Source organism: Agrobacterium sp. Azo12 (assembly GCF_029193765.2).
Taxonomy (GTDB): domain Bacteria; phylum Pseudomonadota; class Alphaproteobacteria; order Rhizobiales; family Rhizobiaceae; genus Agrobacterium.
In genome coordinates, this window is sequence record NZ_JARFYO020000002.1 from 574,623 (window position 1) to 689,965 (window position 115,343).

The 115,343-nt window shown below is 55.7% G+C and carries 98 protein-coding genes (2 of these 98 cut by a window edge); 27 read left to right on the plus strand and 71 right to left on the minus strand.

Annotated features, from left to right (window positions below; translation table 11 throughout):
• The 4 genes from PYL13_RS19155 to PYL13_RS19170 form a co-directional block, all read right to left on the minus strand.
• Nucleotides 1–793: the beginning of an amidohydrolase gene (locus PYL13_RS19155; protein WP_275643255.1), read on the minus strand. Its footprint begins 1,085 nt before the window's first position; 793 of the gene's 1,878 nt are visible here — the first part of the coding sequence; it begins with the start codon at nt 791–793; the stop codon falls past the left edge of the window.
• 94 nt (nt 794–887) lie between these two features.
• Nucleotides 888–1,175, minus strand: a complete 288-nt coding sequence (locus PYL13_RS19160; protein WP_192489775.1) for a XapX domain-containing protein — start codon at nt 1,173–1,175, stop codon at nt 888–890.
• Nucleotides 1,176–1,243: 68 nt separating this feature from the next.
• A complete protein-coding gene (locus tag PYL13_RS19165; protein WP_192489776.1) occupies nt 1,244–1,933 on the minus strand; it encodes a hydrolase in 690 nt (229 codons plus the stop codon).
• A 141-nt stretch (nt 1,934–2,074) separates the two neighbouring features.
• The gene (locus tag PYL13_RS19170; RefSeq protein WP_275643256.1) at nt 2,075–3,007 is read right to left on the minus strand and encodes a ring-cleaving dioxygenase; all 933 of its coding nucleotides are present in this window, start codon (nt 3,005–3,007) and stop codon (nt 2,075–2,077) included.
• Between the two features lie 120 nt (nt 3,008–3,127).
• Here PYL13_RS19170 and PYL13_RS19175 point away from each other — a divergent pair, with 120 nt between their 5' ends.
• Complete coding sequence (locus tag PYL13_RS19175) at nt 3,128–4,027, plus strand: LysR family transcriptional regulator (protein WP_192489778.1); 900 nt, start codon at nt 3,128–3,130, stop codon at nt 4,025–4,027.
• A 38-nt stretch (nt 4,028–4,065) separates the two neighbouring features.
• Here the strand turns inward: PYL13_RS19175 and PYL13_RS19180 are convergent, their stop codons facing one another.
• The 10 genes from PYL13_RS19180 to PYL13_RS19225 form a co-directional block, all read right to left on the minus strand.
• On the minus strand, nt 4,066–4,794 hold the full coding sequence (locus PYL13_RS19180) for a gamma-glutamylcyclotransferase (protein ID WP_275643257.1): 729 nt from the start codon (nt 4,792–4,794) through the stop codon (nt 4,066–4,068).
• A 68-nt stretch (nt 4,795–4,862) separates the two neighbouring features.
• Complete coding sequence (locus PYL13_RS19185) at nt 4,863–5,321, minus strand: Rid family hydrolase (RefSeq protein WP_275643258.1); 459 nt, start codon at nt 5,319–5,321, stop codon at nt 4,863–4,865.
• A 102-nt stretch (nt 5,322–5,423) separates the two neighbouring features.
• Entirely contained in the window at nt 5,424–6,260 is an 837-nt protein-coding gene (locus PYL13_RS19190; RefSeq protein WP_368077694.1) for an alpha/beta fold hydrolase, read from the minus strand.
• Between the two features lie 665 nt (nt 6,261–6,925).
• Complete coding sequence (locus PYL13_RS19195; protein WP_275643260.1) at nt 6,926–8,413, minus strand: NAD-dependent succinate-semialdehyde dehydrogenase; 1,488 nt, start codon at nt 8,411–8,413, stop codon at nt 6,926–6,928.
• A gap of 355 nt (nt 8,414–8,768) precedes the next feature.
• Nucleotides 8,769–9,830 carry an ornithine cyclodeaminase gene (locus PYL13_RS19200; protein WP_275643261.1) on the minus strand — a complete coding sequence of 354 codons (1,062 nt, stop codon included), beginning with the start codon at nt 9,828–9,830 and terminating at the stop codon, nt 8,769–8,771.
• A gap of 60 nt (nt 9,831–9,890) precedes the next feature.
• Nucleotides 9,891–11,582: a M20/M25/M40 family metallo-hydrolase gene (locus PYL13_RS19205; protein ID WP_275643262.1), complete on the minus strand. Its 1,692-nt coding sequence runs from the start codon at nt 11,580–11,582 to the stop codon at nt 9,891–9,893.
• A 12-nt stretch (nt 11,583–11,594) separates the two neighbouring features.
• Complete coding sequence (locus tag PYL13_RS19210) at nt 11,595–12,359, minus strand: amino acid ABC transporter ATP-binding protein (protein WP_275643263.1); 765 nt, start codon at nt 12,357–12,359, stop codon at nt 11,595–11,597.
• The gene (locus PYL13_RS19215; RefSeq protein WP_275643264.1) at nt 12,356–13,012 is read right to left on the minus strand and encodes an amino acid ABC transporter permease; all 657 of its coding nucleotides are present in this window, start codon (nt 13,010–13,012) and stop codon (nt 12,356–12,358) included. The genes PYL13_RS19210 and PYL13_RS19215 overlap by 4 nt, the downstream gene beginning before the upstream one ends.
• Complete coding sequence (locus PYL13_RS19220) at nt 13,009–13,671, minus strand: amino acid ABC transporter permease (RefSeq protein WP_275643265.1); 663 nt, start codon at nt 13,669–13,671, stop codon at nt 13,009–13,011. The genes PYL13_RS19215 and PYL13_RS19220 overlap by 4 nt, the downstream gene beginning before the upstream one ends.
• 147 nt (nt 13,672–13,818) lie before the next feature.
• Nucleotides 13,819–14,592 carry a transporter substrate-binding domain-containing protein gene (locus PYL13_RS19225; protein WP_250984461.1) on the minus strand — a complete coding sequence of 258 codons (774 nt, stop codon included), beginning with the start codon at nt 14,590–14,592 and terminating at the stop codon, nt 13,819–13,821.
• 243 nt (nt 14,593–14,835) lie between these two features.
• Between PYL13_RS19225 and PYL13_RS19230 the strand changes: the two genes are divergently transcribed.
• Nucleotides 14,836–15,249 carry an Lrp/AsnC family transcriptional regulator gene (locus tag PYL13_RS19230; RefSeq protein ID WP_192489787.1) on the plus strand — a complete coding sequence of 138 codons (414 nt, stop codon included), beginning with the start codon at nt 14,836–14,838 and terminating at the stop codon, nt 15,247–15,249.
• A 58-nt stretch (nt 15,250–15,307) separates the two neighbouring features.
• Here the strand turns inward: PYL13_RS19230 and PYL13_RS19235 are convergent, their stop codons facing one another.
• From PYL13_RS19235 to PYL13_RS19245, 3 genes are all read right to left on the minus strand, one after another.
• Complete coding sequence (locus tag PYL13_RS19235) at nt 15,308–16,726, minus strand: RtcB family protein (RefSeq protein WP_275643266.1); 1,419 nt, start codon at nt 16,724–16,726, stop codon at nt 15,308–15,310.
• A 164-nt stretch (nt 16,727–16,890) separates the two neighbouring features.
• On the minus strand, nt 16,891–17,136 hold the full coding sequence (locus PYL13_RS19240; RefSeq protein ID WP_275643267.1) for a hypothetical protein: 246 nt from the start codon (nt 17,134–17,136) through the stop codon (nt 16,891–16,893).
• A gap of 182 nt (nt 17,137–17,318) precedes the next feature.
• Entirely contained in the window at nt 17,319–18,872 is a 1,554-nt protein-coding gene (locus tag PYL13_RS19245; RefSeq protein WP_275643268.1) for an RNA-binding protein, read from the minus strand.
• Nucleotides 18,873–19,083: 211 nt separating this feature from the next.
• Here PYL13_RS19245 and rtcR point away from each other — a divergent pair, with 211 nt between their 5' ends.
• Nucleotides 19,084–20,700 (plus strand): RNA repair transcriptional activator RtcR, encoded by a 1,617-nt coding sequence (gene rtcR / locus PYL13_RS19250; RefSeq protein ID WP_275643269.1) that lies wholly within the window; start codon nt 19,084–19,086, stop codon nt 20,698–20,700.
• A gap of 15 nt (nt 20,701–20,715) precedes the next feature.
• Here the strand turns inward: rtcR and PYL13_RS19255 are convergent, their stop codons facing one another.
• From PYL13_RS19255 to PYL13_RS19280, 6 genes are all read right to left on the minus strand, one after another.
• Nucleotides 20,716–21,732 (minus strand): LacI family DNA-binding transcriptional regulator, encoded by a 1,017-nt coding sequence (locus PYL13_RS19255; protein WP_275643270.1) that lies wholly within the window; start codon nt 21,730–21,732, stop codon nt 20,716–20,718.
• Complete coding sequence (locus PYL13_RS19260) at nt 21,729–22,343, minus strand: dual specificity protein phosphatase family protein (RefSeq protein ID WP_250984456.1); 615 nt, start codon at nt 22,341–22,343, stop codon at nt 21,729–21,731. The genes PYL13_RS19255 and PYL13_RS19260 overlap by 4 nt, the downstream gene beginning before the upstream one ends.
• Nucleotides 22,340–23,161 carry an inositol monophosphatase family protein gene (locus PYL13_RS19265; RefSeq protein WP_275643271.1) on the minus strand — a complete coding sequence of 274 codons (822 nt, stop codon included), beginning with the start codon at nt 23,159–23,161 and terminating at the stop codon, nt 22,340–22,342. The genes PYL13_RS19260 and PYL13_RS19265 overlap by 4 nt, the downstream gene beginning before the upstream one ends.
• Nucleotides 23,162–23,235: 74 nt before the next feature.
• A complete protein-coding gene (locus tag PYL13_RS19270; protein WP_275643272.1) occupies nt 23,236–24,354 on the minus strand; it encodes an ABC transporter substrate-binding protein in 1,119 nt (372 codons plus the stop codon).
• 43 nt (nt 24,355–24,397) lie between these two features.
• Complete coding sequence (locus PYL13_RS19275) at nt 24,398–25,540, minus strand: ABC transporter ATP-binding protein (protein ID WP_275643273.1); 1,143 nt, start codon at nt 25,538–25,540, stop codon at nt 24,398–24,400.
• Between the two features lies 1 nt (nt 25,541).
• Entirely contained in the window at nt 25,542–27,383 is a 1,842-nt protein-coding gene (locus PYL13_RS19280) for an ABC transporter permease (RefSeq protein WP_441296676.1), read from the minus strand.
• Nucleotides 27,384–27,763: 380 nt separating this feature from the next.
• On the opposite strand from PYL13_RS19280, the gene PYL13_RS19285 reads away from it, so the two are divergent.
• The gene (locus PYL13_RS19285) at nt 27,764–27,964 is read left to right on the plus strand and encodes a hypothetical protein (RefSeq protein ID WP_250984451.1); all 201 of its coding nucleotides are present in this window, start codon (nt 27,764–27,766) and stop codon (nt 27,962–27,964) included.
• Nucleotides 27,965–28,219: 255 nt separating this feature from the next.
• Here PYL13_RS19285 and PYL13_RS19290 read toward each other — a convergent pair whose 3' ends face one another.
• Both PYL13_RS19290 and PYL13_RS19295 read right to left on the minus strand, forming a co-directional pair.
• The gene (locus PYL13_RS19290; protein WP_275643275.1) at nt 28,220–28,411 is read right to left on the minus strand and encodes a hypothetical protein; all 192 of its coding nucleotides are present in this window, start codon (nt 28,409–28,411) and stop codon (nt 28,220–28,222) included.
• A gap of 422 nt (nt 28,412–28,833) precedes the next feature.
• Complete coding sequence (locus tag PYL13_RS19295) at nt 28,834–29,868, minus strand: helix-turn-helix domain-containing protein (protein ID WP_275643276.1); 1,035 nt, start codon at nt 29,866–29,868, stop codon at nt 28,834–28,836.
• Between the two features lie 330 nt (nt 29,869–30,198).
• On the opposite strand from PYL13_RS19295, the gene PYL13_RS19300 reads away from it, so the two are divergent.
• The 5 genes from PYL13_RS19300 (at nt 30,199) to ku (PYL13_RS19320) (ending at nt 35,394) form a co-directional block, all read left to right on the plus strand.
• Entirely contained in the window at nt 30,199–30,459 is a 261-nt protein-coding gene (locus PYL13_RS19300) for a hypothetical protein (RefSeq protein ID WP_275643277.1), read from the plus strand.
• Between the two features lie 147 nt (nt 30,460–30,606).
• Entirely contained in the window at nt 30,607–32,484 is a 1,878-nt protein-coding gene (locus tag PYL13_RS19305) for an ABC transporter ATP-binding protein/permease (protein WP_275643278.1), read from the plus strand.
• A gap of 126 nt (nt 32,485–32,610) precedes the next feature.
• Nucleotides 32,611–33,567 carry a DUF808 domain-containing protein gene (locus PYL13_RS19310; protein WP_250984446.1) on the plus strand — a complete coding sequence of 319 codons (957 nt, stop codon included), beginning with the start codon at nt 32,611–32,613 and terminating at the stop codon, nt 33,565–33,567.
• Between the two features lie 99 nt (nt 33,568–33,666).
• Nucleotides 33,667–34,572 (plus strand): non-homologous end joining protein Ku, encoded by a 906-nt coding sequence (ku, locus tag PYL13_RS19315; protein WP_275643279.1) that lies wholly within the window; start codon nt 33,667–33,669, stop codon nt 34,570–34,572.
• A gap of 12 nt (nt 34,573–34,584) precedes the next feature.
• Nucleotides 34,585–35,394, plus strand: a complete 810-nt coding sequence (gene ku / locus PYL13_RS19320; protein ID WP_275643280.1) for a non-homologous end joining protein Ku — start codon at nt 34,585–34,587, stop codon at nt 35,392–35,394.
• 20 nt (nt 35,395–35,414) lie between these two features.
• Here ku (PYL13_RS19320) and ligD read toward each other — a convergent pair whose 3' ends face one another.
• On the minus strand, nt 35,415–38,057 hold the full coding sequence (gene ligD / locus PYL13_RS19325; RefSeq protein ID WP_275643281.1) for a DNA ligase D: 2,643 nt from the start codon (nt 38,055–38,057) through the stop codon (nt 35,415–35,417).
• A 161-nt stretch (nt 38,058–38,218) separates the two neighbouring features.
• On the opposite strand from ligD, the gene PYL13_RS19330 reads away from it, so the two are divergent.
• Nucleotides 38,219–38,428, plus strand: a complete 210-nt coding sequence (locus PYL13_RS19330) for a TOBE domain-containing protein (protein ID WP_275643282.1) — start codon at nt 38,219–38,221, stop codon at nt 38,426–38,428.
• Between the two features lie 16 nt (nt 38,429–38,444).
• Here PYL13_RS19330 and PYL13_RS19335 read toward each other — a convergent pair whose 3' ends face one another.
• The 7 genes from PYL13_RS19335 to PYL13_RS19365 form a co-directional block, all read right to left on the minus strand.
• Nucleotides 38,445–38,936, minus strand: a complete 492-nt coding sequence (locus PYL13_RS19335; RefSeq protein ID WP_275643283.1) for a GAF domain-containing protein — start codon at nt 38,934–38,936, stop codon at nt 38,445–38,447.
• A gap of 273 nt (nt 38,937–39,209) precedes the next feature.
• Nucleotides 39,210–40,298 carry an ABC transporter ATP-binding protein gene (locus PYL13_RS19340; protein ID WP_275643284.1) on the minus strand — a complete coding sequence of 363 codons (1,089 nt, stop codon included), beginning with the start codon at nt 40,296–40,298 and terminating at the stop codon, nt 39,210–39,212.
• 4 nt (nt 40,299–40,302) lie between these two features.
• Nucleotides 40,303–41,130 (minus strand): carbohydrate ABC transporter permease, encoded by an 828-nt coding sequence (locus PYL13_RS19345; protein WP_250984441.1) that lies wholly within the window; start codon nt 41,128–41,130, stop codon nt 40,303–40,305.
• The gene (locus PYL13_RS19350) at nt 41,127–42,014 is read right to left on the minus strand and encodes a carbohydrate ABC transporter permease (protein ID WP_192489807.1); all 888 of its coding nucleotides are present in this window, start codon (nt 42,012–42,014) and stop codon (nt 41,127–41,129) included. Before PYL13_RS19350 ends, PYL13_RS19345 begins: the two co-directional genes overlap by 4 nt.
• A 65-nt stretch (nt 42,015–42,079) precedes the next feature.
• Nucleotides 42,080–43,363: an ABC transporter substrate-binding protein gene (locus tag PYL13_RS19355; protein ID WP_275643285.1), complete on the minus strand. Its 1,284-nt coding sequence runs from the start codon at nt 43,361–43,363 to the stop codon at nt 42,080–42,082.
• A 40-nt stretch (nt 43,364–43,403) separates the two neighbouring features.
• Entirely contained in the window at nt 43,404–44,696 is a 1,293-nt protein-coding gene (locus tag PYL13_RS19360; RefSeq protein WP_441296677.1) for an ABC transporter substrate-binding protein, read from the minus strand.
• A 59-nt stretch (nt 44,697–44,755) separates the two neighbouring features.
• The gene (locus PYL13_RS19365; RefSeq protein WP_275643286.1) at nt 44,756–47,134 is read right to left on the minus strand and encodes an alpha-L-rhamnosidase; all 2,379 of its coding nucleotides are present in this window, start codon (nt 47,132–47,134) and stop codon (nt 44,756–44,758) included.
• Nucleotides 47,135–47,279: 145 nt separating this feature from the next.
• On the opposite strand from PYL13_RS19365, the gene PYL13_RS19370 reads away from it, so the two are divergent.
• From PYL13_RS19370 to PYL13_RS19385, 4 genes are all read left to right on the plus strand, one after another.
• The gene (locus tag PYL13_RS19370) at nt 47,280–48,350 is read left to right on the plus strand and encodes a LacI family DNA-binding transcriptional regulator (RefSeq protein WP_275643287.1); all 1,071 of its coding nucleotides are present in this window, start codon (nt 47,280–47,282) and stop codon (nt 48,348–48,350) included.
• Nucleotides 48,351–48,709: 359 nt separating this feature from the next.
• Nucleotides 48,710–51,538, plus strand: coding sequence for an autotransporter outer membrane beta-barrel domain-containing protein (locus PYL13_RS19375; RefSeq protein WP_275643288.1), 2,829 nt, complete (start codon nt 48,710–48,712; stop codon nt 51,536–51,538).
• Between the two features lie 212 nt (nt 51,539–51,750).
• Nucleotides 51,751–53,811 carry a sensor histidine kinase gene (locus tag PYL13_RS19380; protein WP_275643289.1) on the plus strand — a complete coding sequence of 687 codons (2,061 nt, stop codon included), beginning with the start codon at nt 51,751–51,753 and terminating at the stop codon, nt 53,809–53,811.
• Between the two features lie 185 nt (nt 53,812–53,996).
• Nucleotides 53,997–54,671, plus strand: coding sequence for a response regulator transcription factor (locus PYL13_RS19385; RefSeq protein ID WP_275643290.1), 675 nt, complete (start codon nt 53,997–53,999; stop codon nt 54,669–54,671).
• A gap of 291 nt (nt 54,672–54,962) precedes the next feature.
• On the opposite strand, the gene PYL13_RS19390 is transcribed toward PYL13_RS19385, so the two are convergent.
• The 21 genes from PYL13_RS19390 to PYL13_RS19490 all read right to left on the minus strand — a co-directional run bounded on the left by PYL13_RS19390 (nt 54,963) and on the right by PYL13_RS19490 (nt 76,452).
• Nucleotides 54,963–56,132, minus strand: coding sequence for a Gfo/Idh/MocA family protein (locus PYL13_RS19390; protein ID WP_275643291.1), 1,170 nt, complete (start codon nt 56,130–56,132; stop codon nt 54,963–54,965).
• A gap of 11 nt (nt 56,133–56,143) precedes the next feature.
• Nucleotides 56,144–57,193: a sugar phosphate isomerase/epimerase family protein gene (locus PYL13_RS19395; protein ID WP_275643292.1), complete on the minus strand. Its 1,050-nt coding sequence runs from the start codon at nt 57,191–57,193 to the stop codon at nt 56,144–56,146.
• Nucleotides 57,194–57,233: 40 nt separating this feature from the next.
• The gene (locus PYL13_RS19400) at nt 57,234–58,256 is read right to left on the minus strand and encodes a LacI family DNA-binding transcriptional regulator (RefSeq protein ID WP_275643293.1); all 1,023 of its coding nucleotides are present in this window, start codon (nt 58,254–58,256) and stop codon (nt 57,234–57,236) included.
• Between the two features lie 3 nt (nt 58,257–58,259).
• Nucleotides 58,260–59,228 (minus strand): ABC transporter permease, encoded by a 969-nt coding sequence (locus PYL13_RS19405; RefSeq protein ID WP_275643294.1) that lies wholly within the window; start codon nt 59,226–59,228, stop codon nt 58,260–58,262.
• 1 nt (nt 59,229) lies between these two features.
• Nucleotides 59,230–60,174: an ABC transporter permease gene (locus tag PYL13_RS19410; RefSeq protein WP_275643295.1), complete on the minus strand. Its 945-nt coding sequence runs from the start codon at nt 60,172–60,174 to the stop codon at nt 59,230–59,232.
• Entirely contained in the window at nt 60,171–61,664 is a 1,494-nt protein-coding gene (locus PYL13_RS19415; protein ID WP_275643296.1) for a sugar ABC transporter ATP-binding protein, read from the minus strand. Before PYL13_RS19415 ends, PYL13_RS19410 begins: the two co-directional genes overlap by 4 nt.
• Before the next feature lie 109 nt (nt 61,665–61,773).
• A complete protein-coding gene (locus tag PYL13_RS19420) occupies nt 61,774–62,796 on the minus strand; it encodes a substrate-binding domain-containing protein (protein WP_250984426.1) in 1,023 nt (340 codons plus the stop codon).
• Nucleotides 62,797–63,122: 326 nt separating this feature from the next.
• Nucleotides 63,123–63,812 carry a GntR family transcriptional regulator gene (locus PYL13_RS19425; RefSeq protein ID WP_250984425.1) on the minus strand — a complete coding sequence of 230 codons (690 nt, stop codon included), beginning with the start codon at nt 63,810–63,812 and terminating at the stop codon, nt 63,123–63,125.
• A 123-nt stretch (nt 63,813–63,935) separates the two neighbouring features.
• Entirely contained in the window at nt 63,936–64,325 is a 390-nt protein-coding gene (locus PYL13_RS19430) for a cupin domain-containing protein (protein ID WP_250984424.1), read from the minus strand.
• 4 nt (nt 64,326–64,329) lie between these two features.
• On the minus strand, nt 64,330–65,229 hold the full coding sequence (locus tag PYL13_RS19435; protein ID WP_275643297.1) for an NAD(P)-dependent oxidoreductase: 900 nt from the start codon (nt 65,227–65,229) through the stop codon (nt 64,330–64,332).
• A gap of 111 nt (nt 65,230–65,340) precedes the next feature.
• Nucleotides 65,341–65,766, minus strand: coding sequence for a carboxymuconolactone decarboxylase family protein (locus PYL13_RS19440; RefSeq protein WP_192489824.1), 426 nt, complete (start codon nt 65,764–65,766; stop codon nt 65,341–65,343).
• 60 nt (nt 65,767–65,826) lie between these two features.
• A complete protein-coding gene (locus PYL13_RS19445) occupies nt 65,827–67,263 on the minus strand; it encodes an aldehyde dehydrogenase family protein (protein ID WP_275643298.1) in 1,437 nt (478 codons plus the stop codon).
• Nucleotides 67,264–67,273: 10 nt separating this feature from the next.
• Complete coding sequence (locus PYL13_RS19450; protein ID WP_250984421.1) at nt 67,274–68,149, minus strand: NAD(P)-dependent oxidoreductase; 876 nt, start codon at nt 68,147–68,149, stop codon at nt 67,274–67,276.
• A gap of 70 nt (nt 68,150–68,219) precedes the next feature.
• Nucleotides 68,220–68,546, minus strand: a complete 327-nt coding sequence (locus PYL13_RS19455) for an NIPSNAP family protein (protein WP_250984420.1) — start codon at nt 68,544–68,546, stop codon at nt 68,220–68,222.
• A 79-nt stretch (nt 68,547–68,625) separates the two neighbouring features.
• The gene (locus tag PYL13_RS19460; protein WP_250984419.1) at nt 68,626–69,426 is read right to left on the minus strand and encodes an N-acyl homoserine lactonase family protein; all 801 of its coding nucleotides are present in this window, start codon (nt 69,424–69,426) and stop codon (nt 68,626–68,628) included.
• Nucleotides 69,427–69,535: 109 nt separating this feature from the next.
• Nucleotides 69,536–70,747: an ABC transporter substrate-binding protein gene (locus PYL13_RS19465; protein WP_250984418.1), complete on the minus strand. Its 1,212-nt coding sequence runs from the start codon at nt 70,745–70,747 to the stop codon at nt 69,536–69,538.
• 30 nt (nt 70,748–70,777) lie between these two features.
• Nucleotides 70,778–71,488, minus strand: a complete 711-nt coding sequence (locus tag PYL13_RS19470) for an ABC transporter ATP-binding protein (RefSeq protein WP_192489830.1) — start codon at nt 71,486–71,488, stop codon at nt 70,778–70,780.
• Nucleotides 71,481–73,247 (minus strand): branched-chain amino acid ABC transporter ATP-binding protein/permease, encoded by a 1,767-nt coding sequence (locus PYL13_RS19475; RefSeq protein WP_275643299.1) that lies wholly within the window; start codon nt 73,245–73,247, stop codon nt 71,481–71,483. Before PYL13_RS19475 ends, PYL13_RS19470 begins: the two co-directional genes overlap by 8 nt.
• Entirely contained in the window at nt 73,247–74,212 is a 966-nt protein-coding gene (locus PYL13_RS19480; RefSeq protein ID WP_250984416.1) for a branched-chain amino acid ABC transporter permease, read from the minus strand. Before PYL13_RS19480 ends, PYL13_RS19475 begins: the two co-directional genes overlap by 1 nt.
• Nucleotides 74,209–75,579, minus strand: a complete 1,371-nt coding sequence (locus tag PYL13_RS19485; protein ID WP_275643300.1) for an MmgE/PrpD family protein — start codon at nt 75,577–75,579, stop codon at nt 74,209–74,211. The genes PYL13_RS19480 and PYL13_RS19485 overlap by 4 nt, the downstream gene beginning before the upstream one ends.
• A 126-nt stretch (nt 75,580–75,705) precedes the next feature.
• Nucleotides 75,706–76,452 (minus strand): SDR family NAD(P)-dependent oxidoreductase, encoded by a 747-nt coding sequence (locus PYL13_RS19490; protein WP_250984414.1) that lies wholly within the window; start codon nt 76,450–76,452, stop codon nt 75,706–75,708.
• Between the two features lie 365 nt (nt 76,453–76,817).
• Between PYL13_RS19490 and PYL13_RS19495 the strand changes: the two genes are divergently transcribed.
• The 3 genes from PYL13_RS19495 to PYL13_RS19505 all read left to right on the plus strand — a co-directional run bounded on the left by PYL13_RS19495 (nt 76,818) and on the right by PYL13_RS19505 (nt 83,948).
• Nucleotides 76,818–79,025, plus strand: coding sequence for a methyl-accepting chemotaxis protein (locus PYL13_RS19495; RefSeq protein WP_275643301.1), 2,208 nt, complete (start codon nt 76,818–76,820; stop codon nt 79,023–79,025).
• A gap of 157 nt (nt 79,026–79,182) precedes the next feature.
• Entirely contained in the window at nt 79,183–80,454 is a 1,272-nt protein-coding gene (locus tag PYL13_RS19500; RefSeq protein WP_275643302.1) for a metallophosphoesterase family protein, read from the plus strand.
• Nucleotides 80,454–83,948, plus strand: coding sequence for an AAA family ATPase (locus PYL13_RS19505; RefSeq protein WP_275643303.1), 3,495 nt, complete (start codon nt 80,454–80,456; stop codon nt 83,946–83,948). Before PYL13_RS19500 ends, PYL13_RS19505 begins: the two co-directional genes overlap by 1 nt.
• 116 nt (nt 83,949–84,064) lie before the next feature.
• Here PYL13_RS19505 and PYL13_RS19510 read toward each other — a convergent pair whose 3' ends face one another.
• Complete coding sequence (locus PYL13_RS19510) at nt 84,065–84,886, minus strand: bifunctional allantoicase/(S)-ureidoglycine aminohydrolase (protein WP_250984410.1); 822 nt, start codon at nt 84,884–84,886, stop codon at nt 84,065–84,067.
• 281 nt (nt 84,887–85,167) lie between these two features.
• Between PYL13_RS19510 and PYL13_RS19515 the strand changes: the two genes are divergently transcribed.
• The 7 genes from PYL13_RS19515 to PYL13_RS19545 all read left to right on the plus strand — a co-directional run bounded on the left by PYL13_RS19515 (nt 85,168) and on the right by PYL13_RS19545 (nt 92,398).
• Complete coding sequence (locus tag PYL13_RS19515; RefSeq protein WP_275643351.1) at nt 85,168–86,760, plus strand: ABC transporter substrate-binding protein; 1,593 nt, start codon at nt 85,168–85,170, stop codon at nt 86,758–86,760.
• A 79-nt stretch (nt 86,761–86,839) separates the two neighbouring features.
• Nucleotides 86,840–87,793 (plus strand): ABC transporter permease, encoded by a 954-nt coding sequence (locus PYL13_RS19520; RefSeq protein ID WP_275643304.1) that lies wholly within the window; start codon nt 86,840–86,842, stop codon nt 87,791–87,793.
• Nucleotides 87,794–87,796: 3 nt separating this feature from the next.
• Nucleotides 87,797–88,687: an ABC transporter permease gene (locus PYL13_RS19525; RefSeq protein ID WP_250984408.1), complete on the plus strand. Its 891-nt coding sequence runs from the start codon at nt 87,797–87,799 to the stop codon at nt 88,685–88,687.
• Nucleotides 88,687–89,736 carry an ABC transporter ATP-binding protein gene (locus PYL13_RS19530; RefSeq protein WP_259148895.1) on the plus strand — a complete coding sequence of 350 codons (1,050 nt, stop codon included), beginning with the start codon at nt 88,687–88,689 and terminating at the stop codon, nt 89,734–89,736. Before PYL13_RS19525 ends, PYL13_RS19530 begins: the two co-directional genes overlap by 1 nt.
• A gap of 1 nt (nt 89,737) precedes the next feature.
• Nucleotides 89,738–90,700 (plus strand): ABC transporter ATP-binding protein, encoded by a 963-nt coding sequence (locus tag PYL13_RS19535; protein WP_275643305.1) that lies wholly within the window; start codon nt 89,738–89,740, stop codon nt 90,698–90,700.
• 76 nt (nt 90,701–90,776) lie between these two features.
• Nucleotides 90,777–91,457, plus strand: a complete 681-nt coding sequence (locus tag PYL13_RS19540; RefSeq protein ID WP_275643306.1) for an aspartate/glutamate racemase family protein — start codon at nt 90,777–90,779, stop codon at nt 91,455–91,457.
• Between the two features lie 101 nt (nt 91,458–91,558).
• A complete protein-coding gene (locus tag PYL13_RS19545) occupies nt 91,559–92,398 on the plus strand; it encodes a MurR/RpiR family transcriptional regulator (protein ID WP_250984405.1) in 840 nt (279 codons plus the stop codon).
• Nucleotides 92,399–92,441: 43 nt separating this feature from the next.
• Here the strand turns inward: PYL13_RS19545 and PYL13_RS19550 are convergent, their stop codons facing one another.
• From PYL13_RS19550 to PYL13_RS19580, 7 genes are read right to left on the minus strand one after another with little or no spacing between them, the layout of a single operon-like run.
• Complete coding sequence (locus PYL13_RS19550) at nt 92,442–93,068, minus strand: dual specificity protein phosphatase family protein (RefSeq protein WP_275643307.1); 627 nt, start codon at nt 93,066–93,068, stop codon at nt 92,442–92,444.
• A 45-nt stretch (nt 93,069–93,113) separates the two neighbouring features.
• Nucleotides 93,114–94,025: an inositol monophosphatase family protein gene (locus tag PYL13_RS19555; protein ID WP_275643308.1), complete on the minus strand. Its 912-nt coding sequence runs from the start codon at nt 94,023–94,025 to the stop codon at nt 93,114–93,116.
• A gap of 59 nt (nt 94,026–94,084) precedes the next feature.
• Complete coding sequence (locus PYL13_RS19560; RefSeq protein ID WP_405049452.1) at nt 94,085–95,209, minus strand: ABC transporter substrate-binding protein; 1,125 nt, start codon at nt 95,207–95,209, stop codon at nt 94,085–94,087.
• A gap of 50 nt (nt 95,210–95,259) precedes the next feature.
• Nucleotides 95,260–96,399 (minus strand): ABC transporter substrate-binding protein, encoded by a 1,140-nt coding sequence (locus tag PYL13_RS19565; protein ID WP_275643309.1) that lies wholly within the window; start codon nt 96,397–96,399, stop codon nt 95,260–95,262.
• Between the two features lie 23 nt (nt 96,400–96,422).
• Nucleotides 96,423–97,550, minus strand: coding sequence for an ABC transporter substrate-binding protein (locus tag PYL13_RS19570; RefSeq protein WP_275643310.1), 1,128 nt, complete (start codon nt 97,548–97,550; stop codon nt 96,423–96,425).
• A 41-nt stretch (nt 97,551–97,591) separates the two neighbouring features.
• On the minus strand, nt 97,592–98,725 hold the full coding sequence (locus tag PYL13_RS19575; RefSeq protein ID WP_250984400.1) for an ABC transporter ATP-binding protein: 1,134 nt from the start codon (nt 98,723–98,725) through the stop codon (nt 97,592–97,594).
• Complete coding sequence (locus tag PYL13_RS19580) at nt 98,725–100,578, minus strand: ABC transporter permease (RefSeq protein WP_250984605.1); 1,854 nt, start codon at nt 100,576–100,578, stop codon at nt 98,725–98,727. The genes PYL13_RS19575 and PYL13_RS19580 overlap by 1 nt, the downstream gene beginning before the upstream one ends.
• 547 nt (nt 100,579–101,125) lie before the next feature.
• Here PYL13_RS19580 and PYL13_RS19585 point away from each other — a divergent pair.
• Nucleotides 101,126–102,112 (plus strand): LacI family DNA-binding transcriptional regulator, encoded by a 987-nt coding sequence (locus PYL13_RS19585; protein WP_275643311.1) that lies wholly within the window; start codon nt 101,126–101,128, stop codon nt 102,110–102,112.
• 14 nt (nt 102,113–102,126) lie between these two features.
• Here the strand turns inward: PYL13_RS19585 and PYL13_RS19590 are convergent, their stop codons facing one another.
• The 9 genes from PYL13_RS19590 to PYL13_RS19630 form a co-directional block, all read right to left on the minus strand.
• Nucleotides 102,127–103,770, minus strand: coding sequence for a Na/Pi cotransporter family protein (locus PYL13_RS19590; protein ID WP_275643312.1), 1,644 nt, complete (start codon nt 103,768–103,770; stop codon nt 102,127–102,129).
• Nucleotides 103,771–103,791: 21 nt separating this feature from the next.
• Nucleotides 103,792–105,477, minus strand: a complete 1,686-nt coding sequence (locus tag PYL13_RS19595; protein ID WP_275643313.1) for a metallophosphoesterase family protein — start codon at nt 105,475–105,477, stop codon at nt 103,792–103,794.
• Nucleotides 105,478–105,479: 2 nt separating this feature from the next.
• Nucleotides 105,480–106,079, minus strand: a complete 600-nt coding sequence (locus tag PYL13_RS19600) for a dual specificity protein phosphatase family protein (protein ID WP_275643314.1) — start codon at nt 106,077–106,079, stop codon at nt 105,480–105,482.
• 53 nt (nt 106,080–106,132) lie between these two features.
• The gene (locus PYL13_RS19605; protein WP_259148679.1) at nt 106,133–106,975 is read right to left on the minus strand and encodes an inositol monophosphatase family protein; all 843 of its coding nucleotides are present in this window, start codon (nt 106,973–106,975) and stop codon (nt 106,133–106,135) included.
• A 121-nt stretch (nt 106,976–107,096) separates the two neighbouring features.
• Nucleotides 107,097–107,924, minus strand: a complete 828-nt coding sequence (locus tag PYL13_RS19610; protein WP_250984394.1) for an inositol monophosphatase — start codon at nt 107,922–107,924, stop codon at nt 107,097–107,099.
• A 28-nt stretch (nt 107,925–107,952) separates the two neighbouring features.
• Entirely contained in the window at nt 107,953–109,014 is a 1,062-nt protein-coding gene (locus PYL13_RS19615; protein WP_275643315.1) for an ABC transporter ATP-binding protein, read from the minus strand.
• On the minus strand, nt 109,011–111,242 hold the full coding sequence (locus PYL13_RS19620) for an ABC transporter permease (protein ID WP_275643316.1): 2,232 nt from the start codon (nt 111,240–111,242) through the stop codon (nt 109,011–109,013). The genes PYL13_RS19615 and PYL13_RS19620 overlap by 4 nt, the downstream gene beginning before the upstream one ends.
• 86 nt (nt 111,243–111,328) lie before the next feature.
• Complete coding sequence (locus PYL13_RS19625) at nt 111,329–112,354, minus strand: ABC transporter substrate-binding protein (protein ID WP_275643317.1); 1,026 nt, start codon at nt 112,352–112,354, stop codon at nt 111,329–111,331.
• A 113-nt stretch (nt 112,355–112,467) separates the two neighbouring features.
• Nucleotides 112,468–113,427, minus strand: a complete 960-nt coding sequence (locus PYL13_RS19630; RefSeq protein ID WP_275643352.1) for an ABC transporter substrate-binding protein — start codon at nt 113,425–113,427, stop codon at nt 112,468–112,470.
• Between the two features lie 272 nt (nt 113,428–113,699).
• On the opposite strand from PYL13_RS19630, the gene PYL13_RS19635 reads away from it, so the two are divergent.
• Together PYL13_RS19635 and PYL13_RS19640 are read left to right on the plus strand one after the other, a co-directional pair.
• A complete protein-coding gene (locus tag PYL13_RS19635; protein ID WP_192489858.1) occupies nt 113,700–114,440 on the plus strand; it encodes a response regulator transcription factor in 741 nt (246 codons plus the stop codon).
• Nucleotides 114,437–115,343 carry the start of a sensor histidine kinase gene (locus PYL13_RS19640; RefSeq protein WP_275643318.1) on the plus strand. It continues 1,214 nt past the right edge of the window, so only the first 907 of its 2,121 coding nucleotides appear in the window; it begins with the start codon at nt 114,437–114,439; the stop codon falls past the right edge of the window. The genes PYL13_RS19635 and PYL13_RS19640 overlap by 4 nt, the downstream gene beginning before the upstream one ends.

Below are 115,343 nucleotides of genomic sequence, written 5' to 3' on the forward strand. Positions count from 1 at the left end.
GCGTGAACAGGTTATAGGCCAGACGCACCGTCATCTGGTTGTTATCCGACAATTGCTGGATGACCTCATAGTCATCGGGATAGTTCTGGAAACCACCACCCGCATCGATCACGCCGGTCACGCCCAGCCGGTTCAGTTCCCGCATGAAGTGACGGGTCGAATTGACCTGATAGTCGAGCGGCAGTTTCGGGCCTTTGGCGAGTGTCGAATACAGAATGCCGGCATTGGGTTTAGCCAGCAGCATGCCGGTTGGATTGCCATTGGCATCGCGGGTGATCTCGCCGCCGGGCGGGTTTGGTGTGTCCCTGGTATAACCAACAGCGCGCAGGGCTGCACCATTCAAAAGTGCGCGGTCGTAGAGATGCAGCAGGAACACCGGCGTATCCGGTGCAATGGCGTTTATCTCTTCGATGGTCGGCAGGCGTTTTTCTGCAAACTGGTGTTCGGTAAAGCCACCAACCACGCGCACCCATTGCGGGGCCGGAGTAATGGCCACCTGGCGCTTCAGCATATCCATGGCATCGGCCAACGAGCGCACGCCATCCCAGCGCAGTTCCATGTTGTAGTTCAGGCCACCGCGCACCACGTGGGTGTGGTTGTCGATCAGGCCCGGCAGCACCCGTTTGCCCTTCAGGTCGATGATTTTGGTGTCGGGGCCGGCCAGTGCCATGATGTCGGCATCCGTGCCAACCTCAAGAAATGTGCCGTCCTTGATCGCGACGGCCGTCGCATGCGGGTTTGAACGGTCGAGTGTTGTGATCAGCCCGTGGTGGAGGATCAGGTCGGGATACATGGGCGTAACTCCAGGCTTTATGATGGTGATGAAGATCAATGCAAAAATTGACGTTTGAAAGGAAACACCGGATGCCTGAGCGGCACCTACTTCGTCAACCGTCAGATGGTGTCGAGTTGTTGCGAGCCGCGATCACTTTGGCGTCATCATCCCCCTTGGGCAAATGACCAAACATGTGCGGCTTGATCTGGTTGATCCAGGAAACTGCCGCAGGCTCCTTGTTGATCAGGGTCTTTGCGAAAGGAATGAGCTGTTCGCCGACGAGAATACCAAGAAGGCCGACAAGCGCAATGACCGGCGGAGCCGGTGAACGGACATTGAGCAGGCTGTAGACGATACCGACAAGCAGCCCTGCGCCGAGGGAAAGAAGATAGATTTTCATGGAATGTACTCCTCTCTTGAATGAAAAACCGCTCCGACAGGGGATTATCGGAGCGGTTCGATCAGGCCTTACTTGGCTGGGTTAGGACCGATACGTTTGCCATGCTTGACGCGCTCGGCACCGCCGTGAACGTGAGTGACTGCGTAGTCGATACCCATGCCGTAAGCACCGGAGTGTTCCTTCACCAGCGAGGTTACAGCGTCATAGGTTTCCTTGCGGGCCCAATCGCGCTGCCACTCAAGCAGAACCTGCTGCCAGGTCACTGGAATGACACCGGCTTGAACCATGCGGTCCATGGCGTATTTGTGTGCATCGCTTGAGGTACCACCGGACGCATCGGCCACCATGTAGATTTCATAGTCTGGAACATCATGGAGAGCGGAAAGAGCGAAGGTCGTGTTGCACACTTCGGTCCACAGGCCGGAAACGACAATCTTCTTGGCGCCTTTGGCGGCGTTCTTTGCCAGGGCATCGCGAACATTCTGGTCGTCCCAGGAGTTCATCGAGGTGCGTTCGAGAATGTCATTTTCGGGGTAAACCGCCAACAGTTCAGGGAAGGTGTTGCCGGAGAAGCTCTCCGTTTCAACCGTGGTGATTGTTGTTGGGATGTTGAAGATCTTGGCTGCCTTGGCAAGACCAACCACGTTGTTCTTCAGTGTCTGGCGATCGATCGACTGAACACCGAACGCCATCTGCGGCTGCTGGTCGATGAAGATGAGCTGGCTGTTTGCAGGGGTAAGGACTTCGAGCTTAGACATGGTGGTTCTCCGTTTAAATTTGAGTGCCGATCAGCGGCATTGAGTTTTGAGATACCTTCGGAGGTCGGCTGCCTGCCTCAGGCAGCCGTTTCGAAAGGCGGATAATGTTTTGGTCAGTGGATGGGGTTGAAACCCCCAGTCTTACGCCGCAATCGGAACCAGATTGGCCTCGATCTGATCGCGGAAGTTTTCATAGCGGCTTGGCAGTTTCAGTGCTTCGCCGAGATGGGCCGTATCTTCGTCCCGGTCGAAACCGGGTTCGTTGGTGGCGATTTCGAACAGGATGCCGCCCGGCGTCCGGAAGTAGATCGCCCAGAAGTAGTCTCTATCGATCACCGGTGTGACTTGGTAACCCGTATCCATCAGCGCCTTGCGCACTTCGAGTTGCTTTTCGCGGTTGTCGACGGCAAAAGCTATGTGGTGGACCGAGCCGGCGCCCTGACGGGCAAACGGTGTCTTTGGTAGCGAGACCAAATCAATCGTATCTGCACCATTGCCGCCAGAAGTGACAAACCGGGTCACGTCACCTTCAGCCTCTGTGCGTTCATAACCCATGAAGCTGAGAAGTTCTGCGGTCGCAGCCGTATCGTGCAGATTGAAACGCGCCCCGCTAAATCCGCGGATGGCAACATCGTCCGAGACACCCTCACCGACCCAGCCGGCGCGCTTGTCATCTGCGGTTTCGACCAGAGCGAAAGCATCGCCATCCGGGCCAATGAAGCGCAAGCGGTTGGCACCAAAAGCCGTGTCGGCTTCAACCCCACCCACACCTTGCACCGTGAAGCGGTCTTTCCAGAAGGAAAGGGCGCCCTTTGGGACAGCAAACTGTGTTTCGCCGACTTCACCGACACCCGGACGACCAAGCATCATGTTGGGGAATGGGAAATAGGTCATGACCGTACCGGGTGTGCCATTCTCATCACCGTAATAGAGATGGTAGACACTTGGGTCGTCGAAGTTGACTGTCTTCTTCACGCGGCGCAGACCGAGCGTATCGGTGAAGAACCTGTTGTTCTGCTGTGCATCAGATGCCATCGATGTGATGTGATGCAATCCCTTGATGTCCTTGATCATAATCTTTGCCTTTCTGCGCTGGCGTTGTCCGTTTCGTTGAGTAGAGTTTTAGCCGGGTTGATTACTGCGCGGAATTGCAATATTTCTTTCGAATGAATTGCGATTTTTGAAATAATAGAGATGAACGATTACAGAGCCCTGAAAACATTCCTGCTGGCCGCGGAAAAGCGCAATTTCGCGCAGGTGGCCCGCGAATTGAACATGACACCTGCGGCCGTTACGCGCGCCATTGCCGCGCTGGAGGATGACCTCGGTGTCCAGCTATTTGTGCGCACAACGCGGCAGGTTTCGCTGACAACGGATGGCGCTGTTTTTGCAGCTCAAATCCAGCCTGCGGTTGAGGCACTCGAAAATGCCCGCAAGGATGTGAGAAATGCGAACAAGGCCGATGAAGGCCGCTTGCGCATCAGTTCGCCAACCTGGTTTGGCAAGGCGGTGTTGCCGCCGATCCTGTCAGGATTCAAGGAACGTTATCCAAAGATGAGCTTTGAGATTTCCTTGTCGGACGGTCTGGTGAACATCGTTGACGATGACTTTGATCTGGCAATCCGTATTTCATCGCAACCCTCGGACAAATTCACGATCTGGCGTAAAATCCGTGTCGTGCCGCGTATTCTGGTCGCAGCACCCGGAAGCCGGTTTGTCGATATGCAACATCCAAACGAACTGACGCCTAATGATTGCCTAGCCTACAGTGGTGAAAGCCGAGCAGAGACCTGGGTTCTGTCGGATGGCGGGTCGAGTATATCAATCTCGGCGGGTCGTGCCTTCAGCGCCAACAGTGGCGAGGTCTTGGCGGATATGGCTGCGGATGGCTCCGGGGTGGCTCTTCTTCCAGGGTTCAATATTGCCGATCACATCAGGAGCGGTCGTCTTGTGCATGTCTTCAAGGGATGGGCACCGCCGGATCTGTGGCTGACACTCTACTATCCGCCGTATCAGGCGTTACCACCACGCATCGCGTCCTTCTCGAAGTTTTTTGAAGAACAGGTCGCATCCCACATGGTTATGTTGGATTGATAACCACACCAGCACATCCTCAAAGCCGGAATGCTGGCTCAAGTTGAGACGAACGGCGGACTTATTCTTAGCCTGTCTGCAACCAGTTTCTGGAGCTGCCACAGGTTTCGGTCTAAGATATTGCGATCCGCTAGGTCCAGAACCGTTCGATGCAAATATTCCGCACAGGATCCCGCCGGTCCGCACGCTTGCGCGATCAAGGTCGCGGCCTCTTCAAGAGGGATCTTCTGCGTGAGCTGAGATTGCTTCGGGCTCGCCCAGAATGTGAGTGCGCGGCGCATTCCTGTCGGTGTCTTGACCGAAACCCATCGGACCATATCACACACTTCGGCGTAGCGTATCTCCCGCGCCAGAAGCGTGCGCAGGTCCTGCGTCTTCGTTGCGCAAGGTAGCTTGAGGATTAAACCGGAACAGCTGCCACCTGGCTGAAGGGCCAACATAAGGCCCGGCGCATCGGAAGTGGCCCGCAGTCGCTCTATTCTCAGAGAGAACGCGCGGTGCCATCCGAATGCGACGGCATTTTCGCTGCCAGCCACTTGAAAACCTGGGTTCCACATCAGGGATCCGTAAGCGAATACCCAAATCTCCTGATCGTGGGCTTCCTGCTCAACGCGACTGACGAGGGCATCGAGCTGCCGAGACGAGATCGGGCTCCAGTTGGGCTCCGGCCCCTCTTCCTCGACGATCCTGAGCGTTCTTGCGACGAGTTCAGAAGTCAGTTGCATGGACGCTGAAAGAGTCGTCTTGGCTGTGGGTAGTCGCGGCATCTTAAAAACCATTCTAACGAGATAACCGCAGGACCGTTGTCGCATCCGGCAGTTCATGGGGCATTACATCAAGACGCCGCACGGTCGATCACTGCGCGGAACGTAATCTCAACAATCTGCTCCGGAAATGCCAACGCAGTCACACCAATCAGGTTGCTGGTGCATTGCGGCATGTCGGTCCCATACATTTCCTTTCGGACCGCTGACCCGACCGCAAATGCGCTCGGAACGTCGAGAACGTAAAGTGTCTCTTCGACTACGTCATCGAGACTGGCGTCGAATTTGGCGAGGAGCTTTTTGGCGTTGACATAAGTCTGGCGGATTTGTTCTTCCATCTGCGAGAAGTCAGCAGGCCGACCCTTGGCATCAAGCTCCGCGGGCGCGACGAGCTTGCCGCCCGCATCGTGGCTCAACTGCCCTGAGATGTAGATCGTATCTTTTACCTGTACGGCCTGTTGGTATCCGAAGGCACGCTCCCAGGCGACACCGTGGTTTGCGACCTGCTTAGCGGAATTGTTATTTGTCATGGCAGTTTCCTTGGAGGAGCAGCGAGCGCGCCGGGCGCCTGCGGATCAAAGTGGCTCGAGAGGCGACGGATGCGTGAAAGGCCACACCCGCCGCCAGTGCGATCAAGCCTGGACGAAGGCCAACAGATCAGCGTTGAGAACATCGGCATTGACCGTCAACATACCATGAGAGAAACCAGGGTAGGTCTTGAGCGTGCCGTTTTTGAGAAGTTTGATCGCCTTGTGGGCAGAATCTGCGATCGGTACGATCTGGTCGTCTTCGCCGTGCAGAACAAGCGTTGGAACGGTGATCGCCTTCAGGTCTTCTGTCTGGTCGGTTTCAGAGAAAGCCTTGATGCCATCATAATGGGCCTTTGCGCCACCCATCATACCCTGACGCCACCAGTTCTGGATAACGCCTTCCTGGACCGTCGCACCATCACGGTTGAAACCGTAAAAAGGACCAGACGGTACATCACGGAAGAACTGGGCGCGGTTGGCAGCCAGTGCGGAACGGAAGCCGTCAAACACTTCGATCGGCAGACCCTCAGGGTTGGCGTCGGTTTTCAACATCAGTGGTGGCACCGCAGAAACCAGAACAGCCTTGGCAACACGACCGGCGGGCTGACCATGTTTTGCAACATAGCGGGCAACTTCACCGCCACCGGTTGAATGGCCGATATGAACGGCGTTCTTCAGATCGAGGGCTTCGACGACAGCAAATGCGTCGGCTGCATAATGGTCCATGTCGTGACCGTCCGCCACCTGTGCCGAGCGACCATGACCACGACGGTCATGAGCAACAACGCGGTAGCCCTTCGACAGGAAGAACAGCATCTGGGCGTCCCAGTCATCCGACGACAGCGGCCAGCCGTGATGGAAAACGATTGGCTGCGCGTCCTTTGGACCCCAATCCTTGAAGAAGATTTCAACGCCGTCCTTGGTGTTAATAGTATCCATTTGAGTATTTCCTTTTGTCGAAGTGGAGTTGGACGCAGCATCTGCTGCATATGTACGTCTTGGTGAAATCGCCAACGTGGCTGCGGCTGCACCTGCAGTGAGCAACGCACGACGGCGGGTAATAGAAGAAAAAATCTCGTTCATGTGACGCCCCATAACTTGTATCCAGTTTCAGGCGACACCTGTTCGTCTGATGCGTTGATATTGCCGCCAATCAAGCGTCGCCACAATTGCACCAATTATTGATATTTTATTGCGTATTATGAAATAATGCTCGTGGCTGCTTGATCAAGCAGCTTGCTTATCGCTGGCGAGGACGTCGTCAACCAACTGATGCTGATACTGAACAGCACGACAGCCGTCAGTTCGATATCAAACTCGCTTCTAGACAGAGCAAACTCGTGAAAAACCAGATCGTGAACTCGATCTTTGCAAGGTAGAACGATAGGCAGACCGTCCTCCATTATTCAGAATGCTTAGCCCTCGTTAACCGGCGCTTTTCTCGGTTCTTGCCGGCTGCAATAACCACTCATCGGTCTGGATATAAACGAGGTCCCTCTAAGCATCTGGTCTAGGTTAACCTTTGCGTGGGAGTAGGTAACAATCTTCGTGGTAAGATGCGAACAGCGGCACGACGTGCCGCTGTCGTTTTGTTTTTGTCACTCTTAAACGCCGTCTACCTGAAGGCAGAGGTATTTTACCTCGACATAATCCTCGATGCCGTATTTCGAGCCTTCACGGCCCTGGCCGGATTGTTTGATGCCGCCGAATGGCGCGACCTCGGTGGAGATCAGACCGGTATTGATACCGACCATGCCATATTCCAGTGCCTCTGCAACCCGGAAGACCCGTGACAGGTCCTTGGCGTAGAAATAGGACGCTAGGCCAAATTCCGTGTCATTGGCCATTTCGATAACTTCACTTTCCGTCTCGAACCGGAACAGCGGCGCAACCGGCCCGAAGGTTTCTTCCTTCGCCACCTTCATCGCCGACGTGACGCCAGTCAGAATGGTCGGTTGGAAAAACAGTCCACCCCGTGCATCACGTTTGCCACCGACAGCAATGGCGCCACCTTTTTCCAGCGCATCTGCAATATGTTCCTCCACCTTCTCTACGGCTTTTTCGGTGATCAGCGGGCCTGCAACGACCCCTTCTTCAAATCCGTCGCCAACCTTCATGGCGGACACTTTGGCTGCCAGCTTCTCAGCGAAGGCATCATAGACCGCAGCTTGAACGTAAATCCGGTTAGCGCAGACACAGGTCTGGCCGTTGTTGCGATATTTCGAGATCATTGCGCCTTCAACGGCAGCATCCAAGTCTGCATCATCAAACACGATGAAGGGTGCATTGCCGCCAAGCTCGAGGCCGAGCTTCATGATCTGTTCGGCACCTTGACGCATCAGGATCTTGCCAACCCCCGTTGAGCCCGTGAAGGTCAACTTGCGAACCTTGTCATTTTCGGTGAATTCCAGACCGATATCTGCAGACTTTCTCGAGGTGACAACATTAAACACACCGGCCGGCAGACCGGCCCTTTCAGCCAGCACCGCAAGCGCAAGCGCTGACAGTGGCGTTTCAGCCGCAGGCTTGGAGACCATCGCGCACCCCGCAGCAACAGCAGGCGCAAACTTACGCGCCAGCATGGCATTGGGGAAATTCCATGGAGTGATGGAGGCCACCACACCGATTGGCTGTTTCAGCACGATGATACGCTTGTCTGGCTGATGGCCGGGAATGGTGTCGCCATATACACGTTTGGCTTCCTCACCGAACCACTCGACATAAGCGGCGCCGTAAAGGATTTCACCCTTTGCCTCGGCCAGCGGCTTGCCCATTTCCATGGTCAGGATCGCCGCGAGGTCATCGGCGTTGGAAACCATCAAGTCGTAAAGTTTTCGCAGGACTGCAGCGCGCTCCTTACCGGTCTTTTTTGCCCAGAGTTTCTGCACCTTGTGGGCAGCATCAATGGCGCGTGCAGCATCGGCACGGGTCATATCGGGCAATGTGGCAATCACCTCACCGGTCGACGGGTTAGTAACGACGAAACTCGCACCGCCCTCACCGCTCGCCTGCCATTGACCATCGATCAACGCCTTGTCGGTGGCCAGCGTGGGGTCTTTCAGTTTGGCAAGAAGTGTGTCGGACAGGGCCATGGCGGAAGTCTCCTTCAATGGCTGAAATCAGAGAGCTGAAATCAGGTGCAACGTTACGGAACCGAATTCACCGGACCCCGCACGAGGTGTCAAGAGAATGCTTATGTGTTGCGTCAGGTGCGAAACTCAACCATGCCTGCTCCCCGCGCCTGGTGCAGGAAACCGCATGGTGTTTGACCAACGCAAATTCGCAAAAATTTTGCTGAAATCGAACGCAATGCGCCGGAAGCGGCAGCATTAGCCTGCCGCGCTCACGTCGAGGCGGCATCTGCGATTGCCAAACAAATCCTCGGCAAAAGCTGACAGTCTGATGTTATTGATGCGGGCAATCCGCCCGCATCTTTCTTTGATATGTTCAGGCGGCCTGCAGCTTTGCCTCGCATCGCAACAGCATGCCGTAGAGATCGCGCGGCTCGTCCGGGTCCGCCAGCAGATCGAGGTCAACAAACAGGCCTGTTTCTTCAAGCTTGCTGCGCACGTAGCGAAGCGCTGAAAAGTCCTCGATTGCAAAACCGACGCTGTCAAACAGCGTGATGGCACGTTCGTTGTCACGACCCTGCTTTTTACCAGCAATCACTTCCCAAAGCTCTTTGACAGGATAATTCGCGTCTAGCTGCTGAATTTCGCCTTCAATACGGGTCTGTGGCGGATATTCGACAAAAATGTCCGACCGCAACAGGATGTCCTTGTGCAGTTCGGTTTTGCCTGGGCAATCACCACCCACCGCATTGATGTGAATGCCCGGTCCAACCATGTTGTCGGAGAGGATCGTCGCATTCAGCTTGTCGGCGGTGACCGTTGTTACGATATCGGCGCCCTCCACGGCTTCCTGCGGCGACGCGCACTTGGTAATCGAGAAGCCCTTGGCGCTGAGGTTGCGGGCGCAACGCTCCGTCGCACTTGGGTCCAGATCATAAAGGCGCAACCGGTCGACACCGAGTATCGCCTTGAACGCAAAGGCCTGGAATTCACTCTGCGCACCATTTCCGATGATCGCCATGGTCCGGGAGTTCGGACGTGCAAGATGTTTTGCAGCAACCGCCGACATCGCCGCCGTGCGCAACGCCGTCAGAATGGTCATCTCCGATAGCAGCATCGGATAACCATTACCAACATCGGAAAGCACACCGAAAGCAGTGACCGTCTGGCGCCCCTCTTTAGTGTTTTTCGGGTGGCCATTCACATATTTGAACCCGTAGAGGGTACCATCGCTGGTTGGCATCAGCTCGATTACGCCCTCATCGGAATGAGACGCGACGCGTGGCGTCTTGTCGAACTGTTCCCAGCGTAGGAAATCTTCCTCGATCACGTCAGCAAGTTCGGTCAGGAAGGTTTCCGTTCCAACCTTCAGGACAAGGCGCATCATGTGGTCAACGCTGACAAACGGCACGACATTGAGGTTCTGATTGGCAGTCATATTCGATCTATCCTCACAATTGCTTGGTGGCTTTCGCTACCAATTGTTGGTCCGCCCTGATCAGGCTTCTGTGCTGTTGTCGCCCAGGAATGTGCGGGCAATGTCCATCACCAGACCCGGCAGAACTTCGAATGCATAGGGAGCATGGACGCGTTCAAGCTTCTGGTGGAATTCGCGTCCCCAAGGTCCGAGATTGACGGTTGGGAAGCTTTTGGCATTCGCTGGCGGCAAATCGATCAAACGCGAAATCGGCGTATTTTCTGAAACAATCGTGCTTCCGCTTGCCGCAAGACCGAGGAAACTCATGTCGGAAATACCCTGGAAGTGGGGTTTCCACACGATGCTTCTCGATGGATCATTGCCAAGACCGGCACGTGCCTCTTCAATTGCCTGGAACAACAGGCGGTCATTGCGATCTGACATCCGCAGACGGCTGGACGGATAGTGCAATCCTGCAAAGCCGATCACGATGGCCGGGCCCGAAACGCGCGCAATCGACACAAGCCATTCCGTCAGTTCACGGGTGAGAACCAGCGGGTTGTCGATATGCGCAAGCTCCTGTTCTTTTGTGCAGTATACGGCCTCAAAACCATCTCCAAACGCACGACCTGCAGCTACTTTCAATTCCTTGAAAGTCACGATCCTTGGCTTGGCAGGTGTTGCACCAGCACTACGACCAACAAGGCGGCTGTATTCTGCGGATGCTGCAGAGAATTTTTCGACAGCTTCCGTCGCACCGATCATCACTTCCTGCGTAAAGCGCGTGAAAAGCTCATCAGCGCTCATGGCGTGATAGAGCCAGTTGAAGGCGATCCAAAAACGCTCCGGTGTGGTTACCTCATAACCGCTGCGAAGATCCTTCGCCTCAAGGCAAATCGGCGGTGGAGAGACGTCGTTTTCATCCTTGTCGGCCAGTGAAGCATTGCCTTCAAGCCTTGCGAGAATACCTGCCCCCATTGCCTGGGCGCTGACACCTTCATAGGGGTAGCTGGCATGCGAGCTGCACCCAATGACCAAAGCAAACGGAAGCAGTTTTCCGATTGTGCCAGCATAAACGGCGCGACCTTCACTGCCATCGCCCTGATCCGAGGTCACGTCGAGATTGACGCCCGCTTCGATTTCGATGCCAAGATCATCAACAAGTGACGGGAACGCATCACGCATCGAGCGCATACCGCGGCTTTCCCGCTCCTCATCCGGCGTCGAGACAAACATCAAGTTGCCTTTGCGATCGGCATCGGCCGCAAATTTCTCGATGCAGGCAACCGCCACCGCAAGGCCGCTCTTCATGTCGAGCAGGCCACGGCCGGGCAGAAAATCTCCACTCACCAGGTCCTGAAGGGCGCGTTCTTCCTGTTCAGAGCGGTCTTCCCGCGCTGAGAGGTCCTTGATCAGCGCATCTTTCAACGCCAGGCTCTCGCAGGAGAGGTCCTTGAGATCGTGATAGTTGTCGGTCGACACCGTGTCAAAGTGACCTGCAAGTGCCAGTGTTCTCTTGCCGGTTCCGCGAACCAGCGCGACGACATTGTGGGTCAACGGATCGCCATGGCTGGCGACAAGCCGCAAGTCATCGGGATTCTGCTGAAAATAAGGGATTTCCTGAAGCAACTCATAAAGGCGGTTTGCGAAGGTCGATTCACCGACTGTGCCTGTTTCGCTTCTCCAGGAGGTCATCCGTAAGGCAAACTCGCGCACGCGAGCACCATCGATCTCGCTTCCGACGCGGGAAGCAAAGTTTTGTTCGCTTGTCATGGCTTTTTCCGTTTAGTTCGAAAGATGTTTTCTGAGGAATGAGCGCGTGCGCTCTTCCACCGGGTTGGTTAGGACCTGATCTGGGGCGCCCTGCTCGACCACCACACCGCCGTCCATGAACATGACGTGGTCAGATACTTCGGCTGCAAAGCGCATTTCATGGGTAACGATCAACATGGTCATGTGCTCTGCCGCCAGCTGTTTCATGACCTGGTTCACTTCCTCAACGAGTTCGGGGTCCAGCGCGGACGTCGCCTCATCGAAAAGCATCACCTTTGGCTGCATTGCCAATGCACGGGCAATTGCCACGCGCTGCTTCTGTCCGCCCGACAAACGTGCCGGATAGGCATCGCCCTTCTCGGCCAGGCCAACCTTTGCCAGCAAGGCGTTGGCGCGATCTTTCGCCTCGACCTTGCTCAAGCCTTTCAGCCGCATCGGGCCAATCATGATGTTCTGCAGAACAGTCAGATGCGGAAACAGGTTAAACTGCTGGAACACCATGCCCATTTCCTGACGGATATGGTTGATGTGTTTTTCGAAGGCACGGCCCTTCAAGGGACGATTGACCATCTGGCCATCGAGCCAGATTTCGCCAGAAGACGTTTCCTCCAGCATGTTGATCGACCGCAGAAGGGTACTTTTGCCCGAGCCACTTGGGCCGATAATCGAAACGATCTTGCCGCGAGCAACCGTCAGGTCAATGCCTTTGAGCACTTCATGAGGCCCGTAGGATTTGCGGATCTGCCGCAGTTCGATCATGGGAGTTTGAGCTTTCATCGAATGGCTTCCACTTTGCGGGCCGCGATACGGAGCAGATATTCCATCACCAGATTGACGACGTAATAAAGCACAGCTGCGGTCAGATAGAATTCGAACGGACGATAGGTTTCGCTGATGGCGCGCTGCGCGTTGAGGACAAGTTCGGTTATCCCCAGCACCGACAACACCGCCGTATCCTTCAGCAGGATGATGCTGTTATTGCCCACCTGCGGCAGTGCCGTCAGGAAAGATTGCGGAATGATGAAGTGCCGCAACGTGGCGAGGTGACCAAAGCCCAGGGAGCGCGCCGCTTCCGCCTGGCCCGGATCGACCGCCTTCAGCGATGCCCGGAAAATATCTGCGTTATAAGCTGCGTAGTGCAGGCCAAGCCCCAGAACCCCTGTCCAGAAGGCCGGCAACAGAACGCCCAACTGAGACAGGCCGTAATACAGCAAATACAGCTGCAGAAGCAGAGGCGTTCCCATAAACAGGAAGATAACGGCACGCACAGGCGCTGCAACAATGCGTGGGCCATAAAGTGTTGTCGTGGCAATGCCAATCCCTAAGATGACGCTGACGGTTCCAGCGATGGCGGTAATCACAACCGTCCAGAGCAGGCCGATCAGAAGCATTTCCCAATAGGGCGGTACGACGCTGAAATCGAAACTCATGCTGGAACCTCCCCTTTGGAGGTAAACAGGTATTCCACTCCACGTACGGTCAGCGAAATGACCGCAATAATGGCGAGATAAGCAGCACCCGCAACAGCAAACACCTCGAATGGCTTGTAGGTGGAGGTCACAAACCGTTGGGCGGAATAGGTGAGTTCAACCACACCGATGGTCGAGACAAGGGCGGTACTTTTGGACAGGATGACCGTGTTCACACCCAGCGAGCGGATCATCAGCGGTGCGGCCTGTGGCAGCACGAACAGACGCATCGTATCGAACCGGCCAAAACCAAGAGAGCGGGAGGCTTCGGATTGCCCTTTATCAACGGAGATAATGGCTCCCTTGATACCCTCTGACATGTAGGCACCGATATTGAAGCCCATGGTCAGGACACCCGCCAGAAACGGGGTGAGTTCAAAACCAAGCTGCGGACCACCGAAAAAGACGATGAACAGCTGTACCAACAGCGGCGTGCCGCGCAAAATGCTGACATAAATCGTGGCGGCCCAACGGACAGCCGTTATTCTGGAAAACCGGCCGGTTACCACCACAGCCGCAACAACAAGACCGATCGCCAGCGAGCAGACCGTAAGTTGGATGGTTAGAAGCGAGGCTTCCAATACGAAGGGCGTTATCCGCCAGATTAATTGAAAGTCCATTGCGGCCTCTCGGACCTGGCAACCGAACATTTCGGAGCCCGATCTCTGTAAACGGATCGAATGACTGGCGGAAAATTTCAGGCAGTTTGTACTGCAATCCATTTCCCGCCCCGCGAAACATCAGGCGTTAGCGCGTCAAACCGTGGATTAACGAACGTCTTGGCCGATCCACTTTTTCGAAATGGCCTCATAGGTGCCATCAGCCATCATGTCGTCCAGTGCCTTCTGCATGGCGGCAGCGAGTTCGGGATTGCCCTTACGGACAGCAATACCAACGTCGTAACGTGGCATGCGCTCATCCTTGACCTGTTCTACTGGCGTATTGTTCTTGGCAATGGCGACGAAAACCGGAACGTCATCAGCGATGATGGCGTCGACACGACCAGCCGTCAGGTCAAGAAGCATTTCCGGCAGCCCCTTGTATGTACGCACTTCAAACAAGTTCTGTTCGCGAGCCCATTTTTCTGCGGCTTCGCCGAGTGTCACGCCAACATTCTTGCCCTTCAGTTCATCGATATTGGCAACGCCAGCACCAGAGCGAACAAAGGCCGCAAGACCGGAGCGGTAATAAGGACCAACGAAGTCCACTGCCTTCTTGCGCTCTTCGGTCACGCTCATCGAACCGATGATGGTGTCGTAGCGGCCGGTGACCAGACCAGCGATAATACCATCCCAGGCAGTGGTAATGATTTCCGGTTCCACTTTCAGGCGCTTGGCAATTTCAGAACCGATCTCGACGTCAAATCCAACAACCTTGTTGCTTTCGTCAACGAAGCTGAACGGAGGGAAAACGCCCGACAGTGCAATCGAAAGCTTGCCGGCTTTCTGGACTTTTTCCAGATCGTCAGCATGTGCGCTTGTGAAAGGCAAGCAGAGGGTCGCAGCAACAAAAAGGCCGTAAATTGCGCGAGTAAGTTTCATGCAGGTCGTCTCCCAAAAAGATGTCCCGGCTCATAGCAGGACGTCGTGTGTATAGCTTCGATGTCTTCGAATTGCTGCTATCAACCGGCCCACTCTTTTGGATTATCCCGCTTTTTTCGAGGGCCAGCTCTTGCTCAGCGATGACAATTGGTAATTCGAGAAACGAGAACAAAAAAGAATACAAAGTGCTCGAAAATTTCATATAATGACGAAATAGTAAGTCATTTGACGAAATGGTAAAAAATGGACGACCTTGATAGACGGCTGATTGCGGAGTTGCGGATCAATGGCAGGGCGTCGGTTCCACAGCTTGCGCAGATTCTTGGTGTCGCCCGCGCCACTGCTCAAAAGCGGCTCGATCGCCTGATTGAATCAGGCGACATCAAGGGTTTCACCGTCAGGTTGAAAGACGACATCAGCCGCGATCTGATCCGAGCCTTTATCCTCGTTGAAGTGTCCGGCTCACCAAAGCACACAGTGTCGGCCATCAAACGCTTGCCGGGTGTGGCGTCTCTTTCCAATACAAATGGTGTCTGGGATGCTGTCGCCGAAATCGAGGTATCCACGATGTCCGAGTTGAACCAGCTGATTTCAACGGTGCGCGGCACCGAAGGTGTGTCAAAAAGCGAGACCTTCATCCTGCTTGGTCCGGCCTGACCGGCCCAGCTTAACGGGCGTGCTTGAACGAGGCGGCATCAGCCGCCTCGCCCGATATTCAGCGACGTTTCTTACGCCATGGCGCATTCTTCTGCCAGTCACCAGCCATGATGCTTCCAAACGGGATCACCTCGTCGACCACTTCGGCAAGGCCGTAATGTTCGATCTGGGAACGCACATTGGCCGCCGACTTGTAGGCACCCGGCAGTTCGGACACGTCCGCCTCTCCCGAAAAGAAGCGTACATCCAGTCCAGCCGTCTCTTTTGCCATGATGTCGGCAATGTTGTTCGGGCTCAGCCCACGGGAATCGGCGCCATATTCCGCCGCGAGACGCCGCAAATGAGCGCTACGCGAAAAGTTACGGCCCGCGCCATGCGGTGAGAAACCCAGACCATGAGCAGCATTGGAGCCACGCACGATCAGGATCGGCTCCGCCATGTTGAGCGGAATGATCGTCAGATCGGTCGCATCCTCAGCCCAGCCATCAAAGGCAGGCGTCGCCCCCTTACCGTGGTAGAACAGACCGTCTGACTTTCGGAACACAAAGTTATGTTCGTTCCAGAAACGGTCCGACACCTTGGCAGACAGCTTTTCCGCCGTCATGTCATGCAGCACATAATGGTTTTCCTTCGTCCACTGGCGGATGGACTGCAGAGCCGACCAGTAAAGATCACCCTCCTCGGTATCCGCCGGAATCCAGGCATTGTCGCGGTGTGTTTCCGGTGACAATTGTTCACGGAATTTGTTTGCCACCTTCATTCCACGTTCATACAGCCGGGCACCGGGCGCTCGCGATCCATGATGGGTAACCAGTGCCGTCTCGCCGGTCGACTTCATCGTTCCGACATAGGCAAAATGGTTGCCGTCACCCTGCGTTGCAAAGTGCTCGATACCAACATTCAACGCCGCACCGCTCAGATACGGGTTCTGCTGGAAAGCCGCCAATGTTGCTTCGGACGGTTTGACACGCTGATCAACGGCACGACCACCTGGCCCGAAATGCGTCACGGAGTGGATCGCATCCAGCAACGACTTTGGATCAACGCCGGGGAAGATCGAGATTGCCATGGAGCAGCAGATATCGGCCGAATGCATGCCAGGATGGATCGCCTCGGAAGCAACCACGCCACCAACAGGAATGGTTCCCACCGGTCCGGCTGGGCAGGCGTCCGGCATGATTGCCGCCGCGCGCACAACAGGCGTGCGGACAAGCGCCCGCATGGTAGCATTGACCTTCTCGACATTGTCTTGTTCGAACACGTTTTCGGCACGGATGTTGGAATAGATCTCGACATCGCCATCCGTTTTCAGCGGTACAGTCGGGGCTGGCCGGAATGCAAGTGCTGTCGCCATGGCGGCACTCATCGAACCGCCCTCATTCAAAACCTTATTGGCGGCATCCAGCGCCGGGCGAAACCACTTGCCCTGCGGCATGCCCGCGTCAATCAAATCCTGTCCGCTTACGATCTCAACCATCTTCTTTTCTGCGTTCGCAGTCCTTCTCATTCATTCATCATTACCGGACAACATTCCGTCTTCCGGCATCTTCAAAATTGAAAGGCAGCGGCGACGAGGTTGAACGAAACATGGGGGGCTCCGCTCGTGCCAGAGAGCGCTGCCGGGGATGGGAGTCGAACCCATTAAGCCACCCCTAACGTGGAGGCTGTAGTTCCGTTCGGCATTCGCCGCTGCATTTCGGTCATGGCGACCAGGATGAGGAAACATTCCGCGTCCATACCTTTCGGCACTTGGCGGTGCGGAGTTCGAATCCGCTCCCCATTAGGGTTTACCGATGTAGTTTCCCCGGCATTCGCCACGTATTCCATCAGGGCGACAAGAGGTTGAAAGAAACACTTTTCGATGTAGTTTCTTTCGGTATTCGCCATGCATTTCATTCTGTCCGTGACGACAAGAATTGCTGGAACGCCTGCTCTATCCGCTGAGCTACGGGGTCATAAATGGGGACCCCGACGGGATTCGAACCCGCGACCTGGAGATTAACAGTCTGTAGTTCCAATCGGCATTCGTCACGGTATCCTGCGCCCTTCACTGGTGGCGCAGGATAATGTCAAAGATCGATCGCCTCGATCTGGCGCAGCCATTCCCCGGCACCGGACTTGTCCGCCGCAAAGTTGGCTATGGCGTCGTAAACAGCGTCGGAAAAACCACCGATGTTCAAGACATCTGCGGCCTTGGCAGGCGTCTGGACGTAGGGCTGGATATCGAGGCACACCAGCTTTGCAGCCGGGTTGCGTCGCTTGATCCGCGCCCATTCAACCATCATGCCTGTCGCCTGGCCTTCACCGCGGTCATCGATCCAGGACTGGTTGTCCGAAACGAAGACCACGAGGTCGACCCTGGCCTTTTCCTTCACCAACCGTTGCAGCGGTGCCGAGCAATTGGTTCCGCCGCCGCCGATGGCCGCAAGCTTTGCAGCATTGGTCATCACGCTATCGCGGCCGTTCAATTTTACGTCCACCACCCGGTTTTCAAACGGCAGGATCCGTGCACGCGGGTTGCGCCGCAGGAACGAGGCTGCCACAAGAGCGGCCACATCAATGCAACGAACCGCTGACGTGGACCCCTTGCGATAACCGGTCACTGGCGAACCCATCGAGCCCGATACGTCAGGGCAGACCACCACATTGCCTTTGAATACCGGCACACTGGAAATTGCGGTTTCCATTGCGTCCTGCAATGCATCGGCAACTTCGCCGGGCACCGTCTGCCCAGCCATATGCCAGGCAACCAGCAACTGGTACGGAAACACCCGCGCCTTGCGAACCGTCTGCGGATCAGCGAGTTTGGCGGCCAGCTTTTCAGCCATACCCGGCACCTCAAACACGCCGTTGCGGGCAAATGTATTGAGGTTCTGGCGCACCATCTGCCAGGATCCGCTGAGTGCCACTTCCGCCCACTGCTCCTTTGTCAGCTTGAGCGAGGTCAGCATCTGGAACGGCACAGCTGGCAGAGCCCGGCTGGTATCCCGCTTGAATGCCTCGAAAGCCTTCACTTCGGCTGGCAGCGCAGCAAGATCGTATGGCTTGCCGATTGCCCATGCATACAATGCTGCACGTTCCGCATCCTTTGGCTTTGGATGCACCATACGGATAACATCCGGAAGCGAAGGATCATTGCCGACCATCGCCTGCAGGAATTGCGGCACCGTACGTGTATCAAGCCATGCCTGAACCATCTTTTTAGGACGTGTTCCAAGCGACTTTCGGCCCGCAGTTCCAGAACGCATGATCTGCACAAAACCGCGCAACATCTTGCCGCTTCTCACCACCTGCGGGAAAGCACGTGTAAAGGCATCGCTCTCAAGGCCTGACAACATTGCCAGCAACATGACCGGCATGTCTTTCATATGGCCTTGTTCAGCCGCATAGATTGCCAGTTTCGCCAGAAATTCCGGCTCAACCTCTGAGGCAAGCTTCACCACCGCCTCCAGCTGCTCACCGGCATTGGCGTAAAACGTGTCATTGAACGTTCCTGTCACCGCATACTGCGCAAGTGCTTCACGCGGTGTCAGGGCATAGGCAGCAGCGCCTGCATCATTAACGGCATCCGTCTGCGACAGCAGCTTGCCGAAATAAGATTTGAAGATTGCCGTGTTCACCATGGCCGCACCTTTTTGTTTGTTTCTGCCAGATACATTTCAAGTGGCGTGCCAGTTTGCGTTTAACGGCGCGAAAACATAGAGAAAACAAAATCAAACCTCTGATTTTAATCACTTAAAAAATTCGAAATCTTTTTTGGTGACCAGAATTGCCAATCAAAGACGATTTCATTAAATTATCCAATAGTATAAGATTTATATTTTTGGATAAAATATGAAACGACGCGTTGCTATCAGCATTCTGGGAACGACACTGGATATAGGCGGACGCCAAGACAGATGGAGCCGTTGGCGGCCCAATGTTGCGCTAACTCAGCAACCTGGCATGTTTTTTGATCGTGTTGAGCTGATCCACGACACCCAGTTCGGCAGGCTGGCGAAAACAATCATTGGCGATATCGAAACCGTCTCGCCCGCGACCCAGGTTCGTCAGAACATCATCAATCTCACCGACCCGTGGGATTTCTCGGAGGTCTACACAAAGCTGCGTGATTTTGCCCGCGCGTATGATTTCGATCCAGACACCGAAGATTATCTCGTCAACATCACCACCGGCACCCATGTGGCGCAGATATGCTGGTTCCTTCTGACGGAAGCCCGCATCATTCCCGCCCGCCTGTTGCAGCTATCGCCGCCACGCGACCATGAACTGCCAGGCGATTATGCTGGCAAGCACACCGTCATCGACCTTGACCTTTCTCGTTACGATGAAATCGCCACCCGCTTTGCCTCTGAGCGAGAGGAAGCAACCTCGTTTCTGAAGTCCGGGATTTCGACGCGCAACGCCGCCTTCAACCGCATGATTGACGAGATTGAACAGGTCGGGATGCGCTCGGTTGCACCTTTATTGCTGACCGGCCCGACGGGCGCAGGTAAATCCCAGCTGGCAAAGCGGATTTACGAACTGAAAAAAGCCGAGCGAAAGGTGAGTGGGCCATTCGTAGAGGTCAACTGCGCCACGTTACGCGGTGATCAGGCGATGTCGGCACTGTTCGGTCACGTCAAGGGCGCCTTCACCGGCGCCTCAGGTGAGCGGGCTGGCCTGTTGAAATCCGCAGACAAGGGCGTGCTTTTCCTCGACGAAATCGGCGAGCTTGGTCTGGATGAGCAGGCCATGTGTCTGCGTGCCATCGAGGAAAAGAGGTTTCTGCCTGTTGGTGCGGACAAGGAAACATCGGCCGATTTCCAGTTGCTGGCAGGGACCAACCGCAATCTGCGCGAAGAGGTGCAAAAAGGCCGGTTCCGCGAAGACCTGTTTGCCCGCCTCAACATCTGGACCTTCCAGCTGCCTGCACTGTGCGAACGCAAGGAAGATATCGAGCCTAACCTTGATTTCGAACTGCGCCGTTTTCTGGAAAAGGAAGGCCACAACGTGACCTTCAACAAGGAAGCGCGCGAACGTTATCTAACCTTCGCAACCTCCCCGGAAGCCGCATGGAGCGCCAATTTCCGTGATCTATCGGCATCGGTCATGCGCATGGCAACACTTGCGCCGCAAGGCAGAATAACCGTCGAGGTCGTTCGTCATGAGGCAGAACGCCTCAAGGCCGCCTGGGGAGGCGCCCCTTCAGGCCGCGCAGCAGACCAAATCCTTGTCGATGTCCTCGGCCAAGAAGCCGTCGCAGCACTCGATCTTTTCGATGTCGCTCAACTCACCACTGTTTTGAAAACATGCTGCGAGCATGGGACAGCCAGCGCCGCAGGCCGTGCATTGTTCGCTAACAGCCGCCTTGAGAAGAAAAGCAGCAATGACGCCGACCGGCTGAGCAAATATCTGGCAAGGTTCGGTTTGAAATTTGATGATGTCCGACGCCGCGCCACGGCGGGTTGATCGGCCCGACAGGCATCACGAACGCACGGTTTTGCGCCATACGGGAAACGCCCGGAAGGTCGTGACGTGACCGACCGGATTGTCCAGACGCTCTTCCGTCAGGCGCGTCACGATCGCTTCTGCCATTTCTTCGATCGGCTGACGAAACGTCGTGATTGCATACCCTTCCCAACTGGCCTGCTCGATATCGTCAAAGCCGACAACACAGAGATCCCTGGGAATTTTCAACTGGAAATCATTGCGCGCCACGTCAAGGAAACCGCAAGCCAGAAGATCGGTCACGCAAAAAACTGCGTCCGGAGGTGTTGCGCCCGGAAGCAACCTTCGTGCCGCCTCTGCGCCGCTGCGATAACTGGTGGAGCCGGCCTTGATCACCTGCGGTGGCTCGAAGCCTGCCTTGGCGACCACGTCGCAGAAAAGTCGTTCGCGGGCCAGCAGGCTGGGAGACCCGTTGGTGGAGGAAACAATCGCAAAGGACTTGCAGCCCGCGCGGGCCAGCATGTGCCACGCATCTTTCATCGCGGCCTCGTGATCGAGGCTAATATGGTCCGCCTCCTCGATCTGTCCCGCACGATTGATGAGAATGACATGCTGGCCGCTTTCGATACAGGTTCGCACCAGTGACACTGGCGGCGCGCCCGAGAGAACGATTGTGGCTGAGGCACGGTAGTTAAGTGTCTGGTGTAGCGCGGACTGAATATCGGCCTCATCACCCGCGGTATTGATGACCATCGCCGCCCGACCGACCGCCTGAATGCGCCGGGTGATGGCTTCCAGCAGCGCCGATTGATAGGGCGCGTGAAGATCGCCGCCCAGAATACAGATCGGCCGGCTTTTTTCCTGCGATAGACCACGTGCCAGATGGTTGACGTGATAATTCAGTTCCTCGGCCGCGGCGAGAACCTTGCGACGCGTCTCTTCAGAGACGCTCGCCCCTTCCGTGAAGGTACGCGAAACGGCGGAGCGCGAAACGCCTGCCTTCCGTGCCACTTCAATGGCACTCGCAAAACTCTGTGGCGGCCGGTTGGTCATGCAATCGCCCTTCTTTTTCCTGCCTCGACAAGGCGGATCATATCAGCTGCCTGTTCCGCCGCTCGGATCAATTGCGGTTTTGGCGTTTCAAACCACTCATCTGTACGCAATTGCCTGTTGGTGCGGACATGGGTAATTGCAGCCGCCAGTGTTGGATAAGTCTTTGGCATTTCCAGATGCAGGAATAGCGACACCAAGGCCACAGAGCGGCTGCGACCGGCACGACAGTTTACAAGAACATTGCCCTTTTCCCGATGCGGGTAGGAGGCCCGTTCCGGAAAGGTTTGGTCCAGTGCGCCACGCAGCAGGTAATACCCCGACAGCAGCATGGTGTCGGAATTGCCCGCGCCATCCACAAGCCCAAGCTTGTAATAGCGAAGCAATCCGGGACCGGACGCCAGAATGCCATTCTCATCCGTCTGACCGCCGGAGACAAAATTCACGTCAAAATTCACCGCACAGTTGACGACAATCTTGATGTCATGTTCGGCCAGCAAGGCCGGATCACAGACGGCTTCACGTCCACCAATGTAGAGATCAACATCCCAGCCGGGCAGGTTGCTCTCGATCAGACTAAGATGCGGGCGTTCATATCGCGGAGAAGCACTCATGCTGCCTCTCCCTTGCGATCTTCATCCGCTATGGCAATCCGCATCGCTTGCGAAAAATCGACGGCAACACCGGGGGCTGCGGCAAAGATCGCGCCACCGGTCAGCAATTCGGCCTGCTCCGCCGGATAGGTTCCGGTTACACCACCGGCCTCACGCACCATCAGCAGACCGGCAAGGCAATCCCATGCATTCATATAATATTCGGCGTAACCATCCGTGCGGCCTTCTGCCACCCAGGCAATGGCCAGTGCGCCCGATGCACCGCGACGAATATTGGCGCCTTTTTCCAGCACGCGCTGCTGCGCCGCCAAATAATCAGCGCTCTCAACGCGCGGAGACCAGCCAATCTCCACCGATGCATTGGTAATGGCTTCGGTTTTCGCGGCCGTAAGCGGCACACCGTTTTTGGTCGCACCCTGCCCCTTGCGGGCAAAATAGAATTCATTGGACGCCGGATTAAAGATCACACCCAGCAGTGTTTCGCCCTGTTCATGAAAGGCAATCGAAATGCAAAAATGCGGAATGCCACGGGCAAAATTGGCCGTTCCGTCAATCGGATCAATCACCCACAGCCTGTCCGAAAGATAGCCACCGGCCTCCTCACCCAAAATCCCGTCCAAGGGAAATGCCTTGGTGATCAGGGCTCGTACATGGCTTTCCACCATACCGTCTGCCTCGGTGAGAAAATCCTGCCGTCCCTTGAGCGTAAAATCGCCGGGCTTGCGGGCATGAAAGGCAGCAAGGGCAACAGCACCGGCAGAGGTGGCAACTTCGCGCAAAAGGGCTTCACGGAGGTTCAGTTCATCGACAGTCAGCATGATTTCTTTCGAATGAATGGTGCAGGCCTTGGCTAGAAACAAGGCCTGCCAGTATTGTTACAAATATTCGACAGTTACTTCTTGTAGTTCAAGGCCCAAAGATCCTGCCAATCCTGACGGGCTTCCCAGTCACCGGCGCCGGTAGAGGCGTCATAGGAAAGCAGCTGGTCACGAACCTTGCCAACGCCCGACGGCTCACTGTCTGGCAGGCTAATGGTGGTGTTCGTCGACATTTTGCCGTCCTTCGCCTGCGGCGCGATGCCTTCAGCTGTCATCATGTAACGCACGAACAGCTTTGCCGCATTCGGGCTTTTTGTGCCTGACGCAATCAGACCAAGCGAAGGGTAAGTCCAGCCGGAGAATGGGGAAAGACCTGCGCAAAGGCCAAGCTTCATACCGTCCTTGTTGTCGCGGTACTTGGCCGTGCTGACCAGACCAACAAAGCTATCCTTGGTATCAGGAGCGCCAATCGATTCTGCAGCCGCACCGTCGGAATCGGTCAACAGCGGGCTATTGGCGGCAAGCGCCTTGACCCATGCAGCGGTAGCGCTCGTCTCGTCGGTTTCCAATGGTTTGCCATATTGCGCCTGATAGGCATCGGCGACTGCCTTGTCCGCGTGGGTGGCCAGCTGGTTAAACCCGTCGGTATAGGACGGCTTGCCAAGCGGATCCTGCATCGCAACCTTGCCCTTCCAGTCGGCTTCTGTCAGCTGCCAGATATTGGAAACAGGGCAGCTGTCATGTAGGGCGGTGTTGTAGGTCCAGACGTTCGGCGCAAGAACGATTGTCAGAGGGTCCTGGTAGATCGCAGGGATATCCTTTGCCAGATCTGTTGGCAGCCAGCTCTTTGCGTAACCCTTGGCAACGATCTGCGACAGTGCGGCAGGTGCATCCGCCAGAATAACCACGTCAGCCTTGACGTTGTTTGCCTGGGCTTCGCGAATGACGATCTCAAGCGTTTCTGGTGCGCTGGATTTTACTCCAGTAGCCTGAACACCGTATTTTTCCGAAAAGGCCTTTGCCTGTTCGACTATTTTGCCGGTCGAGTCGTAAACGGTGATAGGCGCTTCCTGTTTGGCAGCTTCAATCAGCTTGTCGAGATCGAAAGCCTCTTCGGCGCCGGCGTTGGCCACGCCACACAGAACAGCGGCAGACAGCATCAGCGAGGAGAGCAGAGTACGGGAATGTCTCATCGGTATTCCTTTGAGTGATTTGAACAAAGATGTTTTCGTGAGGTTATGCGGGTAGAAGTGCCGGACGCTCGGTTCCGGCTGGGTGTGCCGCGCTTGGGGCGCGGATTACGGTCGTATCGAAACGCTGGCCAGCAGCGTCGAACAGGTAAAGACCCTCGCGGCGCGCGAAACAGCTGATCATGTCACCCGGCTTTGCGGTTGGCCTGCTATGCGTAGAGTGAAACAGTCGTTCTGAACCAAGCGACAGTTCGATGATCCAACTGCCACCGGTCGGCATGATGCTTTCAAGCCGCAATGCGCCGAGTGGTACGGCGTTCGACGTATTTGACAGGGAAATTTCCTCGGGCCGTAGTCCGATCGACGCTGCGCCCATCAAGTCAAGGCTTTCGGACAGGCGGGCGCCAAAGCCATCACCGCTTGGTGTTCCGTCCAAAGCGATCATGTTGATTGGCGGATTGCCGATAAACTCCGCAACGAAGCGATTGACCGGACGTGAATAGATATCATCGGGTGCACCGACCTGCTGCAAACGCCCGCCATTCATTACGGCAATGGTGGTGGCAAGCGTCATCGCTTCCCATTGGTCATGGGTGACGAACACGATTGTAGTGCGAAACTCCTCATGCAGACGACGCAATTCGGCGCGCATTTCCAGTCTAAGCGCAGCATCAAGATTGGACAGAGGCTCATCAAGAAGAAGGATGCCGGGATTAACCGCCAGCATGCGCGCCAGCGCCACGCGCTGCTGCTGACCACCGGACAGTTGCGCGGGATAACGCGATGCGTAATCGCGGATACGCAGCTTTTCCATCACGTCATTGACCTTGGCACGACGCTCCGCCTCCGGCAGCTTGCCCAGGCGCAACCCGAAATCGATGTTCCGCTCAACGGTCATATGCGGCCACAGCGCATAGCTCTGGAACACCAGACCGAGGCCGCGCTTTTCCGGCGGCACAAAGGCGGAGGCCGGAACACTGTCCACAAGCTTATCGCCAATTGCGATTTCGCCGTCGCTCAGATGTTCAAGGCCCGCAATCATGCGCAATGTCGTGGTCTTGCCGCAACCGGATGGTCCCAGCAGGCACATGAACTCACCATCTGCAATAGTCAGGTTCAGGCCTCCGACGGCCGCGTTGCCGTGGCCAGCATAATTCTTGGTGACATTGGTCAGGGTGATATCGGGCATGTCAGCTCTCCAGTCCCTTGGCAATGCCATTGCCGGTGAGACGGTTAATAAGAATGGTGCCAAACAGCGCCGAGAGCGCGATCATCAGCACCACGGCATTGGCTGCCTGGGTGTAGTTGTAATCAACGAGACGCAGCGAATAGGTGGTCAGGACATCGGTTGCCGGCACGGCCAGAATGATGAACAGGCTGACGCCCTTGATGCCGGAGATGAATGGCAGCAGGATTGCGCTGGCCAGCGCCCGTTTCTGGATCGGAATCACGATGCTGAGCATGCGACGCCACCAACCCGCGCCCGCTATGCGGGCAGCCTCTTCCGGCTCCTTGCCCAGCTGCGCCATGGCTGCAATGCCCGACCGCGAGGCAAATGGCATCTGATCGGCAATCAGTGCCAGAATGAGGATAATCGACGTACCGTACAGCGCTGGCAGCGGACCACGCGGCACCGCAAACAGCGTCAGGATGGCAGCAGCAAACGCAATTCCTGGCACCAGATATGGCAGGAACGTAATCTGGCGCAGGAAATTACCAAGCGCGGCAAAGGGGCTGCGAATGACCACATACCCGACCAGCAGGCCGAGAACACCGGATGCGAGTGAGGCCACGCCAATGATTACCAGCGTATTAAGGCCAGCGCTCCAGAATTCCGGCGTCATCAGAATGCCGTTTCTCAAGGCAATGGTGTCGAGATTGGCGCCGATCCAGTAATCGAAGGTGAAATTTTCGGGCGAGAAACGACCCGGCACACGCATGACGGTCGACAGAAACAAGGTCAGCAGCGGGATCACCACACCGACGGTAAAAAATGCCAGCGTGAAAACAGTGGCAGGCATTTGCCATCGCCCGAGCGGACGGCGGCGATCCATCGCCCCCTTGCCGCCGATGATAGCAAACCGGCGCGCCTCGCGCATCATTCTGGTGTCGATATACAGCGTGACCACACCAATCGCCATGATGACCGCGGCCATGACTGCGGCCATGCCGGTCTGCCGCGTGGAGATTGCGCGGTAGAGCGAAGTCGAAAGCGTGTCGAAACCGACGGGAAGGCCAAGCACGTAAGGCACGGCAAATTCCCCGATACAATCGGCAAGGATCAGCAATCCGCAGGACAAAAGTGCGGGGCGCATCAACGGCAGCACAATCTGAAATGCCACACGGCGACGGCTGGCACCCAGAATACGTGCGGAATCTTCCAGCTGGGCATCAAGACGCTGCAGCGCGCTTCCCAGGATCAAAATGACGAAGGGCGCATAATGCAACGACAGGATAATGATCATCGGCAACCGACCATAAGCCAGCCAATCCGGCGTCGAAAAACCAAGCGTCTCCAGCCAACCGGGCTGACCGCCAACCGTGCGATTCTTGAAAATTGTGGTCCAGGCAAGCGCCAGCGTCCAAGTCGGCAGCATGAACGGAATGATCAACGCCGTCGCAAACCAGCGACGTCCCGGCAGCTCTGTGCGGTTGACCAGCCAAGCCAGTACGCCGCCAACTGACATGGAAAGAAAAATAGAACCAATAGCAATCGAGGCGGTATTCAACATCGGCTGCCACAGCAAGATGCTCGACATGCGCGAGGCGAAAGCACGCGTCACATAATAGAGCGTGAATGCGCCTTCTGGAGCACGAGTGCGCGCAGCGTCACCAATCTGCACAATAGCCACATTGACGAGGATCGAAATGACAGGCGCGAGGATCAACAACAGGAACACGACAGCCAAAGCAATGCCGATGAACATTACCGGCTCATGACTTATGACCGTGAGATGATGTCGCAACCGCCTGTATGGCGAATCGCCCGATGCAAGGCGTGCATCTTTTTCTACGTGCCCTATGTCCACCATTTTGGCGCCCTCTCGTATTCACGGGACGACCATAGGCAGATCACATGACAGCCAAATGACAAATTGCACATATGTGCATTGGAAAAATTGGCCAATAAACGTCTAATAATATTCGAAATGTAGAATGCTTAGCACGTAGGTGCACAGTATGTTTCGCGATATTTTCCACGTCGACAGCGCACAAAAACGCGTAATTCTTAGTGTTTTGCAGCGCTTTGAGAGGCGCAAAACCTCTCTGGTTACGCGGAGGATTTGAACATTTGTAGCAAAAAATTGCGCGCACAGATTGCCAAACAGAAAATCCTACTTTAGAATCATTCTAGAAAAAATGAGTTTCAGTCTCATGTTTTGATGTGATTTTGCAAAGAAGGAAACCACACATGTCGAACAAAGCGTCCTGCAAAGCCTGCTCGTTCTATGAAGACCACGCCGCAAATGCTGGCACAGTTGCCGCAGACGCTGGCCTCTGTCGTTTCAACCCACCGGTTTCGCAGCCAGACGCCAATGCGCGTGGCCTGTGGCCGGTCGTAACCGGTAGCGATTGGTGCGGCCATTTCGACGGTGACAACAAGGCTGCATAAGCAACCTGTTTGTTTTTGACGAAGACAGCTATTGGCTGTCTTCGTTGCATGCCTGATCACACGATCAGCGCAACTTGCCTTTGTAACGGCAAGCTCTTTCATACATATCGAGGATATGTTTAGCCGGAATTTCCAGAGATTGTTTTTTTGAGGGCTAACAAGCCTGCTCTGATCAGGGAGCCCGTCACGCCAAGGGGTTGGCCGCCAAATCCTCTGCTTGGGCTGACGAGAACTCCCGCCTGACAAGACTTTAGCTTACTGCCAAAACCAGTCGAAAAATCGTTCTGGATGGTGATTGGTTTGCCGGATGCCTTTATCTGCGGCCTCGAAATTCGCCTCAGCCGGGTCATCGCAAAACCCAAGAAAATTTTGTTCCGTCTCAACCAGTTCCCGCTTGAAGGACCACACTGCGCGGTCGGCCTTTTCAAAATCGGCAAGAACGATCACCGGTGAAAATTCGCTCTGGAGGTGAAGCAATATTGGATCCTGATCTGACATATGCATTCTTACGGCACATCCCCATTTTCCTGTGCTTTTCCCATCAAAAGCACCGTGACTCTCATGTCTTTCCCTTGCAGGAAATGACTGGTGTTGGGCGCTGTGAAATGGGCCCTCTAACACCGACGTGCATAATGATTGCGACCGGCATTAGGTTCCCGCCTCAATCGAGAAAAGGTCGTGCCTTCTAAGCCACAAAAAATAAAGCCGATAAAACCGGGTTGGGACGATATCAGGGAAGATTGGGATATTACGTCGGCTGAACGGATATCATGTCAACAATTCAAAGGCTTGCTCCTGCAACCTGTGCGAACAGACCTGCACCAAATGCCTATTTTTTATTGTGCGAAACCCTAAAGGGTGGCTTTGGATTACTGGCGCATCTGCAACTTGTCGAGCCAGTTATGCATCCAATTATCGGCATCACCAGCCAACATATTTTTCAGCTGCGCAGCAGCGCCGATATCCCGAATGGCCTCACTGGGGCGAATGCCGAAATACTGCTGAAAAGCGCGGGAAAAGGTGTCCTCATTGGAAAAACCGCAGGAATAAGCAAGTTTCGCCACGGCTCCGCGTCCGGTCCCGACCGATGCCAGTTTCAATCTCGCCAGCTTGAGCCGACGCTCCCGGATATATTCACCAATTCCGCCAACCGGTTCAAACAGCCGGTAAAGCGCAGATCGCGACAAGCCGAACTGGTACACGATCATATCGGTCGACAGAGACAAGTTGGTCAGGTTGCGCTCGATGAATGTCTGGATCGTTTGCAGGTTTACACGCGTCAGCGTGTCGAACTGCGTGGTAACGGCACCGGTAAATGCACTGGACAACAAGGCAGATGTGGATTCCACCAGAAGCTGCCCCTCCGTCTGGCTTAATGTCGGCGCGCGCCGTGCGATAGACAGCATGTAATCGCTGAGAATGACCCCAAGTGTCGATGAACCTTCAACGCGCGCGCCGTGAAGATTATCAACAATTTTTGGCATCAACCGCATCATCTGACGTGGAATGACCAGGCTGATGATGTCCATATTGCTGGCGTAAGACTGCATCGGGCGGCTGAGATCAAAACAGACGATGTCGCCCGTTACGCCCTTACCGTAACCGCCATCTGCATTATACGCACACTCGCCCTTCACATAGAGCTGCACCAGAAGGTGATCGACCGCAGTTGCGGATACCAGAGCACCGGAACGATGAAACTGCTGCGGGCTTGCCGACGATTTGCCAATCAGGAACTGGCCGGGATTATAGGTCGCCAGATCGGCACTGAATGTATCGAAATCATTATCCGTGGGGGTGGCATCAAACAGGCTGGCAATGCCTGTTCGCCAATACTCGTAATTGTCCTCACGGCTCAGCTGCGATGAACGAATAATATGATGCGCAACATTCGCTGGGCTCAAGATTTCTTACTCTGCAAACTGCGGTTGACGTGCTCAACATGAATTTGAACGCTGGAAATGCTCGTGTCAAATTTGCCAAATATCGATATTTGCCCAATGCCGTCTCCAACAACAGTTACCGCTGACAATCGTATTTAGATTGAATTCTGACAGGTTCACCATTGCCTGATCTCACGCCATTTCTATTCAAACCTCCCTCAGGGAACCATGAGCGTGTCTGGTTGTTAAAGCAGAACAGGGAACAAACACATCCGGGCTGGGTCCTATCTCCACTCTCAAGATCAACACCATGAACAACGAACTGTGGAATAGATACCGGAGACATGAACCATGACGAAAGTTGCTAAACAAACCAGCCACGAACGTTTTGATGCCAGAGATCGTTTGATCATTGCGCTTTACGCCCAGTTGCGTGCCGAGCGGGAAACACGCGAGGCGATGGAGTGGGTCATCAGAAATGGTGGACTTTCACCGGAAGTGCTGGAGGCCATGGCTTCAGACCCCATTCCGGTTGTCACGGCCGATGACATAAAAACCGTCGAAAACTCTCTCAAACGTCTGCAACTGGACCATGGAAGCGTCCACCCATGACACGCGCCATCTCCCCAGTGCTAATGACGCAACAACCTTTCAGTAAAAATCAGCGGCAGCCATTTAACGGAAAACCGCCCTGAGACCGCCTGCAAAGCTCCTATCCGGCAATAACAACCTATTGTGCAAAGACTGAGCAGGCTAAGAATGAACACAAGTGCTGCATCAACACCTGATGCTCCAGTTCCCGAACCAGAACTCACAGCCGACGAAAAAGAGAAGGCCCGCCGCAAATATTTGTTATCTCGCTTCTGGGATAGCGCGCGTGGTTTCTGGAGCCGAAGCGGCGAAAAGCTTGCGTGGCCGTTTTCGATCGTGCTGGTAGCGTTGCTGTGTACCAATGTCGTTTTTCAGTACGGCATCAACGTCTGGAACCGAAACCTCTTCGACGCCATCGAAAAACGCGACGCCAGTACCGTGTACTTTTTAAGTGCGGTGTTCATACCCTTGGTTTTTGGCAGCATGTCGCTTGTCGTCATCCAGGTGTTTTTCCGTATGAAGATACAGCGCCGTTGGCGTTCCTGGCTCACAAAAAAGACGATCGATCGCTGGCTGGCAAACGGTCGCTACTATCAGCTCAATCTGATTGGCGGTGACCACAAAAATCCAGAAGCACGCATGTCTGAAGATTTGCGGATTTCGACCGAGGCGCCGGTGGATTTTGTTGCAGGGGTCGTTTCCGCGTTTCTGTCTGCATCGACTTTCATCGTCGTTCTCTGGACCATCGGCGGCGCACTGACGGTAACCATCGCAGGCCACACCGTCACTATACCCGGATTTCTCGTCATTACGGCGATCCTTTACGCCACCATCACCTCCACGTCCATGGTTGTGATCGCGGGAAATTTTGTGCGGATTTCGGAGGCCAAGAACCAGGCGGAGGCAGAGTTTCGCTATACGCTGACACGTATCCGTGAGAATGGTGAGAGCATCGCCTTGTTGGGCGGTGAAGACGAAGAACGCAGCGACCTCAACAAAACCTTCTCCCACGTCCTTCACCAATGGGCGCTTATTGCCCGTCAATATATGCGTACAACCCTGGTGTCGCAGGTTTCCAGCCTGTTTGCGCCTGTCGTGCCAATCCTGTTATGCGCGCCGAAATTTCTCGATGGAAGTATGTCGCTTGGACAGGTCATGCAGGCGGCATCGGCATTCGCCATCGTGCAGGGTGCATTTGGCTGGTTGGTCGACAACTACCCCCGTCTTGCAGACTGGAATGCCTGTGCACGCCGTGTGGCATCACTCATGGTGTCACTTGACGGACTGGAACACGCAGAAAAAAGCGACGCTATCGGGCGGGTTAGGCACGGCGACGCAGAGGGCGAGGCAATTCTCAGCCTCAATGATCTCTCTGTATCTCTGAACGACGGAACAGCCGTGGTCACGGAGACCAAGGTGCTGATCAATCAGGGAGAGCGGGTTCTGGTGTCGGGTGAATCCGGCTCCGGTAAAAGTACGCTGGTGCGCACTATAGCAGGCCTGTGGCCATGGGGTGAAGGGAGCGTCGACGTGCATCCCGGAAAACGGTTGTTCATGTTGCCACAACGTCCCTACATTCCCTCGGGCACACTTGGCCGTGCTGTTGCCTATCCCGGCGCGTCGGATGACTGGCCCCTCGAGGAGGTAAAATCGGCGCTCGAAAAGGTGGGACTAGGCCATCTGGAGGCAAAGATTGAAGAAGACGCCCCATGGGACCAGACCTTGTCCGGCGGCGAAAAACAGCGCCTGGCATTTGCGCGCCTGCTGCTTCACAAGCCGGATATCATCGTGCTTGACGAAGCAACCTCCGCGCTGGACGAAAAAAGCCAGGACAAGATGATGCAGACGCTTATTAATGAACTCCCTGACGCAACGATCCTCAGTGTAGCACATAGGGCTGAGTTGGAGGCTTTCCACAGCCGAAAGGTGGTCCTGGAACGACGTGAGGGTGGTGCGAAGCTGGTTAGCGATGTTGACCTTGGTCGCCACCATAAAAAACGCAACGTGTTCAAACGCTTGATCCCGAAGCCTCGGTTGCTTCGCTAGAGGGAAACATCTGACAGCCGGACGTCTGTTTATTGTTGCCCGAAACAGTCTGCCTCTCTACAACTGCCGGTGTCCACCACATAGCTTTGATTGTTTCAACCTACCTCGCAAATATGGAGAATACCCGTGGCGACTGGCCTGATTGCTCTTCTTGATGATATCGCGGCAATAGCCAAGCTGGCGGCAACCTCTCTTGACGATGTCGCCGGCCAGACCGCGAAGGCAAGCGTCAAGGCCGCAGGCGTGGTCATTGACGATACGGCAGTTACACCAGCCTATGTCATCGGTCTTTCGCCAAGCCGCGAGCTGCCCATCATCGGGCGTATTGCCCTTGGTTCGCTGCGCAACAAGCTTCTGTTCTTGCTGCCGCTTTGCCTGCTTCTCGGATATTTTGCGCCATTCCTGATAACACCCCTATTGATGATCGGCGGCATGTATTTATGCTTTGAGGGGGCCGAAAAAATCTACGAAGCATTTTTTCCCCATGCCGCCCATGATATGGTTTCAGTTGACGCAGTCGTCGATCAGGCGACTCTGGAAGCACAAAAGGTGTCCGGTGCGATACGGACGGACTTTATCCTGTCGGCAGAAATCATGGCGCTGACGCTGGCAGAAGTTTCGACGTCTGATATGTACACGCAAGCGGCCGTATTGGCGGGTGTCGGCATTCTCATTACCGTTGCCGTCTATGGTGTGGTCGCCGTCATCGTCAAAGCCGATGACATAGGACTTCATATGGCCAAGACCGGCCGCTCATTTGTGCGCTCGTTTGGCGAAGGCCTCGTAAAAGGCGTTCCGGTTTTTCTCAAGGTTCTGGCGCTGGTTGGCACGGCAGCTATGTTGTGGGTCGGCGGCAGTATTATTGTGCACGGCCTTGCCGGCCTCGGTTTTCACCTGCCGGAACACATCATCGAGCAGGCGACCCACGCCGTGCAAAACGGAACCCCTGTGCTTCCGGGTGTTCTTGGCTGGCTCACTGCCTCCGTATTGCAGGCAATTCTCGGCATCGTTCTGGGTGGTGTTGTGATTGCGATCCTCAGCTTCATCAATTCAGTCAGGGGCAAACCAAGTTCTGCTCATTAACCCATCTTATCTAATTCTGCAGATGATTGCGCTCGACAAGGAACGTTTATCCATGCTGCGCTGTTGAACCACATTGCCAAAGTCTGAAAGGACAAGCATATGGTTTCCCCGCGCGCGAACTGGAAAGGCTTCATCAAATTCGGCGAAGTGTCTTGTCCAGTAGCACTCTATACCGCCGCGTCGTCGGCAGACCGCATCAGCTTTAATGTGCTCAACCGGAAAACCGGAAACCGGGTACGTCGCGAATTTGTCGATGGTGAAACCGGGGATATTGTTGAGCGTGACGATCAGGTCAAAGGTTATGAAATTGATGACGGGCGTTATGTCGTCCTTGAGCCGGAGGAAGTGGCAGCAGCCATTCCCGATAGCGACAAAACGCTGACGATAGAGGCGTTCATACCTTGCTCGCAGATCGACAATGTATATTTCGACAAACCATATTACCTGGCACCCGAGAAAATGGGAGCTGAAGCGTTCGCATTGTTGCGTGAAGGCATGGAAAAAGAAAACGTCGCAGCCATCGCCCGCACCGTGCTGTTCCGTCGCCTGCGGACTGTCCTCATTCGTCCTCACCATGACGGTTTGATCGCCTCAACGCTCAATTTCGATTACGAAGTTCGCTCCCCGGAAGAGGCTTTTGAAGAATTGCCCGATCTGAAGATCGAAGGCGAGATGCTGGAGCTTGCCGAACACATCATCGGCACCAAGACAGGCAAATTTGACGTCAGCAAATTCGATGATCGTTACGAGGCGGCAGTAACCGAACTGGTTAAGGCCAAGATTGAAGGTCGGTCGCTACCAAAACGCAAAGCACCGGTCGCGTCAAAGCCAGGGGACCTGCTTAAGGCACTCCGTGAAAGTGCAGGTATGGGCGAAGGCAAAGTCACAAACAAACGGTCTGCGGCCAACGCCAACAGAGGAAAAAAAGCCGACACCGGAGAGAAAGCAGACAAGACTGCCTCGAAGCCCAAACGCACCGCCAGCAAAACACGGCGAGCAAGCTAAACGGAGATTGCCATGGCCATTCGCCCTTATTGGAAAGGTTATCTCAAGCTGTCACTGGTGACGTGTTCGGTGCAGATGGTGCCAGCGACATCTGAAAGCGACAAAGTCCGTTTTCACACTCTCAATCGACCCACCGGCAACCGCGTTGTCAGCCATTATGTTGATTCTGTAACCGGCAAAGCGGTGAAAGAGGAGGATGAGGTAAAGGGTTATCCCCGTGGTGAAGACGACTACGTCATGCTGGAGGATGACGAGTTGGAAAATGTCGCCCTAGACAGTACCCGGACGATAGACGTTTCTATGTTTACGCCACGAGACAGTATCGACTGGATTTGGCTGGACACGCCCTATTATCTGTCGCCAAACGAACCGGTTGGTCAGGAAGCTTTTTCAGTTATTCGCGATGCGATGGAAGCACAGAAGATGGTCGGCGTGTCACAGCTGGTCATCTCCCGGCGCGAACGTGCTGTCATGCTGGAACCCAGAGGTAAAGGCATTGTGTTGTGGACCTTGCGCTATGGTGACGAGGTGCGCGATGAAAAAAGCTACTTTGGTGGCATCGATAATGAAAAACCGGAGCCCGACACCTTGTCTCTCGTTCGGAAACTGATCAAAAAACAGACCCGTGACTGGGATGCAAAAATGGTCATTGACCCCGTGCAGGATCGGTTGCTCGACATTATCGAAAGCCGCAAAAAAGCACTGAAAAAGACCTCAAAAACCAAAACAAAAAAGCCGGCAGTGGAACCGCCCGACAACGTGATCAACATCATGGATGCACTGCGTAAATCGCTGGCAGGAGAAAAACGGTCACGAAAATAATGTACCGACCGATCCACATCTCACTCCGGAGATATGGCCTTGATCTTCGCCAGACGTTTTATGGCCTGTGCAAGTGAACGTTCGCTGTCACAATAATCCTGCCAGGCAGAGGTCTTCTGCAACAGGTCCGGCACTGTGCGGATGGTGAAACGTTTGGGATCCAGATCGGATTTTACCTGAGCCCATGTCAGAGGCATGGAAACCGGCGCTCCCGGCCTAGCGCGTGGAGATAGCGGTGCCACTGCTGTCGCCATGCGGTCATTGCGCAGGTAATCCAGAAAAATGCGGCCATCCCGTTGTTTTTTGGCCATCTTGGTCAGATATAGCTCCGGGCTATCGCTGGCCATTTGTTCGCAAAGATTACGGGCAAAGGCCTTGGCATCGTCCCAATCCGGCCCAGAGCTTTTGGGCGCAGCAAGTGGTGTCACGACATGCAGGCCCTTGCCGCCGGTGGTCTTGCAAAACCCGATCAGCCCCACCTCCTCCAGCCGATCGCGAATTTCTCTCGCCGCAGCAACGATTGCGGAAAATTCGACACCCGGACCAGGGTCAAGGTCGAACACCAGACGGCCAGGCACTTCGATACGGCCAGGATCACAGTTCCACGGATGAAGTTCCGTGCCACCAATCTGCGCAATCGCCGCCAGTCCCTCAACGCGGTCAATTTGCAGATATGGCTGTTTGTCGCCACTGATTGTCACAAGTTCCAGCAGGTTGGATGTGCCGCGCATGGCATGGCGCTGGAAAAACTGCTCGTCACCAATACCATCAGGTGTCCGCAATATCGAACATGGGCGTCCCTTGAGATGGCCAATCATCCACGGACCGACAGACTGGAAATAATGCGCAAGCGCCAGCTTGTTTACCGGTTCGCCATCTCCCGCATCCGTCCACAGCGGTTTGTCAGGATGTGAGATCATCACACCCATGACCTCCGCCTTTTCACCTTTGGCCAGCCGAGCTGATTTGCCCTTTTGTGGTTCAGGCACATCGGATTTTTGCGGATTTACAGGCATCTCAACCTCGACTTCTGCCGCGGGTTTGTCTTCCCGCAGTCCCTTGAAGGCAGCCTGCCGCACCTGCCCGTCGGCAGTCCATCCGGCAAACTCGATTTCCGCGACAAGTTCTGGCTTTAGCCAAACGATATCAGCGCTTTGTTTCGGTGCACCTACGCCGGTAAAGGGAGACTTTGATGTCTCCATTTCCCGCAATTTCGGCAAAATCTCTTGCACGACCTTGGCGCTGTAACCCGTACCCACCCGGCCGACATAAACAAAATGATCGCCACGATTGACACCGACCAGCAGGGAGCGGAATTTCCCGTTGGTTGTGGCATAGGCCCCAATGACAACTTCATGGCCAGCACGGCATTTGGATTTCGCCCAACTGTTAGTCCGCCCGGAACGATAGGGCGCGTCGCTTTTTTTCGACACTATACCTTCAAGCGAAAGACGGCAGGCGGATCGCAGAACCGCATCGCCACCGGTTTCAAAATGCTCGACATAACGCAAGCGTGTGTCAGCATCGGCCTCAGCAAGCAGAGTTTCCAGCCGTTGTTTACGCTCGGTCAGTGGCAGGTCGCGAATATCCTGCTCTCCGTCAAACAACAGATCAAACGCAAAGTAGACAAGGCCACCGGTCTGCTCTTCCGATAGTGCCGCCTGTAGTGCCGCGAAATCCGGTGCGCCATGATCATCAAGGGCGCAGATTTCCCCATCAATGATACCGTCAGGCAAACCGGACGCGGCCTTGGCAATGGCACTAAACTTCTCTGTCCAGTTAAGACCTTTGCGGGTCTTCAAGCTAACCTCACCATCTTCAATCCGCATTTGAATGCGGTAACCGTCGAACTTGATTTCGTGCAGCCAGCCTTTGCCTGCAGGCGGCCGCGTCAAGGTCTGGCAAAGTTGTGGCGGCACAAAAGCCGGGATTTTTGATTTTTGACGGCCCGATTTCTGAGCACCAGCAGATGCTGACTTTCGTTTGTCTGCGGCAAGGCCGTTATTGCTGTCCCAGACAGCATCGGCTTCGATATCGCCACTCTTCATCATGAAAGGTTTGGGTTTCCTGCCCTTGCCAGACGCGATTGTTTCCATGGAACGGCCGGAGGCGACCGACGTCATGTTATTGTCGAGAACGGCGGCGCCGTCCCCCTCAACGGAAAAGTCATCATTGTGCTTGATAAGCAGCCAGTTGGTGCGTTTGCCGCCATCGCGATCATGACGCATGCGAACCAACACAAAACTGCCATGCAGACGGTCACCGTCCAGCGTGAATTTCAGGTCGCCCTTTTTTAAAGCCTCTTCGGCTGTCATATCGCCTTCCGGCTCCCAGTAGCCTCTATCCCACAACATGACAGTGCCGCCACCATATTGTTTTTTGGGAATGGTGCCCTCGAAGTCACCATAATCAAGTGGATGGTCCTCCACCTCGACCGCCAGACGCTTGTCACGCGGATCAAGCGACGGGCCTCTGGTGACTGCCCAGGATTTGAAAACCCCATCCAATTCCAGTCGCAGATCATAATGCAACCGGGTCGCATCATGTTTCTGGATAACAAAACGCAGGCGATTTGAGCTCTCCGGACGACCCGAACCGCTTGGCTCTTTGGTCACCTTGAAATCACGCTTCTGCTTGTAGGTAGAGAGCTTGTCTCTGTTCATGGACGCACCCGTAACAATCGCTCGAAGACCTGCTTCAGACCTCGGGTTCAACTGCAGTCGCGCGGTGTTTGTTCCTGAGGCGAGGTTAGGGCGTGAAAACTTTACTTCGGTTTCTCATTACGCAACAGCTACGACTGGGTTCAGCATAGCTGGAGAAACTCATGAAGATCAGCGCACGCAATACCCTGAAGGGCAAAATCGTGGAAGTAACCAAGGGCGCGACAACCGCACATGTGCGCTTTGATATCGGCAATGGCGTTGTTATGACATCATCCATCACAAATGCCACTGTTAACGAATTGGGTCTAGTCGTTGATGGTGAAGCCTATGCCGTTATAAAGGCATCAGACGTCATGGTCGCGGTAAATTGAAGGCTAAGCTGACAGATCAGAAATCACTTGCCGCGACATAGAGTGCGGCGAGTGTCTCAAAGCCTGCCTGATCCTCCAGGTCGAAGCGACCCGGCAGCGGACTATCGAGGTCAAGCACACCGAGAATGCGCCCATCCTTGACCAGCGGCACCACCAGTTCCGAACGCGAATTCGCATCGCACGCAATATGACCTGGAAAAGCGTGAACGTCAGGCACAAGCTGTGTCTTGGCGTCGGCAACTGCGGTGCCGCAAACACCCTTGCCAACCGGAATACGCACGCAGGCAACCTTGCCCTGAAAGGGACCGAGAACCAGTTCGTCCTGCTGTTTCAGGAAATAGAACCCAGCCCAGTTCAGATCCGGTACGAGACCAAAAACTAGCGCGGAAACATTGGCTGCGTTGGCGATGAAATCGCGCTCGCCATGCAGAAGCCCTTCCAGCTGACTGTTCAGTTCCCGGTAGAACGACGCCTTGCCGGTGTTCTCAATCGTCTTGGTCGTAAACATTACATTTGCCCTGTCGGTAGTTTTCCAGCCTTCTGGCAATTGATGACATCACCAGTTTCGACGTCGTCTCTTTGCGCCGGCCCAATCGGCTTGAACAATGGTCTATCCGGTTTCAAATTGATAAATGGTGCTTCGTCAAGGCAAACGCTAGCTCTTCAGAATTGATCATGCCGATAGTGCCCTGATTGAACCTTACACTCCCAAAAATAGAAACACCGGCATACAACACCGGTGTTTCCTGATCTGGAGAACGCTACGCGAACTGCAATTCACCTAACCGACATCTGCCAGCAGCGACTTGCCAGCGCTATCAAAAACCACGGCCTTGGTCGGGTTAGCACTTAGCGCCAGACTTTCCCCGCGATTGAGAGGCTGGTCGCCGTCCAGCACGGCAAGCCACAGAGCACCGGATGGCAATTCCAAGCTGACGATCGTCTCATTGCCAAGTCTTTCTACCAGACCGATCCGGCCAACGATGGAACCATCGGAAGCAGGAGCAAGGTCATGCGGGCGAATGCCGAGCGTCAGCTGATCACCGGTCTTCACTGAGCGTGCGTCGGCTTCGACCGTCAGCTTGACGACGTCCTGTCCGCTGACCGTAACCCGGCTGCCCTCTACTTTGTCGACGTGTACCGGCACGAAGTTCATCTTCGGTGAGCCAATGAAACCGGCAACAAAGAGATTGGCGGGGCGCTGATAAAGTTCCATCGGCGATCCAACCTGCTGCACGACACCAGCGTCCAGCACGACGATCTTGTCCGCCAGTGTCATCGCCTCGACCTGATCGTGCGTGACATAGATCATCGTTGCGCCAAGCTCCTTGTGGAGCTTGGAAATTTCCATCCGCATATCGACACGCAAGGCCGCATCAAGATTGGACAGCGGCTCATCGAACAGAAACACCTCCGGCTGCCGCACGATTGCACGACCAATCGCAACACGCTGGCGCTGGCCGCCTGACAGCTGGCCCGGTTTGCGATCCAGCAGGTGTTCCATCTTCAGGATGCGTGCAGCTTCACGGATTTTGCGGTCGCGCTCATCCTTGGGAGTTCTGGCCAGCTTTAGGCCGAAACCGACATTGTCATAGACACTCATATGCGGATAGAGCGCGTAGGACTGAAATACCATGGCAATTCCGCGGTCACGCGGTTCGACATCATTACACAGCTTGTCGCCGATATGCAGCTCGCCCGAGCTGATATCTTCTAGACCGGCAATCATGCGCAACAGGGTGGATTTTCCGCAACCGGACGGGCCGACGAAAACGACGAACTCACCATGCTTGATCGACAAGTCCACACCCTTGATGACGGGCAGCTCGCCGTAACGTTTGTGGATGGATTTGAGAGAAAGACCAGCCATGAAATTATCCTTTGACGGCGCCGGCGGTCATGCCTGCCACAATCTGACGGTTGAAAAACAGGAAGACGACCAAAGGCGGAATGGTAATCAGCGCGATGTTGGTGAAGAGGAGATTGTAGGATGTGTTGAACTGGCTCTGGAAATTGTAGAGAGTCAGCTGAACCGTCGCATTGGCGTTGCCCGGCAGGTAATAAAGCGGGTTGGTAAAATCGTTGAAGATACCAACCGACTGCACCACGATATTGGTCACCGTTACTGGCCATAACAGCGGCAGGATCACCCGGAAAAACACATCCAGCGGCCGCGCACCGTCGATGATCGCTGCCTCATCCAGATCGCGTGGAATGGTCGCAATGAAGGCGCGGTAGAGGATGATGGTGAAAGGCAGGTTATAGGCGACCTCAATCAGCACCATGCCATGCAGCGTACCGAATAGTTTCAAACCCTGCAGCAGCCAGATGGTTGGTACCACCGCAGGTGGGATCATCAATCCGGCAAGGATCAGGAACTCCACCAACGGGTTCCAGCGGGTTTTGCGACGCGCCAGGACGAAACCGACCATAGCGCCGAACACGACAAGCAGCGTCACGCTGGTAACGGTAAGGATGGTGGAGTTGATGAATGCGGTCACCAGCATCCAGTTTCGTGTGGTGATCACCGTGACCAGATTGTCCCAGAGGTGAAACCCTGATGGCCAGGAGAAATCCAGCAGATTGGCCTGTCGCCTGTCCTTGAATGCCATCAGCACAATGAACGCAAATGGGATGACAAAAACGACGAAGGAGATGAGTAGAGCAGCAATGCCGCCAATGGTGGAAGCACGGGATTTCACTGGTGTCCCTCCCTGCGATTGAGGAAGATTGTGATCGGAACAACAAGGATGGCGATCAGGATAAACAGCACCACATTGCCCGCCGTCGACAGCCCGAAAAAGCCTGACTGGTATTGTTTGTAGATTACCGAGGCGATGGTATCGGAAGCAAAGCCCGGCCCGCCCTTTGTCATTGCCCAAATCAGATCGAAGGTTCGAAGTCCGCCGATGAAGGACAGCGTGATGACGGTTGCCGTCGCGGGACGACTGAGCGGCAGAGTGATGTAGAAAAAGTTCTGCAGCTTGGTTCCGCCATCGATGCGCGCCGCCTCGTAGTAGTCTTTTGGAATGGCCACGATACCAGCAATATAGATCACAGTTGCAAGACCCACGCCCTTCCAGACATCAACAAGCGCAACTGAGAACAATGCCAGCTTGGGGTCTGTCAGCCAGCCAGGACCTTTTATTCCCAACAGCGCCAGACCTTCATTGATTGCCCCTTGCGTGGGGTGCATCAGAACAGTGAAGGTAATGCCGACACCGATGGTCGACACCAGCACGGGGAAAAACACCAGTGACCGCAACAGTCCACGCGCCATGATCTGGCTGGTCAGCATCACCGCCAGCAACATTCCGATGACAACCTTGAGACCTGAGGTGATCACCGCATAGATGATGGTGTTAACGAGGCCTTGAATGAGAAAGGGTTCGCGGAAGAACTGAATGAAGTTTTCAAAACCGATAAAGCTCGAACTGAACAGGCTCCAGCGTGTCAGACTGAAGTAGAAAGATGCAAATGTCGGCAGAAGAAACAGCACGCCGTAGATGACCGCCGCCGGCAGGTAAAACCAGCCGGGATAGGACGACCGACGCGTGGTCAGGGTTGAAACAGCAGATGCGACCATGAGGACTCCAGAGACAAAGGCGGTGGCCTCGGGCAAATCTGCCGAAGCCACCGGATTATCGGCATTTATCTGCCGGACAGACTAAGCTGCTGTGCTTGCTTGCGGACATCTTCATCATAAAGGTCTGCAGCATCGGCTGGCTGGCGAATACCGGTGCCAACTTCCACCGTCAGCTGCTCGAGGATCGGTCCCTTGATCGGCGAGAGGAACTCCAGCGCCGGGGCATTCTTGCCGTTTTCGAAATAAGGCAGAAGATCGGTCACCGACTGCACGACATTGTCAGGCAGCGTGCATCCCTTGATCAGGTAGGGGCCGTTAATCGCCACGGCCTTGCTTTGCGCTGCACATCCTTCCGGACTTGCAACGAAGGCGAGGAACTGCTTTGCAACATCAATATTGGCCGATGTCTTGGAAATGTAGAAACCAGCCGGCATCCACACGGTCAGGCCGGTATCTTCAGCCTTGGCGGCGGGCAATGCGAAGAAGCCGACATCATTGATCTGGTCAGGATAACCATCAGAAAGTGCCGGAATGGCAAAGGTGATCATGGGGTAATGGGCGCCCTCGCCCTCGGCGATCATACGCAGACCGTCTTCGTAGCGCGCAGCGCCAAAATCTTCATTGAAGAACCCGCCGTCCGAGACTTCCTTGAGATATTCGAAACCGCGCACGGCAGCAGGGGTAGAGGCAAATTTTGCCGTTCCCGCCGTATATTGCGCGGCAAAGTCAGGCACCTGCTTCTGCACATTGTAAAAGTCAGCCAAGAGCAACACCTGGCTTGTCCAGGGTTCACCATAGGTCTGGATAACGGCGGGGATACCCGCTTCCTTGATCTTCTGGTTATTGCTCATAAATTCTGCCCAGCTCGTCGGAACCGACAAGCCAAGTTTTTCGTAGATCTTGCGGTTGTAAAATATGCCGCCAGCCTCAGCCGGGCGGGTGGGCACGCCGTAAACACCACTGCCTGCCGTCACCACCTGTTTGAAGCTGTCAGCGACATTGTCCATGAACGGTTCGGCACTGAGATCGACAAGTGTCTGCTCCGGTGCCAATGCCTGCAGCAGCGAGCCGGTATTGTACCAGAAAATGTCGGTCATCTGGCCGGTTGCCAGCCGGGTCTTGACGATGTTGTCGCCTTCCCCGCCGCCGGGGCGCGCCTCGATGTCTATCGCGACATCAGGATTTTTCTCCTGAAAGGCCGTCGCCAAAGCTTCGGAAATGGCAATCGTGTGCGAGGCATTATCCACCAGAATGGTCAGGTTGGTTTTTGCCAAGGCTGCGCTTGAAAGTGCAGTCAGGGTGAAAAGGCCAGCGGCAAAAGCCGTCAGGGCAGTTTTGCGTTTTGTCATGTCCTGCTTTCCATATTGGACTGTATTGTATGGTATCGGCTCACCAGCCCGGAAGGCCCAGCTGCTGTGCCTGTTTGCGCGCATCTTCGTCATATCGAGCCGCAGCATCCGCTGGCTCGCGAATGCCTGAGCCGACCTCGACAGTCAGCTGTTCGAGGATCGGGCCTTTGACGGGGGAGAGGAATTCCAGCGCGGGTGCGTTCTGGCCGCCTTCGGCAAAATATGGCAGCAGGTCAGCAACCACTGGCGCTACCTTTTCCGGCAGCTCGCATCCCTTGATCAGGAAGGGACCGTTGATACCGACGGTATCTTCCAGAACCTTGCAGCCATCGGTGCTGGCGACAAAGGCCATGAACTGTTTGGCAAGGTCAGGATTTGCGGATGTCTGGGGAATGTAGAATCCGCCTGGCATCCAGGTGGTCAAACCATTATTGGCTGCATCATCGCCCGGCTGGGCAAAAAATCCCACCTTGTCGAGCAATTCGGGGTAATTGTCTGAAAGGGCCGGTATGGCAAAGGTCAGCATCGGGTAATGAGCGCCCTCGCCATTGACCAGCATACGCAGGCCGTCATTGTAGGTCGCCGCACCAAAATCTTCGTTCATGATATTCGCATCATGAACCTGCTTCAGCCTTTCGAAGCTTTGTGTTGCTGCTGGTGTCTTGGCAAATTTGGCAACGCCTGCAGTAAACTGCGTTGCAAAATCGGGTACCGCCTTCTGCACGTTGAAAAAGTCAGCGAGAACAAAAAGCTGGCTGGTCCAAGGGTCACCGTAGGTCTGGATAAGCGCCGTTTTGCCAGCTGCCTTGATCTTTTCATTGTTGGCCATGAATTCGGCCCATGTTTTGGGCACAACAAGACCAAGTTCCGCGTAAATATCACGGTTATAGAAAATGCCCCCCGCTTCCGCCGGACTGATCGGCACGCCAAAGACAGCATCTCCAACGCTTACAACCTGTTTGAAGCTGTCAGAAACGTTTGCCATGAACGGTTCTTGGCTCAAATCCATCAAGGTCTGCTGCGGCGCCAGCGCCTGTAGCAGCGATCCGGAATTATAATAGAAAATATCCGTCATCTGCCCGGTCGCCAGCCGGGTTTTGACGATGTTGTCTCCCTCACCACCGCCGGGCCGCGTTTCGATATCAATGGTGATATCCGGGTTTTTCAGCTCAAATGCCTTCACCAATGCTTCCGCCAGAGCCACGGTATTCGGGCCATTGTCGATGAGCATGGTCACCGTGCTCTTTGCCATGACGGGGCCGGACAGCACCATCATGGTCAATAGACCGGCAGCAAAACCAATCAAGGCATGTCTTCTATGAGTCTTCAGCATTGGTTTCCTCCCTGTTGGCCCACCCCTCCGCAGGCCTGCTGACGCCTTTGCCCTTCGCCTTACGGCGTACGGGCGTTAATCATGAAGTCCTCTTTGACCGCCCGCACCGGCGGAATGAATTTAAAGCTGATGGAATGTTTGCCCGGCCCCAGATCGCGACCGGTAAAGGTGGCGCCGTCAACGGTCACGTCGGTGTAATCATCGGCAAGTTTCAACACGCCGCGTGCACCTTGTGGCACTTCAACCTCATAAAGCGCAGTGTTGCCATTAACGGACCATCCGGCAGAGATCAAACCGCGTGGAGACTGGTGGCTTGCCTGAACCGGAGACAGATCTGGAATGATGGTTGGTTCAAAGACAATGGTGGCAAAACCGGGCTCGGCGGCATCCGGGCGGAAGCCGGCAACAGCCTCAAACAACCACTGGCAAACAGCGCCGTAGGCATAGTGATTGTAGGAGTTCATCTGCGGGTTATAGATTGTGCCATCCGCCTGGACCGCATCCCACCGCTCCCAGATCGTCGTTGCGCCCATCTTTACCTGATAGAGCCAACCGGGCACATTTTCCTGCAGGAACACATCCGCAGCCAGTCCCACCTCGCCAATCTTCAGCAAAGCTGGCAACAGCGCAGGCGTGCCGATGAAACCTGTGCCGATACGTCCCTCGGAACGAGCAATCGTCGCCTTGAAATAGCCCTTGGCCGCTTCCAGATGCTCGTCTGGAATAAGGTCATGAACGATCGCCAGCGCATAGGACGTCTGGTCATCATAGGCCAGTCGGCCGGAGGTGGTGATGAACTCACGCTGGAAGGCGGTCTTGACCTGAGCTGCCATATCAGCGAGCCGTTGTGCCACGGCAGCATCACCGGTTATGGACGCGATTTGCGACACCAGATTTGCGGTGATGTAGAGATAAAGCGTTGCTGCGGCGTCATCGCCAATCGTTGGCAGCGGTTTTGCCGAAGGGCCGGATGGCTGTAGCCAGTCACCAAACGAAAAGCCCCGGGCACCCCACTGACGTGGCGGCGAAACAATCGGACCATCGCTGATCGACCAGACAAAATCGACCCAGCGGATCATCGCGGGCAATGCCTCGGCAAGAATGTCCTTGTCGCCGTAATGAAGGTAGAGCTGCCACGGAATAACAGCGATGGCATCACCCCAGCCGGTTGAACCATAAAAGCCCGGATAAAACTCTGGCTGCTGGCGTGTCGGATCCGGCACCACATGCGGCACAGAACCGTCTTCACGCTGGTCCGCCATGATATCACGTACATATTTGGCAAGGAAATCATGGGCATCTGCCAGATAGAGCGCAGTGCCTGCGAAGACCTGGGCATCCCCCGTCCAGCCGAGGCGTTCATCACGTTGCGGGCAATCGGTGGGCACTTCGATGAAGTTGCCACGCTGGCTCCACACAGTGTTGAGAACCAGCCTGTTCACCAGCATATTGCCAGAGGTGAAGCTGGCCTTCTGCTCGGTAACCGAGCTGATAGGAACGGAGTGAACCTCTGAGATCTTGGCATTACCGGTTGTCGTAATGCGGGCATAACGGAAACCGTGGAAAGTGAAGTGCGGCCGGTATTGTTCGGCGCCATTGCCAGCCAACGTGTAAATGGTGTGAGATTCTGCCGTGCGGTAATTCACGTTGTAGAAATTGCCGTCCTTGTCCAGCACTTCAGCATGCTCGACACGTACGCTGTCACCCGCATCGCCGCTAACCGTATAGGCAACGTAACCACCAACATTCTGGCCAAAATCATGCACGGTGCGACCTTCCGCATCCGTCCAGCTTTTGAGCGGCACAATCGGCGTCATTTCACGCACCGGCGTGGTTTCATGTGCCACAAGGATTGATGGGTCGAACGCCACAACCTCGGAGCCAGCCGTCACTTTCGGCTGAACGCGCGCATCAAATTCTTCACCGAAATAGATACCCGATTTGACAACCGGCAAACTTCCACTCTGCCAGGATGCATCAGTGGAAAGCAGCAGACCGGCATCACCCTCGCCAGCTCGCAACTCGGCAATCGCCGCGATCTGACTACCCCAGGTGTTGGTCAAGCGATGTTTGCCCCACATCAGTGGCGAGCGCAGCCAGCCATCCGCCAGCCATATGGTGATGGTGTTTTCGCCAGCCACCAGCAGATCGCTGACCTCATAGGTCTGGTAAGACAGGCGCTTGTCGTAGGTTGTCCAACCGGGGGTCAGCAGGTCGTTACCAACACGCTGACCATTGATGAAGACCCGATACAGCCCTAGGGCACTGATGCGAAGAATCTCTTTCCCGGTCTTATTTTCCAGAACAAAACTCTTCTGCAGGAAGGAGGCAGGCGTTCCCTCTCCCTTATCCGCAAGTGGCCGTACCATTGGCGCTGTCCACGCGTAATTGGTGATTGAATTGTCTCTCCGGGCGTGTGTTGACACTTTGTCGTGCATGCCGTCCTCCCTCAAATCCAGCTGCAATCATTCATGTAGAATGTTCTACGTATATCGTTCTACACTTTTTTCCGTTTGGCAACCCAATTTGTTCCGATAGAGTGAAATGACATTGCCCCAGCCTGTTGAAAGGCTTTTGTTAGGCATGCAAACGGCACGATTGAAAGGTACATTTGTGGGTGAAAAAGGAACACGTGGCGGCCGGGTAACAATCCGCGAAGTCGCTGAAGACGCTGGTGTTTCTGTAGCCGCAGTATCAAAAGTCCTGCGCGACGCCTATGGTGTATCCGACGCGTTGCGCGCCAATGTCCGGGCATCGATGAACAAGCTTGGATATCGGCCACTTGCAGCCGCACGTGGCATGCGTGGACAGACCTACACAATCGGTTTGCTGCTGCCCGATATCAGAAATCCGTTTTTTGCCGACATCATGACCGGCGTAAATACTGCACTTGAGCGCACGCAATATCGGGCGATGATCGGCATCAGCCATTCGTCGATCGAAACGGAACTGGCGATGGTGGAATCGATGATCGACCGCCAGATGGACGGCCTGTTGATGATCGGTTCGACTGAAGACCGGGAGAATCTGAACAATATCGCAATACGGAAGCCTCTCGTCGCCATCGGACATCATGACCCGGAGGCTCAGGGGTTTGACACGGTCAACAATCACGATCAGCAAGGCGCGATGATTGTCGTCAAGCATCTGGCCGCAAACGGTTATCGCAAGATTGCGATGCTCAGCCTTATTTCCAGCACCTCCACCATTCTGACACAACGCGAGGTTGGATACCGCCGCGGTATGATGGAAGCCGGCCTTGGAAAATACATCAATATCGTCCACTCCTCGCAGACGCTTCGCGACGTGCAACTGACCGCACGCCGCATGTTGACCGCGTCACAGCGCCCCGACGCCATCTTCTGTTGGACCGACCTCATCGCTTTGGGCGTCATCAGCGTGGCCAGAGAGCTTGGCCTGTCGATCCCTGAGGACCTTGCCGTGGTTGGTTATGATAACACGATGTTTTGTGACTTTGCTCAGAACAGGTTGACCAGCATCGACCAATCAGGAGAACAGCTTGGCCTTCAAGCAACGCGACTGTTGATCGAACGCATCAACGGCCGGAATACTGCGGAGCACTTTGTTGTAACTCCGCGTATCGTTGTACGGGAAAGTTCAACACCCTCCGCCACGCCAAAAGATCCAGTCTGAAGGCACTCCCAGATATCTGAAGTGCTTTCATCAACGGTGACTCAACTCGCGTTTTCTACCGCGCCAATACCGGCCTCATTTTTGCGATCGTCCCGTTGCGAATCAGCCAGCGCACCGGCTGTATAAATCAGCTGGTGAAGCGCGGTTGCACCTCATTTACCGCCCTGCAGGCCAATATTAGAACATTCTCTGTGGCTGCGCCGACACGCTTTCTCTTGCGTATCGTTACATATCGTAACAATTGTCACGAATAAAAAAGTTATAGTTTTTCAGTGGCTTGTCTAGAATCTCATGCATAGCGCGAACATATCGCTCATTGCAGGCAAAGTGCCTTCAATGTCTTTTCTGCGGGGGCAGACATGCATGAGAATTCAATGACGCCGGTCAACACAGGCAGGCGGTTTAATAAGGTAGCGAAAACAAGCCGCAACGCGCTGCTTGCATCGACAGTACTTCTGGCAGTTCCAAATTTTGCTTGGGCTGACGAAGCTTTCAATAGTGGAAATCACGCGATCACAGCAGACAAAGCTGTTACAGGTAGACTGTTTGTATCGAATAACGCGGATACACATCTGACAATTTCAAACGGCGCAACTGTAACCAGCGGTGATGGCCTCATCGCATTTGGCGCTGGGTATACAGGTATCGTGACCGTCACGGGAGATGGGACCAGATGGGAAACCACCGAGCCTCTCACCGTCGGCGTTAACGGAAATGGTGAACTCAACATCGAAAATGGCGCTGTCGTACAAAATAGACTGGGCTACATCGCTCAAAAGGCGACGACCACCGGCAAAGTCAACGTGTCAGGTACTGGATCAACTTGGATAAATACAGGTGCGCTCTTTGTTGGCAACGGAACGCTGAATATTAAAGACGGTGGATTGGTCGAAAGTACGACCAGTATGATCGGTTATCCTGCAGACACTGTCGGCGTCGTAAACGTCACCGGTAATGGTTCCAGATGGATTGATCACCATAATATCTACGTCGGATATACTACTGATGGCACACTCAATGTCAGCGACGGCGGCGTTGTGGAAAATATTACTGGTTTCATTGGAAATTCCGCCAATAGCACCGGCGATGTAACAGTAACCGGCTCGGAGTCTCTGTGGATAAACAGCAGTGGTTTGATTATTGGTTATCAAGGCAACGGCACGCTGACCATCAGTGACGAAGCTGTCGTCACCGTCGGCACGCAGCAGCAAGATGGTAGCTATAACGGCACAACCTTTATTGCTTCAGCGCCCGGGTCAAAAGGCACTCTAAACATTGGTGCTGCCGAAACCGAATTCGCCGCTGCAGCTGGCACCTTGAAGTCTGACTCAATTACATTTGGCTCAGGCACTTCAGGCTCGATCGTCTTCAATCACACCGATGCCAATTACACATTTTCCGCCGGAATCAAAGGAAACGGTGACATAAAGCACCTCTCTGGCGTCACGACACTCACCGGTAACAGCGCCAACTTTTCCGGCGTGACCAATGTCAATGGCGGCAGCTTGCTGGTTAGCAATGTGCTTGGTGGCACAGTCAAAGTGAACAATGGCGGCACGATCGGTGGCACAGGCACCATTGGCACAACGACCATTGGCGACGGTGGCATTCTGTCCCCGGGCGGTTTGGAGACTATCATTTGGGCCAGAGCGTCCACATTTGGAGCCCCGTCTTTCAACCAGATCGGCACATTGACGGTAGATGGAAATCTCACACTGAGAGATGGATCCACCTATGCCGTTGATCTAAGCGGCACAACAAGTGATCTTGTTCACGTTGATGGGCAAGCATCAATTGAAGATGGCGCCGATGTTAAGGTGACGTCGTTGGACGATGCAACGAGCTACCAGCAGACCCAAAAATACACCATCCTCAACGCAGACGGCGGTCTCACTGGCAAGTTCAGCGAACTCATCAATACGTCTTCGGCGTTTCTGGATATCACCACGTCATATGACGACTACAATGCGTACTTGAATGTCTCGGTGAAGGGTTCCGGCAACACCGGCACCAACCCGAACCCATTCAGCAGGGTTGCACGAACGGGCAATCAGAAGTCGCTCGCAGGCGCACTCGACAGTCTGGACCAGACACCAGGTAGCGCTTCGTTGAAGCTTTACAACGACCTTTTGCAGTTGAGCGAAGACGACGCTCTGCAGGCTTACCAGCAGCTTTCCGGTGATGTTTATGCGACGGCACAAGGTGCCTTCACACAGACGAACCGCGCCGTAAACACCGCCCTGAACAGCCGTGTTCGCGCCGTGACTGACGGTGTTGCGGCACCTTCTTCGATGGCTCTCGGTTATGCTGAAGAGAAGAAAGCAGCAAAGGACGAACGTTTTGCTGCTTTCGAGCCCAAGGAAGCCTTCGATACCGATCGTTTCGCCACTTGGGTCAACGGTTTTGGTTCCTGGGGTAAGGTCAGCGGCGTTGACGGCGGTTCCGATACGGATACGGCCAATGGCGGCGTGATCTTCGGTGGCGACATGATGGTCGGTAGCGACTGGCGTGTTGGTGTGCTCGGCGGCTACAGTCGGTCATTCTTCGACACGGACAGCAGCAATGGTGCCAGCACCAACTACCACCTTGGCGGTTACGCGGGTACCAAATGGGGTCCGGTCGCATTCCGCACAGGCCTGAATTACACTTGGCACAATGTTGATACGAGCCGTACCATCACGGCGCTTGGCGAGACATTGTCCGGCGACTATGACGGCAGCAGCTTCAATGCCTATGGCGAACTGGCCTACCGTCTTGACGTCGGCAAGTCTGCACTGGAGCCTTTCGCAGCCCTGGCGCATTCGCGCACCAGAACGGATGGCTTTACCGAAACAGGCGGCACGGCTGCACTGACGGTTGACGATTCCTCGATGAACACGACCTTCACCACCATCGGTCTGCGTGCATCTACAGATCTGGATATTGCCGGTGTAGCATCGGTGGCACGCGGCACCATCGGTTGGATGCATGCCTTTGGTGATGTCGACCCGGTATCCTCGGCTCGATTTGCCACGGGTGACAGTTTCTCCGTGACCAGCACGCCAGTTGACCGCAATGCGGCACTGCTCGAGGCAGGTGTGGACTTGACCATCACCCCGGCATCGACACTCAGCTTCACCTATAACGGACAGATCGGCTCAAACGCATACGATCACGGTGCCAACGCAAAGCTTCGCGTGAAGTTCTGATATCGCAATAAAAAACTCAGAGCGGCGGTTTTCCGCCGCTCTTTTCTTATGAGGGCATCCACAGGCATGTCCCGCAGAAGTGGCAAATTTCGCACCTCACTCACCACTTGTGCTTGACAACATCACCGTACCGGGCGACGCGAAAACATTCGCATTGTGCCGTCACAGGCACCGATCGGACAGAACCATCAAATGAACAGGCCTTGCAGTTCGTGTCGATAACAAAGCTTCTCTTGTCCGCGCTGACAGCGTTGATTATCAGCGCCACCTCTCTGCTCGCGGGCGAGACTTCGGACGGCATACGCATTCAGCAAGTTCCTGCTGACCTCTATGGTTCCGTGCCTTTGGATGGCTTTATCGACGTCGCACTCGTCAAGAACGAAAAACTGACGTTGCAGGATATGTTGCAACACCAGGCATTGTTCGCGCCTATTGAAGGCCACGACGTCAATCTCGGTTTTGTGCGCACGTCCGCCTGGTTGCGATTTGCCGTGACACTGCCAGCAGGCGTGAAGCGACCGCAGGATATTCTTCTGTCGATCATGCCGAACTTTACCGACGAGTTGGAAGTTTATGTCGGCGTTGAAAAGCCCGGAATGCGGGAGGCGGATTTCGACCGCTTCGAGATGGGCGATCATTCGCCACGCCTGAATGCCAACTTCAATACGTCGGCAAACGTCTTGCCTCTAGAGTTATTTCCAGACCAGACGCGGATCATTTACATCCGGGCGCACAACAAGGACGCCAGCCTCAACGTCTCGGCGGAACTGCTATCACCCAGCTATTATGACTACAGATCCATCGTCCAGAACCTCGTTCGTGGAATGTGGTTTGGCGGCATGGGCGTATTGCTGGTTATCCAGCTGTTCTTTTTCTATTTCGACAGAAAGAAGTTTTATATTTTCCTGATGCTGGACATTCTAGCTGTCAGTTCGACCTATTTTGGCGCGCTCGGCATGGCGCGACTGCTGTTTTTCGACAATGGTGGCCTCGGTAACGACTACCTGTCGAGCACATCCTCCTGGTTTGGGCTGACCGCTGGTGCGCTATCGATAAGGGCCATTTTGGACCTCGACCCACGTTACCCGAAGATCGATCTCTATTTCCGCTTCGCAGCTATTGTCGGCATTGTCGGTGTTTTCTGCGTGCTTTTCGGGGTAAACCGCTTTTTTGTGCTGTTGGCCGGACCGGTCATCTTGGTCCTCACCACAATGGCCATGTCGGTCGCCCTTATCGATTTCCTTCGGCAACCCAATGCACAAACTGGCCTTAACTCCGCGGCATTCGGCCTGCTTTGGGCAGGTTTGATTGCGACGAACAGCCAGCGGTATGGCATTCTCTCACTCCCCAGCTGGGTGGCAGGCTCTTATGCCGCAACCAGCATAACCCACTTTACACTCTTAACCGGCTCGCTGGCGGTCCGGTTGCGCAACGCAGAAACAGCTGCTCGCAATGCCGATCGCCGTGCTTTGGAAGCAGCAAGTGCCGCCGAACAACATGCCAATGATCTTGTTCGCGAAAGAACGGGGGAGCTGGTGGAAGCAAAACGGGTGGCCGAACAGGCACTCTGCGCCGAACTGCAGGCACAGGAACAGCAAGTCCGGTTCATGGAAGTCATTTCCCACCAGTATCGTACGCCGCTCGGCGTAATCAGAACCAACCTGCAAAGCATTGGTCTGACCTTGCCAAAAGACGATGAGGCCAATCGGCAGAGACTGGACCGCGCCCACACCGGCGTTGCGCGGCTGGTCGAGGTTTTAGAAGTCAATCTCACCAGAAGCAAACTGCAAGGCCCAGCCTTTCAGCCAGCACTGTCAGAGATCAGCGTCAGCAATGCCGCCATGAGCGCGGTCATAAGTGCGCGTGACTTGCTGCACGGCGTTACCTTGAATGTTTCAATCGCCACGGACGTCGAACAGGCATTCATTCGCGCCGATAGCGAGATGTTGAAATTGGCAATTATCAACCTGCTCGAAAACGCATTCAAGTTTTCCGCCCCGGTTGGATCAACACAGGTTTGGCTGGACGTTTTCAGGGATAACGAGACTGTGCATTTCCGGGTTAGGGATAAAGGAATAGGTATCGAAGCAGAAGTCGTTGAAGACCTGATCGAGAACCACACACGAGGCACAAATTCTGCTCACATCGAAGGAACAGGCGTTGGCCTGTCACTTGTCAAACGTACCGCAGACGCCCATGCGGGACACTTTTCACTTTCAAGCGGTAAAGACGGCGGCACTGAAGCGACCATTGTTTTGCCCGTTTTGGCGTGAATTATCAGTCAAATCAACACCCATCCAATCCACCGGTTTCGATTGGAGCACTCGCCGCGTGATTATCACACGCGCTTACCACAGCCCGTAATGCACAGTCAAAAGTCGGTTCAATGCCCCCAGTATCTACCCCACCAACTCATGCCACGCGTCAAAGCGGAAATGGGCCGGTCCGAGTCATACTCGTGGAAGACGACCTTGATCTGAAGCAGGGATTGACTGATTTTCTGCGGTTGAACACCTTTGCCGTCACAGCCGTGGGAAACGGCAAGGAATTTGACCTGGCATTGGGCACGGAGGATTTTGACGTCGCCATACTCGACGTCAATCTGCCGGATACCAGTGGATTTGAGATAGCGCAGCGCCTGAAGAAGACAACCAATATTGGCATCATCATGCTGACCGCCCGCACATTGCGGGACGATAAACTTCGCGGCTACTCCGAAGGCGCAAATCTCTACCTGACAAAACCGGTTGATGGCGATGAACTGGTGTTTGCCATCAAAAATCTGGCCGACCGGCTTCGCCAGAGCGACAAAAATGCACAACCTGCCCGGCCTACCGGCAAGTGGTCGATAGACCGGGTCGGCCAGCGGCTCACCTCTCCGCAGGGCACGGTCATCAAACTGTCCGGCCGTGAGGCGACATTGCTTTCAAAATTGGCAGAAGACAGTAAGCGGATCATTGGCCGTCACGAACTCGGCCTTGCCATGGGATATCAGACGCTTGCGGACACCCGCAGTCTGGACGCCGTCTTGCAGCGATTGCGCGTAAAAGTGCGCGAAAGCGGTGCCGAACTGCCCATCCATGTTATCCATGGTGTCGGTTTCCAGCTCTCCGGCGAGATCACTCTCCGCTAGAATTTCAGCTTCCACGTGCTGTTCATTCAGAGCCCAGCCAATCACCCGGGCACTTTAAAGTGTCACCATTCCTCGCTCAAGGCGTCCAGGCCCTCAAGCGCCGCCGAACACCACGCGGTCACCAGACGTCGCAACGCAGTCTTCAGTCAGACTGGTGACGATCTGGTTGGCAAAACCGTCACCTCACCATCAACCATGCCGAGATGACGCATTCTGTTTTCGAGTCAAATAAGACCGCTCTCGACAACGTCCTCAAATGTGTTAGCTCGTCTGTTTTAGATAGAATGCGGGTTAGATGTCGATCCCGACCCAAGACGTTGTCTGGCTGGATCGTACTGCCGCATCAATGAACGCGAGCCCCGCAAGGCCGTCGTCAATACCGGGGAAGATCACCTCCCCAGACGATGTATTCCCCTCCCTCTTTGCTATGATAGCATCTGCGGCTTCACGGTAGATCGTCGCAAACCCTTCCAGATATCCTTCCGGGTGGCCGGATGGCACGCGGCTGACGCGGTTGGCGGCAGGGCCGGCCCCGGCGCCATTGCGTGTAATCAGCCGCTTCGGTTCGCCATAGGGCGTGAACCACAATTCGTCTGGCACGCGGTGGTGCCATTCAAGCCCGCCCTTGTCGCCGTAGACACGCAGCGAAAGTGCATTTTCGTTGCCAACGGCAATCTGGCTGGCCCACAGCATACCCTTGGCACCACTGGCGTATCGCAACAGGATATTGGCGCTGTCATCCAGCTGCCGTCCGGGCACGAAGGATGTCAGATCAGCATAGATGCTCTCGGGAATTTCACCGGTGACGAATGCTGCAGCGTTAAAAGCATGTGTGCCAATATCGCCAATCGCGCCGCCCGCGCCAGAACGGCTGGGGTCGGTGCGCCATTCAGCACCCTTGACGCCAGTTGTTTCTACTGCCTCCGTCAGCCAGTCCTGCGCATATTCCGCTTGCACATGACGCAGCTTGCCGATGGCGCCGTTGGCAATCATTTCTCGCATCTGACGCAACATGGCATAACCGGTGTAATTATGCGTCAGAATAAACAAATTGTCGGACGCCTTGACGATTTCGGCCAGCTTCTTGGCTTCCTCGGTCGTCGCGGTCACCGGCTTGTCGCAGATGACATGGATGCCCTTTTCCAGGAAAAGCTTTGAGGGGGCAAAATGCAGATGATTTGGCGTCACGATGGCGACGGCCTCGATACCATCGGCGCGCTCCGCTTCAGCCACAGCCATATCTTCAAACGAAGCATAGGAGCGATCTGTTGCAATACCGAGCATCACGGCCGAGGCGTTGGCGCGGGCGGGATCGGATGAGAGCGCCCCGGCCACCAGCTCATAACGGTCGTCAAGTCGCGCTGCGATACGGTGAACCGCGCCGATAAATGCACCTTGACCGCCGCCCACCATACCGAGACGAATACGACGGCTGTCGAATTTTTTAGTGCCTACTGACATGGGATTACCTTTCACAGACCAAGGATGCGAAGGTTGGCGGCTTCATCCACCCCGCTTTTGGCAAAATCGTCAAATGCCCGCTCAGTCACGCGAATGATGTGGTTTTGAATAAAATCTGCCCCTTCGCGCGCACCATCTTCCGGGTGCTTCAGGGCACACTCCCATTCCAGAACCGCCCATCCGTCGAAGTCATATTGGGTGAGCTTGGAAAACACCGCACCGAAATCGACATGCCCATCGCCCAGCGAGCGAAACCGGCCCGGACGGTCAACCCAGCCCTGATAGCCGCCATAAACGCCGGATCGGCCGGTCGGATTGAACTCGGCATCCTTGACGTGGAAGGCGCGGATACGCTCGTGATAGATATCGATGAAATCCAGATAGTTCATCGCCTGAAGCACGAAGTGGGACGGATCATAGAGGATGTTGGCCCGTGCGTGATTGCCTGTCGCTTCCAGAAAACGCTCGAAGGTCACGCCGTCATGCAGGTCTTCACCCGGATGCAGCTCGTAGCAGAGATCAACGCCGTTCTCATCGAACGTATCGAGAATAGGTTTCCAGCGATTGGCAAGCTCGGCAAAGGCCATTTCAACGAGGCCGGTCGGACGTTGCGGCCATGGATATACAAACGGCCATGCCAGGGCACCGGAAAAGGTCGCATGGCTTGAAAGACCAAGATGCTGCGAGGCTTTCGCCGCATATTTCAGCTGATTGACGGCCCATTCCTGCCGTGCCTGCGGTTTGCCGCGCAATTCGGCTGGCGCAAAACCATCAAACAACTCGTCATAGGCAGGATGAACCGCAACAAGCTGGCCCTGAATATGAGTGGAAAGCTCGGTGATTTCGACACCGAGTTCGGCAAGGCTGCCTTTGACATCATCGCAATAGGCCTTGGAAGCCGCTGCCTTTTCCAGATCGAAGAGTTTGGGATCTGTTGGCACCTGAATGCCATTGTAGCCGAGCGAAGCTGCCCATTGGCCGAGATTGTCGAGCGTGTCGAAGGGGGCTTTGTCCCCAACAAATTGCGCGAGGAAAATCGCCGGGCCTTTGATCGTCTTCATATCCATACTCTCCTTGCATTCACAATTTCAGGTATCGCAGCTAAGGCTGCCGCGGTCGGCAGCGCGCCACCGAGCCGCGCACCACCAGTTCTGTGTCCATTACGATTGTCTCGGCTGTCCGTTTGCCGTTCAGCCGCTCAACCATCAGCGCCATGGCCTTGCGACCCATTTCCTGACGGGGCTGCCGCACCGTTGTCAGCGGTGGTTCGAACGCATTGGCGAAGATGATGTCGTCGAAACCGGTGACCGACACGTCACCCGGCACCGACAGGCCACGCGCCCGCAATTCGCTGATCGCACCAATTGCCATCTGGTCGCTCGATGCGAAGATGGCAGTGAAGGAAATACCGCGCTCCAGAAGGCCAGTAATCGCCTGACGACCGCTTTCGATGCTGTAGTCACCGCTGACAAGCAGCGTCTCATCGTAATCGATCCCGGCTTCGGTGAGAGCATCGCGGTAGCCATCAAAACGCTCTTGCGCCAGCGTCTCCGGGAACGGACCAGCAAGATGCACAATCTGCTTGTGCCCGGCCTCGATGAGGTGACGCATGGCGTGCTTGGATGCCGCGCGGTTATCGACCTTGACGGTTGGTAACGCGATGCCGGCAACGGTTTCCGAGGCGATAACGATTGGCGGCAGGTTATCAACTTGATCCAAAAGCTCTGTCGGAAACTGGCCCGTCATCAGGATCAGCCCATCTGCGTGTTTCTGCCGGACCATGTCAATGTGATTTGCCACCCGGTTCACATCGTTGCGGGCATCACCCATGAGAACCTTGTATCCAGCTTCGCTGGCCGCTTCTTCCACACCCTTGTAGATTTCGAGATAAAACGGGTTGCCGATATCACGAACCAGGAGAATGACGGTGTTGTTGGATTGTCGCCGGAAACTGGCCGCCTGGGCATTGGGCACAAAGTTCGCCTGCCTCACGGCATCGAAAACCTTTTTCCGGGTTTCCGGGCGTACCTTGTCGGGTTGTTGCAGCGCGCGCGACACGGTCGCAATCGACACGCCCGCAATGGCTGCAACTTCCCGGATATTCGAACCTTGTTCTTTGCTCATCTGTTACACACGCAGCTGCTTTTGGCGGCCATAAAGCAGCATCAGCGCAAGTAACGTGACACCGAATATGATCTGCCGGGCCCATACATCTAAGTTAAGTGTAATCAGTACGCTTTGCAGGATGGTTAGCGCAACAGCTCCGGCCATTGTTCCGACATATCCACCGGCGCCCCCCGCCAGTGAAGTACCGCCAATGACAACAGCGATGATCGACGGCAGGACATATTGATCGCCCACCGAAATGAAGGACGTGCCGGTGTAACCGATCACGCAGACCCCGGTCAGCCCCGCAAACAGACCAGACAGGCCATAGAGCAGCGTGCGGATCAGGGAAACCGGCAGACCGACCAGCGTCGCTGCGCGTTCGTTTGAACCTATAGCGTAAATGGCAAATCCAAACGCCGTTCTGCGCAGCATGAACAGCATGATGGCCGCAATACCCAACCAGACGAACAGCACGCCAGGAATGCCGAAGATCAGCGGACGGTTGATGAAACCGGCCAGCAACGGCGCTGCCGCACCCGATGGCACGCCCTGCGAATACACCACAAGTCCGCCCTGGATCACCGCCGTCATGCCAAGTGTCATGACCAGTGGAGGAATACGCACAAAGGTAATGCCTATGCCGTTGATGAGGCCGATCAGGAACGGAATGCCGCCAGCGACCAGAATGGCGAGCGGAATACCGGCATTCTGGCCGTTCATCATGTTGCCAGCCAGAACAGCGCCCAGCGAGATCATGGCACCGACCGAAAGGTCGATACCCTCACGTCCGCCAAGGATCACAAGGTTCTGACCTGCCGCGACGATGCCGAGAATGGCGGCAATGGTCAGCAAACGAACGATCTGCGAGCCCTGCGCAAAGCCCGGCGACAGCAATTCGCCAACCAGCAGAAGGAAAACGGATGCGCCAATGGCAATTGTCAAAGGATCGGTGAGCAGAGTTTTGATTTGCAAGCCCGGATTGGTCATATCAACGCCTCGTCACCAGAACGCCACCGGCAAGCGCCGTCAGCACAATCAAACCCTGCACCAATGTCTGGTACTCGAAAGGCAGGCCCGCAAAGAAAATCACATTGCCGATCATGCCAAGCACCAGCGCGCCAGCAATCGACCCGGTCGAACTGCCAAACCCGCCAGAAAGCGCCGTACCTCCCAAAACCACAGCCGAAATGGACGACAGCGCCAGACTTGCGCCCAGCAATGGGTCGCCCGATGCGGTTTCACCGGTCAGGCAGAGCGCCGCCAGCGCCGAAAACAGACCGGAGATCATGTAAGCGCCGACGCGAATGCCGGAAAGACGAAGACCAGTCTGAAAGGCACCGGTGCGATTACCGCCGACCGCCAACAGATGGACATGAAACGGAATACGCGACACGATCAGTGTGAAGGCAATACCGGCAAACAGAACCCACACGACAAAAGGTAAGCCGATGAAGCTGCCGGAATAGGTTTGCCAATAGGCTTCCGGGACGGGAAGACCCGCCTGCGGCAACACCCAGATGGCAAGTCCGGCAAAAATGATGCCCGTGGCAAAAGTCGTGACAATCGGCTGAAAGCGCAGGCCGGAAATGAACAGGCCGTTGACCAGTCCGCACACCAGACCAACAATGCAACCTGCCGCCATTCCTGCAAACACAGCACCGGCTGACCCGCCAAGCGCCGCAATCACGCTGACCGTAACAACATTGGCAAGTGCCACGATGCTGCCCACCGACAAATCGATATCGCCAGCCAGAATGACATAGGTCTGGCCGATCGCAACGAGGATGAGCGGAAGAAATGTCGTCAGGTTGGATTGCAGCACCGACGGCTGAATGAAGGAGGGCTGCAGAAACGTGTTGACCGCAACAAGAATAGCAAGAACGACAAGCGTTATGATCCAGGGTTGCTTGCGTAAGATACCGGACGAACTCATGCGGCGTCTCCATAGGCGGCGCGTGTCATGTTGATGGGGGTCATGTCTGCTCCGGTCAGTTCTGCCGAAATGCGACCGCCGTTGAACACCAGAATACGGTCGGCATATTCGAGAATTTCCGCGTCCTCGGATGAGTAAAAAAGGATGGTCGCACCGGCATCGGCCTGCTGGCGCATCAAGGCAAAAAGGTCTGCCTTGGCGCCAAGATCGATGCCCTTGGTCGGATCATCCAGCAACAGGAGCTTCGGCGCGGTGGCCAGCCAGCGGGAAATGAAGATCTTCTGCTGATTGCCGCCGGAAAGCGTGCCGATCGGCATATCCATTCCGGCAAACTTCGTTTTCATATCGTCAGCAACTTTCTGCACACACGGTTTCAGCGAGGCAGGGCGGATCAGCTTTTTCTTTTCGCGCACCATCAAAGCGGCGACGAGATTTTCAAAAATCGAACGCCCCTGAAGGGAGGCGTCACGGCCACGGTCTCCAGAGACATAGGCGAAACCGTTATGGACGGCCTGTGCCGGCTTGGCGATGGTCACCTTCTGGCCAGCAAACTGCACATCCCCGGATGTAAAGGGATTGGCACCGAACAGGCCTTTCAAGAGGGCCGATTGACCTTGCCCCTGCAGACCAGCCAGACCGAGGATTTCACCCGGATAGGCTTCAAGTGTGACACCACGCACGCCCGTGCTGGTAGCATCTTCGACCTTCAGGCTGGCTGGTGCGGCCAAACGTCCCTGCTGGCGAGCCGGTGCGGCGCGAACATCGCCGACCATGTCATGCACGACGGCCTCACGGGTGGTCGTGGAGGTATCGAGTTCAGAGATCGTCGCGCCGTTTCTCATCACGGTGATGCGGTCACAAACGGCAAATACTTCGTCAAGACGATGGGAAATCATGATGGTGGAGACACCATCGACCTTCTTGGCCCTGAGAATTTCAAAGAAGCGCTGTGACTGGCGGCCGTCAAGTGCTGCCGTCGCCTCATCCATGATCATCAGGCTGGCGTTCTGCGCAAAAACTTTAAGAATTTCGACAAGCTGGCGCTGATCCGGCGGCAAGTTGCCGACAATCGCATCCGGCTCAAGCCCTTCACCGGCAACACCCTCGAACAGTGCAATCAACTTGCGCGCCTCGGCAATCAGGGCCTTGCGATCGACAAAGACGCCGCGCTTCGGCTCTCGTCCGAGAAAGATGTTATCGGCCACGGACAATTGCGGGATCAGGCTCAACTCCTGATAAAAAAGCGCAATTCCTGCATTCTCGGCGTCACGCGGGCTCTTGAAGTGTACTTCGCTGCCGTTGAACTTGATGGCACCACTGGTCGGGGCTACTGCACCCGCCACAATCTTGCATAGCGTGCTCTTGCCGCAACCATTAGCGCCGAGCAGCGCGTGGATTTCACCCCGGCCGACCGTCAGCTTACCGGCTGTCAGGGCACGCACGGCACCAAAATTCTTCGTTATGCCGGCCGCTTCCAAAGCGTTCGCCATCGCATGTCTCCGAATTGTACTTGTCATTGGCGGACATGGGAAAACACACATGGTCCGCATTCGAATAGTGAAATTCGGGCTGGTGATAACCACCAGCCCGAAGGCCATTTTATTTGAAGAACTCGCCAGCCTGTTCAGGCGTCACGGTTGCAGTCACAGACCAGTAGCCTGGCTTGCCGTCTGCAGCCTTGATGTTGTCCGCCAGGTTTTCGTTGTTCACGAAGGGGATCGGAATGTAGATGGCGTTGCCATACGTACCGCCAAAAACACCGTCCTTGAATTCCTTGCCCTGCAGCTTCAGCACAGCAACGTTCAGTGCGCTGGCCATAACGCCGGGAGGGTTGACCGAAGCACCGGAATTGAACTTTTCGGCTTCCCAGCGGGTCATGAAGTCCTTGCGGATTTCACCCGTCGCAGCAATGTCCTTTGCCTTGCCGGCGGCTTCGATTGCGCGCCATGCACCATCAGCCATGCCGTCCTGAACCCAGACGCCGCTGATATCAGGGTAGGTTGCGAGAAGGTTCTGCATGGCCTGCTGGCCCTGCGCCTGGTCCCAGCTGGCATTGGCTTCATTCAGAACCTTGATGTCAGGATACTTGGCGAACACTTCGCGGTAACCGGCGACGCGGGCTTCGTTGGCAGGGTTGCCTGCAATGCCGTTGATCGCAACAACGCTGCCCTTGCCTTGCAATGTATCTGCAAGCCACTGCGCGGACTGTGCAGCCCATGCCTTCTGGTCGATACCGACATAGATGGCATCCTTGGAGGATACTTCAGCATCTGTCGCGATCACGAGGATGTTGCGTGCCTTGGCCTGCGCAAAAATCGGGTCGAAAGCAGTCGGGCTACCCGGATTGATCAGGATCGCATCAACGCCCTGGTTCATGAAGTTCCTGATATGGCCAATCTGTCCCTGAACGTCGACATTGCCGCTCTGGACAACAACCTCAACCTTGACGCCCTTATCGCCCCAAGCCTTTGCAGCAGCCTGAGCCTCTTCGATCATCTGCGTGCGCCATTCACTGCCGACGAACGAGTTGGAAAGACCGATCTTGAAGCTCTGCTCCTGGGCGTGCACGGACGTACCGGCCGCAAGCACCATCGCAGCGGCAGCCATCAAATGTCTAAACATGAAATTTTGCTCCTCCAAGCACGGATATACACTATGAAACCGTTTACATCGCGGAATGTAACCGGTTTCACGACTGAGTCAATCCTATGACGCCTGTTTTGTTGTCGCTGGGGATAAGAGGCTAAAAGATGAAATAAAGCAGCCTGTTCAGAGAATAGACGCGGCAAATTTGATGTGCGGAGTTATAGCAAGGCGTGATTTTACGGCAGCCACACGCTATGCGTAGGAGCGCAACATCCCGGCATTGAACCGTAGTGTCAGGGACTGACACTCCGATAACGATCCTTCGTGACGACGAGAAGACGATTGTATTGTATGGGGACGCCTCAGCTGTCCACTAAGGCCGCCTTCTGTTGTTCACCCAGTAACTTCAGGGCAACAATCGACGCGTTTTTCACGTGTTGCGAGGCGTACTTCCGTGCGGCCTCGGCATCGCGTGACTGTAAAGCCTTCGTGAGTGCATCGATTTCTGCAAGGCTCTGGGAAATCCGTTCGGGGTGCATAAGAGACGTTGCGCGCAGAATATTGATGCGTGAGAAAAGGCTCTGGAGGACCTCCCGCACCAGCGTGTTGCCACAGCGCCCGAGCATGATCGAATAAAGACGGCTTTTGGCTTCAAGCACCTCGGCCGTTTCGCCAGCAAGTGCGTGGCCGCGCAGAACCGCCGCTTCGCGGCCAAAGGCATTCAAGTCTTCATCCGAGCCACGCGTTGCAAATTCCTGGGCAGCAAAACCTTCCAGCAATTCACGAAGCGCGTAAATTTCGCCGGCTTCTTCAAGCGAAATGCTGGCGACAACTGGCCCCTTGTGGGGGACGATTTCCACCAGCTTTTCCGCTTCGAGCTTGCGCAGTGCCTCGCGCAGAGAAGTCCGGCTTACACCAAGCTCCTCGCACAATTCACGCTCGACGAGGCGGCTGCCCGGAGCATATCGACCCGAGGTGATGCCGTCTCGTACGGCGTTTTCTATCTGCCGGCGGAGCGTATCCGCTTGCAAGGCAACCCCACGCACAACCATCAGTAATTCCTATATTACATTATGACCATCCGACATTTACATGATCCGCAGGTCTGTAACAAGTTGTGTCCGCCGACGATAAAGACCCGTAGTCTACACGTGGAATGCCGTACCGGACGGTGATCAGGCACCTGCAGATGCGAATTGCTCGGCCGTCACTTCTTCTTCCCACACGGTCTTGCCGATAGAAACGGCAGTGTGAAGGAGGTAGCTCGTGGCCGTTGCACCGTGCCAGTGACGCTCTCCCTCTGGAATCCAGACAATATCTCCCACACGAATACGTTGAGCTTGTTCACCATCCACACAAACCCAGCCTTCGCCGGCAACAACGGTCAGCACCTGCCCGGTCTCATGGGTGTGCCAGTAGGTACGTGCACCGGGCGTGAAGAACACATTGTTGATTGTCACGCCATCGGTCGTCGGCATGATCGGGTCAGCATGAACCGTTCCCGTAAATGTCGAAGATCTAACTTCGGAAACCGCGCCAGTCTGGCGGCCATGGAAAATCTTCATCACATCAGTCCTTTTTGTTGTGCAGGCGAACGCCGCCCGAAATGTCCCCGATTGCATCAACGACGCGATTGCTGATCACATCGCCATAACCAAGCGCAGTCGCAAGACCAAAGCTGGCCATGGGCCCGGCAGAGTTGAGAGACGAAACGCCTAGTTCGTGTAACATGTCACAATAGAGCAAAACATCCTTGGTCATCAGCTTGCTGGTCAGGCCGCCTTCCAGATAATCACCGTCGACAATCTTAGGGAAGCGGTTCAGCGTTGCGAAGTTAACACCACTGCTGGCATTGAGCACATCCAGCAGCTTGTGCAGATCAAGACCGGCCTTCTTGCCCGCCACCATGACTTCCGCCGTCGCAGCAAGGCTGACGGCGTTGAGGAAATTGTTGAGAAGCTTGGCGGTGTGACCCGCGCCGCAGTCGCCCATGACGATCACTTTGCTGGCAATCAGCGAAAACACGGGCTGCAACCGTTCAATGGCGCCGGCGTCGCCGCCCACCATCAGCGTCAGGGCGCCTTTTTCGGCAGCGGCAGCGCCACCGGAAATTCCGGCATCAACCAGGAACGCACCCTTTTCCGCAAAAAGACGGGCAAGTCTTTTGGTCGAGGCGGCCGACGCCGTGCTCATATCCGCAACAACCTGTCCGGGGCGGATATGCTGGAGAACTCCATCTTCGCCCTCCACGACACGTTCGATCACGACGCTGTCAGGCAAAGAAAGCAGGATGATATCTGCGCCTTCCATCACCTCCCGAATGCTTTGGGGCGGTGTCGCACCAAAACGCGCTGCTGCCTGCGCATCCTTGTCGTAACCGAGGACTTCGACGCCGCCTGCCACGATGCAGCGCGTCATGCGTCCTCCCATATTGCCAAGTCCGATAAATCCCACTTGCGGATTAGACATCCTGCTTATCCTCGATACAGCACCCAATTCCGTTGCCAGAATGCTGGCATTGCGGGCGCGTTTTCCTCACTCACGCTCATCCATCGCCAATGGCACTGGCGCGCGGACAGTTCATTTGCCGCTTCCGTTCAAGGCTTCACCAGCCTTTGCCTGCTCTGCCTGCCATTCCTTGATGGCCGTGCTGGCAGTTCTGAACGCGGCAAGAGCCGCCGGAGCGCCGCAATAGACCATGGCCTGCAACAAAACGGCCTGGATCTGGTCTGGTGTCACGCCGTTGCGCAAGGCACCGCGCACATGCACCGCCAGTTCGTGGTGCTGGTTCATGGCCGTCAGCATGGCGAGATTGAGCATGCTACGGGTTTCAAACGGTAACCGTTCGTCGCCCCAGACCTCACCCCAGCAATATTCCGTGACTAGCCTCTGGGCTGGCCGGTTGAAATCGTCAGCATTTTCCCACGACTTTTCGACGTGGGCTGCGCCCAGCACGCGTTTGCGGTTCTGGAACCCTTTGGCGAAGATTTCGCTTTCAGTTGGCATTCCGATGTGCCTCCCTCGTTATCACTGTTATTGCTATCGGGCTGACCTGGATGACCGTGCTCATTCGCCGGCTCCGTATCCAATCATCGCCTTGGTTTCGAGATACTCGCGCAGTCCCGCCTCGCCCCATTCGCGGCCATTGCCCGAGCGGCCAAAACCACCGAATGGCGCACCGAAGTCAGCAGGCGGATAATTGATATGCACCTGACCACCATTGAGCCGCCGGGCAATAGCTCGCGCCCGCTCACGGTCTGCCGACTGGACATAGGCGGCAAGGCCGTAAAATGTGCCATTGGCAATGGCGACGGCTTCATCTTCACTCCGATAGGGAATGATCGACAGAACCGGACCAAAGATTTCTTCCTGCGCAATGGCCATGTCCGGCCCAACATCGCTGAACACTGTCGGGCGCACATAATAGCCGTCTGGCAGACCTTCAGGACGTTCAGCACCGCCAGCAACAAGTGTTGCTCCTTCTGCCACACCACTGTTGATGAAGCTCAGGACACGATCAAACTGGCTGCGATTGACGACCGGGCCGAGCTGGGTATCGGCGGCATCCGTCGGTCCAAGACGATAGGCATCCGCGGCGTCCGCGGCGATTTTGGACGCGCGGTCCATCAGATGCGCGGGCACCAGCATACGGGTGGGGATCGAGCAGGATTGGCCCGAATTGGTAAAGCAGGCCGCCACGCCTCGACGCACAGCATCTTCAAGATCAACGTCATCAAGCAGAATATTGGCCGACTTGCCGCCCAGTTCCTGCGCGACCCGTTTGACCGTCGGAGCCGCTGCCCGCGCCACCTCGATGCCAGCACGGGTCGAACCGGTAAAGGACACCATGGCAATGTCGTCATGGGCTGCAATGGCAGAGCCAACCGTTGGACCATCGCCGTTGACGAGATTGAAGACACCGGGAGGCACACCCGCCTCATGCAAGACTTCGGCAAATAGAACCGTGCTGATGGCGGAGAATTCGCTGGGCTTCAGAACCATCGTGCAGCCAGCAGCAAGTGCTGGCCCTACCTTCACGATGACCTGATTGACCGGCCAGTTCCAAGGCGTGATCAGACCACAGACGCCAACCGGCTGGTGCCGCAGGCGCGTGCCGCTATCCATGTCCTCTTCGAAACGAAAGTCTCTCAGGACCTTCAGCAGCGCCTCGATATGCAAAGGTCCACGCGCCGCCTGCCCCTTTGTTGCAAAGGTAATGGGCGAACCCATTTCCACACGCATCGCTTCGGCAAACTCATCATAACGACTGTTATAGGCAGCAAGAATCCGCTCAAGCAAAGCAATGCGTTCTTCGACGGTCGTGGCGGCAAAGGCCGGTGCTGCACGTTTGGCGGCCGCCACGGCTCTGTCAACATCCGCTTCATTGCCGAGAGACAGCCGACCAATGACCTTTTCGGTTGAGGGATCGATGAGATCCATGGTGCTGCCACCAACTGGCTCAACCCAGGCACCATCAATATAAAACTTGTCCAGGACGATCATGGCGAAACCCTCAATCCTGTTCCTGCTCGAGCAGGCGATACATTTCGGTGTGATCAGCAGTTGGGCCGACCTCGCCTGCCTGCTCATGCCAGAGGTCGATACCGTTGCGTCCGAAGGTCAGCGGATAATCAACCGATTGCGCCAAGGCACGGGCAATGCCCAGATCCTTGTCCATGAGATGCAGTGAAAAACCGGACCCGTAGGTGCCCGACAACATAAATTGTTTGACCTTGTTTTCAGACGTATTGCTCTTGCCGGATGAGGCGTTGAGCACATCCGTCATCGCCTCAGGCGAAATGCCAAAGCGCTGTGCAACATGCAGCGCCTCAACCGTCACCATCAGCCCGCACGCTGACACGAAGTTGTTGAGCGCCTTGGCCGCATGGCCAGACCCGGCCGGACCGATAAACAGAATGGAGCCGCCCATTGCTTCAAGCACCGGCATGGTCTCGGCTTTCACTGTTTCCTTGCCACCCACGAGAATGGCAAGTGTGCCCTCCCGGGCTCGCTTGACGCCACCGGAAACCGGAGCATCAAGATATTCCAGCCCCTGAGCTTCGAGCGTTGCCGCCAGATCACGCGACCGCACCGGCTCGGACGAACTCATGTCGACGACCAGCGAGCCCTTGCGCAGCGCTGCTGCCCAACCATTTTCCAGAAGAACCGTTTCAACGATCTTGGAATTCGGCAGCATGGTGATCAGAACATCAACCTCACCCGCCACATCTTTCGTTAATGGCGATACGGATAGCTCATCACAGATCGCGCTGACCCGCGCCGGATCTGCGTCCGCCACCAGAATGCGAAATCCTGCCTTAACCAGGCATGCACACATCGGCGCGCCCATCATTCCCAATCCAATGAAGCCTATTGTTTTTCCGGCCATCTGATTGTCTAACCTCACCTGTTTTCATCGCGCTCCGGCCCAATGCCAGAAGTGGTTTTAAAACCTGCCGTTAACGCAGGGCGGAAAAATCCGTTGGAGCAAGGAAACTGTTTTCCACCCGTGCAACGATCGGGCGTTCGCGTTCGGTTTCCGCACGCGCAGCGATCCAGTCAGCGTCGGCCTGGAATGCGTTCCAGCGCTCTTCACGTTCGGCCATGCTTTTCCATTTGAGAATGTAACCGAGCGTGTGATTGTCACTGCCGACAAGCGTCGTCCAGAAACCCACCTGTTCGATGCCATATTTGTCGAAGAAGCCGAGCGTATGGCTACGGAAACGGTCGAGAAGAGCTGGCAGTCTGGTGGGGGCGCAGTAGTAGACACGCATTTCAAGGATCATCGGATTTTCCTCCCGGATCATCAATCAAGTTTACGTTACATTGCAGTAATACAATATGTCGATAATACAAAATTATCGATCAGATTGTTAATTCGTCGACATCCAGTTTGGCAACCATGCCTTCGGTCTGATTGCTGTAAGCCGGATATCGTTTGAGCACCTCCGGATCGTGCCCGGGAACAATCAGGCGCTTCTCACCGGCCAGCTGCATCAGCCGTCCGTAGCCAGCGATCGTCTGTGAAACGCTGTCGCAAGTCGGGAAAACCCGGCCGGAATTCATATGAGCGTAGTGGTGGGACGCGTCAGAGGCGAGCACGACTGCGCCACGCGCCGTGTTGACACGCACGCATTGAAGGCCGCGCGAATGGCCACCGATATGATGTACGGAAACGCCGGGAAAAAGCTGGTCGTCCCCATTTGCAAAAGCGACCTTGCCTGCGTAAACGCGGCGCACCATGCCCGTCACATCCTCGGCCTCATATGGGTGGTTTAGCGTGTGGTGACACATGCAGGGACCGGTCGCGTATTGCATCTCGCTTTCCTGCATATGGAAGCAGGCATTGGGGAACATGTCGTTGTTGCCGGCATGGTCGTAATGCATATGGGTAATGATGACGTGCTGTACGCTGGCGCAATCCACACCCACGGCCGAAAGGGCCTGATTGACGGGTGTGGTCAGTTCGCGCGCTCGGCGATTGCCGCTGTCCGGATTAAAGCCGGTATCGACAATGATGGTGCGCTTGTCATTGCGGATCACCCACACAAAATAGTCGAGTGGCATCGGCCGGTCATGTTCATCACCGCCGATGAAATTCTGCGAAGATTGCCGCCCGTTATGGGCATATTTCACGGCAAGAACTTCATATGTCTCGTCAGCCATTCCATCCTCTTTACGCTTGCAGCGCGCGGCGCAGTATCCAGAGCCGGGGCGGGTTGAACCGCCCCGGTTATGACGTCCTCACCCGGACACGATGTCCGGACTAGCATCATCATTTCGGCCAGATCGGCTTTGCAAGCGCCAGATCGTCAGGATAAACGGTAACCGGAATACCCTTCTGCCACTGGATGATCGTCAGGCTGGCGCCTTCGCGATGGCCCTTGTCGTCAAAGCTTAGCGTACCGCCGGGGAAATATTTGGCCGGACCGGCATTCAGCGTTCTCAACGCTTCACCAAGAGCGGCACGGTCACGGCTGCAGCTCTTGTCCAGTGCATCCTTGAACAACCAGATATCGCCATAGGTCGAGATGGCATTCTGCGTCATCCATGGCTCGCCATACTTTTCGTTCAGACGCTTGATCAGGTCTTCCTGACCTTTGGTGCCCCAGTTCGCCACCGCTGACATCACGCCTTCAAGCAGGTCGGCCTGCATGGTGTTGAGTACTTCCGGTTCGGCAATAGCAATACCAAAGGAAACCACAGGTGTGTTGACCCGGAACTCCTTCATCTTCTCAAGGATCAGCTTGCTGTCTGAGATAACCGTCGGCAGGAAAAACAGCAGATCCGGCTTTTGCTGCCGCACTTGCTGCACAAGCGAGGTCGCGTCCGCCAGCGGCGGCGTGAACACCTGCTCGAAGGACAGGTCAAGGCCAACATCCTTCAGAAGACCCTTCTTCATGCGATCAACAGAGGCAAGCGATGCAGCCGTGTTATCGGTGATGATCGCCACGGTCTTTGGACGCGTGCCGGTTTGCTGCTCGGCAAGGTCAAGGATGATCGGCAATGCGATTTGTGCCTGCACACCCGCGGTCGCAGAAGTCTGGAAGATGTTCTTGAAACCGCGGCTGGTGATGAGGTCGGAATAGGACAAGGTCAGAAGCGGCAGATTAGCACGTTCCGTTACTTCGCTGACCGCGAGCGTGAACGAGCTCAGATAAGCGCCAGTTGCTCCGACAAGGCCCGGAAAGTCCGCAACCATGCGCTGGGCAGAGTTGGTGGCTTTTTCAACGGAATCGCCTGAATCGATAGTGACAAGCTGTAGAGGCGCGCCGCCCAGGCAAGCGATGCCGCCGGCTTTATTGACGTCCTCGACTGCCATTTCGGCGCCCATTTTCATGACCTGACCCGGACGGGCATAAATGCCCGATGTCGGCGCGATCAAACCAATCTGGATTGGTTCTGCCGTCTGGGCCTGCGCCAAACCGGCATTCAGCACTGTTGATGCCAGTGCTGCTGTCAGAAAGAATTTTGCATTGCTTTTCATGTGTTCACTCCTCCACACATTATTGCTTTGTTACATTCCAAGATATGCCTGACGGACGCGGTCGTCGGCCTTCAGCGCCTCTCCGTCTCCCTCGAGCACAATTCGTCCCGTTTCCAGAACGTATCCGCGATCTGCAAATTGCAGGGCCTCGGCGACCCGCTGCTCCACCAGCAGGATCGAAAGACCTATGTCACGCCTGATCTCCATCATCTTGTCGAACACAAGATCGGCGGTGGATGGAGCAAGTCCCATGGATGGCTCATCAAGCATCAAAAGCTTTGGAGATGATGCCAAACCACGACCTATGGCCAGCATCTGCTGCTGACCGCCCGACAATGTGCCGGCATACTGGCCAGCACGCTCCTTCAGCACCGGAAACCAGGTGTATATGCGCTCAAGATTTTCTTTCCATTCGCGGCGGCCCTTTTCGGTCGCGGCACCCATTTCCAGATTTTCAAGCACCGTCATCGACGGAAACACCTGCCGTCCCTCTGGAACATGGGCGATGCCCAGATGTGGTCGACTGGATGGCTCAAGGTTGGAAATATCCTGTCCCTCGCAGAGAATGCGACCACCGCGTAATGGAACGATCCCAGAAATTGCCTTGAACAACGTGGTCTTGCCCGCACCATTCGGACCGACAACCGAGATGAACTGGCCCTGGCCGATCGTGAGTGACACGCCGTGCAGAACCGCGATGGATGATGAATAGCCGGCGGTGATGTCTTCGATCTCAAGCATTTGCCACCCATTTCTTTCCAAGATAGGCCTCGATAACCCGTGAATCCCGGGTAACTTCCTGCGGCAGTCCTTCGGTAATGACCTGCCCGTGATCGAGCACAAGGAAGCGATCAACCAGCTGAACCATGGCATGCATCGTGTGCTCGATAATCACGACCGTGACACCTGACGCTGACAGCCGACGGATAACGGCAACCACTTCGACCGCCTCTTCCTTGCCAAGCCCTGCCAATGTCTCATCCAGCAACAGGATGTGTGGTTTTCCGGCCAAAGCGCGGGCAAGTTCCATCAGGCGCAGGTCCTTGGTCGAGAGACCCCCAGCAAGCTGGTGCGCGATATACAACAATCCGACCTGACGAAGTGCATCGTCAGCAATGGTTTCTGCCTCTTCCTCGCTTTTTGCGGTGACGTAAGAGCCGACCTTCACGTTGTCACGCACACTCATGCGGGTGAACGGACGCATGATCTGGAATGTGCGGCCGACACCGGCCTGACACAGTTCATGCGGTTTGCGACGCGCCATGTTGACGCCGTCAACCATCACCTCGCCCTCGCTTGGCAACTGAAAGCCGTTGAGCAGATTGAACAGCGTGGTCTTGCCGGCACCGTTCGGGCCGATAATGCCGAGGATCATGCCCTTGTTGACCTGGAAGCTGACATTCTGCACGGCTTTCAGACCACCGAAGTTCTTCGACATATTGCGCACGTCGAGGACGATTTCGGGGTTGAGTCCACGGGTTTCCCGGGCAGGAAGCGGTGTGACATTGGCAGCCACCGGCTGATCGGCGATCACAGGTGACGTTTCTTCCTTGCGGCTACGCAAACGGTCACGAATTTTCCAGAACATGCCCTCCGGTGCCGCAGTGATCAGAACCACGATGGCAACACCGTAAACCACGCCCTGAATACCGGGCAGGAAGTTGCCGAGTTCCGCGTGCAGGACTTCGGCAATCGGGATCAGGAAGGACGCACCGATAATCGGTCCCCACAAGGTACCCGCACCACCGAACATCGTCACAGTCAGCGCCTGCGCAGAAACTAGCATGCCAAATACCGACTGCGGTGTGATGACGAGAATGACGACGGCATAGAGCGACCCGGCCATCGCGGCAATGGCACCGCTCAGCGCGATAGCTTTGAGTTTCCATCGCAGGGTATCAATACCGGCAGCCTCGGCAGCTGCCTCGTTCTGCTTGATGGCGATAAGCGCCATGCCGAAACGAGAGGCTTCGATTGCGCGCGACAGCACGACAACGGCGCAGAGGAAGACCATGGCAATCAGCGTGTAGACCCGACCATCCGTGAACTGCATGTAAGCGGCAGGATTGTCGTGGACACGTGGAATGCTGACTTCAGGAAAACCAAGCCATTGGAAGACGTACATCAGTGCCAGCGGATAGGCGAGCATACTGAGCGCGAAGTAGTGGCCGCGCAGCTTGAAGGTTGGAAAACCAATCAGAACACCGGCAACCGCGCCGATCAGACCCGACACAAAGAACATCAGCCAGGGCGACAGACCCCAGTAGATTTGTGCAAGCACGGTGGCAAAGGCGCCTATGCCGAAAAAGCTGGCATGGCCGAAGGACACAAGCCCGGTATAACCGCTGAAGATGTTCCAGCTCAGGCCAAAAATGGCCCAGATCAGTACCAGCGTCAAAATGAGTTGGTAGTAGGAATTGGTCACAAAGATCGCAAGCACCATGTAGCCAAGCGCTAACGCGAAGAAGACCCTGATAGATTTGAGAACAGACATATTCATCAGGTTCTCTCCACGTTGCGGCCGAACAGGCCTTGGGGTCGCAGCATGACAACCAGCAGGAAGCACACGAAGATTGTCGCATTCTGCAACTGGGTGGGCAGGACGAGTGTCGAGAACTGCTGGATGAGACCAATCAGCATGCCGCCCCAGAAGGCACCGATGACGCTGCCGATGCCGCCGAGAACAACACCCGCATACATGATGATGACGTATTCGAGACCGACGAACGGGCTGAACGGATAGTTGGTGGCAAGCAGACCGCCGGCCATCGCCGTAACCGCAGTACCAATGGCGAAGGCCACACGGTGCGACTTGTCGACATTGATGCCCATATAGGTCGCAGCTTCAGCATTGTCGGCCGCAGCACGTAGTGACTTGCCAAGGAAGGTGCGTTGTATCAGCAGCCACAGGCCGATGATGGCGACGGCCGAAAACAGCGCCGTCAGCACACGCGACTTGTTGAAGAACAGCAGGATCGGCATGCTTTCACCAAACGGTTCAAGTGCCCATGCGTCACTCGACAGCGGTGTGCGGATCGATACCAGATCGGCACCAAACAGGATCATCGCGCCATTCTGCAGGATAAGGGCAATACCAAGCGTCAGGATGAGCTGTGCGTAGTGGCCGTCGGCCTCCATGCCCACAGTCCGTGTTCCCGTCACCCGACGGATCATCAAACGGTGGATGATCCAGCCGAACAGGAACATCGCAGGCGCTGCTGCCATGACGGCAACATAGGCGCCAAGTTCAGCACCGAAAAAGGCCTGAATGCCAAAAGCGCCGAACGCGAAATAAGTCGCGTACATGCCGAGCATCATGAAATCGCCTTGGGCGAAGTTAATCACGCGCATGATGCCGAAGATCATAGCCAGACCCACGCACATCATCCCGTAAAGCGCACCAACCAGCACACCTGTAATCAGGAGCTGCAAGATGCTCTCAATCAATATCTGAAAGTCGCTCATACGGCTCTTTCTCCTCCTCCAGTTCGGCATAATTGTTCCAGCGCCGCTACAGCGCGTGCGCTGGCCCCGCTCTTCGTCAGGTTTTCAATGGCAAGTTCGATTTGCTGCGCTTGTTGTTTGCCCAGGCGAATTGCCGCGGCATCGGCCAATCTCTTGCGAACCAGTTCTGGCGACGCTGAACGCACATCATCAAGGAGTTCAACGATCACCTCACCCCGCTTCGTCTCTAACCGGAGTTCCGCGCCCTGACGGGCCGGAAAGGCTCCATCCAGCCAATCGGAAACCGTGATGGTCGTGCGGTCGATCAGGTCTGTGATCGCTGCATCATTGAGCAGCGCATAATTGGCCTGAGCAATCTCGCCACGGGCAATCGTCGCGGCCATGCCAAAGAAAATACTCATCTTTGCCTGCAACGGCGTCTCAAATGGACCGCGATAATTGCAGCCCGGATAATTCAGCGCGGCGTTGTAGGTCGACAGGTGGATCTTCTCGACGCTATCGCCATCTCCCACCCGGTTGATGGCTGCCAAAGCCACCTGACAAGGTGACTGTGCAAAATTGCAGGCAGGCACTTCCTTGTTGAAAACCGCCATGATTTCAAACGTGCCATTTGGATAAAGCGAGATACGCTCAGTCGGCAGCGGAATGCCAAATGCGGGAAACAGGCCGGCAACACCATCAAGCGCGCTGTCTGACCCTTTGGCACCGAGTGCGGCAAGTTTCACAGCACTCAGTGCATTGCGGGCCGCAAAACCGGGGTGAAAATACATGTCGTCAGCGCCGCTATGCGGCCATTCGTTGAGACCACCAAAGGCATTTGCAGCAAGCGCCAGCGCGTTGACTGTCTTGTCCTGATCGAGACCAAGCAATATTGCGCCAGCCAGTGCGCCTGAAAGTGGGCCTATCAGGCCCGTGGGACGAAAACGCCGCGCCATATCTGGCGTTATCAGCGCCCGCCCGACCCGACCGCCGATTTCATAACCCGCAATAGCTGCTTCCAGTGGATCTGCGACAAGGTCAGGGTTTTCGGCAACGAGCGCCAGAACAACAGGCCAGACCACGACACCCATGTGGCTGATACTGCCGGCATGCATGTCTTCGCGCACCAGGCCGTGGCCACGAACGCTATTGGCGAAGGCTGCATCCAATGCACCAACAGTCGCCGCCTCACCAATCACGGCGCACGGGCCATTGCCGCCAACCGCGACAGCCAGTGCCTGCCTGCTCCACGGTAGATCGGCAGCCTCGATTGCGCAGGAGATGAAGTCGGCAAGGCAGGTGGCTGCCTTTGCCCGGACCTCGTCCGGGAAGCCGCCTTCAGGTTTTGCCTGAGCGACAAGTTCGCGCAATAGCGCATTGCTTCTCATTGAACTCTCTCCCTTTTGGCCCTTGGTCAGCCCGCCTGAAGGCAGGCATGAGCAAGGGTTCGGGCGCCCAGAAAGGGACAGCCCGCCTCCATTCATGCAAATTGGCAAACCCGTCGCGGCCGCGCTTCAAGCGCCCGCGATTGACATTCCACAGTCGATTTTCAGAGATACGCCGGTAATGCAGCGCGCATCATCCGAGGCCAGAAACACCACGGCATTGGCAACATCTTCCGCCTCAGGCAAACGGCCGAGCAGCGACTTCGCCTCCCGTTGCGCCCAGCCAGCATCCGTAATGACTGCGCTGGCTCCGGGCGTGCGCACCGAGCCGGGCGCAACAGCATTCACCCGCACACCCTTGGCGCCCAGTTCGGCAGCCTGTTGGCGCGTGAAAGCATCGATTGCGCCCTTGATTGTCGTGTAAACCGAGGTGCGGCCAACAGCCATCGAAACAGCAATGGATGAGAGATTGATGATGCTGCCGTTTGCGCTCTTCTCAATGAACGGCGTCGCCGCCTGCGTTGCCCAGAGAAAACCCTTGATGCCAACATCCAGCATCCGGTGCACTTCATGTTCGGGAAATTCTGCCAGTGGCGAATAATGGAAAACAACGGCATTGTTGACGAGAATGTCGAGACCGCCATCTGCGGCAAATGTATTAATCGCCTTATGAACGGCCTGACGGTCGCTGACATCGCAGGCCAGAGCGACAAGATCAACATCCGCATTTTCGGAGATCACAACGTCCAAACGTCCTGCATCATTATCGAGGACGCCAACGGTGGCCCCAGCTTTTGCAAGACCAACTGCGATAGCAAGACCGATACCGTTCGCGCCTCCGGTGACAACAGCACGCAATCCCTCCAGTGCCGGCATGCAAACCTCCCCTTTTGCGTTACCTAATCCTTAAAATGGGTAATATCACAAAATGACAATAATACAATCATAAAATTCGCACCACTTGACCACCCTGTCCCACTAAGTGCACGGCAGGCGACTGTCTTATCGTATCCGCAATAGGATGAGGCAAAACCACCACCGCTTGCCCGGGCCTAAAATCGTGAAAGGCCTTATTTCGCACCGTCTTTCAGGCGATGGCAAACAACGCATTATTAATAACAGATATATAATATACATACATTTGGAGCGATCCTCACCGATTACCGGTACCGAGGGTTGTCCGCTCCAAGTCACGGCAACTTCGAGGAGGAGTATTCCGTGACTTCATATGGGGGAGCGTCATGATTTTCAGATCTGCCACAAGCCGCAATATTTTCTCTGTTGCAGCAGCTGGGGTGCTGACAACAGCGGCTGCGGCTGGAATTCTATTCTCGATCACCTACAGCGACATGCGGGAAGCGAGCATCACTCGCATGAAACAGATCACGGAATCGGGTGCCGCCGGGATCGCCAAGGATATGAGCAGCGCCGTCCAGGTGGCGAGCGGCATTCGCTCCAGCCTGACAGCGATGCAAACCGCGCAAAAGGCCGATCGTACAGCGGCTGATGCCATGCTAACCGCAACCCTTCGCGACAACCCCGCCCTTCTGGCCACATGGACAGCTTGGGAGCCGAACGCTTTCGACGGCCATGACGTCGATAACACCGGGCAGACGGGGCATGATGCGACAGGACGTTACGTTCCTTACATGTCGCGCAGCGGCGACAAGATCGCACACGATCCACTTGTGGACTACACCGTACCTGGCGTTGGCGACTATTACCTTCTGGCCCGCGACAGCCAGAAAACGGTTGTCATTGAACCCTATGAATACCCGGTTGATGGCAAGACCGTGCTCATCACATCCGTTGCCATGCCGATTATTGAAGATCGCAAATCTGTTGGCGTTGCAGGCATCGACATCTCGCTCGCCGCCGCAAACGAAACAATTTCAAAAATCCATCCGATGGATACCGGTTTTCTGGCGCTGGTAACTGCCAAGGGCAATATTATCAGCCACCCGGACAAGGCACTGGTCGGAAAATCCATATCCAATGCAGGCGATGCTGTTGCAGGTTGGGCCAATATCATCGCCAATTCCGGAACCGAAGAGGAGATGACGGCGCCGGATGGCACCACCTATTTCTCGATTGCCGCTCCGGTCAAACTCACACCCGAGATGAATTGGTATGCGATTGCCTTTATCCCGAAAGACACGGTCTTTGCCGGTCTCTATAGCATGATGTGGAGTGCAGCTTTCATTACCGCCGGGGCGATTGCGCTGCTTGGTCTTTCCGGTTGGCTGATTGCCCGTCGCTTCATTGGCCGCATTGCCAATGTGATCGGTGAAACCAACGAAATTGCCAGCGGCAATCTGAATGTCGATCTTCGTGACCGTGAAAAGCATGACGAGATTGGTGACCTGTCACGTTCTCTTGAAATCTTGCTTCAGAACAACCGCCGCCGTGTGGAACTCGAAGCCGAGGCCGAGGCAGGACGCGCAGCGCAAGAGGCGGAGCGTCTCGAACGTGAGCGGATCAATTCCGCGCAGGAAGAAGAAGTCCGATTTGCTGTAACCCGACTGGCTGGTGGACTGGAGCGGCTGTCCGAAGGTGACATGACCGTGCGCCTCGACGAATCCTTCTGTCAGGCGCTCGACGGAATTCGCGGCAACTTCAACCATTCCGTGGAGAAATTGCAGGCGGCAATGTTGTCGTTCCGCGACAACGCCTCAACAATCCAATCCGGCTCGGAAGAAATTCGCAACGCCGCGGACAATCTTGCCCGCCGCACCGAACAGCAGGCGGCATCGGTCGAACAGACAGCTGCAGCATTGGAGCAGATCACCACATCGGTGAGAGATTCGACCGCGCGTGCTGAAGAAGCCGGCAATCTCGTCACACGCACGCGGCTTGGTGCTGAGAAATCCGGCGATGTGATGCGCGAAGCCGTCAATGCAATGAGTGAGATCGAAAACTCCTCGCAATCCATCTCCAACATCATCAGCGTCATTGATGAAATTGCCTTCCAGACTAACCTACTCGCCCTCAATGCCGGCGTTGAGGCCGCCCGTGCCGGTGAGGCCGGCAAGGGTTTTGCGGTGGTCGCGCAGGAAGTTCGTGAACTTGCCCAACGCTCGGCGCAGGCAGCAAAGGAAATCAAGAGCCTGATTTCCTCATCTGGTGATCATGTAAAACGTGGTGTCTCATTGGTTGGACAGACCGGCACAGCGCTGCAGGCGATTGTCGCGGAGGTTCAGCAGATCAACCAGAATGTCCTGGCGATTGTGCAATCCGCGCGCGAACAATCAACCGGTCTGCAGGAGATCAACGCTGCGGTGAACCAGATGGACCAGGCCACCCAGCAGAACGCTGCAATGGTTGAGGAATCCAACGCCGCCTCCCATACGTTGGTAACGGAGGTCTCTGCCCTCTCCAACCGCCTTGGCCAGTTCCGGCTGACCCAAACGCATAATGTTTCCCCGATACAGTACCGGGGCGCAGCGTAGGTCTTTCTACCAACTATCCATGCCCACCAATCCGGCCGTGTCCGCACGGCCGGAATTTTTATGGCCGCTGACAGGACCAACAGTTATCTTGTTGTTGCGCGACCACTGACGACATTCGTCACTTTACTTTGCCGGTGAATTCCTCGAAAAATGTCGCATGCCGTTCAGGTTCATTCATACCGCCGACCTTCATCTCGATTCTCCACTCCGCTCTCTGGCATTGCGAAACAGCGATCTTGCCGAGCTGATTGGTGACGCCACACGGCAAGCTTTTGCAGCCATCGTCGATCTGTGTATCGATGAGCAGGTCAACGCGCTGGTTATTGCCGGTGATCTCTATGACGGTGACCAGACCTCGATGAAAACTGCGCGCTTTCTGGCAAGCCAGATGCGTCGGCTGCATGAGGCAGGCATCGCCACCTTTGTCATCCGTGGCAATCACGATGCCCTGTCCCGCATCACCCAGGAATTGATCATGCCACCTTCCGTCACCGTATTTGGCGGACGGCCCCAGACCATTGATTTTGCCCATGGGGACCTCACGCTCGCCGTTCATGGCCTGAGCTTTGCCAAACCGCATGCGCCGGAAAGCCTTCTCGAGAAATATCATCGCCCCACACCGGACGCGGTGAATATCGGCATCATGCATACAAGTTTGGCCGGAGCGCCCGGTCATGATCTTTACGCGCCATGCAAGGTATCTGACCTGCACGACTGGAATTTCGACTATTGGGCTCTTGGACACGTCCATGCCCGCACACAGCATAAGGGTGAGCGCACCGTCATCATGCCGGGCATGCCGCAGGGCCGCGACATCAATGAAAACGGCGAAAAGACCGTCACCCTGGTGACAGTCAACGATGATCGCAGCCTTACCATCGAAGAGCGCGCAACCAGCATCGCACAGTTTGAACGCATCCCGGTGGATCTGTCTTCAGCCGAAACCTGGCGTGAAACCGCAGATCTGATTGAGGCGGCCATGGGCAACGCCCGGGATCAAGCAAACTCAACGCATCTGGTTGGACGCCTGCGACTGACGGGGGCGACACCACTGTCCTTTCAGCTGCGTCGTGATCGGGACCTGTTATTGGCAGAAACCGAACAACGTGCCGAAAGCCTCGGCCGGACCTGGATTGAAAAGATCGAAGTGGCGACGATAGCCCCAGCAAGTGTCACAAGTGGAGATACGGCCGCCGATCCGGTGCTCGAACTTGGCGAGTTGATGCGTAACGACATCATCAAACAGCATGGCATTCGTGAAGCAGTAAGGGATTTGGTCAAGGAATTGCGCGATGATCTTCCACCGGAGGCACGAGCATTCAGTGGTGATAATGAAGTGGCATTTGAAACCTTGATTGACCAGCTTCTCGCGGAAGGCAGTGATGACATCCTCGCCCGGTTAAAACCGGAAGCGTCGGAGATCAACTGATGCGTCTGCGCAGGCTCGATCTCACCCGTTATGGCAAATTTACCGATTATTCGATCGACTTTGGCGAGCACAAAGCCGGCACACCGGACCTGCACATTATCTATGGCCTCAACGAGGCAGGAAAATCGACCTCCCTGAATGCCTATCTCGATCTGCTGTTCGGCATCGAAGAACGCACGCGATACGGTTTCCTGCATCAAGGCAAGGCGATGGAAATTGGTGCCTGCCTCGAATTCGACGGTCAGGCCCAAGAATTCAAACGTATCAAGCAGCGCAACAATTCACTGTTGAACGAACAGGGCCAACCGCTCAATGAGGGCGCGCTCAGTGTTCCGCTTGCCGGTCTGAGCCGTGATGCTTATCGCATGATGTTTTCCCTCGACGACCAGACGCTGGAAGATGGCGGCAATGCCATTCTGGAAAGCAAGGGCGATCTGGGCGAATTGCTGTTTTCAGCCAGTGCCGGCCTTGCGGGCGTCAGTTCCATTCTCGAAGCGGCCACCAGTGAAGCGGATGGTATTTTCCGCAAGCGCGCAAGTTCGACAAAAATTGCCAGCCTCAAGCGACAAATCGCAGACCTTAAATCGCAGCGCGACGAAATCGATACGCAGGCTTCTGCCTATCGGGCCCTGACGGCAGAACTGGAACAGGCCGAGGCGGCCTATGACGCCGTGATAAAGGAGATTAGTGCCGCAAAAACACGGCAGGATGAGATTGCGCGCGTTCTGCGCACCCATCCGCTGGTTGGCGAATACAACCGCGGCAAAGACCAGCTTTTGCACTATGATGATTTGCCAAGGCCACCAGACGAATGGGCAACGGCACTCCCCAATCTCGTTGTCGAAGAGGCGCGCTTTCAGACGCGGTTGACCGGCCTTGACCAACGCGAACAAACACTTCGCGGCGAGCTGGCCCAACTGGTTACCGATGAGCATCTATTGGCCACTGCCGAACGGATCGATCAGCTGGCCGATGCTGCAGCACGTTATGCCACGGCAGAGGAGGATTTGCCGAAAAGAAAAGAGGCATTGTCGCAGGCAACCCGCAAGCTCGACATGATCCTGGCATCCTTGGGGCATACCGACGTTAAGGACCCTAAAGCACTGCTGATACAGGCGGCTACGATAGGAATGCTACGCGATCTGATCAGCGAAAAATCAGGCATTGATGTTGCACTGCTGGCTGCTGAAAAAGAACACGTCGCGGCACAACAAGCTCTGGAGAACGAGCAACGCGCCCGTAAAACTCTCGATGTAGCCGACTTTGCACTCAACGCCAGCAGATTGGCACAGCTTCAATCGACGCTGAACCGAGTGCGAAACGGTAATCTGTCTGCGGAATTGCGTCTTGCGGAACGCAATCTGACCACCAAACGTCAGGCTTTCGACGATGCCGTCGCCAGACTTTTCCCATGGTCGGGTGATGGAGACGCCCTCAGACGCATATCCTTACCGTCCGCTGATCGCCGTGAGACATGGAAATTGCGGCTTTCCGCGATCGAGCAACGTCGTGCGCAGATCATCGAACGGCAAAGAGAGCTTACGACCCGCCAGAACGAGGAAAGCGCGAGAATTGCAGCCTTGCGCGCTTCAGCCAGCATTCTGGATGATGAGCAGACCAAGCTCACCCTTGCAGAACGGGACGAGATCTGGACGCAGCACCTGGCCGCACTTGATCGGGAAACCGCCGCGCGTTTTGAAAAACAGATGCGCAAAACCGACGAGGTTGTCACCGCCCGTCTCGACAGAGCCAAGGAGTTGGAAGAACTGCGGTCCCTGACGGCAGCACTCGCTGTAACCACGGCCAATAATGAGCGGCAGCGTCAATTGCTTGAAGAAACGAATGGCGAACTGGCGACGCTGCGCCGCGAAATCCGGTCGGAGACACCTTCTGAAATCGAGCTTCCAATAGACGCCTCCCTTGCCAGTTGGCTGGCGAAAACAAGCCAATGGTCAGAAGGCCACGCCGCCGGATTGGCCGCTTGGGACGATTTACGCCAGACCTTGCAGAGCGTCGAACAGGCAAGTACAGCACTTTCAACGGAACAAGACAGCCTTGTGAAGGCCTTGAGTGCCAGCGGCGTTGATGTGGAAGCGCTCGACATTGCCGCCATGACACAGGTCGCGGAGAACCTGCTCGCCGACCACACGGCATTGCAAACCAAACGAGTGGATGCCGACAAACGCATCGCGGAACGGGAAACGGCTGTTTCTCAGCGCAAGACAACACGTGATGAAGCCGCGACAGCTTCTGAGGAGTGGCAGCGCGGCTGGTCAAATGCGCTGATGACCACGTGGTTTGCGGATCGGCAACACAGCATTGGCGCGGTCAGAGAACTTCTCGACGTTGTCGGTGCCCTGCCCGAAGCCTTGCGTGAACAGGCCGACCTGCACCACCGCATCACATCGATGGAAGCCAACCAGAAATCCTTTGTCGACACTGTCGCGCAAATCTATGAGGTTCTCGGCGACACATGTGACGACACCGATCCTCTCACCGCAGCCAGAACCTTGATCAAGCGTCTTGACGAAGCCAGACACGTCGCCACAAAACGGCAGGAACGGGATCAGTCCCTTGCTGGTCTGGCGCTTGAGCGTGAGAACCTGGACAGCGAGATCGCACTTCACGCCGCACATAAAACCCAGATGACCGAGTTTTTTGGTGTCGAGACACTGGCAGAGGTGCGGCAGGCATTGGACCAGTCTGGCAACAGAGACAAGTTGGTGGCCCAGCAGCACAAGCTGGAACAGCAGATTTTCAGCGAGATGCAGATGCCGTCGCTGGATATTGCCATGGACAGTGCATCCGATGTCGATTTGAGCGAATTACAGCGCGAGCAAGCCGAACTTGTGGCACGCCTTGACGCTCTCGATGAACGCTCAAAGACCCTGTTTGCCAACAAGGCACGTGCGGCCGAGCGCCTGTCGGCGATTGGTGGCGATGATGCCGTCGCACGTCTTGAAGCCCAGCGCCGCACATTGCTGTTGGAGGTCGAAGATCTTGCGCTGCGTTATCTGCGGCTGCGCAGCGGCAATCTGATCGCTGAACATGGCATTCGTGCCTATCGCGACAAACATCGAAGCGCGATGATGAACCGGGCATCAGAGGCGTTTCGACTTATCACCCGCGGAGAATATAACGGCCTTGCAACGCGACCAGACAAAGACAAGGAAGTCCTGATCGGCCTGCCGCGAAACGGCGGCTCCAAGGTTGCCGTTGAAATGTCCAAGGGAACGCAATTTCAGCTGTATCTGGCACTGCGCCTGGCCGGATATGAAGAATTCGCCATGGCTCGCCCGTCCGTGCCGTTTATCGCTGACGACATTATGGAGACCTTCGACGAACCCCGCTCAGAAGAAGTATTCCGGCTGTTCGGGCGGATGGCTGAGGTCGGACAGGTCATCTACCTGACCCACCACAGGCATTTATGCGACATCGCGACCGAGAAACTCCCCTTCGCAAAGGTTCATGAAATTTCCTCTGTAACGGGCTGATCAATCGCTCCAGCACATACAATCCTTGCACAAAAACAAAAACGCGTGCTGCTCCAAAACAAATCTGGCTTGATGCAACACGCGTTTCCTAGGGATAATTATCCCGCTTGCTTAGACTACCAGAGCGAGGTGTGGCGGTTCACATCCTTGTAGAGCAGGTACCGGAAGCGGCCCGGTCCACCGGCATAACACGCTTGCGGGCAGAAAGAGCGCAGCCACATGAAGTCGCCGGCTTCGACCTCGACCCAATCCTGATTGAGCCGGTAAACGGCCTTGCCTTCAAGCACATAAAGGCCGTGTTCCATGACATGGGTTTCCATGAATGGAATGGTCGCGCCTGGCTCAAAGGTCACGATGTTGAGGTGCATGTCGTAACGCACATCATCGGGATCGATGAAACGGGTTGTCGCCCAGCGGCCATCCGTTCCAGGCATGGCCGAGAGCGAGCGCTCATCTTCATGCGCGAAAATCGCTGGCGGAAGTTCCAGTCCTTCAACCTCCTGGAAGACCTTGCGAACCCAGTGAAACTTCACAGCCTCGGTGCCGGGATTGTGCAATTTCCACGATGAACCAGCAGGGATATAGGCAAAGGAACCGCTTCGCAGCGTATGTTCACCGCCATCGTACTCGATGACCATGCCACCCTCGACGACAAAGATTGCCGCCTGTGCACGTTTGTCCGGCTCCGGACGGTCGCTACCGCCACCCGGCTGTACTTCCATCACATATTGCGAAAAGGTTTCAGAGAAACCGGTCAGTGGTCTGGAAAGGATCCAGGCGCGCGTCGCTTTCCAGTGCGGCAGAACGCTGGTGACAATGTCAGTGAGCACACTACGCGGAATAACGGCATAGGCGGTTGTAAAAACAGCCTTGCTCGACAGAAGTTCTGTCTGGCCCGGCAACCCGCCAAACTGTGAGTGATATCGTTTCGTATCCATGGTTCATCTCCGCGGCGCACAATTGTGCATCTTCATTAGAAGCAGCACGAGTTTTAAGCAAACAATAAGTGGCGTCAGATTGCCACAACTCTTTCCAATTGCAAGCCAAACAATTGTAAAACAACATGAAACTATATTTTCACACAAAATGGCATGAAAACTGCTTCTCACAAAACGACTGGACAGAGGTTCAGCATAAACAACAAGAGGGAAACAGCATGATGCAAATTGCGAGGCAGATACAGACCAAACCATCCATTCTGCGCGGATTGAAAAACTCCATGCTGGTCGGCGCCACTGCTTTGGCCCTGATCACCACAAATGCAGGTATTTCGCTGGCCGCTGGCACTTTGCGTATTGGCATGACCGCCTCGGACATTCCACTGACCACAGGTCAAACCGATCAGGGCGGCGAAGGTCAGCGTTTCATGGGTTACACCGTTTATGACTCGCTTGTTGAATGGGATCTGTCGAGCGCCGACAAACCATCGGTCCTCACCCCCGGCCTCGCACTTTCCTGGAATGTTGATCCGGCTGACAACTCCAAATGGATATTCAAGCTGCGTGAAAACGTCAAATTCCACGATGGCAGCACATTTGATGCCGAGGCTGTCGTCTGGAACCTCGACAAATTGCTGAAGACCGACGCGCCGCAGTTCGATCAACGGCAGTCCGCACAGGGAAAGTCACGTATTCCCGCGGTTGCAAGCTACCGGGTCATCGACCCGACTACCGTCGAGATCACTACCAAAACACCTGATGCTACCTTGCCTTACCAGTTGAGCTGGATTCTGCTGTCGTCTCCTGCCAACTGGGAAGCCCAGGGCAAAAGCTGGGAGGCAGTAGCGCAAAAACCGTCCGGCACCGGCCCATGGAAACTTGAAAATGGCTTTACGCCACGTGAGCGGGCCGAACTGACGCCAAACACCGAATATTGGGACAAAAACCGCGTTCCGAAGCTCGATAAACTCGTCCTGATCCCCTTGCCAGAAGCCAACACCCGCATCGCAGCCCTTCGCTCTGGTGAAGTGGACTGGATCGAGGCGCCCGCACCGGATTCTGCCCAATCGGTCAAGGATGCCGGTTTCAACATCGTCACGAACGCCTATCCGCATAACTGGACCTGGCACCTTTCGCGTGTCGAAGGTTCTCCTTGGAATGACATCCGGGTTCGCAAGGCCGCAAACCTCGCCGTTGATCGCGACGGCCTGAACGAGTTGCTGGGTGGTTTTTCAGTGCCAGCTCAGGGATATCTGCCTCCGGGCCATCAATGGTTCGGCAAGCCGGATTTCAAACTGGAATATAATGTCGAGGCCGCCACCAAGCTGATGGAGGAAGCCGGTTACGGCCCGGACAAACGTTTGAAGACTAAGGTTATCATTTCCTCGTCCGGTTCCGGCCAGATGCTGCCACTGGCGATGAACGAATATATCCAGCAGACGCTGGCTGAAATCGGCATCGACGTCGAGTTCGAAGTGGCAGACTGGAACACCGTCATCAACATCTGGCGTGCAGGGGCAAAGGATGCCAGCTCGAAGGGTGGCACAGCTGTCAACTACAGCTACTTCATTCAGGATCCGTTCAGCGCGATGATCCGTCAGTCGCAGTGCAATCTCGCACCCCCAACCGGCACCAACTGGGGTTTCTATTGTGATCCGGAAATGGATGCCCTGTTCGACAAGGTACGCAACGCCTTTGACCCGGCAGAACAGGACAAGGTCTTGCAGCAGGTTCACGAAAAATACGTCAACGACGCCCTGTTCCTGATGGTCACCCATGACGTCAACACACGCGCCATGTCCGCCAAGGTCAAAGGCTTCGTGCAGGCGCAGAACTGGTTCCAGGATTTTTCGCAGATCACCATCGAACCCTGATCCATCGCAATGAACAGGATATGCCGGATACCCGGCATATCCCAGCTGCCCGATGCAACCCATTTCCAAGCGAGGACCAATGCTGGCGTATGGTTTGAAACGACTTCTGCATGTCATACCGGTCGCCATAGGCGTCAGTATCGTATGCTTCCTGCTGATCCACATCGCCCCGGGCGATCCGCTCGCCGCCGTACTGCCTTCAGATGCCTCGGCTGAACTCCAGGCACAGATGCGTAGCTTCTATGGCCTCGACCAGCCTCTACCCATACAATATCTGATGTGGATGTGGCGCGCCCTACAGGGTGATCTTGGCATGTCGATTGCCACCGGTCGTCCGGTCCTCGGCGAAATCGTCTCAGCTTCGATTAATTCCATCATTCTGGCTGTGGCTGCAACACTCATCGGCTTCACACTGGGAACCGCTCTTGGTTTTATGGCAGGTGTGTTTCGCGGCACATGGATTGACCGTATCGCTTCGGCCATTTCCATGCTCGGCGTCAGCATCCCGCATTACTGGCTGGGCATGGTGCTGGTCATCATCTTCTCGGTCACGCTCGGCTGGCTTCCCGCCATGGGCGGCGGACCCGGTGGTTCGGACGGTCGCACCATTGGCTGGGATTACATCCGCTACCTGATCCTGCCAGCCGTCACCATGTCGGTGATACCGATGGGCATTATCGCTCGGACGATCCGCTCACTGGTTGCCGATATTCTGGCGCAGGATTTCACGCAGGCTCTGGCCGCCAAGGGGTTGATGACTAGGCAGGTTCTGCGGCACGTGGTGCGCAATGTCGCGCCGACAGCTATTTCTGTCATGGGCCTGCAGCTTGGTTATCTGCTCGGTGGCTCGATCATTATCGAAACCGTGTTCTCCTACCCCGGCACAGGTTTTCTGCTGAATGGTGCCATTTTTACTCGCGACTTGCCGGTGCTGCAAGGCACAATACTGGTGCTCGCGATCTTCTTCGTCCTCGTCAATCTGATCGTCGATGTGCTGCAAAGCGCCATCGATCCGCGCATTCAAAGGAGCTGAGGCATGGCAGTCATTACCGCAGATCCCGTTACCGATGCTCCGCGCATCGCCCGCTCTCCCGGTTTCTGGCATGGCGTCGTCCAACGCATCTGTCGTGATCCGGTGGCATTGATTGCACTTTCCATCATCGTGCTGCTCGTTGCTATCGCCATTTTTGCACCCTATCTGGCACCTCACGACCCGACCAAAGCCAATGTCATTCGTCGACTGCGGCCAATCGGAACACCCGGCCATTGGCTGGGCACCGATGAGCTTGGCCGCGACATGCTCTCTCGTTTGATCTACGGCACACGACTATCGCTGATCATGGGCGTTGTCCCGGTCCCGATCGCATTTGTCATCGGTTCGACAATCGGCATCATCGCCGGTTATGCTGGCGGTCTCACCAACACGCTGATCATGCGCACCGTTGACGTCTTTTATGCCTTTCCTTCAGTGCTGCTGGCTGTTGCACTGTCGGGTGCCCTCGGGTCCGGCCTTGCCAATGCCATGGTCTCGCTGACCGTTGTGTTTATACCCCAGATCGCTCGTATCGCAGAAAGTGTGACAACACAGGTCAGAGGGCTGGATTATGTCGATGCAGCCCGCGCGTCCGGTGCACGTGCTCCGACTATCATCAGCGTGCATATTCTGGGCAATGTCCTCGGCCCGATCTTCGTTTTTGCCACCAGCCTGATTTCGGTATCCATGATCCTCGCATCCGGCCTTTCATTCCTCGGTCTCGGTGCCCGCCCACCGGATGCCGAATGGGGACTGATGCTCAATACATTGCGCACTGCGATCTACGTCAATCCACTGGTCGCAGCGCTGCCGGGAGTGATGATTTTCATCACATCGATCAGCTTTAATCTTTTCTCTGACGGGCTGCGCTCAGCCATGGATGTGAAGTCATGATGGACCTTACAAATGATAAGGAAGATCCGCGTGATCGCGGCGGACCGGCGCAGCCTCTGATTTCGGCACGTCGGTTATTGAAGCACTTTCCGGTCAAATCATCCGGGCTGTTTCAACCGAAAAAGGTCGTGCGCGCCGTTGATGGTGTAGATTTCGACATTCTCAAGGGCGAAACCCTTGGCGTGGTGGGCGAAAGCGGGTGCGGCAAATCCACGACGGCACGGTTGTTGATGCAGTTGATCAAACCCGACCAAGGCGAACTGCTGTTTGACGGTGAAACGGTTGGTGGCACCCTGCCGCTGACGGACTATCGCCGTCAGGTCCAGATGGTGTTTCAGGACAGTTACGCGTCACTAAATCCGCGCCTCACCATGGAAGAATCCATCGCCTTCGGTCCACAGGTTCACGGTGTACCGATCAACAAGGCCCTGGCGCGGGCTCATGACCTGCTACACCGCGTCGGACTTGAGCCCAGCCGTTTTGCAGGACGGTATCCGCATGAATTGTCAGGCGGTCAGCGCCAGCGCGTCAACATTGCCCGCGCCTTGGCTCTGGAACCGCGTCTGGTCATTCTCGATGAAGCCGTGTCCGCGCTGGATAAATCAGTCGAAGCGCAGGTCCTCAATCTTCTGCTCGATCTGAAACGTGATTTCGGCCTGACCTACCTGTTCATCTCGCACGACCTGAACGTCGTACGCTTCATGTGCGACAGGGTCATGGTCATGTATCTGGGTAAGGTTGCAGAAATCGGCAGCCGCGACGCGATTTTCGACCATACCAGACACCCTTATTCTGCCGCCCTTCTGGCATCCATGCCCAAGATGGATCCCGCAGAACGAACAATGGAGACACCACTGGCGGGTGATCCCCCAAACCCGATCGACCCACCGTCAGGTTGTCGTTTTCATACCCGCTGCTCCCTCGCTGAAGAGATCTGCAGCATATCCGTTCCGCCGCTTGCAAATGTATCTGCGCAGCAACAGGCCGCCTGTCTCATGTCCCTTTCGGGATCGGGACACAGCAAGGCCCACGCCATGATGGAGGCATGAGATGATTAGTCCGATGATCGATATCAGCAATCTCTCGGTGACGTTCAATCGCGGTCGCCGTCCGGTAAAAGCGGTGAGCGGCGTCAGTCTTTCGGTGCAATCCGGCGAAGTCGTCGCACTGCTCGGCGAATCCGGCTCTGGCAAAAGCGTAACGATGCGCTCGCTTTTGCGGCTACATCCCAAAGGCACAACAATGGACGGCTCTATGGTCGTCGGCGGCCGTGACATCACCGGCCTTTCAAAACGAGAATTGGGCAATTTTCGTGGCGCGGTCGTTTCCATGGTGTTTCAGGAACCCCGTCTGGCTCTGGATCCGGTCTATACTCTCGGGCGACAGATCGAGGAAACCATCATGCGCCACGAGCGAGTTTCCAGAAAGGAGGCCGCAGAGCGTGCGCTCGCCCTGTTTCAGAAGGTAAAAATCCCCTCGCCTGAACGCCGCCTGCAAAACTATCCGCATGAAATGTCGGGCGGAATGTTGCAACGATCAATGATTGCCATGGCGCTGGCCTGCAATCCGAAGGTTCTTCTGGCCGATGAGCCAACCACCGCGCTGGATGCAACCGTGCAGATACAGATCCTGCTGCTGATCCGCGAGTTGCAAAAGGAATATGGACTGTCGGTCATTTTCGTAACCCATGATATCGGCGTTGCCGCAGAGGTCGCAGACCGGATCGCCGTCATGTATGCGGGTCGCATTGTTGAAGAAGGCACGGTCAGCGACATTATCAAGAACCCTCGACATCCCTATACCAAGGGGCTGCTTGGCGCACGCGTTGAGCTTGCTCACGGCCGCGACCGCCTGATCACCATTCCCGGATCACCGCCGGATCTCGCAAATATGCCACCCGGCTGCTCCTTTGCACCGCGCTGCTCGCAGGCGGTGCAAAGCTGCCATTCGACGGTGCCGAGGCTGGTTGGCACTGACACGAATGGGCAGGTTGCCTGCCTTCAATACACCTAGCGTTTGCCTTATCGTGTTCCAAAAATAAAAATGAACAAGGGAGGTGGGCGTCCCTGTACCGGACGCCCCAAATGACATGACACATATAACCCTCATCAACCCTAATACATCAAAGCACACGACGGCGATGATGACGGAGATTGCCCGTGGCCTGTTACCACCTGGCGTGACGATTGATGGCGTCACCGCAGAGCGTGGTGTGCCGATGATCATCGATGATCGGCAACTTGCCGCATCCGTCGCTGGCGTGGTGGAAATGGGGCTCGCAGCGGCCTCCCGCTCAGATGGCATCATTATCAGTGCCTTTGGTGACCCCGGCATCGACCAGTTGCGGCCATTGGTCGATATTCCCGTGGTTGGCATTTGCGAAGCGGGCATGCTGGAAGCGTCGAAGGGCGGACGCCGCTTTGGTATTGCCACCGTGACACCTGATCTCGTGGCGAGTTTCTCCAGCAAGGCAATCGGCCTTGGCCTTGGCCATCTCTATACCGGCACCCGTCTGACCCCTGACGACCCGCTTGAACTGGCGTCCAATGCCATCGCTCTTGAAGACGCCCTGGCGATAACCGTGCAGCAGTCTTTCGAGCTGGATGGCGCTGAGGCCGTGATTATTGGCGGCGGCCCCTTGGGGCAGGCGGCTGTCGGGCTTGCCCCTCGCTTCAAGATACCAGTTATTGCACCGATCAGTACTGCCGTTGAACAGTTGCTACGTCACATGGCAGACAGATCGGGCAACATGCGCGAGGCATGCTCGTGAGAGCGCCCTCCCACCGACATTCATCATCCAAAAGCATTTTGGTTGCTAATACCGCCACGCCTGTCAAAACTGCGACAGCAGATAATCTGGTGGAGTTAGGTGTGCCGAAAGAAAAGTCGTTTCTGTTTCGCGTAAGACAGGCGCTTCCCGAGCTTCACCCCGCAGAACGCCGGCTTGGTGAGTTCGTCTGCGATTTTCCCGGCGAATTGGCGAGCTATTCTGCGCAGGAACTGGCGGCGTTGGCCCATGTCTCGAAAGCCACCGTCTCGCGTTTTGTGCAACGGTTGGGGTACGATAACTACGAAGAAGCCCGTCGCCATGCCCGCACCGAAAAACAGACGGGATCGCGGCTGTTTCTGACGACTTCAGCGGATGCATCATCCACCCAGTCGGTCAAAGCACATGTGGCTCAAGGCATCGTCAATATCGAGGCAACGTTCCTGTCGATCACGGACCATCAGATCGATGCCATTGCCGAGGCAACATTGGCGGCAAGAAAGGTCTGGGTCATCGGTTTTCGCAGCAGCCAGCCGTTCGCAGCCTATATGCAATGGCAACTGACTCAGGTGATCGAAAACATCGTCGCCATCCCGGGCCCCGGGCAAACCTTGGGAGAGCACCTCGTCAGTTTCCGACCCGATGACGTGGTCATTCTGTTTGGTCTTCGCCGTCGTGTCGCAACCATGGACACGCTGCTGGAACAGATTGCAAAATCAAAGGCAAAGCTCGTATACATCACCGATGAAGGCGCTCCGCTGCTGACCACGGCAGCCTGGCATCTTCACTGCCAGACGTTAGCGCCCGGCCCATTGTTCAACCACACATCGGTTCTCACTCTCTGCCATCTTCTGATCACCAGATGCCTGGAAAAAGCAGATATCGCGGGCCGCGCCAGACTACGCAGCATCGAGGCACTGAACGACAGTCTGGACGAGCTTTAGCCGGACAGCATTTCATCCAGTCGGCCCGGCATCATGTCGACCGCTAGGCCGAGCGGTCGATCATCTTGATCCATTCGGCGGCACGCCGTGCCGCATTCGCCAACACCGGCTTTGGTGCCTTGTACCACTCATCTTCCGGCAACTCGCGGCGGGCGCGCACGTGGTCGACTGCTGCTTCCAGTGTCGGAAACTCATCCGGCAGGGTCAGGTGTAGAAACAGCGAAACGACGGCAACCGAACGGGACCGGCCACCGCGGCAGTTTACCAGCACACTGCCACGTTCCCGACGGGGATAAGAAGGTTTGTCGGGAAGTATCTGCTCCAACGCCGCCCGGAAGATATAATGAGCCGCCACCATCTGCGTGTCCGGATTGCCATCGCCATCGATCAAGCCAATCTTGTAATAACGGATTTCGCCCGGCCCATAGACGCTGCCTTCGTGGTCCGACACGACCTGCGGCTGACGGACATAGTTGAAGTCGAGATTGACAGCGCAATTGACGACGGTGGTAATACCGTTGCGACGCAAAAGATCGAGATCGCTTGCGCCTTCCTTACCCGAGATAAACAGATCGACCCCATAGGTCGGGTGACGCTCATAGATCAGGCTGAGTTTCGGCAGTTCGCGGCTTTCCGGCATCTGCGGTTTTCTGGTTTCAACGTGCTGCATATTTTCCTCCGCAAATGACGGCTTACCTTGATTGCTTTAACCCGATTATCCGACCCGGGTCGATGTCTGTATCTGGCTAGCCTTGGCGATACGGGTTTCCGAAATGGAACGGGCAACATGCTCAAGCGCCGGATAGTTCGCACCTTCGCCCGTTGCGATGTAACCGGGGCACAGAAAATCGAGTGAACCCGGCGCCACCTTGCCCAGCGTCAGCGGCTCATACTGGCCACCGGCATTTTTGAGAATAAGCGTGGCCGCTGCCACGTCCCAGGCATTGACCCCAAACCCGGTGGCGGCATCAGCCCAACCGACTGCGACATGGGCGATACTGAGGGCTGCACTGCCCGGACGACGCAGCGTCGAAAAGGTCTCTACCAGCACCCCAAAATTGGCGAGAGCTACCTCCTTGCCGTCCAGACGGAAGTCGCGCGAAACCGGATAACCGGTAATCAGGGTTGCCTTGGCCTCATCGGCAACCGAACGGGAACGGATCGCCTCATCATTGAGATAGGCAAATTCAAGATCGGCGGCAAACATCAGATCTGCCACCGGGTCCAGTATCGCGCCGGCAACCACCTCACCGTCAATGACAGCTGCAATCGATACGCACCAGAATGCCAGACCGCGGGCAAAATTTGCGGTGCCATCAATCGGGTCGACATACCACTGGATGTCACCTGAACCGATCTGGCCACCTTCCTCACCCATGATCGCCGAATTAGGCTCACGCTCCAGAATGAAGGCTCGGATCGTCGCCTCGGCCCGTTTGTCATGGACTGTCACAATGTCATGCAGATCGACTTTGTAATCAACCGTCATGTTCGACCGAAAAGCCTCCAGAAGCGGCGCTCGAACTGCAAGTGCCGCTGATTTCGCAAGCTCCATCAACCGTCGGGATCGGGCAAGTGCATCCTCTGAAGCAGGCTGCGGGCTGGTGGAATTCTTGTCGGTCGACATGTATGTTTTACCTCTTTGCGATGGAAAAGCCGGCGCGGCCAAAACCGCGCCGGACAACGTTATTTCTTGTAATTGACCCGCCAGAAGTCCTGCCACTCTTCACGACGATCAAAGTCGTCGAGGCCAGTTGCCGAACGATAGCCGAGTAGCTTATCGGCGACCTTTGCAAGACCCGATGGCTCATCATCCGGCACCTTGATGTCGGTATTGGTCGGGATTTTCCCGTCCTTCATCTGCGGTGTAATGCCTTCTTCCGTCAGAATGTAATGGACAAAAAGCTTTGCGGTGTTGGGGCTTTTCGTTTTGGAGGCAATCAGACCAAGCTTGATGTAGGTCCAGCCCACCCACGGATCGAGGTCGGCACACACGCCGAGCTTATATCCCTTGTCTCCATTATCGCGAAACTTGGCGGAGCTTAGCAGCCCAATGAACGGTTCTTTCTGGCCAGCAGCACCAACGGCTTCAGCCACCGGGTCGTCGCCATCGGTGGCAAGTGGTGCATTTTGTGCCAGTGCCTTGATCCATGCGGCAGCGGCACTTTTCTCCGACGTTTCCAGATCCTTGCCGAAATGCGCCTTGTAAGCTGCGGCGACCTTGTCATTGCCATGTGTTTCAAGCTGGTTGAACCAGTCGGTGTAAGTGCCCTTGGTAAGCGGATCAACCAGAGCAACCTTGCCCTTCCACTTGGTCTCCGTCAGTTCCCAGATATTGCTGACCGGGCACTTGTCGTAAGCCTCGGTATTGTAGGCCCAGACGTTGGCATTGGTCGAAATTGCCAATGGGTCCTGAAACTCCTCGGGAATTTTCGACGCCATATCGCCGGGCAAATAATTCTCGACAAAACCTTCCGGCAAAAGCTGCGCAAGGGCGGCCGGCGCGTCGGTGATCAGCACCACATCACCCTGCACATTGCTGGACTGGCTTTCACGAATGATCATTTCGAGCTGGCTGTTGGCAGACACCTTCATGCCGGTCACCTTCAGCCCATATTTGTTGCTGAAGTTCTCGGCCATCTCCACGATCTTGCCTGTGCTGTCGTAGATGTTGATTGGTTTTTCCTGCTTGGCCGCAGCGACCAGAGCATCGAGATCAAAGGCTTCTTCGGCCCGCAAAGATCCCGCTGAGACACCCGCCAAAAGGCTGGTGGCCAACAGCACCCGCATCATATGCTTTCCATTGCGCATGACTTCCCCTCCCAAGGAAAATAGGGCAGGCCTCCCGCCTGCCCCGTGCTTCATTTTTTGTAGTTGACCCGCCAGAAATCCTGCCAGCTTTCACGCTTGTCCAGGTCCTCAGCGGCGGTGCTCGCATCAAATGCCATAAGCTCGTCGAGATGCTTGGCGATGCCCGATGGCTCATCTGCTGGCAGGCCAATCTTCGAGTTGCCCGATATCTTGCCGTCGGCGATTTGCGGAGCGATGCCCTCTTCAGTCATCAGGTAGCGAACGAAGAGTTTTGCGGCATTCGGGCTCTTCGTCTGGCCTGCAATCAGGCCAAAGCCTGGATACAGAAAGCCGGTGAAGGGCTGTACGCCAGTGCAAAGACCAAGCTTCAGGCCCTTGGATTCATTGTCACGGTATTTTGCCGTGGACGTGATCACGAAGAAAGGTTCGGCCTGTCCCGGCGCCCCGGCAGCTTCTGCCACGGTCGAAGAATCCGACAATAGCGGCGCATTTTCCGCAAATGCCTTCACCCAGGAGGCCGTCGCCGTCTGATTGGTCGTATCAAGCGGTTTGCCGTAAAGCGCTTCATAGGCCTTGGCGACATCCTCATCGTGATGGGTCTCGATCTGGTTGAACCAGTCGGCATAAAGCGGCTTGTCGAAGAGGTCGAGCATAGCAAGCTTGCCCTTCCACTGCGGTTCCGTCAGTTGCCAAATATTGCTGACCGGGCACTTGTCGTATTTTTCAGTGTTATAGGTCCACACATGCGGGTCGGAAACGACAACAAGCGGATCGCGCAGCTTTTCGGAAATGTCGTTCGTCAGATCCGGTGGCGTCCAGCTGCTGACGATACCCTGCGGCAGCAACTCGCCCATGGCGGAGGCCACATCGGTGGCGACACTGACGTCACCAACGATATTACCGGCTTGGTGCTCGCGGATCATCAGTTCGATCTGCGTTGCTTCGTTCACCTTTTTGCCGCTGGCCTGAACACCATACTTTTCGGTGAAAGACTTCGCGGTATCAACGATTTTGCCGGTGACAGCATAAACGGTGATCGGTGGTTCCTTTTTAGCCGCATCGATCAGCGCGTCGAGATTAAAGGCATCTTCAGCATGGGCCGCGCCACTGAGTGCTGTTGCAACCAGCATTGCAACGGCGGATACCGCCGATTTGCGCCGATCAAGCTTGGTTCGTTTGGTTTGGGTCATGATATCAACTCCACATCCGCCATTCATTTTCGGTAATTCATCCGCCAGAAATCCTGCCAGTCCTCGCGCGCATCCCAATCTTCGAGAGCGCTTGCCATGCTGTACGGCAGCACCTGATCAAGAACCGCGCCAATGCCGGACGGCTCGTCCGAAGGCAGGCTGACATCACGGTTGGTGGACATCTTTCCGTCGATTGCCTGCGGCGCGATGCCTTCAGCAGTCATCACGTAATGCATGAAGAGCTTGGCGGCGTTCGGACTGTCCGTGCCCTTGGTGATCAGGCCAACCCCGGGATAAAGCCAGCCGAGCCATGGTTTCAAATCCTTGCAGAGGCCGAGTTTCATGTCCTTGTCGGCGTTATCACGGAACTTGGCAGAGCTGATCAGCCCCATGAATGGCTCAGACTGGCCCGGTGCACCCACCGCATCTGCAGCCGCCGCATCGGCATCGGTCAGAAGCGGAGCATTCGCTGCGAGCGCCTTGATCCAAGCTGCCGTTGCCGTTTCCTCGCCCTTTTCAAGGTCCTTGCCGTAGAATTCCTTGTAAGCGGCTGCGACCTTGTCATCGCCGTGTTTGGCCATCTGGTTGAACCAGTCGACATAGGACGCCTTGCCGAGCGGGTCCTGCATAGCAACCTTGCCCTTCCACTTTGGCTCGGTCAGTTCCCAGATGTTGGTGACAGGGCATTTGTCGAACAGTTCAGTGTTGTAGGCCCATACATTGGCGCTGTTCACCACGGTCAACGGCGACTGGTATTCTGCAGGGATCTTGTCTGCGAGATCCGGTGGCAGCCAGCTTTCCGCAAATCCTTGAGGTATCAGCTGCGCCATGGCGGCTGGAGCATCGCTGATAATCGACACGTCGCCCTGAATATTGTTGGCACGCGCCTCACGAATGATCATCTCAAGCTGTGCTGTTGCCTTGACCTTCGAACCTTCGGCGGAAAGTCCGTATTTTTTGGCAAAGTTTGCAGCCATTTCGACAATCTTGCCGGTACTGTCATAGACAGTGATCGGCTTTTCTTTTTTTGCAGCCTCAACCAGGGCATCGAGGTTAAAAGGCTCCTCCGCCTTCACCACGCCCCCCAGCGTTGTCAAAACCGCGGCCGTTAACAAAAACCGGCCCATGCATCCCTTCACGTCACGCTTCATACTGCTTCTCCTCCAGCAAGCGCCCCAATGATCAGTGAATTTCAGTTGTAACTATTCTTCCTCAGCACCGTGTCCGCCTCGTTGACCCGACGCCCATCCGCGTCGAAGACATGCAGGGCTTCCGGCGGCGCGTGCACAAATACCCGCTCGCCGCTGTCGATCCGTGGCAGGGCATGCGTCGTCAAAAACAGCGTGTGGTTCTGGCTCTTCAATTCGAGGATCCAGCTGCCACCGGTTGGCAGTACGCCAGTAACGGTCATCTCCACGCCGAAATTGTTTTCGGGCACAGACTTCTGTTTTGAGGTGTATTCCAGCGCTTCCGGCCGGATACCAACCGAACCGATGCCGCGCAGTTTCGGGTAATTCTTCGCGAAATAGGCTTCGGCCTTGTCGGCAATGTCAGACACGCCCGGTTTGCCGAAGGTCAGAATATTAATTGGCGGGCTACCGACGAATTCGGCAACGAACCGGTTTGCCGGACGATCATAGATATCGTTTGGCGTACCCATCTGCTGCAATGTGCCTTCGTTCATCACAGCAATCGTCGTTGCCAGTGTCATCGCTTCCCACTGGTCATGGGTCACGAAAACAATCGTCGTCTTGAATTCGTTGTGCAGGCGTTTCAGCTCGGCACGCATTTCAAGTCGCAGGCGCGCATCAAGGTTGGACAAAGGCTCATCGAGCAAAAGCACGCCCGGATTGACCGCCAGCATACGAGCCAGCGCAACACGCTGTTGCTGACCACCGGACAGCTGCGACGGGTAACGATCACGATACTTGGCAATATCGAGAGCCTGCATGACACGCTCTACCCGCGCTTCGCGTTCGGCCTTCGGCAAGTTGCGCAGTCTCAAACCAAAATCGGTATTGCGCTCGATCGTCAGGTGCGGCCACAGCGCATAGCTCTGGAACACCAGACCCATTTCACGCTTTTCCGGTGGTACAAAGACGCCCTGTTGTACGGAGTCGACCACCCGTTCTCCTACCCTGATCTCGCCACCTGACAGGTTTTCCAGCCCCGCAATCATGCGAAGGGTTGTGGTCTTGCCGCAGCCAGAAGGACCGAGCAGGCACATGAATTCGCCGTCGCGGATTTCCAGATCAAGATCGGCAACCGCGTTTGCGGAGTTCACACCATAGTTTTTCTGCGCGCCGCGCAGGTTGATTGTAGGCATTAGCTTCCAAGTCCTTCTGCAAGATTTGTGCGTGTCAGCTTCTGGGCCAACAGCGTGCCGAAATAGGCAATTGCGGCAATGATCAGCACCACGGCATTGGCTGCCTGTGTGTAGTGGTAGTCGACCAGTCGCAGGGAAAAGGTGGTCAGAACATCAGTGCTCGGTACCGCCAGGATCACGAAGAGGCTGAGGCCCTTGATGCCCGAGATGAAGGGCAGCAGCACGCCGGTGACCAGTGAGCCCTTCTGAATCGGAATCACGATGGAGATCATGCGGCGGAACCAGCCAGCACCAGCAACCTGTGCCGCTTCTTCCGGATCCTTGCCCAGCTGCGTCATGGCGGAAATACCGGCACGCGACGCATAGGGCATCTGATCAGCAATCAGCGCCAGTATCAGGATGGTCACCGTGCCATAAAGCGCAGGCATTGGACCACGCGGTACCGCAAACAGCGACAGATAGGCCGCCGCAAAGGCAATGCCCGGCACCAGATATGGCAGGAAGGTTACCTGACGCAAATAGACCGACAGACTGCGCACTGGTGTACGGATAACCACATAACCGACCAGCAGACCAAGCACACCTGAAGTCAGTGATGCGAAACCAACGATCATCATGGTGTTTTTGGCAGCCGCCCACAGATCAGGGCTCAACAGCACGCCTGTTTGCAGCGCAACCGTATGCAGGTTGGTGCCGATCCAGTAATCGAGGGTGAAGTTGTCGAAGGTGAAACGCGCAGGCACCTTCATGACAGTCGACAGAACCAGCGTGAGCAACGGCATGCCAACGCTCAGGATAAAGACGGCCGCAGCAAACCCGGTTGCCGGAAGGCGAAGTTTGCCGAGGCGGTTCTGGCGGTTCATTGATCCCTTGGAACCGATAGTCACGAAACGACGTGCTTCCCGCACCAGCCGTGCATCAATCATCAAGGTGATGATACCGATCAACATGATCGATGCGGCAACCACACCGGCGACACCCGTCTGGCGCGAGGCGATACTGCGGAACAACGACGTTGACAGCACTTCGAACTTCACTGGCAGACCCAGAACGTAGGGCACACCAAACTCGCCAAGGCACTTTGCAAAAATCAGCACCATGGATGACAGAAGCGCCGGGCGCATCAGCGGCATGATGATCTGGATGGCGACCTGATAACGACGCGCACCGAGAATACGGGCCGAGTCCTCAAGCTGCGAGTCAAACCGGCGCAGGGCAGAACCAAACAGCAGGATGACAAACGGCGTATAATGAAGCGCCAGAATGATGGTGATTGGAAAGCGCCCATAGGCAACCCAGTCCGGCGGCGTCAGGCCCATGGCCTCAAACCAGCCGGGCTGGCCACCCACGGTGCGGTTTTTAAACAGGGTTGTCCAGGCCAGTGCGAATGTCCATGCAGGCAGCATGTAAGGCACGATCAGCGCAGTCGCGAACCAGCGACGGCCAAACATGTCGGTGCGGCTGATCAGCCAGGCCAACACGGTGCCAATTACCAGCGACAGGGAAATTGCGCCTAGCGCCACTGTCAGCGTGTTGGCCAGCGGCCGCCAGAACAGGTCCGTTGCGACCGGCGAGAAAAACGCCCGGTCGAGATAATACATCGTGAGATCGCCGACATCCTTGCCAAGTCGGCGCTCATGACCGAACTGCACCCGAACCGAATCCAGCACGATCGATATGATCGGCACGACAATCAGATAGGTGAACAGCAAGGCGGTCAAAACGCCGATCAATGTCGTCGGCTCTCGCAGCGCAATCTTCAGCCGATAGCGCCAAGCCTGCCACGCTGAAGGTGCACCTATGGCGCGTTGCTCCACCGCATCGGCTTTGTTTGTGTCACTTAGAAGAGCCATCATTCCTCCCCAGGCCTTCCATTGCGATGTCATGCGCCACTCGATGAAAAGCGCGCAAAATCCCTCCACCCAAATCGCGTAAATACGATTTTGGGCACTGTGGGCATCAGCAATGTATTCAATCCTCCCAACGGGACTCCCGACCCGTCAGCCTTGGTAAACGCCCAATCAGGGGCGCTCCTGCTTATCCAAGGCATGGATTTTGAGCCCCGATGCCTTCGACTATGGTTGGATGATCAATCCTCATGAAGGTTTTGTCAATGATAAAATTGCACACGTGATCAATATTATAATTAATTGATTTTGCTTGATTATTTTATGTATATTTTGGATATTTATTGCACACGTGATCAGAGGGAAAGCCCGTCAGATAAAAATGACATCACGCGTGTCTGTGACAGAGTTGAACAGAGACGTCACAATGGACGTGCCGGACCACGCGTTACGAGAAATTCTCGCACCACAAACGCGTGTTTCGACATTTTGGGGATTGGAAAAACCCCAACTTTGTGGCCTGTGATGAAGTGAAAAATATCAGGGGGAATGCATGGCCCGAGGCTTTGTAACGGCGGAAGAAGTGGCAAAACGGGCTGGCGTATCTCGCTCGGCCGTATCACGAACATTCACCCCGGGCGGCAGCGTGTCGAAAGCGGTGCGCAAGAAGGTTCTGAAAGCGGCGCAAGATCTTGGCTACCGCGTCAATCGTCTGGCGCAGGGTTTGAACAATGATCGCTCCAATCTCATTGGTGTGGTCGGTGCCAATCTCAGTTCGCCGTTCATTTCCAAACAACTCGATGCTTTAAGCCTTGCGCTTTTGCGTCGTGGTTCACAGTGCCTTCTTTTGAACGCCGCGGATGCACGCAAAGATATCGCACCGCTGATCGAACTGCTTTTTGAGTTCCGTGCGCAGGCAATCGTTGTACTGTCAGGTGAACCACCGGCCTCGATCGTGGATGAATGTATTGCCAATGGCGTGCGTCTTATCCTGATCAACCAGAGCATGGACCGCACTGACACCAATATCGTTCTCAGTGACGATTCACATGGCGCCGATCTGGCGGCAATGCGGCTGCGGACTGCGAAATGCAAAAAAGTCGCCGTCGTCACCAGTGGCAGCCAGACCCCGGCACAGCTTCGCCGCGCCAAGGCCTTTACCAAACGGATGGACAGCGAAGGTATTGAAGTTGTCAGCTGGTCTAACGGCCCAACCAGTTATGACAGCGGTTATCAGGCCGGTTGTGAATTGCTGAAAGACAAGGATATAGATGGCGCATTCTGCGTCACCGACCTGCTGGCGCTCGGTTTTCTCGACGCCGCCCGATTGGAAATGAAGCGCCGCGTACCGCAGGATCTTTCGGTTGTCGGTTTTGACGACATCCCCCAGGCCGGCTGGAAAAGTTATCAGCTCACCACCATCGCCCAGTCCTTTGATGCGCTGACTGAAAAGGTTTTGACCGCGCTCGACAGCGACGAACCGGAAACCAGATTGCAGGTCGTACCGGTCAGCATGGTGGAGCGGACAACCGCCCGTTAACTGGCTTTCATACCTTAATTGACTTGCCGGATACGGCTTTCGTTAAGCAGGCCGCTATCATCGAGAATGGGAAGCGCCACCGCCACGACATGGGCATTGATGCGCTTGAGGTCTCGCAACAAATCGAGATGCAGAGAACTCGTCTGGATACTGTCGGCCCTGCCGTCCCGCAGGCGCTGCAAATGGCGGGCGGATGACTGCTTTTCCAGTCGACGAACATCTTCCTTCACTTCGACGAGACGGCGCGCCAGTTCAGAATTTTTCGTCGAAAAAACCGTCTGGGCCATGCGCAGATTGTCGAGCGTGATGGCGAACAGGCGCAGCAATTCCTGCTGGCCGTCTTCAGAGAATGTCAAACCAAGGCTAACCTTCTTGGCAATTTCCGGCCGGATGCCCTTTTCGATGATGTCGCCGATATGCTCAAGATTGATTGCATATTCAACGATATCCATTGAACGACGATAATCCTCATCGCTCAACTGCCCCTGCCCGACCCGCGACACAAACACCTTGATTTCATGCTGAATTCGGTCGACGCGCCCTTCAAGAGCACTGATTTCACTCAGTTGCGAAAGGTCGTTACGGCGCATTGCTTCTGCAGCCTGACGCAACATGCGCTCAACCAGATCGCCAACCAGCATCACTTCGCGGCTGGCACCCGCAAGAGCTGCAACCGGCTGGTCGAGATCATGACTATCAAGGAAGCTGCGATGATCATCGCCGGTTTTTTTGTCCGGCAGGATGGCCGCCGTCAGTCGCAAAATGAACGGTGACAATGGCCAGGCAATCAGCGCCACGGCAATGTTGAACAGAAGATGCGCATCAACTGCGAGCTGCTGGTGCGAAAAATAGGGAAGTTCCAAAATCGCGGCACCATAACCAGCAAGTGGCATGGCAATGGCGCAACCAATGGCGCGAATGATGAGGTTGCCAATCGTCACACGCCTTGCGGCAATCGATGCCTTCATGGTTGCCAGAACTGGCGGCACGGCACCGCCGAGATTAGCGCCAAGCACCAGCACAATCACCAGACTGGAATCGATACTGCCGCTCGCAGCCAAAGACAGGATCAGAATAACGACCGCGAGGCTGGACGACGCCAGCACAGCAAGACCTGCTGAAAACATCAAAGCAACCGGCCAGGCATTACCCAGCATGGTGATGAAAAGATTGAGTACTGGCGACTGACGCAGCGGATCGGTGGCCGCAGACAGCAAATGCAGCGACAAGAGCATGAGACCGACACCCACAAGCGCCGTGCCAGCGCCCTGCTTGGCTGACGAGGTCATGCGCATCAACACGACACCGGCCAGGATCAGCAGCGGCGACAACCAACCGAGACCCAAGGCAACGATCCACGCCGTGGTCGCTGTTCCAATGTTTGCACCAAGCATGACGATCTGCGCCATTGCTGGCACGATCATGTCCTTCTCAACGAAGGATGCGACCATCAGGGCGGTGGCTGTCGAGCTTTGCAGCGCAACGGTTGCAAGGAAACCGGCGGCAAATGAACGAGGGCCGCTTCGTGTGCCGGCAGCAAGGCCGGTCCGCAACTTTGCACCCAGCGCTCTAGACATGCCGTCCTTGATCTGACGCAGACCAAAGAGCAGCAGAGCGACTGCGCCAAACAGGTTGATGCTTACGATGGCCGATTCCATGCACTCACCTCATATCGACAATTATGCCGGCACGACGTCGCCAACCGTCGGGATCGACAGAACCAGATTCTGCGCTCCTCCTTCGGCACGATCAAGAAAAAGCCCGAGAGCCCCGAAGAATATCCCAAGGAAACTCGAGAGAGAGCCGTCATGAACTCCGGGAGCCCGCCCGAACCTCAAGGCCAGCGAACGGTAGAGCATCAACCTTTCCGGCTCGATATGCGACAAAGCCAGCGACGCCCCCTGTCGCAGACAGTACCAATCTGCAATCAATTCAAACATCGGCAGATCAGCCAAGCCGTCAAACCGGACAGGCACGGTGTCATCCATGACACCAAGCGAGGAGACCACGTCCAGCACGAGCCTGTTGCCGATTGCCGCAACGATATCTGCAGGCCATTCCTTGACGAAATAACGATGCCGCACCAAAGCGCGTTTGTGATGCCGCAGGAAGTCACCATAGTGACCGGCGGTAAAGGCCAGATCAGGCTGTTCGCCGCGGATATCGGTCTCTCGACCATATCCTTGCGATAGGAGATCGTTGACGGGCAAGTCTGACATTTCAACGGTTTCAACCGCAACCTCAGTCATCGAGGCATGTACAACCTTGAAGGCTGGCGGAAAAGCCACCAGTGACGGGACCGCAACATTGGTCAGGCTCCGACCGGAGGCTCCTCGTCTCGTCACACCTTCCACATGCAGATGGCCACTGAAATGAACCGTGACGCCAGCGGCGAGCAATGCATCCTCGACAGCCTTCACAGGCGTGCGCCGTACGACATTGGTTTCGCCGAATAATACCGCCTCGGCACCGGAAGCTCCGTCAAACGGATCGAGCGCCGGATAATGCGAGAACGCCAGAAGCGTTTTGCCCTGCTGCTTTGCCCGTTGGCTGACATCAGCAATCCAATTCAGAATGAAGCGTTTGGACCTGAGCATCGCATTCCAGCCGCCAGACGTGCTGTCGGTAAAGGCAGCCTCCTCGCCACGCTCGAACTGCCCGTCCAGCGGTTCAAATACATTGGCGTCGATCATCAACAACCAAAGGCCCGGCTCCGGTTCAACAAGATAGGAGGCGTCCATCAGGCGATAGACATTGCTGCCATCAGGCGAGGTCGCGGTATAAACCCGGTCCTCCGCAGCATCGCTTGTGCCGAAGGGTGTCTCCCAGTGCAGATATTCCGGACGACGAAAATAACCGAATCCCGCCATCGGGCTCAGGCCCGACGGATAGCCTTCACAATACATGGCATCGCTGAACGCCACACAGTCATCAACCGTGCTTGGATTGCTTGTTATCGACAGGCTGCGTCCCGCCTCCCCCAAGAATTCCTTTTGATGATGGCGACCTTGCGGGCCAAAAATGTCGTGGTTGCCCGGCAGGGCGTAAAAGGCGGTGCCATGGGTATCGGTATGGGCCTGTAGCAAACCGCGCAACGTTTCCGTCGTCGCACGCTGGCCATCATCGGTATAATCGCCAAGCAGCACAACATGGCGGATGTTGCGGGCAGCCACCTGATCAAGGGCAGCGCGCAGCGCGTCCGCACTTTCGTTAAAAACGCGGGTCGATTGGCGTGTATCTGACCAGCTTCGCATGGTCAGTTGCTGGCCATCCACATTGATACCGGTAAAGCCAAAATCTGCCGAGGTATCATGAAAATGTGCGTCTGCGATAACAGCGACCGGCGGGAAATGTCTTACACCCATGATCAAGCCTTCTTTCGGCCTTCGACGAGATCAATCCAGTCGGATGCACGCCGCGCCGCTTCATAAAGGCTCGGTTTCGGGGTCTCAAACCATTCATCCGGACGCAATTCGCGTCGCTCACGGATGACTGCAACAGCATCATCAAGCGTCGGATAAAGTTCAGGCTGTTGTTTGTGGAGAAACAGCGCCACCAGAGACACCGACCGGCTACGGCCACTACGGCAATTGACGAGTACATTGCCGCCATCGGGGAACGGATAGGTCGCCCGTTTCGGCATGGTCTGGCGCAGAGCCCCATCCAGAATATAGTAGGCACCCAGCATCATCGTATCGGGGCTTCCCTCCCCGTCGATCAGGCCAAGTTTGTAATAACGGATATCGCCGTAACCGGTGGCGAGAAGATCACCGTCCTGGTCGGCGCCCCGCACCAGATTAATGTCCAGATTGACGGCGCAATTGACAACCGTGGTAATGCCGTGGCGACGCAGCAGACCAATATCGCGCGCGCCATCACTACCACCGATATAAAGCGTGGCATTGTGCGGCCCGAGACCTTCGGCAATCTTGCTGATTGCGGGTCTTGCATAAACCGGTCCGTCCATAATCCATTCCTCCATACCGGCGCTTGCGCCGTCATTCATCTTTGCAAATTAATTCAGGCAACCGACGAAACCGGTCTCGCGCCGCTCGCTTCAACCACCGCCAGCGGAATGGCGGATGCCTTGCTTACGCCTGCTGCGACGCCACGCGCGGCGGCCAGAACTGCCCCGCCATCACGAAGGCTGCCAATTTCCAGGAACGGGCAGACATCGCCTCCAGCCTCACTGACCAACAGCAGTCCGGCAAGGCAGTCCCAGGAATTCATATGTAGCTCAAGATAACCGTCTGACCGGCCATCCGCGACATAGGCCAGAGCAAGTGCGCCTGATCCGGCACGTCGGACATTGGTCCCCATATCGAGCAGATTTTTGACGACACCGAGATAGGTATCGTTGGATACCCGTGTCGACCATCCCATTTCGATGGACGCGGCATCGAAACGCTGGGTTCCGGATGCACTGATCGGCTTGCCATTGAGTGTCGCGCCTTCGCCGCGAACGGCGAAATAAAGCTCGTCTAGCGCCGGGTTGTAGATGGCCCCAATTTCTGTTCGACCATCTTCAACATAGGCAATCGAAATGCAGAAATGCGGGATGCCCCGCGCAAAGTTGGCAGTCCCGTCGACAGGGTCCACGACCCAGACCTTGGCACCGATATTTCCGCCACCCTCTTCACCAAAGAAGGTATCATCCGGGAAATGTTTTTCAATCATGCTGCGGATATGCGCCTCGGAAGCAGCATCCGTCACGGTGAGAAAATCCTGTGGACCCTTCATCGAAACACTGCGCTCGGCCTCACCATGAAAACCCTTAAGAACCAGCTCTCCGGCGGAGCGGATGACCGCACGGCAGAGATCGGCGCGAGCCTGAAGCGTATCGGCGTAATGCAAGCTTTCCACGAGATCACCATCAAATCGATTTGAACACGCGTGCAATATTGCACACGTGTTCATTGATTGCAAGCAAGCAGCAGCGCTTGATATCGCCAATCCTGTGAATGACTATCTCCCGTTCCTGGCCCTACGCAACGGCTGCAGCGGGCGTGACGTAGCACGTGTTGTGCAGCGCTATCAGCTCATCATAGGCAGAGACATTGCCAGCCAGAACCGGATGGCCGCTCAGCAGCGCTTCACCTTCTGCCGGGAATGGCATGAAGCGGCCACCGGCTTCTTTCACGAGGCAAAAACCGGCCATGCAGTCCCAGGCGCGCATATAAGGTTCGTAGTATCCCACGAGGCGTCCGGCCGCCACATAGGCCAGCATCAGGGCACCCGAACCGTTGCGGATAAAACTGCCGCCACGGGCGAGCAGATCGGTGATGATCGAGCCAACCAGTTCCGGCGTCACCATGGTGTTGGAACTGATACCGGTCATTGAATTCTGGATGGTGCGGCTTGGATCAAGTTTGAGCGATTTACCGTTTAACGTCGCACCCATGCCATCTGCTGCGGCGTAGGTTTCGTTCATGCAAGGCACCTGAATGACACCGATCACTGGCACACCACCACGCAACACGGCAATCGATACACACCATGTTGGCAGACCGTTGACAAAGGGCGCCGTGCCATCGATCGGATCAACCACCCAGGTGTAACCCGATGTTCCGTCCTGCAGACCAAATTCTTCACCCAGAAAGCTGTCTTCCGGAATGGCCGCGAGCACCCTTTCACGTAGAAAGGTTTCGACATTACGGTCGGCAATCGACACGACGTCCTGAAGATCGCGTTTGGTCTCGACAACAAGCGTATCGCGCTTGTTGAAGTAATCGAGCGCCAAGGCGCCCGCTTCTGCGGCCAGAGACTTCGCCAGTTCGAAGCGTTGATCGAGGCCGATATCATGCTTGGTCATTTCATCATTCCTATGCACTTGGTTGAATTCAAGATTGGATCAAGGCAATGCCGCGGCTTTTGAACCCGAGCGTCACATCAGTGGCCGGCGGAAGGCTGGTTTCAACCGCATGATCGATGATGAACAGCGTGCCGACATCCGTCTCGACTTCATATTCGACATGACCGCCCAGATATGCGCTGTGCAGCACCCGACCGGCCAACCCTTGACCGCCGGGTTGCCCGATCGAAATAGAACCGGGGCGAACAGCCAGTTGTGCCGTTCCGGTTTTTGCATCACGAGCCGGTATACGATGATCGACACCACCGACCCGGATCAGCGCATTTGGACCTTCGATACCAACCACTTCGCAACCAATGACATTCGCTTCGCCCATAAAGTCGGCAATGAAGGATGAGGCTGGCGCTTCATAAAGTTCGCGTGGCGAGCCCGATTGTGCGATCTCGCCATCTTTCATCACGATGATGCGGTCGGAGACCGCCAGCGCCTCGTCCTGATCATGCGTCACGTAAACCGCCGTGAAACCCAGACGCTGCTGCAGCTCGCGAATTTCAGTGCGGACCCGGCGGCGCAGACGGGCATCAAGGTTGGAAAGCGGCTCATCAAGCAGCAGCACCTGTGGTTCAAGCACCAGCGCGCGGGCAACAGCAACACGCTGTTGCTGACCGCCTGAAAGCTCGGCTGGAAGACGGTGACCCATACCCGCAAGACCAACCAGTTTCAGGCCTTCTTCGGCCTTTTCCCGCGCCTCTGCTTTACGTAACCCTGAGGATTGCAGGCCATAAGCGACATTGTCGAGCGCGGTCATATGCGGGAACAGGGCATAGGACTGGAAGACCATGGAAACGTCACGTTCATTGGCAGGCAGCATGGTGACATCCTTGCCGCCAATCAAGATGCGTCCAGCGGTCGGGTGTTCAAGACCCGCCAGCATGCGCAGCGTTGTCGTTTTACCGCAACCGGATGGACCAAGCAGTGTCACCAGCGTACCCGGCTCAATGGTGAGGGACAGGTCTTGAATGGCAACGAAGGAACCAAAGGTCTTGCGAACATTCTGAAAGGTAACGGAACCGGGCTTTACGGAAATCATGCTGTTTTCTCCTGAGACAGAGGAACGGAGTTTGCTGGCTGCAGGCCTGCGACGCGGTTTTCGCGTCGCAAACGACGCTCTCCGACCAGCAGCTGGAAGCCGGTAATGACCGTGATCATCACCACGATGAGCATTGAGGAGTAGGCAATGGCCACGCCATATTCACCGTTCTCAACGAGACCGACGATGTAGGAGGTTGCCATGTTGTATTCCGCGCTGACGAGAAAAATCACGGCGCTGATCGAGGTGATCGCACGCACGAAGGAGTAGACCAGCGCCGCCGTGATGGCCGGACGCAGCAATGGTAGAATGACCTTTCTAATGGTGCGGAAACTGTCGGCCCGCAACGTCAGCGACGCTTCATCAAGGCTCCTGTCGAGCTGGCTCATCGCTGCAATGCCGCCGCGCACGCCAACCGGCATGTTACGGAAAACAAAGCAGGCAATCAGCACCAGAGCCGAACCGGTCAACTCCACCGGAGGCAGGTTGAAAGCCATGATGTAGCTCACGCCAATGACCGTACCGGGAATGGCAAAGCTCATCATCAGGGCAAATTCAAAGATATTGCGACCGGCAAATTTCTGTCTGACGATGATATAGGCTGTCAGCAGGCCGACAGCAGCAGTCAGCGGCGCCGAAATCAACGCAATCTCCATGGTCGTCCAGAACGAATTCCAGGCGACACCTGTCCAGGCGATGGAGCCGTTTGCAAAACTGACCGAGAAGGCACGGATATAGTGTGCGAAAGTCAGGGAGTTATCGAGACCCCAGGTCTTCACGAAACCACCGACCAGGATCATGCCGTAAACAACGATGGTGAACAGCATCCACGGAACGACAACCGCGTGTACACCAATCGACAGGCCGCGCGGCAGGGCAATGTGGGCACCGCTGTCGCCCTTTCCGGTAACCGTCGCGAAATTTTTGCCCGAAAGCCAGAAACGCTGGGCAAGGAAAGCCGATAGTGTGAAGCAGAGCAGGATGATAGCCAGAACAGCCGCGCGTGACGGGTCATTCTGCGAACCGACCACCGCAAAGAATATTTCAGTCGACAACACACCATGGCTTCCACCCAGCACAAGCGGATTGCCAAAATCAGCCATACTTTCGATGAAACCAATGAGGAAGGCGTTGGCGAGGCCAGGCTTCATCAGCGGCAGCGACACGCGCCAAAAGGTACGCCAGCGATCGGCCCGCAGCGTCTGCGACGCTTCTTCCATCGATGGGCTTACACCCTCAACAACGCCAATCAGCACGAGGAATGAAATGGGGGTAAAGGACAGAACCTGGGCAATCCAGATGCCGGTCAGGCCATAAAGCCATCGACCCGGCTCTATGCCAAAAAGATCAGACAGTCCCTGCGTGACAACACCGGCGCGGCCAAACAGAAGCGTCAGCGCAAGACCGATCACAAAGGGTGGCGTGATGATCGGCAACACCGTCAGCAGGCGCAGCCCCTTCTTGAACGGAAAACGGGTGCGGGTTGCGACCAGCGCAAAACCAAGCCCAAGCACCGTCGAGCCAAACGCAGTCATCAAAGCGAGGAACAATGTCCGCCACGCGACGCCGCAGCGTTCTTCACCGAGCACACAGCCGAGGCTCCAGATACCTGGATCCTGGATATTGCGGATAAAACCATCGGCATTAAACGAACCGTCAAAGTCCTGAACCGAGGCAATCAGCATGCTGCCAATCGGATAGAACACGAAGACGGTAACGAGGAAAACCAGCACCGAAATCGAACCGACGACAAAGGCATCACCCTTCATCACGCCGCGTTCGGCAAGACCGAAAGCAAACAACAGCACAAAGACCAGCGACATCAAGACGCCACCCGCACCAATCGACGGCTGACCATCAGCCAGCTGGCCAAACAGGGTCTCGCTGATGGTCCATGTCCAACCGGTAAAACCGATCGCCAGTCCCTGTAGGCTAAGGAATAGCAGACCTATCGCACCGATCCATGCCAGCAATTTCCCGCGTCGCATTGGATCGGCGATTGGCCTGACAGCACATGCACCAAGGAAGATCAGCGCAATGCCAATCAGCCACGGCTTGCCGTAGACAAGAATTTGCAGAACACCCGGCGCGTTACTGGACGCGGAGAAGAACTCCGAAAACCAGCGAAAACTGTAGAAGCCGCCTTCGATGCGGTACCAGGGGAGAAGAAACAGGGCCACTGCCCCAAGCATCAGGACAACGTCCAGCCTGCGATTGCCACGCGTCATGGCCAACCTCGCTATTTTATGCTGATGAATGAACTCGAGGCCGATACCCTAACCAAAGGTCGGGGCATCGGCCGTCACGTCTCGGATCAGTTGGCGACAGCGCCGACTTCACGATCCCAACGCTCCAAGAGAGCCTTGCGCTTGACAGGGTCGCCATAGGTCTTGAAGTCGTAGTCAATCAGCTTGATATCCTCGAACTTCGGCGCTTCCTTCGGCACTTCGGCCGTCTTGTTGGACGGCAACTGGAAGGACTTTGCATCCTTCATACGAGACTGCACGTCCGGCTGCAGCGACCAGTCGTACCAGACCTTCGCATTGTCGAGGTTGCGGGCACCCTTGATGATCGACATGGAGCCGATCTCATAACCGGTACCTTCACATGGCGCGATCGACTTGACCGGGAAGCCTTCTGCCGTCTGCGCCACCGCATCATGCATGAAGACGATACCAACCGCAGTCTCGCCACGCGCGGCCGCCTTGACCGGTGCGGAACCCGACTTGGTGTATTGCGAGATATTGGCGTTGAGCTTTTTGAGATAGTCGATGGCCTGGTCTTCACCCATGATCTGGACCAGCGAAGCAAGTGCCGTGTAGGCCGTGCCGGACGAATTGGGGTTGGCGATCTGGATTTCGCCCTTCAGTTCCGGTGCCAGAAGATCGGCCCAGCACAGCGGCTCCTTGTAGCCCTTGGACTTGAATATTTCTGTGTTGTAGCCCCAACCGAGCGCACCGGCGTAAACGCCAACTGTCTTGTAACCGGTGCTTTCTGCCTGTTTCACGGCCCAATCCTGCAGCTGGTCAAGCATTGGCGATTTGTATTCCAGCGTCAGGTTTTCAGATGCGGCCTGCATATGCGGATCGCCGGTACCGGCCCACCAGATATCGGTCTTCGGGTTGCGCGCTTCTGCACGAACCTTGGCATAGGTTTCGCCCGACGACAGGCGCACCATGTTGACCTTGATGTCATGGGACTTCTCGAAGTCGCCCTTCATCTGCTCACAGATAACAACGTCAGCCGAGCAAATCAGGTTAAGCTCGCCTGCGGCCTGAGCGCCGGTGGTGGCAAGTGCAGTACCGGTAAAAAGCAGGCTGGTCAGTATAGTCAGTCGCATGGGTATCCTCCTATAGCTTGCGTCTGAATGGGGGACAGCGTTTGAACATGGCGCTGCCGTTCGCAGCACTTGCAGTGCTGCGCTATTTGTTATTGTTGTTTGAATTGCCGACCCTATTGCGTCGGGTGGATTTCATTGTCGAAGCGGGCTAACAGCCGACTTCGTTCTTCTGGCAGACCGAAGGTGGCAAAGTCATAATCCACCATCTTGATCATCGATATGTCTGGCGCCGTCAGCGGCAGGCTTGCCTTGGCATTGGATGGCACCTGGTTTTGACCTGCGCGAAATCCGGTTGCCTGCCCTTCCGGGCTCAAGGCGTAGTCGACAAAGGCACGTGCAAGAGCCAGATTGGCCGCGCCCTTGATGATGCTGGCCGCACCAATCTCATATCCGGTCCCTTCACAGGGCGCGACGATGGCCAGCGGAAACCCTTCAATCTTCTGCGTCACCGCATCATGCATGAAGGAAATTCCGATCAACACGTCTCCCCGGGCGGCTGCCTTGACCGGAGCTGAACCTGCCTTGGTGTAGGCAACGACGTTGCGATCAAGTTTTGCCATGAAGCTGAAGGCTTCGTCCTCTCCAAACAGCTGCACAAGCGTGGCAAGCAAGGTAAACGCCGTGCCCGACGAGTTTGGATTTCCCGATTGGATATGGCCGCGATAAATATCCTTTGCCAGATCTTTCCAGCAGGTCGGCGCTGGCAGCCCCGCTTCAGCCAGCAGTTCTGTATTGTAAGCAAAGCCCAACGCACCGGCATAAATTCCGGCGGAGCGCGACCCTGACATCGCATAAAAATTCTGTGCCCAGGGCAACAGGTCATTCGGGTTGGCGGGGTGGTATTCTTCGAGCAAACCTTCCGAGCTGGCCTGCAAATGGGTATCGCCAGTACCGCCCCACCACACGTCTATGGTCGGATGTGCACGTTCGGCGCGGATCTGATCGAGAATTTCGCCAGTGCTCTTGCGAACCACCGAAATCTCGACACCCATCTTGCTTTCGAATGCTTTTTGCATGGTCACACACCAAGCCTCGTCGACGCCGCACAGGACGTTCAACTTCGACTGGGCCATGCCATGGCCTGCGCCGCACAGCCATACGACTATGCTTGCCGCAAAAGCGGTCACTGCTCTCAATTGAGCCTCCCTGCTTGGAACCTCCCCGTTCCAATCTCCGCATATAGCATGTCAGATACTGCCGCCGTCGCAATCGAAGAATGGTTACCAATCTTTCACCAAAGCGCCCAACAACATGACATTTGTTACAAATATGACATTTCCGATAATCACCGAAGCTTTGAAGATCGCAAAGAGCGTGCTTATGATAGCTGCGGGAGGAATACACAGTGCTCAATCAGAAGGTAAAGATTCTGATCGTCGAGGACGATCCAGACATGTCCGAACTTATTGCCGATCTGGTCGAGGCTGAGGGTTGGGTGCCGACCTGCGCGCGATCTGCCGAGGAAGCGGACGCAATTTTGGCAACGGACACCATGCAGCTCGTGCTGGTGGACCATAACCTGCCCGGCACATCCGGTCGGACCTTTGCCCAGCGATTGCGTACAAAGGTCGATATCGGCATTGTCATGGTAACGGCAGCGGGCAGCGCCATAGACAGGGTGCTTGGCCTCGAAACCGCCGCCGACGACTATGTGGTGAAACCCTTCGAGCCAATCGAACTGACTGCGCGCATCAAGGCGGTGTTGCGCAGGACCATTCCATCGTTGAAACACGAAAAAGACAGCGAACGCGATCACAGTCGCTCGGCCCTGCATCTCGGGGACTGGGTTTTTGATCATGACGCCCATCAGGCCGTGTGTCTTGTCGATCGCAGCAAGACATTGACAACAGCGGAATTTGCGCTGCTTGAAATCCTGGCGGAAACACCGAACCAGCCGGTCAGTCGCACACAAATCCTCGACCGCCTGGGCTCAGAAAGCGACCGCTACATTGACCGCAATGTCGATGTGCTTGTTCTGCGCTTGCGCCGCAAGATCGAACGAAACCCGGACTTGCCGCGCCACATCAAGACCAGACGCGGCAAGGGTTATGTGCTGCATACCGACGAAGCCGAGCTGTCCCCGTGATCAATCGTTCATTTCTGTCGTCGATTGCGTTCCGCCTGCCTTTTGCGATTGTGTTTATCTGCGTTCTGGTCTTCAGCCTCTCGGCAATCGCCATATATGGTTTGCAAAGGGCCCGTGACGAGATGGCCGCTTACGGTGTGCAGGCATTTTCCAGCCTCGGCAAGGTATCACTGGTTTCGCGGCAGGTGTCGGATCTGGTGTCGAGCGCACCCTTCTTGATGAATGCCGCCTCGCCCTACCGGGTATCCAGCGAAAGCCGCTCGGTGGTGCAGCAGGTTGACAGCTTGCTCTCCATGATAACCTCGAAAGAGGACGAGCGACGCATTCCGGGATTTGCAAGCGACCGAATTGCGGAACTCTTGCAGCAAATTCGCACACAAACTCTCGATCTGGTCAAGGATGCCGATGCAGCGCAGGTTCATAAGGCAGATGCTGCCGCCGCACTTGGCGAAATCGCCACCGGCAAAGGCATTCTGGATCCCAATCTGCGCCAGCGCATGAACGGCATCGTGCAAGCGGCCTCAACCTCTGACAGCCTTTTCCAGCTCGGAGAACTGCGCCGTCGCTATGTCTCGGAAACAACCGCCCGTCAGGAAGGATATCCGGGCCAACGCCTAGCAGCATTCGAACTGCTGCATTATGAGCGTGTCTTCAAGGCACAGACTCAGTATCTCCTTGAAATGTTTGCAATACGTGCCTCGGTCGCCAAACTCCACACCGTGTCGCGTGACCTTTCCCACGCCACAGAAACCCAAAGCGATGCAATTGCCCGTGGCCTGAACGAGGATTTGCTTTCCACGTCAGATGCGCTCAGCCGTTTGCTGGTCATCGTCGCGCTTGCGTCCTTCCTGGTGCTGGTCATGGCGGTGTTCTCTATTCGCTCGGTCATGCGTGTCTCACGCG

What these genes read in the sequence shown, in the direction of transcription:
- PYL13_RS19160 (WP_192489775.1), bottom strand. Translation starts at nt 1,175, where the DNA reads ATGAAAATCTATCTTCTTTCCCTCGGCGCAGGGCTGCTTGTCGGTATC.
- PYL13_RS19165 (WP_192489776.1), bottom strand. Translation starts at nt 1,933, where the DNA reads ATGTCTAAGCTCGAAGTCCTTACCCCTGCAAACAGCCAGCTCATCTTC.
- PYL13_RS19170 (WP_275643256.1), bottom strand. Translation starts at nt 3,007, where the DNA reads ATGATCAAGGACATCAAGGGATTGCATCACATCACATCGATGGCATCT.
- PYL13_RS19175 (WP_192489778.1), top strand. Translation starts at nt 3,128, where the DNA reads ATGAACGATTACAGAGCCCTGAAAACATTCCTGCTGGCCGCGGAAAAG.
- PYL13_RS19180 (WP_275643257.1), bottom strand. Translation starts at nt 4,794, where the DNA reads ATGCCGCGACTACCCACAGCCAAGACGACTCTTTCAGCGTCCATGCAA.
- PYL13_RS19185 (WP_275643258.1), bottom strand. Translation starts at nt 5,321, where the DNA reads ATGACAAATAACAATTCCGCTAAGCAGGTCGCAAACCACGGTGTCGCC.
- PYL13_RS19190 (WP_368077694.1), bottom strand. Translation starts at nt 6,260, where the DNA reads ATGGATACTATTAACACCAAGGACGGCGTTGAAATCTTCTTCAAGGAT.
- PYL13_RS19195 (WP_275643260.1), bottom strand. Translation starts at nt 8,413, where the DNA reads ATGGCCCTGTCCGACACACTTCTTGCCAAACTGAAAGACCCCACGCTG.
- PYL13_RS19200 (WP_275643261.1), bottom strand. Translation starts at nt 9,830, where the DNA reads ATGACTGCCAATCAGAACCTCAATGTCGTGCCGTTTGTCAGCGTTGAC.
- PYL13_RS19205 (WP_275643262.1), bottom strand. Translation starts at nt 11,582, where the DNA reads ATGACAAGCGAACAAAACTTTGCTTCCCGCGTCGGAAGCGAGATCGAT.
- PYL13_RS19210 (WP_275643263.1), bottom strand. Translation starts at nt 12,359, where the DNA reads ATGAAAGCTCAAACTCCCATGATCGAACTGCGGCAGATCCGCAAATCC.
- PYL13_RS19215 (WP_275643264.1), bottom strand. Translation starts at nt 13,012, where the DNA reads ATGAGTTTCGATTTCAGCGTCGTACCGCCCTATTGGGAAATGCTTCTG.
- PYL13_RS19220 (WP_275643265.1), bottom strand. Translation starts at nt 13,671, where the DNA reads ATGGACTTTCAATTAATCTGGCGGATAACGCCCTTCGTATTGGAAGCC.
- PYL13_RS19225 (WP_250984461.1), bottom strand. Translation starts at nt 14,592, where the DNA reads ATGAAACTTACTCGCGCAATTTACGGCCTTTTTGTTGCTGCGACCCTC.
- PYL13_RS19230 (WP_192489787.1), top strand. Translation starts at nt 14,836, where the DNA reads ATGGACGACCTTGATAGACGGCTGATTGCGGAGTTGCGGATCAATGGC.
- PYL13_RS19235 (WP_275643266.1), bottom strand. Translation starts at nt 16,726, where the DNA reads ATGGTTGAGATCGTAAGCGGACAGGATTTGATTGACGCGGGCATGCCG.
- PYL13_RS19240 (WP_275643267.1), bottom strand. Translation starts at nt 17,136, where the DNA reads ATGGCGAATACCGAAAGAAACTACATCGAAAAGTGTTTCTTTCAACCT.
- PYL13_RS19245 (WP_275643268.1), bottom strand. Translation starts at nt 18,872, where the DNA reads ATGGTGAACACGGCAATCTTCAAATCTTATTTCGGCAAGCTGCTGTCG.
- rtcR (WP_275643269.1), top strand. Translation starts at nt 19,084, where the DNA reads ATGAAACGACGCGTTGCTATCAGCATTCTGGGAACGACACTGGATATA.
- PYL13_RS19255 (WP_275643270.1), bottom strand. Translation starts at nt 21,732, where the DNA reads ATGACCAACCGGCCGCCACAGAGTTTTGCGAGTGCCATTGAAGTGGCA.
- PYL13_RS19260 (WP_250984456.1), bottom strand. Translation starts at nt 22,343, where the DNA reads ATGAGTGCTTCTCCGCGATATGAACGCCCGCATCTTAGTCTGATCGAG.
- PYL13_RS19265 (WP_275643271.1), bottom strand. Translation starts at nt 23,161, where the DNA reads ATGCTGACTGTCGATGAACTGAACCTCCGTGAAGCCCTTTTGCGCGAA.
- PYL13_RS19270 (WP_275643272.1), bottom strand. Translation starts at nt 24,354, where the DNA reads ATGAGACATTCCCGTACTCTGCTCTCCTCGCTGATGCTGTCTGCCGCT.
- PYL13_RS19275 (WP_275643273.1), bottom strand. Translation starts at nt 25,540, where the DNA reads ATGCCCGATATCACCCTGACCAATGTCACCAAGAATTATGCTGGCCAC.
- PYL13_RS19280 (WP_441296676.1), bottom strand. Translation starts at nt 27,383, where the DNA reads ATGGTGGACATAGGGCACGTAGAAAAAGATGCACGCCTTGCATCGGGC.
- PYL13_RS19285 (WP_250984451.1), top strand. Translation starts at nt 27,764, where the DNA reads ATGTCGAACAAAGCGTCCTGCAAAGCCTGCTCGTTCTATGAAGACCAC.
- PYL13_RS19300 (WP_275643277.1), top strand. Translation starts at nt 30,199, where the DNA reads ATGACGAAAGTTGCTAAACAAACCAGCCACGAACGTTTTGATGCCAGA.
- PYL13_RS19305 (WP_275643278.1), top strand. Translation starts at nt 30,607, where the DNA reads ATGAACACAAGTGCTGCATCAACACCTGATGCTCCAGTTCCCGAACCA.
- ku (WP_275643279.1), top strand. Translation starts at nt 33,667, where the DNA reads ATGGTTTCCCCGCGCGCGAACTGGAAAGGCTTCATCAAATTCGGCGAA.
- ku (WP_275643280.1), top strand. Translation starts at nt 34,585, where the DNA reads ATGGCCATTCGCCCTTATTGGAAAGGTTATCTCAAGCTGTCACTGGTG.
- ligD (WP_275643281.1), bottom strand. Translation starts at nt 38,057, where the DNA reads ATGAACAGAGACAAGCTCTCTACCTACAAGCAGAAGCGTGATTTCAAG.
- PYL13_RS19330 (WP_275643282.1), top strand. Translation starts at nt 38,219, where the DNA reads ATGAAGATCAGCGCACGCAATACCCTGAAGGGCAAAATCGTGGAAGTA.
- PYL13_RS19335 (WP_275643283.1), bottom strand. Translation starts at nt 38,936, where the DNA reads ATGTTTACGACCAAGACGATTGAGAACACCGGCAAGGCGTCGTTCTAC.
- PYL13_RS19340 (WP_275643284.1), bottom strand. Translation starts at nt 40,298, where the DNA reads ATGGCTGGTCTTTCTCTCAAATCCATCCACAAACGTTACGGCGAGCTG.
- PYL13_RS19350 (WP_192489807.1), bottom strand. Translation starts at nt 42,014, where the DNA reads ATGGTCGCATCTGCTGTTTCAACCCTGACCACGCGTCGGTCGTCCTAT.
- PYL13_RS19355 (WP_275643285.1), bottom strand. Translation starts at nt 43,363, where the DNA reads ATGACAAAACGCAAAACTGCCCTGACGGCTTTTGCCGCTGGCCTTTTC.
- PYL13_RS19360 (WP_441296677.1), bottom strand. Translation starts at nt 44,696, where the DNA reads ATGCTGAAGACTCATAGAAGACATGCCTTGATTGGTTTTGCTGCCGGT.
- PYL13_RS19365 (WP_275643286.1), bottom strand. Translation starts at nt 47,134, where the DNA reads ATGCACGACAAAGTGTCAACACACGCCCGGAGAGACAATTCAATCACC.
- PYL13_RS19370 (WP_275643287.1), top strand. Translation starts at nt 47,280, where the DNA reads ATGCAAACGGCACGATTGAAAGGTACATTTGTGGGTGAAAAAGGAACA.
- PYL13_RS19375 (WP_275643288.1), top strand. Translation starts at nt 48,710, where the DNA reads ATGCATGAGAATTCAATGACGCCGGTCAACACAGGCAGGCGGTTTAAT.
- PYL13_RS19390 (WP_275643291.1), bottom strand. Translation starts at nt 56,132, where the DNA reads ATGTCAGTAGGCACTAAAAAATTCGACAGCCGTCGTATTCGTCTCGGT.
- PYL13_RS19395 (WP_275643292.1), bottom strand. Translation starts at nt 57,193, where the DNA reads ATGAAGACGATCAAAGGCCCGGCGATTTTCCTCGCGCAATTTGTTGGG.
- PYL13_RS19400 (WP_275643293.1), bottom strand. Translation starts at nt 58,256, where the DNA reads ATGAGCAAAGAACAAGGTTCGAATATCCGGGAAGTTGCAGCCATTGCG.
- PYL13_RS19405 (WP_275643294.1), bottom strand. Translation starts at nt 59,228, where the DNA reads ATGACCAATCCGGGCTTGCAAATCAAAACTCTGCTCACCGATCCTTTG.
- PYL13_RS19410 (WP_275643295.1), bottom strand. Translation starts at nt 60,174, where the DNA reads ATGAGTTCGTCCGGTATCTTACGCAAGCAACCCTGGATCATAACGCTT.
- PYL13_RS19415 (WP_275643296.1), bottom strand. Translation starts at nt 61,664, where the DNA reads ATGGCGAACGCTTTGGAAGCGGCCGGCATAACGAAGAATTTTGGTGCC.
- PYL13_RS19420 (WP_250984426.1), bottom strand. Translation starts at nt 62,796, where the DNA reads ATGTTTAGACATTTGATGGCTGCCGCTGCGATGGTGCTTGCGGCCGGT.
- PYL13_RS19425 (WP_250984425.1), bottom strand. Translation starts at nt 63,812, where the DNA reads ATGGTTGTGCGTGGGGTTGCCTTGCAAGCGGATACGCTCCGCCGGCAG.
- PYL13_RS19430 (WP_250984424.1), bottom strand. Translation starts at nt 64,325, where the DNA reads ATGAAGATTTTCCATGGCCGCCAGACTGGCGCGGTTTCCGAAGTTAGA.
- PYL13_RS19435 (WP_275643297.1), bottom strand. Translation starts at nt 65,229, where the DNA reads ATGTCTAATCCGCAAGTGGGATTTATCGGACTTGGCAATATGGGAGGA.
- PYL13_RS19440 (WP_192489824.1), bottom strand. Translation starts at nt 65,766, where the DNA reads ATGCCAACTGAAAGCGAAATCTTCGCCAAAGGGTTCCAGAACCGCAAA.
- PYL13_RS19445 (WP_275643298.1), bottom strand. Translation starts at nt 67,263, where the DNA reads ATGATCGTCCTGGACAAGTTTTATATTGATGGTGCCTGGGTTGAGCCA.
- PYL13_RS19450 (WP_250984421.1), bottom strand. Translation starts at nt 68,149, where the DNA reads ATGGCCGGAAAAACAATAGGCTTCATTGGATTGGGAATGATGGGCGCG.
- PYL13_RS19455 (WP_250984420.1), bottom strand. Translation starts at nt 68,546, where the DNA reads ATGATCCTTGAAATGCGTGTCTACTACTGCGCCCCCACCAGACTGCCA.
- PYL13_RS19460 (WP_250984419.1), bottom strand. Translation starts at nt 69,426, where the DNA reads ATGGCTGACGAGACATATGAAGTTCTTGCCGTGAAATATGCCCATAAC.
- PYL13_RS19465 (WP_250984418.1), bottom strand. Translation starts at nt 70,747, where the DNA reads ATGAAAAGCAATGCAAAATTCTTTCTGACAGCAGCACTGGCATCAACA.
- PYL13_RS19470 (WP_192489830.1), bottom strand. Translation starts at nt 71,488, where the DNA reads ATGCTTGAGATCGAAGACATCACCGCCGGCTATTCATCATCCATCGCG.
- PYL13_RS19475 (WP_275643299.1), bottom strand. Translation starts at nt 73,247, where the DNA reads ATGAATATGTCTGTTCTCAAATCTATCAGGGTCTTCTTCGCGTTAGCG.
- PYL13_RS19480 (WP_250984416.1), bottom strand. Translation starts at nt 74,212, where the DNA reads ATGAGCGACTTTCAGATATTGATTGAGAGCATCTTGCAGCTCCTGATT.
- PYL13_RS19485 (WP_275643300.1), bottom strand. Translation starts at nt 75,579, where the DNA reads ATGAGAAGCAATGCGCTATTGCGCGAACTTGTCGCTCAGGCAAAACCT.
- PYL13_RS19490 (WP_250984414.1), bottom strand. Translation starts at nt 76,452, where the DNA reads ATGCCGGCACTGGAGGGATTGCGTGCTGTTGTCACCGGAGGCGCGAAC.
- PYL13_RS19495 (WP_275643301.1), top strand. Translation starts at nt 76,818, where the DNA reads ATGATTTTCAGATCTGCCACAAGCCGCAATATTTTCTCTGTTGCAGCA.
- PYL13_RS19500 (WP_275643302.1), top strand. Translation starts at nt 79,183, where the DNA reads ATGCCGTTCAGGTTCATTCATACCGCCGACCTTCATCTCGATTCTCCA.
- PYL13_RS19505 (WP_275643303.1), top strand. Translation starts at nt 80,454, where the DNA reads ATGCGTCTGCGCAGGCTCGATCTCACCCGTTATGGCAAATTTACCGAT.
- PYL13_RS19510 (WP_250984410.1), bottom strand. Translation starts at nt 84,886, where the DNA reads ATGGATACGAAACGATATCACTCACAGTTTGGCGGGTTGCCGGGCCAG.
- PYL13_RS19515 (WP_275643351.1), top strand. Translation starts at nt 85,168, where the DNA reads ATGCTGGTCGGCGCCACTGCTTTGGCCCTGATCACCACAAATGCAGGT.
- PYL13_RS19520 (WP_275643304.1), top strand. Translation starts at nt 86,840, where the DNA reads ATGCTGGCGTATGGTTTGAAACGACTTCTGCATGTCATACCGGTCGCC.
- PYL13_RS19525 (WP_250984408.1), top strand. Translation starts at nt 87,797, where the DNA reads ATGGCAGTCATTACCGCAGATCCCGTTACCGATGCTCCGCGCATCGCC.
- PYL13_RS19530 (WP_259148895.1), top strand. Translation starts at nt 88,687, where the DNA reads ATGGACCTTACAAATGATAAGGAAGATCCGCGTGATCGCGGCGGACCG.
- PYL13_RS19535 (WP_275643305.1), top strand. Translation starts at nt 89,738, where the DNA reads ATGATTAGTCCGATGATCGATATCAGCAATCTCTCGGTGACGTTCAAT.
- PYL13_RS19540 (WP_275643306.1), top strand. Translation starts at nt 90,777, where the DNA reads ATGACACATATAACCCTCATCAACCCTAATACATCAAAGCACACGACG.
- PYL13_RS19550 (WP_275643307.1), bottom strand. Translation starts at nt 93,068, where the DNA reads ATGCAGCACGTTGAAACCAGAAAACCGCAGATGCCGGAAAGCCGCGAA.
- PYL13_RS19555 (WP_275643308.1), bottom strand. Translation starts at nt 94,025, where the DNA reads ATGTCGACCGACAAGAATTCCACCAGCCCGCAGCCTGCTTCAGAGGAT.
- PYL13_RS19560 (WP_405049452.1), bottom strand. Translation starts at nt 95,209, where the DNA reads ATGCGCAATGGAAAGCATATGATGCGGGTGCTGTTGGCCACCAGCCTT.
- PYL13_RS19565 (WP_275643309.1), bottom strand. Translation starts at nt 96,399, where the DNA reads ATGACCCAAACCAAACGAACCAAGCTTGATCGGCGCAAATCGGCGGTA.
- PYL13_RS19570 (WP_275643310.1), bottom strand. Translation starts at nt 97,550, where the DNA reads ATGAAGCGTGACGTGAAGGGATGCATGGGCCGGTTTTTGTTAACGGCC.
- PYL13_RS19575 (WP_250984400.1), bottom strand. Translation starts at nt 98,725, where the DNA reads ATGCCTACAATCAACCTGCGCGGCGCGCAGAAAAACTATGGTGTGAAC.
- PYL13_RS19580 (WP_250984605.1), bottom strand. Translation starts at nt 100,578, where the DNA reads ATGGCTCTTCTAAGTGACACAAACAAAGCCGATGCGGTGGAGCAACGC.
- PYL13_RS19585 (WP_275643311.1), top strand. Translation starts at nt 101,126, where the DNA reads ATGGCCCGAGGCTTTGTAACGGCGGAAGAAGTGGCAAAACGGGCTGGC.
- PYL13_RS19590 (WP_275643312.1), bottom strand. Translation starts at nt 103,770, where the DNA reads ATGGAATCGGCCATCGTAAGCATCAACCTGTTTGGCGCAGTCGCTCTG.
- PYL13_RS19595 (WP_275643313.1), bottom strand. Translation starts at nt 105,477, where the DNA reads ATGGGTGTAAGACATTTCCCGCCGGTCGCTGTTATCGCAGACGCACAT.
- PYL13_RS19600 (WP_275643314.1), bottom strand. Translation starts at nt 106,079, where the DNA reads ATGGACGGACCGGTTTATGCAAGACCCGCAATCAGCAAGATTGCCGAA.
- PYL13_RS19610 (WP_250984394.1), bottom strand. Translation starts at nt 107,924, where the DNA reads ATGACCAAGCATGATATCGGCCTCGATCAACGCTTCGAACTGGCGAAG.
- PYL13_RS19615 (WP_275643315.1), bottom strand. Translation starts at nt 109,014, where the DNA reads ATGATTTCCGTAAAGCCCGGTTCCGTTACCTTTCAGAATGTTCGCAAG.
- PYL13_RS19620 (WP_275643316.1), bottom strand. Translation starts at nt 111,242, where the DNA reads ATGACGCGTGGCAATCGCAGGCTGGACGTTGTCCTGATGCTTGGGGCA.
- PYL13_RS19625 (WP_275643317.1), bottom strand. Translation starts at nt 112,354, where the DNA reads ATGCGACTGACTATACTGACCAGCCTGCTTTTTACCGGTACTGCACTT.
- PYL13_RS19630 (WP_275643352.1), bottom strand. Translation starts at nt 113,427, where the DNA reads ATGGCCCAGTCGAAGTTGAACGTCCTGTGCGGCGTCGACGAGGCTTGG.